The organism is Edwardsiella piscicida, from assembly GCF_021733145.1.
GTDB classification, from domain to species: domain Bacteria; phylum Pseudomonadota; class Gammaproteobacteria; order Enterobacterales; family Enterobacteriaceae; genus Edwardsiella; species Edwardsiella piscicida.
Genome location: NZ_CP090968.1, coordinates 2,351,902 through 2,467,244 on the forward strand (window position 1 = coordinate 2,351,902; position 115,343 = coordinate 2,467,244).

Genomic DNA, 115,343 nt, shown 5'->3' on the forward strand with positions numbered 1-115,343 from the left:
CGCAGGATTACCGTCAGACCAGCGCCGGCATCAGCGGCGGCGTGCTGGCCTATCGCGGCGGCGTGCTGTTCAGCAACGCCCTGACGGACACCATGGCGATCGTCGATGCCCCGGGGCTGCGCGACGCCAGCGTCAATGGCTATGGCTACCACGCGACCAACGGCGCCGGCCAGGCGCTCTACGCCGCCCTGACCCCCTACCGCGAAAACAGCCTGCGTCTGACGCCGTCGCCGCAGGACGATACGGTGGAGCTGCAGGGGAACATGCAGAAGCGGGTGCCCTATGAAGGCGCCGTCGTGTTGGCGCGCTTCGAGACCGATACGCGCCAACGCTTCTACTTTAAGGCGCGCCGCGCCGACGGTGCGCCGCTCGGCTTCGGCTATCCGGTCAACGGCCTCGACGGGGAGGCCCTGGGGCTGGTCGGTCAGGGCGGCATGATCTCCCTGCGCAGCGACACGCTGCCGGCGCAGGTGACGGTACCGCTGGATCCGCAGGCGGGCACCCGCTGCACCCTTACCCTCTCAGCCGCCACGCTGAGCAGTCAAACCCACCTTTGCCGCTGAGTCTGATGAGGTTACATCATGAAATATCGCCGTTATCTTTTTACCGCCCTGCTGCTGCTCAGCGGCCCGGTGCTCTCCTGGTGCAAGCTAGCGAGTCCGGGCTCGGAGAGCCAGCTGGGGCAGGTACGGATGAGTAATCAGGATATGTCTTCCAGCGGGCAGCAGGTGTCTGTCCCGCTGCCGCTGTTCAGCAAGCAAACCGTATGTGACGACTACAGTGAGGAGCAAAACGAAGTGCATCTCGGCACGCCCTACGAACGGGGCGTCGTGGTCAAGTTCTATGACAACGTCTTTATCGAGATCCGCGTCCAGACGCCGCCCAAGGCAACCATCAAGCTACCAAAGGGCAGCTATACGGCGGCGCAGTTTCTCGATCAGATCACCGTCACCGCCAGGCAGGTCGCCCCCGCCCAGACCGATCGGGTCGCCCCAAAAGGGCAGTATCTGCTGGAGTCCGCGATGGTGATCAGCGCCGGCAGCGGTTCATCCGGCTCTCTGCTGGAGTTTCTCCGGCGTCTCCTCGCGTTTCTCTTCACCGGGAAATGGCCCGCATCGGAAAACGATCTGTACCTAGTGAATCTGAATCTGACGCTGGACTACCGCGCGACCACCTGCCAGTTTACGGACACCCTGCTCACGCTGCCGCCCGTCTCCATCAGCGACCTGACGCAGAGCGGCGCGATCGCCAGCGCGATCGCCGACCACACCCTGATCGCCCAATGCGACCAACTGAGCGGGGCGCAGACCAACCGCACCCTGCAGGTGACCCTGAGCAGCGACACGCTGCTGCCGGAGAATCCCCGCGTCGTGCGGCCGCACTCGGGGCCGGGCGGCGTCGGGTTTATTCTGTACGACGAACAGCAGCAGCCCATCACGCTGAGCGGCTCAGCGGCTCAGCCCAGCGTCATCCGGCTGATCCCCCAGTGGACGACGCTGCCTGAGCAGGGATTCAGCATCCCCATCCGCGCCGGTTACTACCTCTACGACCGTCGCCAGGTGCAGCCCGGTCAGCTAGAGGCCAACGTCACCATCAACATCGACTACGACTAATACGACGGTCGGGCGGCCCCTGGCCGCCCGCGCCGCCTTAGCACACCCTTTCGCCCCGCGCCAGCCGACGAACCCTAACCCGATATCGTTCTCTTTCTGAGCGGTTAGGGTGCATATTCTTAAATTTTAACCCACCAATATTGCATAGTTATTCTGATGAAGTTACTCTTTGCCTTATCAATGGCTATTCAGATTAAGCGCATGAGTATTCAAATCGACGGCATTAACTGCTACTACGGCGCACACCAGGCGCTGTTTGATATTACCCTGGCGTGCCCGGCCGGCGAGACGCTGGTTCTGCTTGGGCCGAGCGGCGCGGGAAAAAGCTCCCTGCTGCGGGTGTTAAACCTGCTGGAGATGCCGCGCTCCGGCGCCCTGAGCATCGCCGGCCACCAGTTTGACTTTCGCCAGCCGCCGGGTGAGAACGCTATCCGCGATCTGCGCCGCAACGTCGGCATGGTGTTCCAGCAGTACAACCTGTGGCCACACCTGACGGTGATGCAAAATCTGATCGAGGCCCCCTGCCGGGTGCTGGGACTGTCGAAAGAGGCAGCGCGGGCGCGGGCCGAAAAACTGCTGCAGCGCCTGCGTCTGAGCGAGTTCGTGGCGCGCTACCCACTGCACCTCTCCGGTGGTCAACAGCAGCGCGTCGCCATTGCCCGCGCGCTGATGATGGAGCCGCAGGTGCTGCTGTTCGACGAGCCGACCGCCGCGCTGGATCCGGAGATCACCGCGCAGATCGTCAGCATTATTCACGAGCTGGCCGAAACCGGGATCACCCAGGTGATCGTGACCCACGAAGTGGAGGTCGCGCGCAAAACCGCCAGCCGCGTTGTCTATATGGAGCAGGGTCGCATTATTGAACAGGGCGATGCCAGCCACTTTAGTGATCCGCAGACCAGTGCGTTTGCCGGATATCTGTCCCACTGATGGCCCGCGAGGCCAAGCGTAACCCGTTGGAGTCTGCGATGAAAAAAATCATAATTGCTGCGATGTTAGCCGGTATCAGCGTCTCTGCCACCGCGGCGCAAACCATCCGTTTTGCCGCCGAAGCCTCGTATCCGCCGTTCGAATTTATGGATGCGCAGAATAAAATGCAGGGCTTTGACGTCGATCTGGCCAACGCCATCTGCCAGCAGATGAAGGCCACCTGTACCTTCAGCAACCAGTCCTTCGACAGCCTGATCCCCAGTCTGAAGTTCAAGCGCGTTGATGCGGTGATCTCCGGCATGGACATCACGCCGGAGCGGCAGAAGCAGGTCGACTTCTCCCAGCCCTACTATGACAACTCCGCGCTGTTCATCGCCGAAAAAGGCAAGGTGGCCGACGTGGCCGCGCTGAAGGGCAAGCGCGTCGGGATCCAGAACGGCACCACCCATCAAAAATACCTGATGGACAAACACCCCGAGCTGACGCCGGTACCCTATGACAGCTACCAGAACGCCATCCTCGACCTGAAGAATGGCCGTATCGATGCGGTGTTCGGCGACACGGCGGTGGTCAATGAGTGGATGAAGCAAAACCCCAATCTGGCGCCGGTCGGAACGAAGGTCACCGATGCCGACTACTTCGGCACCGGCCTGGGGATCGCCGTTCGCAAGGGCAACGGCCCGCTGCTGGAGCAGTTCAACGCGGCGCTGAACCAGCTCAAGCAGGATGGCCAGTACCAGGCTATCTATAACAAGTGGTTTCAGAAGTAACCACCGGAAGCGCTAGTAGTGCCTATCTCCGTAGGCGTTATGGTTAGGATCATCCAGGCGGCGCGGGCCGCCTGATGGGATAGGCGTCAGGCAATGATTGAATTGACCCCCTTATTACATGCCGCCGGCATCACTGTCGGTCTGGCCCTCTGCTCCCTGCTGCTCGGCCTGGTGCTCGCCATGCTGTTCGCCGTCTGGGAATCTGTCCGCTGTCGTCCGCTGGCGCTGCTGGGCACCGCCTGGGTTACCCTGCTGCGCGGACTGCCGGAGATCTTGGTGGTGCTGTTTATCTACTTCGGCTCGTCTCAGATGCTGCTGTGGATCTCCGACGGCATCGACCTGAATCTGGGCTTTACCACGCTGCGGCTGCAGCTGAATATCGAGAACTTCGAAGTCAGCCCGTTCCTGTGCGGCGTGCTGGCGCTGGCGCTGCTCTACGCCGCCTATGGTTCTCAGACCCTGCGCGGTGCGCTGAAGGCCGTACCGCAGGGGCAGCGCGAGGCCGGAATGGCGCTGGGGCTGAGTAAAACCCATATTTTCTTCCGCCTGGTGATGCCGCAGATGTGGCGTCACGCCCTGCCGGGGCTGGGCAACCAGTGGCTGGTGCTGCTCAAGGATACCGCGCTGGTTTCACTGATCAGCGTTAACGATCTGATGCTGCAGACCAAGAGCATCGCTACCCGTACCCAGGAGCCCTTTACCTGGTACTGCGTCGCGGCGGCGATCTACCTGGTGATCACCCTGTTCAGCCAATACATTCTCAAGCGTATTGAGCTGCGTACCACCCGCTTTGAACGGAGTGCCGCATAATGTTGAGCTATATTCCGGATCTGCTGCAGGGGCTGCATACCAGCCTGTCTCTCACCGTGGTCTCCCTGCTGGTCGCCCTGGCGCTGGCGCTGTGCTTTACCGTGATCCTGACCCTGCGACCGCTGATCCTGACGCCGCTGGTGCAGGGCTACATCACCCTGTTTACCGGTACGCCGCTGCTGGTGCAGATTTTCCTGATCTACTACGGCCCCGGGCAGTTTGCCTGGATCCGCGACACCCCCTGGCTGTGGAGCGCCCTATCGCAGCCCTGGCTGTGCGCCATGCTGGCGCTGGCGCTCAACAGCGCCGCCTACAGCACCCAGCTGTTTTACGGCGCGATGCGCGCCATTCCCAACGGCCAGTGGCAATCCTGCGCGGCGCTGGGCATGTCTAAGGCTCAAACCCTGCGGATCCTGCTGCCCTATGCCTTTAAGCGCGCGCTATCCTCTTACTCCAACGAGGTGGTGCTGATCTTTAAAAGCACGTCGCTGGCCTACACCATCACCCTGATGGAGGTGATGGGCTATGCCCAGCAGCTGTATGGACGCACCTACGACGTGATGGTCTTCGGCGCCGCCGGCCTGGTCTATCTGTGCGTCAACGGTCTATTGACGCTGATGATGCGCATGATTGAGCGCAGAGCGCTGGCGTTTGAGCAGCGCAGCTAAACTGTTCAACACATTGAAAGGTCGGTTATTACCGACCTTTTTTTACATCCAACAAAAAACACAGAAAAATATATTTATACATATCTATTGCATAACAATTCACTCAATGGCACATTCAACTCCAGCCCCTCGCCTACGCCGTCGCGCCGATCGTTCCCGGCGCGAGCCCCAGGCAGAGGGGAATCGACAGACGCCCTCTATTCCTCGGGATTAGCCTTGTACAGGAGTTAAGCATGAAGAAGTTACTGGCCTGCGCCATCGTTGCCGCCCTCAGTTTCAGCGCCCAGGCGGCAGAGAATATCCGCTTCGCCTCATCGGCCACCTACCCGCCGTTCGAATCTCTGGATGCCAGCAACAACATCGTCGGCTTCGATATCGATCTGGCCAAGGCGCTGTGCCAGGAAATGAAGGCGAACTGCACCTTCAACAACCAGGCCTTTGACAGCCTGATCACGGCGCTGAAGTTCAAGCGCTACGATGCCGTCATCTCCGGCATGGACATCACCCCGGAGCGGCAGAAGCAGGTGGCGTTCACCCAGCCTTACTACGCCAACTCGGCGATCATCATCGCGCAGAAGGACAAATATCACACGATAGCCGATATGAAGGGGCTGCGGGTTGGCATGGAGAACGGGACGACCCACCAGAAGTACCTGCAGGATAAGCATCCGGAGATCAAGCCGGTGGCCTATGATAGCTACCAGAATGCGATTCTGGATCTGAAAAACGGGCGTATTGACGGCGTCTTCGGCGATACCGCGGTGGTCAATGAGTGGCTGAAAAACAATCCGCAGCTGGAGGCGGTCGGCGAGCATGTCACCGATCCGCAGTACTTCGGCATCGGGCTGGGTATCGCGGTGCGTCCGGACAACCAGGCGCTGCTAGATCAGCTGAATCAGGCGCTGGCCGCCATCAAGGCGAATGGCACCTATCAGAAGATCAGCGACACATGGTTCCCGGCCTCCTGAACGCATCCGATTGGCGCTCCGGGCGCGATTTGTTAGCATGTCGACTCCGCCCGTCGGCGCCACGCTTCAGGATACGCTATGGACTACGACCACTATGACTCCCCCCTCGGCCCGCTGCTGATGGCCGCCGATGGCGACGGCCTAAGCCAGCTATGGCTACCCAATGAGGTGATCGCGCGGGTGATCCCCGTCGACTGGCGCCGATGCGGCGCGCATCCCCTGCTGCGGCGCACCCGCGCCCTGCTCGATGCCTACTTCGCCAAAGAGCGTCCCTGCTGGCAAGATCTGCCGCTGACGCCGCAGGGCACCGTTTTTCAGCGACAGGTATGGCAGCAGCTGTGCGAGGTTCCCTATGGCCAGTGCAGCCACTATGGCGAACTCGCCCAGCGGCTGGACAATCCGCGCGCCGTGCGGGCGGTCGGCGGCGCCGTCGGGCGTAATCCGATCGCCATTCTGATCCCCTGTCATCGCATTCTTGGCAAGGGCGGCAATCTGACCGGCTACAGCGGTGGACTGGCCATCAAGCGGGCCCTGCTGGAGCTGGAGGGGATCCCCTACCGTCCCTGACGCCGGCCCGCTGCCGATGCGACGGCGGGACTACGCAGACGCGCGCACCAGCAGCGTCAGGACCTCATAGTGCGCGGTATGGGGAAACATGTCGAACAGGCGAACCTTTTCGAGCCGGTAGTCGGCCAGACGCTCAATATCCTGCACCATGCTCTGGGCATTGCAGCTGGAGTACAGAATATAGGGCGGCGCCATGCGGCTCAGATAGTCGCACAGCGCCGCGCCGATGCCGCGCCGCGGCGGGTTCACCAGCACCAGCTGCGGCGCCGCGCTGCGCGCGTCGGCAAAGGCGCTGGAGTCCAGCGCGGCGAAGTTGACCTGCGTGAGCCCCAGCTGGGCCGCAGAACGGCGAGCGCAGGCGATGGCCTCGGCGCTGATCTCAATACCGGTCAGCGTCATCTCCGGGGTCGCACAGTGCAGACCAAACCCCCCGACGCCGCAAAACAGATCCCACATCTCCGTCACCCCCAGCGCCTGCACCCAGTCGCGCGCCTGTGCGTACAGCGCCTGAGCCACCGCGGGATTAGTCTGAAAGAAGCTCTGCGGGCGGATATAGAGCGGTACGCCGTTAAACGACTCGCTCAGCGCCTGCTGCGACGTCAGAAAAATCTCCCGTTCGCCCTCCAGAATGGCCATGTGCACCGGCTGGATATTGACGCTGATCACCGTCAGCGCCGGCAGCTGCGCCTGTAGCCACGGCAGCGCCTGACGCAGCTGCGCCAGCTTGGTCTCCGAGCGCAGCACAAAGCGCAGCATCATCTCGCCGCTGAAGCGGCTTTCGGTAAGCAGTAGGTACTTAAGCTCCCCGCGCCGACGCGCTACGCTGTAGGGCGTCAGGCCGGCGCGGGGAATAAAGGCTTTCAGCGCGGCGAAGACGGCGGCAAAGCTGTCCGGATACAGCGGGCAGTCGCACAGATCCACCCCGCTGCCGTCGCGCTGCAGCATGCCCAGCAGAGGACGCTCGACGCTGCCGCTGACCACCATTTTCGCCTTGTTGCGCATCGCCTGCTCGGCGCTGGGCTGGGGGGGCAGCCACTGCGCAACGGGATGCCCGCTCAGCAGCGCGGCCAAGTGTCGCTGTTTATCCTCCAGCTGACGGGAATAGGGAATAGAGAGCCACTGGCAGGAATGACAGCGGCCCGCCTGATACTGGGCACAGTGCATCACAACTCACTTGATGGAAATAAAAATGGAAACGGTCGGGGCGGAGGATTGTATCACAGCCGTCGCCGGAAGTAGCGACGGCTTGCCAAGGGGATAAACAGCAGCGCTAGGATCAGCAGATCGGGCAGCTTTTGCCCCAGCAGCGCGCGCACGATCTGGCCGCTGTTGTCGCCGTCCACGCTGAAAAGCTCGGGGTGAAAACCGCCGAGGGAGGAGCACAGCATATAGCCGGTCACCAGCAGCTGGCAGCCGAGATAGATCCCGCGGCCGCGGGCGCTACCGCGCATCACCGCTGCGCCGCAGCCCAGTTCGGTCAGCCACAGCCCCAGTCCGGCCAGCAGCAGTGCGCCGCTCTCCCAGGTCTGCCAGGCGCCGCTGACAAAATCGGCGAACCCCGCGGCCCCCAGCGTCACCAACAGCAGCACGGCGCCCGCCAGGCGAATGCCGATAATCGCCATCCCGGCGACCAGAACCGGTACCGGAGCAAAACCACTTCCATCGCTGCGCGGCAGCGCGTGAATCCTCTGCAGCATATCATCCAGCCCTGAGAAATACCGGGCTTTCTACTATAGGGACTCCACACGGATGACACAAGTCAACCATGCCGATTCGGATGCGATGTCAATATGTTAGGCAATGAATGTCAGTGGATAACCGGCCCGCTGGCGCCGCTCTCGGCGCTAAACTCACCCTCTTCGCCCTCTTCGCCTTCTCCCAGGAACAGCATGCCGTTGGCCCGCGCCTCCATCATCACCATCGAGATCTGCTCTTCGCCCTGCTGCATAAAGGCGGCAAACTGCTCTTGGGATACACCGACGCTGGCATTCAGCGACATACAGGCAATAAACTTGGGTAAGTTGTCATCCTGGATATCGACAAAGGCCTTGACGCCCAGCGTACTGGCATTAATCTGGCTAAGGTCGCCAACCAGCGCGATCAGCGCCGTAGGACGCGCCTCCGCCAGCGCGGTGAACAGGATGGTGTTATCGATCAGGTCGACCTTCGCGTCGAATACCCCGTCAAAATTCTGCATGTGCGGTAAATGCAGCGCCTGGCAGGAGTCACACTCAAAGAACGTGATGCCCAGTTGATCCAGCCAGTGCCGCAGCACATCCAGATCGGGGACGATTAGTGGATCCATAGCGCTCTACCTTACAAAGATAAATCAGGTAATAATAAACAGTCAGAAAGGGGGCATAGCTTACGGAACTTTATTCACTTTAGCCATGCCCGGGGGCAATAAATTGCCCCGAGGTCGCGGCAAAAAGCCCGGCCGGCCAACCATCAGGAGACTGCCATGCCGTTATCCCGCTACGCCACGATGGAACCACTGATGCTGCTGAGTATCATTAATATGAAGCTGCGCGACGAGTGCGACTCGCTGCAGGCGCTGTGCGCCCGCTATGCGATTCCACAGCCCCTGCTGGAGTCACGCCTGGGCGCCGTCGGCTTTCGCTACTACCGCGACAGCAACCAGTTCAGCGCCCGCTGATCGCCGCGCTCCGGCGCTCAGTGGGTGATCCACCCCTGACGCTGCAGGTAGGCCAGCATAAAGGGACGCCGCTCCTTCTCCAGGGTGCGGCTCATCTGCTCGCTCCAGCTCTCCTGGCGGACGTTATCGCTGCGCTGGGCATAGTAGGCGGCGACGTGGGCGTCGTACTGCGCCAGCGCGGCGCGATCCAGCGGCTGGTAGCCATTCTCATGCACCAGAATGCTCAGCGGCAGGCGCGGCTTTTGCTGCGGATGCTGCGCCGGATGCCCCAAACACAGCCCCACCAGCGGCAGGACATGCCGCGGGCAGCCCAGCAGCGTCGTCACCTGCTCAATACTGTTGCGTATCCCGCCAATAAATACCCCCCCGAGCCCCAGCGACTCGGCGGCCGTCAGCGCATTTTGCGCCATCAGCGCCGTGTCGACGCAGCCCAGCAGCAGCTGTTCAGCCGACCCCAGCTCCGCCTGCGGAAAGATCTGATGGTGACGCTGGAAATCTGCGCAGAACACCCAGAACTCGGCGGCGTCCAGCACATACTGCTGTCCACCGGCCAGCTCGACCAGCTGTTCACGCAGCGCGCGATCGGTGACGCGGATAATTGACGTACACTGCAGAAAGCTGGACGACGACGTGGCGCGCGCCGCCTCAAGGATTGCCAGCCGCTGCGCTTCGCCGATCGCCTCGGCGCTAAACTGGCGGATAGAACGGTGATCGCGCAGCAAATCGATAGTCGACATCATAACGAAACAGTACTCCCCGGTAAGTCGCTTGAAACGGAAGGCCGCGCCGATGGCGGACGCGCGGCGTAACGAGGTCAGTCTACCCCTTTACGCTCACCGGCGGAGACACCGCGTGCGCCGCCATCGGCCAAACCTTGTCATTGAATAGATGAAATTTATCAAAGTAACAGGCAAATCCTACTTCTTTTTGCCGACGCTAACAGGCATAGTAATCCCAATTCCGAGCGTCCGCCGAACCCGGTCTGGATTCGGCGAGCGCCTCTATCTCTTTAAGGAGTCCTACCATGTTTGCTGTAATCTTTGGGCGTCCGGGCTGCCCCTACTGTGTCCGTGCAAAAGAGCTGGCTGAAAAACTGGCCGCCGAGCGCGACGACTTCACCTTCCGCTACGTCGACATCCATGCAGAAGGCATCAGTAAAGACGATCTCTCTAAGACCGTGGGCAAACCGGTAGAAACCGTTCCGCAGGTGTTCATCGACCAGCAGCATATCGGCGGCTGTACCGATTTCGAGGCCTATGCCAAAGCGCACCTGGGGCTGTTTGATAAGGCCGAATAACGCGCCTGCACAGCAAAAACCCGCCGCGGCGGGTTTTTTATTATGCGGCGATGCTATCGCCCAAGGCGCTAGGGATTAATCGGTCTACGCTATCTCACCGCCCGCTGACCACACAGCGTTGCGGCGAACCAATACAGCAGGGCACCGAACACGCACCAGAACACCATGCTGGCGGTATAGGGCAGCAGCTGCAGCGGCGTTTCGTCATCGGCCAGCCACAGCATATGCAGCAGTTGGCAAAACGTCGCTGACGCCAGCGCTCCGCAAAAGACCGTCAGCACCCGCTGACGACGCGCCAGCGGACACAGGATAAACCCCGGCAGCATATACAGCAGCAGCCCCAGGCGCACGCCCGGCGGCTCGGCGATACCGCCGTTGGCCTGGGCATAGCAGTGCGACAGCAGAAACAGTGTCGTCACCATCAAAAAACAGAGTATTAGGGTAAACCAACGCCGTCCGTTCGCCATGTTCTCCCTCCCTATAGCGAAACGCTGAATCTGCTCTCCCCCGTGACAGGCGCGCCGCATTGGACGGGCCCGACGGCGGTGAACAAAGCACTCCCCGGCGCAGAAAAACAACGAACCATCAACTGAGAACGGCTTTTTACTGGCTGTCCGCCAGCCAACCGTCTAAAATGGGCGGTCATACCCCGCGGGTATCCACCATTCACCAATCCAGCATCTTAGGTGAATTCTCTTATATTCTATGGTTGAATTTAGCTCTAATAGTCAATCATATCAAGAACCTGATAGTTAACGATAAGTTATTCTACATGAATATTGATGTCGCTAGTTTGTTAACAGGCAATTATATCCTGCTGCTGTTCGTGGTACTGGCGCTGGGGCTTTGCCTCGGTAAGCTGCGCCTTGGCTCTATCCAACTGGGTAACTCCATCGGCGTACTGGTGGTCTCCCTCCTGCTCGGACAACAGCACTTTTCCATGAACACCGATGCCCTCAACCTGGGGTTCATGCTGTTTATTTTCTGCGTCGGCGTCGAGGCCGGCCCCAACTTTTTCTCCATTTTCTTCCGCGACGGTAAAAACTATCTGATGCTGGCGCTAGTGATGGTGGCCAGCGCCCTGTGCATCGCGCTGGGGCTGGGTAAGCTATTCCGCTGGGATATCGGCCTGACCGCCGGCATGCTGGCCGGGTCGATGACCTCAACCCCGGTGCTGGTCGGTGCCGGCGATACCCTGCGTCAGACCATGGCCGATAATCCCCAGCTAGGGCAGCTGCAGGATCACCTTAGCCTAGGGTATGCCCTGACCTATCTGGTCGGCTTGGTCAGCCTGATCTTTGGCGCCCGCTATCTGCCCAAGCTACAGCACCAGGATCTGCCCACCTCCGCCCAACAGATCGCCCGCGAGCGGGGGCTGGACAACGACACGCAGCGCAAAGTCTTTCTGCCGGTGATCCGCGCCTATCGCGTCGGCCCCGAGCTGGTCGCCTGGGCCGACGGTAAAAACCTGCGCGAGCTGGGCATATACAGCCAGACCGGCTGCTATATAGAGCGGATCCGCCGCAACGGTATTCTGGCCACGCCGGACGGCGACGCCGTACTGCAGGTCGGCGATGAGATTGCTCTGGTCGGCTACCCGGACGCTCACGCCCGTCTCGATCCCAGCTTCCGCAACGGCAAAGAGGTCTTCGACCGCGATCTGCTGGACATGCGCATCGTCACCGAAGAGATCGTTGTCAAAAACAGCAACGCCGTCGGTAAACGCCTGAGCCAGATTAAGCTGACCGACCACGGCTGCTTTTTAAACCGCGTGATCCGCAGCCAAATAGAAATGCCGATCGACGATAACATCGTGCTGAATAAAGGCGACGTGCTACAGGTCAGCGGTGACGCCCGCCGCGTCAAGAGCGTGGCCGATCGCATCGGATTTATCTCTATTCACAGCCAGGTAACCGACCTGCTGGCGTTCTGCGCCTTCTTTATCATCGGTCTGATGATCGGCCTGATCACCTTCCAGTTCACCGGCTTCTCCTTTGGCATTGGCAACGCCGCTGGCCTGCTGTTTGCCGGCATCATGCTCGGCTTCCTGCGCGCCAACCACCCCACCTTTGGCTATATTCCGCAGGGGGCGCTCAATATGGTCAAAGAGTTTGGCCTGATGGTGTTTATGGCCGGGGTTGGCCTGAGCGCCGGCGCCGGCATGCGCCACGGACTCGGCGAAGTCGGCGGGCAGATGCTGATCGCCGGCCTGATCGTCAGCCTGGTGCCAGTGGTGATCTGCTTTCTCTTCGGCGCCTTCGTGCTAAGGATGAACCGTGCGCTACTGTTCGGCGCCATCATGGGAGCCCGCACCTGTGCCCCCGCCATGGACATCATCAACGATGCCTCGCGCAGCAACATCCCGGCCCTGGGCTACGCGGGAACCTACGCCATCGCCAACGTACTGTTGACGCTGGCCGGTACCCTTATCGTCATCGTCTGGCCCGGCGTGGTCGGCTAGCCCCGACAGCGCGGCGCAAAAAAACGTATGACTTTTTTTACCGGCGGCTGAACTTTCCTCGCCGCCGTCAGTCTGAATTAGTGCCACTGCTTTTCTTTGACGTCCCCATATTGAGGAGCCCGATAATCCCGCCGCTTAGGTTCAAGGTTATCGGGTTTTTTATTGCCTGTAGATAAATCACTTTATAAACACGGTGTTATGTGATGGCCTGTGTGTGACGGGCGACACTGTGGCGACAGTCATGCATGAGATGACATCGTATATTATTAGTAAAAATGATACTGATAACTCATCCCCCGAAAATTAGTTATCACCGATGACTATTTCCAACCGCTATCATTTATCTCTTATTAAGGGAGCTTTTCTATCCCCCTTCTCACTCGTGGATAGCTCGACAAAACCCCCAGAGCATTCGGCATAATGCCTCCACGCTAAAAATTTCACTCGATAAAAATATCAGCTAATGACTTCCCAATAAAATCATTACAGGGTCGTTCTGACAGTCCCCTCAATAAGGCCAAGAAAATAGCGGATGCAGGACAACCAAGATGAGTAAATTGCAGTGTAATGAGCCTATCGAGGCGCAGCATCACCCAGCGGAAGACCTACCGACCTGGTCAGGAGATAAACGGCCGTCGGTCAAGACGGTGAGAGGCTGGCAGGCCAGGCGCCAAGAATACAGTCACCGCCAACGGCCACCAAGCTAAAACTAAACCGATCCCAAGAGGCGTTCGAGTTTATCGATCATATTCAGCGCATGCGTATTTTCACCATGCGCTGAGATTATATGCTCAGACACAATTAACACATAGCAGAACCCATTTATAGACTTATGGACTTACGGACTTACGGACTTACGGACTAAATTAAACCGCGCCAAAAGAGGCAGAAGTAAGAAAGCATCCTGCTGACAAAACCATAGGAAAATAAGATAATAACATGCATCACATTCAACTAAGAAATAACACTAATTTTAAAAGATAAAAAGCTATAGATAAAAACGATTAAGGGATCATCGTAACACCCGAGGTAAAGACACGAAAGTGATGTAAATGATTAAACCCCAAGGATTTCACCATCATTAATCTTCGCCCATAGAATGACTTTAGTTTCATGCCCAAACGCTTTGAGCGATACCTGGCATTATAGCTACACATCAACTCTTTAATCTGATTTTTACTTTCCTGACACTTTATATCATCTCGCTGAATTTGATGGAGCGATGCTCTATGCAAAACAATGTCAATTGCTGAGATTATCATTAGTTTAATTAAATGAACAGGGAGAGCACCGCATACAGAAAAAATACGGCTATCCAAAACTACGGCTTGCGATGGGATGCTTTGAGGATGGAGCACGATAATATGACAACCATAGCTTCGCAGTAAAGCATCAATGACACCTAACTGGCTTGCCCAGCCTAACGTCGGCATCGTGCTGAGACAGAAAATCAAAACATCATCTGCATTAATATTACAACCATCATGATAATAATCAACAGAAAACTGACACCCATCTAATAGATATTTTACTGACTCAACTTCTATCCAACTACAGCCATCAATAAATACCTTCACGGAAAACCTCTTGAAAATAAAAGTCCATCCATGGAAATATATGGAGATTATCTTTAATGCTTTTGCTAAAAATTTGGAAACACCAGAAGATACATCAGCAAGCTACCTATCGGCTTTACATCGATATAATTCCTATGCTGTATGTTATGTCCGATGATTTATATCAGAACAAATCCCGTAATATACTGGAGCATTTTTCATCAATAGTTCAAATCGCTGCTTTTTCTTCTTATACTAAGCCCAGTCAACAGACCTTAGCGCATCCAACGCGCTTAGATTGCGTACGATGACTTCATTCCATTATTATTTTCATTAATAGTATTCGGCTAAATTTATACAATCGCTAACTTTATCACTACTGATTCAGGTTTAATCAGCCTATTTGGGTACATACCGATAGAAAACAACATGCAGTGATCATACATAATATTGTTATTTTCTTCATAAAGACTATTTGTCATTTTTATTTTTCGCTAAGGAAAAATCATAGTATGGGCATAATTTCATCACTAGAACGCTGCAGTTATGTAACTGTTTTAGCTTTACCGAAAAATAGGAGAGGCTTACCGCATTAGTCTCACATAATGTTTTTCTTTTTTCACCACCAACCAAATATCTTTCCAATGCCATTATCACACGCTTGCTACGGATGCCACTTAATTCAACTAACATTTCAAAATGTTCGATGGGAACTTTTCCAGGATATAAAAACCGATCTATATGTTTTCTATCGGATAGACGATTCTCATTCATAAAGCATCTCTTCTAAATTAAGATAACTGGTTATAAGTAAATGATGCTCATCGTTGCAGTTGCACTAAACCGGGCTGCAACCAAATTCGTACCATTTGATTTATAGGGGACAGCAGTGAATGTAAACTGGCCACTCCCAGTGTTGATTCCTTGCAATCCATTAGTTATAGGAAAACCGTATTTCCCCTGCTCACCGGCACCTATTTTCAATGGAAAGCTACTATTTACTCCGTTTCCTTGATACAACGCAATGCCTAGCGATGCGGCGTTGGGCCCCGTCGTCTGTAATACGTTACCTCCTGTGCCAGGAAGTTGAGCTCCCATAACACTTATATATGGACGCCCTTGATAATATTCACAATTAACATTGACCGTTTTGCTCTTCGCATAATTAACCCCATCGATGTTGGGAAGTAAAACACTACCAAAATCAATATTTATTTGAGAGTTGTTATCGTTGATAACACATGGTGGTATATAAATCTCACCGCTAACCCGTATATTAATATCTAATGCATGCGCCGATGACACGAATAAAAGTGAGGAAAGCGCCATTCCTACAACCCTACGTTTAATAATAATTTTTTTCATCACGACCCTCACGATATAATATAACGCCATCTTTAAATATCAACACACAATTAAATATAAAATAGATTACTTTATATTTTCAACCCGCAAGGTATAAACCATCGTCGCGCCTGGTGGTACCTTTGGTGCATAACCATCATCGCCATAAGCCATTTCAGAGGGAACAACCAACGTCATCGAACTGTGATTTTTCATTAACCGTAGTGCCGATTGGAATAATCGCGGATACTCATCCAGAGGTTGAGATATAACGCTGCCTTTAGCATCCATATCCTCGATAACCGTACCATCGATTAACTTCTCAGTAACTACAAGGTCAACGACTGAATGCCCATCGCCAATAAGGTCTCCGTCGCCTGAATGATCTATTACATACCAAAATCCAGATTTATCCTTTTGGACACCTTTACGTTTCTCAAACGATGACAAATAATCGGCCCCGGCCTTTTTATTCACATTAATCATGGACAGCCGCATCTTATTTACATTCGATTCGATACTTGCCAAGCTGTCAGATAGCATCTTTTCGTTAATTTTAACCTGATGATTAAGAGCGTCACGCACACCTGCCAACAATATCCTATTATCAACGTTGATGCCGAGCATAGTTTGTGAGGCTTGGATATCTCGACCAATCATTACCCCACTGGCATAATTTTGCCGAACATCCTCTTTATCTAAAGATCCTACATTCAGCGTGGGCACATTTTTCATTTCATTCTCGATCAATAATAACGAGACCTTTAATTCTCGATTATCACTCTCCACCTGCTTTATTATGCTGTTCTGACCACCTATTAACTCACCCTGTTTGATCCCCTCTGATTCAAATCGAGAAATAGCCTGTTGCAGTTTCACCAACTCTATTTTATCTAATGCGGATATATCAGCCAGAGTATTTAATTTCTGTTGAAAATCCTCAGACTGACTCTTTAACTGATTTTGTAAACTATCTAACTGAGTTTTTAATATGTTAGCGCTTTCTAATTTTTTCGATAACTCTAGCAACTGCTCTTGTTGTGTCTGTTTATCAAGCTGTAACTGCTTTAACTGCCTCTCTAGTATCAGTCGTTGTTGCCTTACTATATTTGCAGAAAGTAATCCAGAACTTCTACCGGATAACATCGATTGTTCTCCCTGTTTACCCGATCCATGGTCAACTTCATCACCTATTTTATCGTTTAATTTATCGATGAGAGAGCTACTTTGCTGTTCCATATACTGTTGTGCATAACATAATACAGCAGAAGCACCATTATCACTTTCGGCGATACTCACTTGGGGGAACAATAATATTAAAACAACCCTTATGATTATTTTTTGCATATCGCCAAAGAAAAAATCCATCATTTCCTCGCAGCTTTAAAATAAAACGCTGGTGAGTTTAACATTTTTAAAAAATGTGCATCAGCGTATAGTAAAATACGGCGCTCACAAGTTCATCCACTAGCTAATTTACAAGGATTGACAAGACAGCACTGCCGCTAAATGCTCCCTCTATCGGTGTCCCTTGATTAGGATGATACGTTGATGTAATGGCAAGATTGGTAGAGCCAGAAATCTGCATGGTTTCTCTATACCGCCCGCCGTTAAAAGTTATCTCACAGCTACCGCCATTACCACAGCGGGTAAAATTCTCGGTTCTCCCTGATACTGGATTTGTACCCACAATGGATACTGATACAGAAGTTCCTGACGAGCAGCTTACATTTAAGTTATATGGTCGAGTAACATTCCCTTCAGATGCAGCAGGCGTCATTTGACCATGACTAAGCTGAATATCAGATGTTTGGAAATTACAACGTGATATGACATCAATAATAACAGGAACAGAACCCATTCTCGTGCTAAAAATCCCATCTAAAAGATTGAGCAACTCTAATCCCTTAGGTAATCCATCAGGATTTCCTTTATTTTCTTCATAGGCATAACCAAATGGAAGAGAAACAACATAGCGCCCCGGAGCTGCGGTGTTTCTATTAACAGTAAGACCTATTTGCAAACTGACTGGCGGAGGTACAAAGTTATATGTATCACCAGGCACATGACAGCGGCTAGCCTGAGACTGCCATACAGCAGGTACCGCACCCATATCCCACCAATAGTTTCCCACTCCACCTGCAGAGTTTAAAATTCGGGTAGGTAAGAAAGATAAGCCTTGCTGCGTTGATATATTACCTACGGCCAGATACCATTTTTTATAACCATTTATAGTCTCTAATCCTCCGGCCCCCGTACACTTCGACCAATCATATATCTGAACGTTATTGTTAACTCGTATGTTTAAATCAGCAATAACAGAAGCAGTATCATCTATTGTATATGGCCCCAACTGATTAACATTCACGGGGACACTAGGTGAAAACACAACGGCCTCACGCAAAGCGGCATCAGAGACTTGAGTCGATAAACTATAGAGCATCAAAAAATGCAAAAAAAATATTTTTATTTTTTTCATAAGGCCCCCAACCAATTAAACACTTACACTCTAAAGCACAAAGTACATGCCAAATCATAAAATAATGTTATTGGCATGAGATAAAAACATAATGACGTTACTCATAAAAAAGTTCAAACCCTGCTACGGATGAGTAATCACCAGGAGAAACGTTTTTTTGCCTCACGGCGTCAGGCGTCGCCTGGACAAAAGCCTTAAAATTCAACAATATTGTATTTTCATCAATACGATTCCCTTGCTGGTGGTTATGCGCATCACCAAGCTTCAGTAGCATTTTCCCATCCGTATCTAATATGCCAATGGCGAGCCTACCCTGATTAACTCCATTAACTCTTAGGAAGTAATCTGCTTGACCCAGCATATTCGGTTCTCTCGTCCCGCTGAATTTTAGCTTTACCACACGCGCAATAGATGCCGTATTACAGTTAATCAATTTTATACTAAACCCGGTCGCCGGCCCCTTTCCAGGAGAGACCCAAAAATCGCGCACTGGACGAGTTAAAAAACCCACCTCTTGAACCAAGCTTTCTTGACTAATTTCACACGGACGCTCCAGCAGCTCTCCGGAGAAGTTCATATCCACCGCATTGACAGGGGCGGTCCCAGCTAAGAGCAGTACAATGCTAATACTATAAAAAACGCCACGAACTCTCTTTATCTGCAGCATCGGTTGCGATAGCCTATTCATAATCTAATCTCAACTGTACTAACCTTGTCGGTGCGCGCGGACTGATAAAAGGCTGCGCAGGTTGACTACCCGTTTTAGATGTCAGCAATGCTTCTCTTGTATGGGTCAAAGCCTGTCGCTGTGTAATAGTCAAAAAATAGGTTAGCTGATTGGCACCACCGTGCATCCATATGCGCCCCTTTCCTATTGTCTGTAGCTCAGGGGACCATGCATTACCATCGTCTCCGCTCAACAGCGCACTGTGTAATACCAGCGTGGAGTTTACTCCTGCAACAGACCCTGCTGAGACAACGCCTCCACCCTCGCCGCATCCCAGCAAATTTAGCACTAGGGGATAACGCTCTGTTAGACCTTGCGCCACGCGGTTTAATGGCAGTATCACCTCATTCGTTGCCAGTACACAGGGCGAAGAGAGTAACGCACCATAGACGATCAATTCTCCCGTTCGCCCATTTTGCTCATTGATCCATTGATGACGTGACTCATCCGGTATAAAAAAATCATTATGCGTAACTACTTCATCTGCATGTAGTACCCGATTCATACTGAGCGTCAGTAGCATGGCAACGGCAGCTAAAGCTATTGTCACTTTTTTCATTGGCTACTCTCTCCATTACTACTGCTATGACTATTTCTTCAGCGCACTACAGCGGTCACCCGCACAGACAAACTGCAGAGCAGGACGACCACCATAATCATTGATATAACTCAAATAAGGAGTTGTATAGCTACCTGACTTTACCGTCCGTGATGATTTTGGTGCCAGCATTACCGCTTCAAAGTCGCCATCCTGCGCCTGTTTTGCATTAGCGCCAAGACCAATAACTGTCACATAATATGGCGATGGATTATCAATAAGGTAACCACCTGAAACCTTATTTAAGACCAGTTGATCCTGCCAGACTGCATTGGGCTGAGTAGCTATCGCCTTAGGCCGATAAAACAGTTTTATTTTAGTCTGTAAGGCTATCTGCAACACATTTGCCTTTTCACTTCTTGGTGGAATCTCGCGCAAGTTAAAGTAGAATAAAGACTCCCGATCCTGCGGTAAACTGCTAATTTCCGCTGTTGATGCTATTCGCACCATACTTTTAGCACCGGGTTCCAAACGCTGTACTGGCGGTGTAACAATAAGCGGTCCTGTCGTGATCTTCTCTTGTTTATCATTCTCCAACCAAGCTTGAGCCAAATATGGCAACTGTTTATTGTCATTAGCAATATTAAGCGTCATCGAGCGTTCACCGCCATTAAAAATGGCTCTGGTTCGATCTAGAGATATTGCAGCCTGTGACAACGGAGAAAAGCTAAGACACGCTATCACCATTACCGTTTTATTCATCGCGCGACTTAATTTAAACATATGTTAATTTGATTCCTATATTTATGGAAACTGGTATCTGCTCTTAAGAAAAATCGAATGCCGTGTGCTTTATTTAAAATGAGGCATGCAGTGAAAAACTGCCTCTTATTTTATTTCTCCCGGCACCCGACAAGGCAATAATAATTGTTGTTCAGACTTAATTTTCTCAGGTACCTGACTAACACAATGAACCTGTTCACCCCATCCAACATTAATTTTCTCTCCAGCGACAACGCCGCTTAGCCATGCCAAGCCGGCATCGCCAACCATGCCAAGTTCACGCCCTTGTGCATTAGTGACACTGGCACCAAAAGGCGGCACCGTATTATCAGCCAAACGCAATACAACAAATAAACGCGCACCTTTTAGCACTTCAAACTTACGATAACCAATTGCCCCCTCAGTCAATACCGACTCAACAACTGAGCGAGTTGCCTCCATATCCTCCGGCAATTTATTTAAGTCAACAGATGTCGTATTTCTGTAATAGCTATTCACATCCGTAACAACCCCAATCCCCCAGCGGTTGGTAAACACGCGTCCGCCGTCTATAGGCACCCCACCAATACCATCGGTATCGACTAATAGTCGGGTGCCACCATTCACGCCCCCGGCATGCAGCGCGATCCCTTTCGTCGTTAATGTCGCACCGCCTGAAGCATTTAACCCAAAGGAAGTATAACCACGCTGTAGCGTTGAGAAATTGGCAGATAAATTAGCCAACGGACTGCTGTGATTATAATAGCCACTGACCTGCCCCTGATTCCCCTGATTATCTCCAGTACTCAAACCGGCACTCACGTTGTAACTGTCCAGTCCCCCATTGAGGGAGTCACTATAACCTGCGGTCTGAGTATATCGGCCAGCACTCATGTTACCACTATAGCTGACAGTACCGTTATTCCATGGAATAGAAAGGCGCATAAAAATAGAATCATTATAAGCATCATTCGCCCCAGGAATATCACTGTTACGAGAGTATCTAGCGCGTGACGCAGAAATACCTGCAGATATATTTTTAATCCCGAAGACATCAAAGTAATTATTCAAAGATACTGAATAGTTATCTGACGAGCGTTGATCCCAATATGTTTGATAACTGTATTGCACCCCAATAGAGGTATTCCAATCATCAAAAGATTTATTCAAAGAAACGGTATACAGCTCCTTCTCTCGACCACGCAAGTTATTTCTATAGCGAGCATCGAGATATTGCTCCATCGTCATATAATTTCGCTCGGAGAATCGATAACCGGCGAAAGTGATATCTGCATTAGCTTCATCAAAGCGTTTAGAGTAACTCAGCCGCCAAGACTTCCCTTGCTTGGTACCAATCCCAGGCAGGTTGGCCACGGATTGAGTAACATCCACCGCGAGAGTACCCAGCTGGTATAAATCACGACCAGCCCCCAGGGCCAAAGCATTATATTCCCCGGCAGCTACTGCCCCACCATAGAGTGACCAGGTATTATTGATCCCCCATGAAGCCTCTCCTGCCATAAACAGCGGGCCTTCCGTCGTATGATTACCATTGCGAGAACGACCTGAGAATAACTTGTAGCGAATTTGACCTGGACGCGTCAGATAAGGTACAGATGCCGTATCAACCTGAAACGTTTTCTTCTGGCCATTCTGCTCAATAATCTCTACATTTAAACGCCCACGTACAGAGCTGTCTAAGTCCTGGATAGTAAACGGACCCGCAGGAACCGTAGAGTCATATAAAATACGTCCTTGCTGGGATACAACTACCCGGGCATTGGTATCTGCGATGCCCGAGATCTGCGGCGCATATCCACGCAGTTTCGGCGGTAGCATGCGATCATCGCTTTCGAGGCTAGTACCAAGATAGCGCCAGGCGTTGAAGATATCTGAATTGGTATAATTCTCGCCCAATGTCAACTTAGCACGCCAGCGTGGAATCGCCCGATACATATAGAAGCGGTTCCAATCAAACTGGGTATCGCTGCCCTGGCCGCTGCCTGAAATATGATTCACTGCACCCTGATAGTCAGCGCGCATACGCCATGAGGCTAAGTTTGCCCCCACGGTACCGTTATAGTTGACTGACTGAGATTGTTGCCCCTGATGAGGACTATTGGCCGTAGCGCTAATATTGTAATCCAGCAATAAGCCAGGGATTCCGTTATCCCAACGCGATGGCGGCAGCCAGGAGGCATCCGAGTACTCCATCCAAGCCTGTGGCATATTAATCGCCAAAATACCATTGGATAAATCCGGGCGAAGCGTAACGCCTTTTAGCGCAGTTAAATCTGCACACTTTCCATCATCCCAGTAAGTCACTTTCTCCAGAGAAGACGCGGTCAACCCTATCAACGTCACCATCGGTGGTGTCAGGCAGGCCTGCGGTAAAGCTTGTTCGCCATTTCGCGGAGCCGGACCTGTTTGATCCAAAAAAGAGACTGGCAGTGATGAAGGACTAATCGCTTGTCCATTAACCATAACCTGCATCTGGTACTGCCCAGGCATGATGTATCCGGCTTGAGAAAATCTTGAAAAATCAATATTTTTCTTATCTGCTGCATCTAATACATCAGTATTAAAATCCACGGCGTAAGCGCTTCCTGCCCAAAGTGACAGCAAAACGGATACCGCAATTTTACTAATCGTGAACTGCTTATTATTTTTCATCATTCACTCATTACACTGATATTCGGCAGACAAATGGACTCGCTAAATTAAAGCGGATTATGATTTAAATTTAATTTACAAGATAAAATATAATTGTAAAAATCCCCTTATTTTTATTCGTAATCAACCTTAAACCTTAACACAGCATAATAGTCCCCAGCCTGCAATGGCTTTCCATTTCGAACCAGGCGCAATGTATAATCCAAGCTTTGCTCATTTCCATTTAATAACATAGGATGCATCACCTCACCAGATTTAGCCAGATATCCACTACTATCCGCTATCTGTAAATTAATACCCTGCGCCTGACCGATGACAGAAAACTTATCGCGACTCTCACCTTCCCGTCCGCTAAACGTTACCCGAATCCTACTACCGATAAATATGTTACTACCGCTGCCAGCTAGCTCACAGTTGCGTAAGCGCAAACGAAATTTTTTTTCTGGACCGCTAAACGTATCCTGTAGCTCTCGAACAGGCGTATCCCCCATATAGATAGCCTGATACGTATCCTCCATCGCCAGGCTACAGGCAGGAGCAATAACTTGACCCGAGAAGTGGGCTCGTCCATGCCACCATACATCGCGTTCTCCCCAATACTCTGGCAATGACATTCCTGGCGCCGGAAAGACAGCGGATGTACCGGCTTGAGCATTAATACAGCTCAGGATAAAACCTAAGAATACAATCGCTCTTTTCATAATAAATAATGCCATATCTATCGAGGTAGCTATCAGGCAGCGATATCGCCGCCTGATAGCTAAAAAACATTATTGGTAGGTAATATTAAAGTTAGCCACGGATGCAAAGTCACCCTCAGCCAATGTACCACCCGTAGCACTTTTAACCCATGCAGAATAACGCAGAATATTATCGCCAACCTTCAGTTTTTGTGCAGATCCAGCATTACCAAATGAGACTAAGCTGCCATCCTCACTAGAAATAACAATGGCCGTACCCGTTGAGCCCGTCGTTCCTAACTCGGTAGGCGCGCCGGTAATAGTAACGCCAGTAAATGTCACCTTGGCACTACCGGTCTGAGCCAGCGCGGTCGCATCGCAACCAACCAGTTTAATATCAATATTCTTCTTCACGGAAATGCCACCCGCCTCAAGATGGCTCTTCGAGATCTGACCAAAATCAATCGATTGATCGGCAGATTCCGGAGCAATACCACATGGCGCGGTAATTACAGTACCACTAAAATTCACAACCCCTTGCCCACTCGCAGCTTGGCTACCAAACGTTACCAGTGCGATGGTCATAGCTCCAGCTGCTTTAAAAAACAACGTTTTCATTATACTCATTCCTTATATATCAATAGATAATATGTTATTGCGTTAGATTATTGCATAGCACACTCTCAGTCACTCACCGACGCTGACCAATGAGCGCTGATTATTCTTTACAGAACATACAGTTAATAACCACCACAGCGATGATGCCTATACATATGGATCATTGTTTGAATAATGATCAAACAATCATAAAGATTTCTTGTTACATATCTTCGGCTGAACTCAGCATAAACACATTTTTGTTTTGGTAAAAGCTTTTTACTTGATCTTTTTATCTAAAAACGAACCTCACAGCAGAATTATCTGCTGATATATATCAAAAAAACAGGTGAAGCGAGCATTAAGAAAGCAAAGTGCGACATAAAACAAATACTTTTTTATAAAATTAAAAATAAAAAAATTATTTAGCTTTAGATAAATTACATAATACTTTTATAAAAATGTATAAACAGCGACATCATAACTAAAGAAATCACTTCCAATAGATATATACAAGTTCATTGTATAAATATGACGTATGACCTCTGTCCTCTGAGTTCCAATCTCTCTAATTACGATAAAAATATCTCGAGCAGAAAAAATAATATGGCTTTTAAAATACATCTAATACCGATGAAATATCATTCAAAAGCGCGCTTTACACCGGTAAAAAAACACTCTTAAACCAACGCCAGAAAAGAAATACAACTCAATCGCAATACCATATTTCTGGATGAAACGACTAAAATTTTGGCGAGTGATGCCGATCTTATGACCAGGCATCAGGTGAAGAAGCCTCAGGATGTAGGCATGTTTTACAAAAAAGAGAATAAAAGAAGTAAATTCCTGAAATGTTATTTTTGGATTTTTACCTAAATCAGACATCGCAGCTATGCGGCTGCCGGGGATGCGCTGAAGGTCGATGATCCAGGACGCGCTACTGTGCATCTCTGCGCTGAAGGCGTCATTACCCGGGAGATCCTGTCAGCATAGCGCGCGGATCGCCATCGCCAGGCTGTCTATTAACGATATGGCACCCGACACGCCATAGGGACCAGCCCCCTCCCCCTGCTTAGCCTGACACTGGAGACGATGTAACAATAAACGCGTCAGCGCCTTTCATCGGTAACTCTGTTGCCAGAGCAGGTAAGGCGATCCAGAACACACCGGGCGATGCGTTGCCGGTCAATGTGACATAGGGATACCAGCAGAAGATGACTCCGTTGCCATAGCCAATCCGTGACTCGTCGGAGGGCTTAGCGGCAGAGAACGCCCCCGGGCGAGCTCTGTCCAACCTTGCTCCGTGCCACCGAGATGACCGCGACGCTCCCACGGTTAATCCGTGACGCCATGGCGACACTCTCGCTTATCAACGCGGTCGATTGGCGCCGCGATCCGCTCACCTTGCCGGACTCTTTAATGGCATCCCCTGCCTTATGCCTGCCAGCGCCGATGATCCCCCCATTTATACTCTGGGCAGCCGGGGGAAAACGTCGATGATTTTGGTTCTGGTTTCGCCCCCTACGCCCGTGATGCAGAGCGTTGCTGTCGACGCTCCGACGCCGGCATCACTTGTCGAGATTGCCGCGCCTGTCTTTTTTTACCATTCTCCTGACGTGAATAGGTTAAATCGAGACGACGTCATCGCGCAGCGGCCCATGACTGCGCTCGCATTATCGACATCGGCAGCCGTCTCATCCTCCCCACGGGAAAACGTCGATGAACGGGCTCTTTTCAGCCTGACATGTCAGGGGGCGGCGCGCTGCCGGACTGAATATGATTGACTCCGAGCATCCCGGAGCTGACGCGTCGCGACATCGTCTGGCGCATGAATAATGTCGCGCTGCCGCACATCGGTTCTGTGGCCTCTATGGTCAATGAAGCGTCACGATGCGCAGCCCGCTGCGATAAATCACCAACTCGTCGCCTTTTCAACCGATGCTCCCACAACAATTATTTTAACGACCGATACGAGACGGAAAGATCGATATGCACGGCAGAGAGCATAAGGTTCCCTTAAGCCTTGCAGGCTAGGCTATCGAGTTAAACCCGGCGACAACCGCGACACACTCGCATTGGCGCAAACGAACACTTCCTTCTATAGTCTGGCGTTCGCCTGTCGCTGGCGAGAGCGGGCGTCATGCCCTTCTGTTCCGTTGTTAATTGAGCCTGTGTTAATGGAAGAGTTTAACCACACCCTGTTTCTGTGGATCAACGCCACACCGCACTCCTCCGGCGCGCTGATTGCGCTGGCCCGTTTTATCGCGCGGGATCTGATCCTGCTGATCCCGCTGACGATCATCGGCGGCTGGCTCTGGGGACCCGCCGGGCAGATCGCCGCACGACGCCGCCTGATCAGCCAAGCGACGCTGGCGCTGATCGTAACGCTGCTGCTGGCCCAAATCATCGGCGGGATCCTGCCCCATCCCCGCCCATTCAGCATAGGGCTGGGTCACCAGTTCTTACCCCACGCGCCAAATAACTCCTATCCCAGCGATCACGGCTGCGCCATCTTCAGCTTTGCGCTGGCGTTTCTTTTCTGGTCACCGCGCAGGGGATTCGGCTGCGCGCTGATGCTCTGTGGCCTCGCGATCGCCTGGTCTCGCATCTACCTCGGCGTACACTGGCCGCTGGATATGATCGGAGCCTTTTTGGTCGCGCTAGCCAGCTGTGGGCTGGTTCAAATGCTGTGGCCACGCTACGGTGATACGCTGTACGGCGCGCTGCTACGCCTGTACCGACAGATCTTCGGCTACGTCATCCGGCGCGGCTGGGTTCAACCCTGAATAACGCCGCGGCGCCTCCCGCATGCGCTGACTCGATGCCGGGCGCGCATGCCATCGCGGCGTTGGCGCCGCCCTCTCTCGCCCTAACCGTCTATGCAGTCAGCCTGTGACGGATAAAAATGTCACGTAATCATCAAAATTCGGCGTATCATGTAGAGGAATTAACACTGTCTGCGTCTGTCGCCACCGTGCTGTTCGGACGTAGCAAAATGCCTGATCCCTCCACCAAGGCGTCTATCGATATCAGGCATCGCCAGGGTGGCCGGTATGCCTTGTGCTGCATATTCCTGCGGCCCGCACGATGACCCGCCGCACGCCATTCACGGAATCATTTAACGAGAGAGATTATGGAAGCCCGGCGTTACGATCGTATCAACCGCCTGTCCCAGGCACTGAAACGCACCGATAAGCTGCACCTGAAAGATGCGGCCGAATTACTTAATGTCTCTGAAATGACGGTACGCCGCGATCTGGCGGCCCAGAACAGCGACGTGGTGTTGCTGGGGGGCTACGTCGTGCTCGATCCCAAGATCCATCAGAGCGTTCGCTATTTTGTCAGCGATCAGCAGGAGCGACGGGTCAAAGAGAAGCGCCACATCGGCGCCCTGGCCGCCCAGCAGGTACAGGAGGATGACGTGGTGTTTTTTGACTGCGGCACCACGGTTCCCTTTATTATTGATGCGATTGATGAGCAGCGGCACTTTACCGGCGTCTGCTATTCACTCAATACCTTTATGGCCCTTCAGAGCAAGCCCCATTGCAGGGTGATCCTGTGCGGCGGCCTGTTTAACCCGGACAGCGCTATTTTTGCCACCAGCGATGGCGTCAGCGAGCTGGACAACCTGTGTCCAACGCTGGCCTTTATCTCTGCGGCTGGCATCTCCGTACAGCAGGGGGCCACCTGTTACAACCTGGACGAAATCGCGATGAAGCGCAAAGCGATGATGCGGGCAAACCGCACGCTGCTGATCGCCGACGCCAGCAAGTTTGGCGAAGTCCGCAGCGCCTGGATCGCGCCGCTGGAGAACTTCAGCGCGCTGATCGCCGATCAGGCGCCGCGCGGTGAGCTGAAAACGTACCTTAACGCCCATAAGGTTCAGTTGCTGTACTGAGGTCTCTTTCGCCGCCGTACGCGGCGGCGTCTCCCTCCGTCGGCGCGGTGTCGGCGGAGCTGGCCGTCCACACCTGCCGGCGTAGGGATTACTCCCCTTCCATCCCCCACCTCATCCGCCGCCGCCTCTCCCCCATCATGGCTATCGCGGTTAAATAATCGCCACCGCTGTGTGAAATATCGCCTTAGCATTTCTATTTTAAAAATGTGAACTGCTTTCCAGACAGCAATTTAAATCATCATACATAATATTAAATAATCCATGTTCGGTTTTTCCTATTATTCCTTTATTTGGATCAACGATAACGGTTGCTCTATTTTCAGTCACCCAGGTTAATAATTCATCGGGATTTAAATAAACTGACCATCAAAGAACAAATCTTTTAAAAACAAAGAATTAAAAACATAAATAGAGCGTACCCTATAAGAGTTATTTCACCTGAACGCGATTGAGTTGAGGACGACGTCATAAAACCAGTTATGACATAATATATACAAATATTTACTTATTACACTCCAGGTGTTAAAAAGCACAGTTTCGTTTGTTAAGTTTATGTTTTTCTTTTGACCAAAAATTCGGCAAATGACGGTAAAAAATAAATGAATATTGCATTTGAGAGCCTGATCACGGACGTTTAAACTGTAAAAATATATCTTTGCGCCCGAAAAATGCTGTAGCACACCAACAAGAAAAGTTGTTTTGTGAACGGATTCAATCGGTTCGCTGTTTAAATCAAACAGCGACCGGTTACTGTTTGTACTCTTTTTCGCGCAGCAACTTTATTTAACGGATTAAACTTTTTTCGTTTTTTTCATTAGGAATTATTAACTCACTCAGTTCCCTGATTGAGTGTCTGTCGGCCCGTGGGCGGGCAGACCGATCAGAACAAATGTGTTCAATTTGGAGACCCTATGGACACCACTCAGACTGGTACTATTGCTTCTACCTCCGGTTCCAAGAGTGCCTGGCGTAAGTCAGATACTATGTGGATGTTGGGCCTGTACGGTACGGCTATCGGCGCGGGCGTTCTGTTCCTGCCGATCAACGCCGGCGTCGGCGGCCTGATTCCGCTGATCATCATGGCGATCCTGGCGTTCCCCATGACCTTCTTTGCACACCGCGGTCTGACCCGTTTCGTGCTGTCCGGCAAAAACCCGGGCGAAGACATCACTGAAGTGGTTGAAGAACACTTCGGCATTGGCGCAGGTAAGCTGATCACGCTGCTGTACTTCTTCGCCATCTACCCGATCTGCCTGGTATACAGTGTGGCGATCACCAATACCGTGGAAAGCTTCATCACTCACCAGCTGGGGATGACTGCACCGCCGCGTATCATCCTGTCCCTGGTGCTGATCCTGGGCCTGATGACCATCGTTCGCTTCGGTGAGCACCTGATCGTGAAGGTGATGAGCATCCTGGTATACCCGTTCGTTGCAGTGCTGATGATGCTGGCCCTGTACCTGATCCCGAACTGGAACGCCGCTATCTTTGACAGCGCCGCCATCGCCAGCTCTGCCTCCGGCAGCGGCCTGTGGATGACCCTGTGGCTGGCTATCCCGGTAATGGTCTTCTCTTTCAACCACTCACCGATCATCTCTGCCTTTGCCGTGGCCAAGCGTGAAGAGTACGGCGATGAGCTGGCTGAGAAGAAGTGCTCCCAGATCCTCAGCTACGCTCACATCATGATGGTGCTGACCGTCATGTTCTTCGTGTTCAGCTGCGTGCTGAGCCTGTCTCCAGCCGACCTGGCGGAAGCCAAAGCGCAGAACATCTCTATTCTGTCTTACCTGGCCAACCACTTTAATACGCCGGTTATCGCCTTCGCTGCGCCGATCATTGCGTTCGTTGCCATCACCAAATCCTTCCTGGGCCACTACCTGGGCGCCCGTGAAGGCTTCAACGGTCTGGTGATCAAGTCACTGCGTGGCCGCGGTAAGAGCATCGAAATTGGCAAGCTGAACAAAATCACCGCGCTGTTCATGCTGATCACCACCTGGATCGTCGCCACCCTGAACCCGTCAATCCTGGGTATGATCGAAACCCTGGGTGGCCCGGTTATCGCCATGATCCTGTTCCTGATGCCGATGTATGCCATCAACAAGGTACCGGCCATGCGTAAGTACAGCGGCCATATCAGCAACGTTTTCGTTGTTATCATGGGCCTGATTGCCATCTCTGCAATCCTGTACACCCTGTTCGGTTAATAAAAGTAACAGCCCGGCCGGTGCGGTTTTCGCATCGGTCGTTTTTTTATCCTGGCAACAGATTGAATTTCCAGCCTTGATAAATCATTGGAGGCGATATGATTAGCGTTTTTGACATTTACAAGATCGGCATTGGCCCATCCAGCTCCCATACCGTAGGGCCGATGAAGGCCGGTAAACAATTTTGCGATGACCTTATCGAAAAAGGTCTGCTAAACGACGTCACCCGCGTCGTTGTTGACGTTTATGGCTCCCTATCCCTCACCGGCAAGGGCCACCACACCGATCTGGCCATCATCATGGGACTGGCCGGTAACCTGCCGGACAGCGTCGATATCGACAGCATCCCCGGCTTCATCAAAGACGTTGAGACCCGCGGTCGTCTGCTGATGGCCAACGGACAGCATGAGGTGGCGTTCCCGCTGGAAACCAGCATGAACTTCCACGAAGACAACCTGTCTCTGCATGAAAACGGTATGCGCATCACCGCGCTGGCCGGAGATAAGGTGCTCTACAGCAAGACCTACTACTCTATCGGCGGCGGCTTTATCGTTGACGAAGAGCACTTTGGTCAGCAGAGCAGTCAGCAGGCTGCCGTCCCGTACCCCTATAACAGCGCCGCCGATCTGCAGCGTCACTGTAAAGAGTCCGGGCTCTCCCTGTCCGGCCTGGTGATGCAAAATGAACTGGCCCTGCACAGCAAGGACGAGATCGCGGCCCACTTCTCTCGGGTTTGGGACGTGATGCGCACCGGCATCGAGCGCGGCATCAACACCGAGGGCGTTCTGCCTGGGCCGCTGCGCGTACCGCGTCGCGCCTCTGCCCTGCGCCGTATGCTGGTCACCAATGACAAGACCAGCGTCGATCCGATGGCCGTTGTCGACTGGATCAACATGTTCGCCTTCGCGGTGAACGAAGAGAACGCCGCCGGCGGCCGCGTCGTTACCGCGCCGACCAACGGCGCCTGCGGGATCATCCCCGCCGTTCTGGCCTACTACGATAAGTTTATTCGTGAGGTGAACGCCAACTCGTATACCCGCTATTTCCTGGCCTCCGGCGTCATCGGCACGCTGTATAAGATGAACGCCTCCATCTCCGGCGCCGAAGTGGGCTGTCAGGGTGAGGTCGGCGTCGCCTGTTCTATGGCCGCGGCCGGTCTGGCTGAACTGCTGGGCGGCAGTCCGGCTCAGGTCTGCATGGCAGCCGAAATCGCCATGGAGCACAACCTGGGGCTCACCTGCGATCCGGTCGCCGGTCAGGTTCAGGTGCCGTGCATCGAGCGTAACGCCATCGCCGCCGTCAAAGCGGTGAACGCGGCGCGTATGGCGCTGCGCCGCACCAGCGATCCGCGCGTCTGCCTGGATAAGGTTATCGAAACCATGTACGAAACCGGCAAGGACATGAACGCCAAGTACCGTGAAACCTCTCGCGGCGGTCTGGCGCTGAAAGTGCTCTCCTGCGGTTAAGTCGACCACGACAGCGATCGCGTCTCGCCATCGACGGCGGGTTACGATTGATCATAAAATGCCCGGCGTTGCCGGGCATTTTTTTACGCGACGATCGGCGGGTTTAGCCGAACCAGCCGCCGAACAGGCTGTGCAGCTTCAGCATAATAAAGTCGATGATGCGGCCGAAAAAGCCAGCCTCCGGCACATCCTCTAGCACCACCAGCGGACGCTGCTCAATGGTTTTGCCGTTAAGCTGAAAATCGATGGTGCCCACCGCCTGCCCCTTCTTCAGCGGCGCCTCCAGCTGCGACTGCGTCAGCGTATAGCTGGCCTTCAGATCCTTCATCTGCCCACGGGGAATGGTGACCGCGGCGCTCTTGTCCACGCCCAGCGGCACCTCGCTGCGCTCGCCGTACCACACTTTCTGGGTGGTAAAGGGCTGACCTACCTTGATCGGAGTAACGGTTTCATAGAAACGAAATCCCCAGGTCAGCAGCTTTTTGCTTTCGTCGAAGCGTATCCGATCGGTTGGCGCACCTAACACCACCGAAATCAGCCGCATCGGACCATCCGTCGCCGATGCAACCAGGTTATGCCCGGCGCCGCCGGTAAACCCCGTCTTCACCCCGTCCACGTTCAGGCTGCTGTCCCACAGCAGACGGTTGCGGTTGATCTGACGGATCTTATTAAAGGTAAACTCCTTTTCTTTATTCAGCTGATACTCATCCGGCACATCGGCGATCAGGCGCTGGCTGATCAGCGCCATATCCCGCGCCGAGCTGTACTGGCCCTCGGAATCCAGGCCATGTACGGTGCGGAAGTGGGTATTCTTCAGCCCCCAGGCGCCAACGTACTGGTTCATCAGATTAACAAACGCGTCCTGGCTGCCGGCCACGTGATCTGCCAGCGCGATGCTGGCGTCATTGCCGGACTGAATAACCACCCCGCGGTTCAGCTCCGCAACCGGAACCCGATCGCCGGGCTTGAGAAACATCAGCGAGGAGCCGCGCAGCAGCGGGTTCCCGGTCGCCCAGGCATCCTTACCGACCACCACCATATCGCCAGGCGCAATCTTGCCGCTCTTCAGCGCCTGGCCGATAACATAGCTCGCCATGATTTTGGTCAGGCTGGCGGGATCCAGACGCTCGTCGGCGTTCCCCTCCGTCAGCACCCGGCCGCTATCATAGTCCAGCAGGATATAGGCTTTGGCATTGATCTGCGGCGGCGCCGGATCGGCGGCTAGCAGCGGTAAGGCAACCAAAGACAGGCTCGCACCCAGCGTTAGCCTGCGGATAAAAACGGTAAGCGCACGATTCTTCATGATAAGACCAGAGTATCCATTCATATGATCAAACAATATGCCATTGCCCCGGGCAACGCACCTGACGCGACCCGGCCTGCAGCTGCTGACCATCGGCAGGGCCGCGGGCGTCACCGTCACCGCGGCGGCTAAGCAGACCGAGAAGTAATGTATTAATTTTATGACATTCCTTGGGATTATTAGCGTAATCCCAGGGATTTTTTCAGCATCACGACACTTCTTGACGCATGATTGTGGCCGGGGGCACACTTTTCCGCCGCCGCCGCGCCCGCTCCCCCGCCATCCACTCCGCGACGCTGTGCCATAACGTCCATTATCAGCCCCATAAAAGCGGTTAACTGAGCGATTCTGCATAATTGTAGAGCGTTTCGGCACAGCATCCCCGCACCAACTCCAGTAACCTGTATCCATCATCACACAGGAGAAATATCATGAGTAAAACCACCTTTTCTCTGGCGGCCCTCGCGCTGCTCTCTTTACCGGTGCACGCCCAGAGCTTCACCCTGAGCAGCCCGGAGATCCAGAACGGTAAACAGCTGAGCCACCATCAGCTCTTCGCCGGCTTTGGCTGCGAAGGCGGCAACCGCTCGCCGGCCCTGAGCTGGTCCGGCGCCCCGGCGGGCACCAAGAGCTTCGCTATCACTGCCTATGATCCCGATGCACCGACCGGCAGCGGCTGGTGGCACTGGACGATCGTTAACATCCCCGCCAACGTCCACCAGCTGGAGGCCGGCGCGGGAGCACAAGACAGCACCACCCTGCCCACCGGGGCGGTTCAGGGGCGTAATGACTTTGGCTATGCCGGCTTCGGCGGCGCCTGTCCGCCTCCGGGGGACAAACCGCACCGCTACCAATTTACCGTCTGGGCGCTGAAAACCGACAAGCTGCCGATCGATAATGCTTCCAGCGGTGCCCTGGTTGGCTTTATGCTGAACGCCAACAAACTGGCCACCGCTCAGCTGGTGCCGGTATACGGTCACTGAGTTTTGGAGACAGCAGCAGATGCACGATCCCGTCACGCCCACGCCGACGGTACAGCAGATCAGCGCCCGCCAGAGCCACCAGCTGCGGCGGGTCACCCTGTTCAGCCCGGCGCTATGCCGAGTGCGGCAGGGCAGCAAGACCATCCAATGGGGTGAGCGCTGCGAAGTGGCGGGGGGCGATTCGCTGGTGCTGTTCCCCGGCGGTAGCGAAGTGAGCATGGCCAACCAGACCGGCGCGGGCTACTATCGTGCCGAAATGCTCTATCTGCCCGCGGCGCTGCTGCGTCAGTTTCGAAAACACTATCCACAGGCGGCGCCCTCCGACGAGGCGGCCGCCTCGCTGGCGTTGCCCATGACGCCGACGCTGACGCTGCTGTGGGACGCCGTGATGGATGCGCTGCGGGCGCCGCTGGCGCCGCCGCTGCTTAACCATCTGGCCGAAAGCCTGCTGCTGGCGCTGCAGCCCAGCGGCCATACCGCACTGCTGCTGAACGAACGCCACGATCGTCTCACGGAGCAGATCCAGCAGCTGCTGCTGTTAGATCCCGCCTATGCCTGGCAGGCGACCGACGTCGCCCAGCGCCTGCATATGGCCGAGTCCACCCTGCGCCGCCGCCTGAGCGCCGAAGGCAAAAGCTTTCGCGATATTCTGGACGATGTGCGCCTTGGCCAGGCGCTGCTGGCGCTGCAGTCGGGGAACGCCCCCATCGGCGATATCGCCAGCCAGAGCGGCTATGCCAGCCCATCGCGCTTTACCGCCCGCTTTGTGCGCCGCTATGGCCTCACCCCCAGCGCCCTGCGCCAAGCCATGCGCCAGTGAGGTTACGATTAACTTCGTGTTATCAAATAGAATAACCGCTGAAAAGACGGTATCGCCAAACACAGATACCCAGGGGCGAGATCGCTATTGAACAAAATCACTTCTCTGGGTGCGCAAAAAATAATCGTATGATAAAATCGTGGATTCTATATGATACAAAATGTATCATATAGAATTAAATTTGAACGACACAACACCAGATGAAAGTATTTATTATAAATTTAAAAAGAGATCTTCAGAAAAAGCACGAAATAATAAGTGAGTGCAGCAGATTAAATATTAATCATGAGATTGTCGAGGCTGTCTCAGGTATCGATCTCAGCGCTGCTGAGGTAGACCGTTTAATTGATAAAGATGCGCAAATATATTTAACAAAAGGTGAGATAGGTTGTTCCCTTAGCCACCTGCGCATATATCAAAAAATCATATCAGAAGCGCTCCCATACGCCTTAATCCTCGAAGATGATGCCATCTTACATGACGACCTCAATGAGGTCATTCAGGCCATCGAAAACGTTATAGATAAAGAAAGCAGCCATGCATACCTGCTGTATAAGACGGGCTGCGTGTACGGAAACCAAAGAATAAAACTATCTGAAAAATATAGCCTTTATGAATCAAATGTCCCAACATGTACACATGGCTATGTGGTTACCAACAAAACCGCACGTCTCCTTACAGCGATAAATACCCCAGTACGCTTCGAGGCAGATGCCTGGCGTAACTTTTATTTTGAAAAAAACATTCGCCCCTACTCACTGAATATTAATTTAATTGACTCACGAGATCAGTCCAAAGAGAACTCGACAATAGAAGAGGAGCGACTGTCTCGCACGCCAATACAGATCACATTAAGAGAAAGTCTTGATCGAAAAAATTCGTTAGTGAAATTTTATCACAAGATCTGCCGGCGGCCATTTCTAAAAAAAATGAGGCAGAATAATAATATTATATAAGCAGCGTCGCTGAGATCGGCCGTCCGATTAGTCTCCTCTCTTTTTCAGTCGTCAGCGAGCGTCCCGATAAACGCATCGGCGGGGCTCGCGACTATCCGGCGTCAGTCGGCTATCGCCCCCTAGAATTGACGTCGCCGATGCGGTGACTGGCCACCCGAATATCACAGGCTACCGCGCGCTACGTCTGGCTATCCGGTGTTATCGTCCCCAATATCACGCGAGAGCCATCTCGATACCGCGCGGTGGGTGGGCCTAGCCCGCCGCCGAGAGGCGCTACTTCTCGCTCTCCACATGCGGCGTGAAACGCGCGGTGAAGCCAGAAAGGCGCACGCCGCGCCACCAGGATAAATAGCGGTACAATTTCAGCCCAGAGCGCTGTAAAATCCCTGCCCTATCATAACCAGACACGATGAATTTTTACGCTATGAGCAATCAATCCCGCCAACCGACAATCGGTTTTGTCTCCCTCGGCTGCCCAAAAAACCTGGTCGACTCCGAACGCATCCTGACCGAGCTGCGCACCGAAGGCTACCTGGTGGTACCAACCTATGAAGACGCCGATCTGGTGATCGTTAACACCTGCGGCTTTATCGACAGCGCGGTACAGGAGTCTCTGGAGGCCATCGGCGAGGCGCTGCATGAGAATGGAAAGGTCATCGTGACTGGCTGCCTGGGTGCCAAAGAGAACCAGATCCGGGAAGTCCACCCCAAGGTGCTGGAGATCTCTGGGCCGCACAGCTATGAGCAGGTGCTGCACCACGTACACAAATACGTGGCCAAGCCGCAGCACAACCCTTTCACCAGCCTAGTGCCGGAGCAGGGCGTCAAGCTAACGCCCAAGCATTTCGCCTATCTGAAAATCTCCGAAGGCTGTAATCATCGCTGCGCATTCTGCATTATCCCCTCTCTGCGCGGCGATCTGGAAAGCCGGCCAATCGGCGCTGTGCTAGACGAAGCCAAGCGCCTGGCCGACTCCGGCGTCCGGGAGCTGCTGGTCATCTCGCAGGATACCTCTGCCTACGGCGCAGATATCCAGCATCGCACCGGCTTTTGGAACGGTCAGCCGGTCAAAACCAGCATGCTCAGCCTGTGCGAACAGCTGGCGACGCTGGGGATCTGGATCCGTCTGCACTATGTTTACCCCTATCCGCACGTGGATGACGTTATCCCGCTGATGGCGCAGGGCAAACTGCTGCCCTATCTGGATATTCCGCTGCAGCACGCCAGCCCGCGCATTCTGAAGCTGATGAAGCGCCCCGGCGCCGTTGAGCGTACCCTGGAGCGGATCAAACGCTGGCGCGAGATCTGTCCGCAGCTGACCCTGCGTTCGACCTTTATCGTCGGCTTCCCCGGCGAGACGGAAGAGGACTTTCAGATGCTGCTGGACTTCCTGCGCGAGGCACGCCTGGATCGCGTCGGCTGCTTCCAGTACAGCCCGGTTGAAAGCGCCGCCGCCAACGAACTGCCCGACCAGGTGCCAGACGAGATCAAGCAGGCGCGCTTCGATCGCTTTATGCAGCTGCAGCAGCAGATCTCCGCAGAGCGCCTGCAGGAAAAAGTGGGGCTGACGCTGCCGGTGATCATCGATGAGGTTGACGAGGAAGGCGCCATTGGCCGTAGCATGGCCGATGCGCCGGAGATCGACGGCGTGGTGTACCTAAACGGTGAGCGTGGGGTCAAACCGGGCGATATCGTCAGCGTTACCATTGAAAACGCCGACGAATACGATATGTGGGGCACTCTGGCCTGATGAGGCATCAGCGCGTCGCTCTGCGCGGCGCGCTTTCCTACGGATAGCGTATCGTAACGCTACTCAGTGGACTGAATAATAAAGAAAATAATCGATATTTAATAAAAACAATCGGTTTATTATCCCCTCCGATCCAATACCCGATTTATACCGATTATCCCCCGTCATCCTCGCCGCTTAATGCCCTCTTTTTTACCTGCCGATACAAAAAAACACCAGCGGTAAAATGTGATCATCGCGACGCCTCTCCGGCTAATCGCAGGGCATGATCGTAGGATCAGAATAGCGGTAAACAAAGCCCAGCTCATGGCTGATGCGGGATCCGTCTACCGCTTTGCCCTGCGTCGCATCGTCATCGGAGCGAAACGCCGGCGGCGTCAGGCCGAGCGCACGCGCCAGCGGCGGGTAAAAGAGCCGGCGAGCCGGATGCTGCGGCGCACACAGATTATAAACGTGGCCGCCCTGAGGCTGCGCCAGCAGCAGCATGATCGCGGCGATGGCATCCTCGCGGTGCAGCAGATTGACCCCCAGATTACCGCCCGGCAGATCGGTTTTACCGGCCAGAAAGCGCCCCGGATGGCGCCCTTCCCCTACCAGTCCGGCCAGCCGCAGCACATCGACCGAAGTATTGGGCAGATCGTGCAGCCAGCGCTCCAGATCGGCCAACGCCTGGCCGGCCAAGGTGTTGGGCTGCAGCGGGGAGTCCTCGTTGACCTCGCCGCGCGCGTCGCCGTAAACCGACGTCGAACTCAAAAAGATAATCCGCGCTACGCCGTACGCCAGCGCGCTGTCGACCAGCTGGCGCACCGACTGACGGTAGCCTATCCCCTCATCGTTCCCACAGCTGGCCGGCAGGGTGATCACCAGGGCATCCACGCTCAGCAGCTGCGCCAGATCCTCGTCATCGCACTCCAGCTGCGGCGCCAACCTCAGTGGATAGCACGCCACCCCGCTCATCTGCGCCGCCTCTACACCGTCCGGCGTCGTTTTACTGCCGACCACCCGATAGCCACGCGCCATCAGCGACAGCGCCAGCGGCATCCCCAGCCAGCCCAATCCTACAATGGCTACACTTTTCATACCCTATCCTCATCTTATTCCCAGGCGCGCCAGGCCGCCGGGCGATATCTTACCGCAGTCGTACCCCATCAGGGTACACGAGGGCCAACATGGCTGCCAGCGGTACGCCGCGCCGATAGCAGGCACCGCCAGACGCGATTCCATAAGGCCAGGCTGCAGCCGACGCCGACGCCGAGATCAGCGTCATCACGGACACCCGCGCGGCGCCAACCCCCTTAACCGCGGGAGATAAAATAGCGATATCGCCGCGTCAGCGACCCGGCCGCCGCGCTCTCTCACTCAGAGAAACCCGCGGGTTCTCAGTGGCACGCCTCTGATGAGCGCTAGCGCAGGATCACCGGGATTTCACGCCTAACGGGGCGCCGTGGCGTACGTCATTCTCTTTTTATTATCCGTTCTCACCATTCCATTATACGAGAATAAATCACGCAGATTCATTCTTACTCGCAATACACTCATCGATAAAAATAGGCTTATTCCCATAGCGGGAGAAATACGGCGATATCAAAAGAGTGACCATGGGATAACAAAAGGACAACACCTCATATACCGACCGCATAAAAAAAGAGCGCACAGATCATGCTACTGAGATGAAATGACACATCACAGAGGGTACGCATCGTCGTTATACGGCATGACGAACGTCTATCTTAGGCAATTTTCATACCATAAGAATTTTCTCAATAAAAATATTCCGCGGAGATAAAAATTGAATTAAAAAAGAAAAACATGATGTAGTTAAAATAAATAATGTAAAGAGAGTGCAAGAATCAACTCAATTCAATCAATAGGAGTTCCCCATGAAACTAAAGTCAGTTTCAGTTTTGATTTCCAGCCTGATTGCCGCAGCATTTACCATCAACAGTGATGCTTGCACTACAATTTTAGTCGGCGCGGGTGCCACCAGCGATGGCTCTAGGATTATTGCCCGTACCGAGGATCATGACCCCACGCTATCGAAAGTGATGCTAAAGCATCAGGCTAAAGAAAATAGCAGCGATACCTTCCATGCCAATGAAAATAAATTCACCTATTCTGTTCCAAAAAAAGCTTTTTCCTATACTTCATTCTCCAATGGCAAAGAGGGAAAACAGCCCGACCAGATGACCTGGGGGGCCGCTGGATTTAACCAAAAAGGCGTGGGAATGACGGCGACAGAGACGATCTTCGCCAGCGCCGAAGCTCTCAAACATGACCCCTATCTGCCCGAGACGGGCATTACCGAAGACAGCATTACCGACGTAATCTTGCCCTACGTCTCCTCCGCACGCGAAGGCGCCGCTCGCCTGGGTAAAATTATTGAAGAGAAAGGCGCCGGCGAAGGCTTTGGCGTCGCCTTCGTCGACCAGCACGACATCTGGTATCTGGAAACCGGCAGCGGCCATCAGTGGTTGGCCACCCGCCTGCCGAAGGATGACTATTATGTCACCGGTAACCAAGGGCGCCTGCAGACCTATAAGCCGGACGACAGCGCCAACTATATGGCATCGCCCACGCTGATCAGCGCCGCCGAAAAATATGGCCTTTACGATCCTAAGCGCGACGGCGACTTTAATTTTGAAAAAGCCTATACGCTGCATAATGAGAAGAATGACCCCTACTACAACTATCCGCGGGTATATGCGTTGCAGCATCTCTATACGCCAGATATCAAGACCTCGCTAGCGGAGCCACAACATTTCCCCGTTTTTGCTAAACCAGAGGCTAAACTTGATATCGATGCGGTAAAACAGGGGCTGCGAAATACCTATGAGAACATCGAGCGCAAGCCCTATACACAAACCCCCGATTACCGTCTACGCCCGGTGTCATTATTTCGTACCCAGCAGGCACATATTTTACAAGCGCGCGATGGTTTACCGCAGGGTATTGCCGATGTGGAATATTTAGCCTACGGCATGCCCAGTATTTCTATTTTTATTCCGGTTTACGCCAATAGTATCCACCAATTCCCGCAGGCCTACCGTACGGTAACCAGTGGAAAAGCGGATTCGGTCTCTGCCCAGTGGCAGTTCCGGAAACTGCAAACGCTGGTGATGATGGACTATTACAAATATGCGCCGGTGGTACAGAAGGCCTATAAGCAGCAGGAGGCCACCTTCAGCGTCATGCAGCGTGATATGGAAAAAGCCTATCTGGCCACCTACCAGAAAGATCCGGCCAAGGCTCAGCAGCTGGTGCAACAGTTCGAGGATCGCGTTTTTAGCGATGCGCTCAGCACCACTCAAACCCTGACCAATCAAATCTTTACCCAGCTGACCCAGGACGTCAACACCAAGTATAAGTTTGCCGGCGCCTGATCCCCCCGCGACGATGGGCAAACCACGCCCATCGTCAATCGAACAAAAAAAGCGCTTGCCATACGCCGTACTCTTGGTTTAGGTTAAAAATCACTGAGCGCATATTGCGCAGCGTATACAAGCGATACCGAACCACGGACAACAATCATGCTCACTCGCGTACTGTTTAACCACCATCATCACCATCATCCTGACTAGCGCTTTCAGGCGGATGTGTGCTGGAAGACGGTCAACGGATCTTCCAGTGGCGGCAGACGCAAGATGTGAAAAAGCCCTCGGAAGATCTTCTTCCGAGGGCTTTTTTGTTGTTCATCATTCACGGGCGCCGCGGCGCCGGCTGGGGAATACAGGGGTAACCACCATGTTGGACAAAACACGTTTACGCATTGCCATGCAAAAATCGGGTCGCCTGAGCGAAGACTCGCAGGCGCTGCTGGCTCGCTGCGGGATCAAAATTAATCTGCATCAGCAGCGGCTGATCGCCTTTGCCGAAAATATGCCTATCGACATCCTGCGGGTGCGCGATGACGATATTCCCGGCCTCGTGATGGACGGCGTGGTTGACCTGGGCATCATCGGTGAGAACGTGCTGGAAGAGGAGTTGCTCGCCCGGCGCGCCCAAGGCGAAGATCCGCGCTATACCCTGCTACGACGCCTCGACTTCGGCGCCTGCCGCCTCTCCCTGGCCATGCCCATCGATGCCCCCTATGACGGCGCCCGCGGCCTGCAGGACTGCCGCATCGCCACCTCTTATCCTCACCTGCTCAAACGCTATCTGGATGGGCAGGGCGTCCGCTTCAAATCCTGTCTGCTCAACGGCTCGGTCGAGGTTGCCCCGCGCGCCGGACTGGCCGATGCCATCTGCGATCTGGTCTCTACCGGCGCCACCCTTGAGGCTAACGGGCTGCGCGAGGTCGAGGTTATCTACCGCTCCAAGGCCTGCCTGATTCAACGCGACGGCGAGATGCCCCCCGCCAAGCAGGCGCTGATCGAACGCCTGATGACCCGGATTCAGGGGGTCATCCAGGCGCGGGAGTCCAAATACATCATGCTGCACGCGCCGAGCGATCGTCTGGAGGAGATAATGGCGCTGCTGCCGGGGGCCGAGCGCCCGACCCTGCTGCCGCTGGCCGGCGACAAGCGCCGTGTCGCCATGCACATGGTCAGCAGCGAGACCCTGTTCTGGGAAACCATGGAGCAGCTCAAGGCCCTGGGGGCCAGCTCGATTCTGGTGCTGCCGATTGAAAAGATGATGGAGTAACGCCATGACCCGCTTTGATACGCTTATCCAATGGGACGACTGTAGCCCCGAACAGCAGCAGCGCCTGCTACAGCGCCCGGCGATCGCCAGCGCCGCGCAAATCAGCGCAAGCGTTGAGACGATCATCGCCCAGGTTCGCCGCGACGGCGATGCGGCGCTGCATCGCCTCAGCCAACGCTTTGACCGGGAGGCCCCCGCCATCCTGCGCGTATCACGCCAGACCCGCGACGCCGCCGGCGACAGCCTGCCCGACGCACTGACCCGCGCCATGCGCCAGGCGGCCGAGAATATTGAGGCCTTTCATTACGCTCAGCGCCCGGCCCCGGTCGACGTCGAAACCCAGCCCGGCGTCAGCTGCCGCCAGGTCACCCGCGCGCTGGACTCCGTCGGGCTGTATATTCCCGGCGGCAGCGCACCGCTGCTCTCCACGGTGCTGATGCTGGGGATCCCGGCCCGAGTGGCGCAGTGCCGCAGGGTGATCCTCTGCTCGCCGCCGCCGATCGACCCGGCGATCCTCTACGCCGCACGCCTGTGCGGCATCGACGAAATCTTTCAGGTCGGCGGCGCGCAGGCGATCGCCGCCATGGCCTTCGGGACCGAATCCGTTCCCCGCGTCGACAAAATCTTTGGCCCAGGAAACGCCTATGTCACCGAGGCCAAAAGACAGGTTAGCCAAAGCCCTCAGGGCGCCGCTATCGATATGCCCGCCGGCCCCTCCGAGGTGCTGGTGATCGCCGATGCCAAGGCCAACCCGGACTTTATCGCCGCCGATCTGCTCTCCCAGGCGGAGCATGGCCCCGACTCACAGGTGATCCTGCTGACGCCCGATGCCCCGCTGGCTCGCCGGGTCGCCGAGCGGGTCGAGGCGCAGCTTGCCGCCCTGCCGCGCGCCGACATCGCCCGCCAGGCGCTGGCGCAGAGCCGCCTGATCGTCACCCGTTCGCTGGCGCAGTGCATCGAGATCAGCAACCGCTATGGGCCGGAGCACCTCATCATCCAAACCCGCGACGCCGAGACGTGGCTCGATGCCATCACCAGCGCCGGCTCCGTGTTTCTGGGCGACTGGTCGCCCGAGTCCGCCGGGGACTATGCCTCTGGCACCAATCACGTGCTGCCGACCTACGGCTACACCGCCACCCACTCCAGCCTGGGCCTGGCGGATTTCCAGAAACGCATGACCGTCCAACGCCTCAGCCCCGCCGGTCTGCTGACGCTGGCCCCGACGGTTGAGGCCATGGCACAGGCCGAGTGCCTTGACGCCCACGCCAACGCCGTCCGTCTGCGGGTCGCCGCCATCCGGGAGAGCCAATCATGAAGCCGATCACCGCACTGGCGCGGGAAAACATCCAGCGCCTAACCCCCTACCAGTCCGCCCGCCGCCTCGGCGGCAGCGGCGACGTCTGGCTCAATGCCAACGAGTACCCGCAGCCGGTCAGCTACCCGCTGCGCAGCGAGGCCTTTAACCGCTACCCGGAGTGCCAGCCCGCCGAGCTTATCGCCAACTACGCCGCCTATGCCGGCGTCACGGCGCAGCAGGTGCTGGTCAGCCGCGGCGCCGATGAGGGCATCGAGCTGCTGATCCGCACCTTTTGCGAACCGGGGCGCGACGCCATGCTCTACTGTCCCCCCACCTACGGCATGTACGCCGTCAGCGCGGAGACCAGCGACGTCGAACGGCGCTGCGTCGCACTGCGCGCCGACTGGCAGCTGGACGTGCCGGCCATCGCCGCCGCCCTCGACGGCGTCAAGCTGGTGTTTGTCTGCAGCCCCAACAACCCGACCGGCAACCTGCTCAATCCCGACGATCTGCGCACGCTGCTTACGCTGACCGCCGGACGGGCGCTGGTCGTCGTCGATGAGGCCTACATTGAGTTTGCCCCCGACGCCAGCGTGGTCTCCTGGCTCGCCGACTACCCCCATCTGGTCGTGCTGCGCACCCTCTCGAAGGCCTTTGCCCTGGCCGGGCTGCGCTGCGGCTTCACGCTGGCCAGCGCCGAGGTGATCGCTCTGCTGCAGAAAACCATCGCCCCTTATCCTTTGGCATCACCGGTCGCCGACATCGCCGCCCAGGCGACCTCGCCCGCCGGGATCGCCGCTATGCGGACGCGGGTTGCCTACGTCATTGAACAGCGCCAGGCGCTGATCGCACAGTTATTGCGCTGCGACTGCATTCAAGAGGTCTATCCTTCACAGGGGAACTATCTAATCTTTCGCAGCGACCGCGCCGGGCCGATCTTTCAGGCCCTGTGGCAGCAGGGCATCATCCTGCGCGATCAGCGTCGTCAGCCCTCGCTGAGCGACTGCCTGCGCATCACCATCGGCAGCGCCGCGGAGCATGAGCGGGTTCTCGCGGTACTGCGCCGTTTTAGCCAGGAAGGAGAGGCGTAAATGAAGAAATATCTGTTTATCGACCGCGACGGCACCCTGATCGCCGAGCCGCCGCAGGACTTTCAGGTAGACCGTCTGGACAAGCTGGCGCTGATGCCCGGGGTCATTCCGGCGCTGCTGCGGCTACAGCAGGCCGGCTATCATCTGGTGATGGTCAGTAATCAGGACGGACTGGGCAGCGAACGCTTTCCGCAGGCCGACTTCGATGCGCCGCACAATCTACTGATGCAGATACTGACCTCGCAGGGCATCCTCTTTGAGCGGGTGCTGATCTGCCCACACCTACCGCAGGAGGGCTGCCGCTGCCGCAAACCCGCCACCGGACTGGTCGACGACTATCTGCAGCCCGGCGTGCTGGATACGGCCAACGCGTGGGTGATAGGCGACCGCGACAGCGATCTGCAGCTGGCGCACAACATGGGTATCCACGGGCTGCGCTACGCCGCCGAGCCGTGCGATGGTAGCAGCCTAGACTGGCCGCAGATCGCCGAACGCCTGACCCGCCGCGATCGTCATGCCCAGGTGGAGCGCGTCACCCGTGAGACCGCGCTTCTGGCGGAGGTGTGGCTGGATCGCCAGGGCGAGAGCCACATCCGTACCGGTATCGGCTTCTTTGACCATATGCTGGATCAGATAGCCACCCACGCCGGCCTGCGCCTGCATATAGAGGCGAAGGGCGATCTGCATATCGATGACCATCACACCGTCGAAGACACCGCGCTGGCGCTCGGCGAAGCCCTGCGCATCGCGCTGGGAGACAAGCGCGGCATCGCTCGCTTTGGCTTTGTCCTGCCGATGGACGAGTGCCTGGCCCGCTGTGCCCTGGATATCTCGGGCCGCCCCTACCTCTCCTTCAAGGCCGAATTCAGCCACCAGCGCGTCGGAGATCTCAGCACCGAAATGGTCGAACACTTCTTCCACTCCCTCGCCTACGCGATGGGGGTGACCCTGCACCTGAAAACCAAAGGCAAGAACGACCACCACCGCGTAGAGAGCCTGTTTAAGGCCTTTGGCCGCACCCTGCGTCAGGCGATCCGTATCGAAGACGACCGCTTACCCAGCTCAAAAGGAGTGTTGTGATGGCCACAGCGTGCAACGTGGTGATTCTGGATACCGGCTGCGCCAACCTGGCCTCGGTGCGCTATGCCCTGGAGCGCCTGGGCTGCCGTCCGACCGTCAGCCGCGATGCGCGGGCGGTGCTGGCGGCTGACAAGCTGCTGCTGCCCGGCGTCGGCAACGCCGCCGCGGCCATGGAGCAGCTGCGCCAGCGCGATCTTATCGATCTGATCAGGGCCTGTACCCAGCCGGTGCTCGGCATCTGTCTGGGAATGCAGCTGCTGGCCAGCCGCAGCGCCGAAGGGGATGTCCCCTGCCTCCGTCTGGTCGACACCCCGGTCGAACGGATGACCGATACCGGCCTGCCGCTGCCGCACACCGGCTGGAATCAGGTTACCTCTCTGGCCGGGAATCCCCTGTTTCGCGGTATTCCCGACGGCAGCTACTTCTATTTTGTACACAGCTACGCCTATCCCCTGTGCGCCGACACCCTGGCACAGTGCGACTACGGCTATACCTTTAGCGCCGCGGTGCGCCGCGATAACTTCTACGGCGTGCAGTTTCACCCCGAACGCTCCGGCAAGGCCGGCGCCCGCCTGCTGAAAAACTTTCTGGAGATGCCGTCATGATCATTCCGGCACTGGACTTTATCGACGGCAGCGTCGTTCGCCTGCATCAGGGGGACTATGGCCGCCAGCGCGACTATGACGGCGATGCGCTGACGCGGCTGCTGGAGTATCAGCGTCAGGGCGCAGAGCAGCTGCACCTGGTCGACCTGAGCGGCGCGCGCGATCCCGCCCGTCGTCAGCTCCCCATGCTGACCCGCCTGCTGCGCGCGCTGAGCGTTCCGGTACAGGTCGGCGGCGGCGTACGCAGCGCAGAGGACGTGGCCACGCTGCTCGACGCCGGTGCGACGCGGGTGGTGGTCGGCTCAACGGCGATCCGCCAGCCGCAGGAGGTCGCCCGCTGGTTTACGCGCTTCGGCGCCGATCGCCTGGTACTGGCGCTGGACGTGCGCATCGCCGCCAACGGCGATAAGCGCGTGGCCGTCAGCGGCTGGCAAGAGGACTCCGACGTGACCCTGGAGCAGACGGTAGTGCATTTTCTGCCGCTGGGACTGCGGCACGTACTGTGTACCGATATCGCCTGCGACGGCACCCTGGGCGGCGCCAACGTGGCGCTGTACCGCCAGATCTGCTCGCGCTATCCGCAGATCGCATTTCAATCCTCCGGCGGTATCGGCGCGCTGCATGACATCGCCGCCCTGCGCGGCAGCGGCGTGCAGGGCGTCATCGTCGGCCGCGCCCTGCTGGAAGGTAAATTCAGCGTGAAGGAGGCCATCGCATGCTGGCAAAACGCATAATTCCCTGTCTGGACGTTCGCGACGGCCAGGTCGTCAAAGGCGTTCAGTTTCGCAATCACGAGATCATCGGCGACATCGTTCCGCTGGCCCAGCGCTACGCCGATGAGGGCGCCGATGAACTGGTGTTCTATGACATTACCGCCTCCGCCGACGGTCGCGTGGTCGACAAAAGCTGGGTGGCTCGGGTCGCCGCGGCGATCGATATTCCCTTCTGCGTCGCCGGCGGGATCCGCAGCGTCGAGGAGGCCGGGCTGCTTCTGAGCTACGGCGCGGACAAGATCTCCATTAACTCGCCGGCGCTGGCCGATCCGGCGCTGATCACCCGTCTGGCGGATCGCTTCGGCGTGCAGTGCGTGGTGGTCGGTATCGATACCTGGCACGACGCCGCCAGCGACAGCGACCGCGTCTACCAATTCACCGGCGATGAGGCGCGCACCCGCGCCACCGCCTGGCAGACGGCGGACTGGGTGCAGGAGGTGCAGCGGCGCGGCGCCGGGGAGATCGTGCTGAACATGATGAACCAGGACGGCGTGCGCAGCGGCTACGATCTGCGCCAGCTAGAGCAGATCCGCGCCGTCTGCCACGTCCCGCTGATCGCCTCCGGCGGCGCCGGTGCCCCCGAACACTTTCTGGCGGCCTTCAGCCAGGCCGACGTGGACGGCGCGCTGGCGGCCTCGGTCTTTCATAAACAGATTATTCAAATCGGTGAACTCAAGCGCTATCTGGCGCTCAACGGTGTGGAGATTCGACTGTGCTAACTCAAGGTTTTCTTTCGCAACAGCAAAAAGAGCGTCTGGACTGGAACAAAGTGGACGGCATGATGCCGGCGATCGTGCAGCACGCCGGCTCCGGCGATGTCCTGATGCTGGGCTATATGACGCCAGAGGCGCTGGATCATACCGAGCGCTGCGGTAAGGTCACCTTCTATTCCCGTACCAAGCAGCGGCTGTGGACCAAGGGCGAAAGCTCCGGTCACACCCTGAACGTGGTCAGCATGACCCCGGACTGCGACCGCGATACGCTGCTGATTCTGGCCGATCCCCAGGGGCCGACCTGCCATCTCGGCAGCGACAGCTGCTTTGCCCCGGCCCGCGCGCAGTGGCCGTTTCTGTATCACCTGGAGCAACTGCTGGCCGCCCGCAAAACGGCCGATCCACAAAGCTCGTATACCGCTCGGCTGTACGCCAGCGGGACCAAGCGTATCGCCCAGAAGGTCGGCGAAGAGGGCGTAGAAACGGCGCTGGCGGCCGCCGTGCATGACCGCGATGAGCTGATCAACGAGTCTGCCGATCTGCTCTACCATCTGCTCGTGCTGTTACAGGATCAGCAGCTGTCGCTGGGCGATGTCATCGACTGTCTACAAACCCGCCACCGCCAGGCTTGACCCGGCCGCCGCCGCCTGCCAACGCGGCGGCGCCTTCCCCCTTCCCCGCCCTGCCGGGGTAGCCAAAGTGTGACCAGCCTGTAGCGTCGGGTTAATCCCGGCGCGCAAAAGCGTCTACCCGCTCACGAAAATGCCTTTGCCTCCTACGCAAAATGGGTTAGCTAGCGGAAATAGTAATATGATTTACCGAGGAGTAATGCACCGAGCGGCCCGGCCCGGCGCGCGGTGATGCTCCCAACAACAATGGCAAGTAAAAACTCTCTCCAATAATAATAAGGTCATCATTATGAGCAATCGTTACGCCGCCCCCGGGCGACGCCGGCGTTGGCCGTGGCTGGTGCTGCTGGGGATCATCCTCGGTATCGCCCTGCTGGCTGCGACCTTCACCGTCCTGCACAAAACCAGCAGCACCGAGTTTTGTGTCTCCTGCCATACCATGCAACAGCCTCTGGCCGAATATCAGGGCAGCGTCCACTTCCAGAATAAGCCGGGGATCCGGGCCGAGTGCGCCGACTGCCATATCCCGCAGCAGCCCCTCGACTTCCTGAAGACCAAGGTACTGGCGCTGAAGGATGTCTACGGCGAGCTGACCGGTAAAATAGATACACCAGAGAAATACCAGGCCCACAAGCTGGCCATGGCGCAGAGCGTCTGGAACACCATGAAAGCCAACGACTCCGCCACCTGTCGCTCCTGCCATAGCTACCAGGCCATGGACATCATCGATCAGAGTGCGGAGGCCCGCAAACAGCACCCCGTCGCCATCAAGGACGGGGAAACCTGTATCGACTGTCATAAGGGGGTCGCCCATATTCTGCCGGATATGAGCGCCCTGAGCGCCGCCGGCGCTAGCGAACTGGCCGCCGCCGCCGCGAAAACCCCTGACGGCGCCCGCACGCTCTACGCCATATCCACCCAGCCCTTCTTCCTGGCGCCGCAGGCCGGGGCCCACAGCGATGGCAGCCTGATGCCATCGACGGAGATCCGGGTGCTGCAGCGCCGCGGGGACATGGTTGAGGGTGAGCTGAGCGGTTGGCAGCAGAATGGCGTTAACCAGGTGATCTATGCAGCGCAGGGCAAGCGTATCCTCTCCGCGCTGCTGGGAGAGGCGGCACGCAAACAGGTGAAAGTGCTGTCCAGCGACACCGACGCCGCGACCGGACTGGTATGGCACCGGGTAACGCTGTCCATCTGGCTGCCCAAGGCCAATCTCATCGGCAGTGAACAGCCCATCTGGCGCTATGCCGCCGATATGATGTCGGCCAACTGCACCGGCTGCCACGGCCTGACCGCGTTGGATCGCTTCAACGCTAACCAATGGATCGGGGTCGTGAAAGGCATGGCATCGCGCACCTCGCTGAATGAAGAGCAGCTGCGCCTGCTGACCCAATATGTCCAAAAACACGCCAGCGATATGTCCGCTAACGGTGCAGATCAACCCAAGGAGCCTAAGTGATGAGCAAGACAACATCCCTGCCTGATGCGCCGCTGTGCGTATCCCGCCGCCGCTTTATCGCCGGTGGTGCGGCTCTGCTCGGCGCCCCTCTGCTGGCCGGACTGTGGCCGAAATCGGCGCTGGCGCAGGCGATTAGCCAGGCGCTGCCCCAGTTTACCGCCCTGCAGCCGGCGCAGAAGGGGATCCTGACCGGCGCCCACTGGGGCGCCTTTGAGGCCATCGTCGAATCGGGACGCATGGTCGGCGTGCAGCCGGTCAGCGACGATCCCTATCCCAACGATCTGATCACCATGGCGCCTTACCAGGTGCACGCCGCCAACCGGATCAAGTATCCCATGGTGCGCAAGAGCTGGCTGGAGGGCGGCGCAGAGCACGGCCGCCCCGAGCTGCGCGGGTGCGATGAGTGGGTGCGCGTAAGCTGGGAGCAGGCCCTGACCCTGGTCAGCGGGCAGATTGCCCGCCTGCAGAAACAGTACGGGCCGCAGTCCATCCACGCTGGCTCCTACGGCTGGAAAAGCGTCGGCATGCTGCACAACAGCCGCACCCTGCTGCAGCGGCTGATGAACCTGAGCGGGGGCTTCCTCGGCTACGCCGGCGACTACTCCACCGGTGCGGCCCAGGTGATCATGACCCACGTGGTCGGCTCCATGGAGGTCTATGAACAGCAGACCGCCTGGCCCAACGTCATCGAGCACAGTGAGCTGATCGTCCTGTGGGGCTGTAACCCCATTATCACGCTTGAAAACAGCTGGAATATGCCGGACCACGTCGGCCAGACGGGCTTCGAGGCGCTGAAGAAAAAAGGCACCCGCATCGTCAGCATCGATCCGGTGCGCAGCGCCAGCACCACCCAGCTCAACGCCGAGTGGATCGCCCCGCACCCCTATACCGATTCGGCCATGCTGCTCGGTATCGCCCATACCCTACTGAGCGAAAAACTGCACGACAGCGACTTCCTCACCACCTATACCGTAGGCTTCGATCGCTTTGCCGACTACCTCAACGGCAAGGATGACGGCGTGGTCAAGGATGCCGCCTGGGCGGCCGCCATCAGCGGCGTCGACGCCGAAACCCTGCGCAGCCTGGCGCGGGATATGGCGCACCACCGCACCATGATCATGGCCGGCTGGGGCATTCAGCGCCAGCATCACGGCGAACAGCCCCACTGGCTGCTGGTCACCGTGGCGGCCATGCTGGGGCAAATCGGCCTGCCCGGCGGCGGCTTTGGCTTTAGCTACCACTACTCCTCCGGCGGCAGTCCGACCGCGCGCGGCGGCATTATCTCCGGTATCTCGGCCGGCAACGCCCCGCAAAACAGCCCCACGCCGATCCCGGTGGCGCGCATCGCCGACTGCCTGGCCAACCCGGGGAAAACCATCGACTTCAACGGCGGTAAGGTGACCTACCCCGATGTGAAGATGGTCTACGTCGCCGGCGGCAACCCCTTTGGGCACCATCAGAACACCAATAATCTGATCGACGCCTGGCGCCGTCCGGAGACCATCGTGGTCAACGAACCCTACTGGACCGCCACCGCCAAGTATGCCGATATCGTCCTGCCGGCCACCACCAGCTATGAGCGTAACGATCTGGAGATGGGCGGAGACTATTCGCAGCTGTATGTCTTCCCGATGCACCAGTGCGTTCCCCCGCAGCATGAGGCGCGCAACGACTTCGCCATCTTCGCCGGCCTGGCCGAAAAGCTGGGGGTGCTGGACGCCTTCACCGAAGGTAAGGATGAGGCCCAGTGGCTGAAGGGGATGTACGATGGCATGGCGGCCCAGGCGCGCAACGCGCGCGTCGCGCTGCCGCCGTTCGAGATGTTCTGGGAGGCCAATAACTACATTCGCTTCCCGATCCCCGCCGCCAATAAGAACTGGGTGCGCTACGCCGACTTCCGCGATAACCCGCTGCTGAATCCGCTCGGGACCCCCTCCGGCAAGATCGAAATCTACTCCGATACCATCGCCGCCATGCACTACAGCGACTGTCGGGGCCTGCCCAGCTGGCTGCCCCCCTATGAGTGGTATCAGAGCGAGGTCGCCCAGCGCTTCCCGCTCTCCCTGAGCACCGCCCACGCCGTCAACCGCCTGCACTCACAGCTGGACAACACCCCGCTGCGTGAAAAGTATGCGGTCGCCGATCGCGAGGCGATCCTGATCCACCCGCAGGACGCCAAAGCACGCGGGATTGCTAACGGGGATGTGGTGCGCGCTTGGAACGATCGCGGCCAGATCCTGGTCGGCGCCATCGTCACCGAGGACATTCGCGCCGGCGTCGTGCGGATCAGCGAAGGCGCCTGGTTCGATCCGGCCGATCCGGCGCAGCCCGGTTCGCTGTGCAAGAACGGCAACGTGAACTGCCTGACCTTCGACATCGGCTCCTCGAATCTGGCCCAGGGCAACTGCGGCCATATGGCGCAGCTGGAGATCGAGACGTTCCGCGGCACGCCGCCGACCAACACCGCGCACGACGTACCGCGCGGCGCCTAACCCCTTATGCGGCCGGGGAAACCTGGCCGCCTCTCCCTGTGCAGTAGAATATTGAAATCCCTTTTCATTTTCGCCAATGACCGGTAACATGCGCAGCGCATATCCCCTGATTCCCTGACCCGATACCGGTTTTCTCATGCTGACTTTTGCCCGCACTCTCGCCCGCCGTTTACCCGATCGTACCGGCAGCGCTTTCCTGATCGTCGCGTTTCTTACCGGGATCGCCGGGGCGCTGCAGACCCCGACGCTGAGCCTGTTTCTCTCCAGCCAGGTCACCGGCAGCCCGCTGATGGTCGGCCTGTTTTATACCGGCAGCGCGGTCATCGGCATCATCGTCAGCCAGTGGCTCGCCAGCCTCTCCGATCGGCGCGGCGATCGTAAACAGCTGATCCTGCTATGCTGCCTGCTGGGAGCGGTGGGCTGCCTGCTGTTCGCCTACAACCGTAACTACTATCTTCTGCTGATCGTCGGCGTCTGCCTGACCAGCTTTGGCTCCACCGCCAACCCGCAGATGTTTGCCCTAGCGCGCGAGTACGCCGATCGCTGTGGCAAAGAGGCGGTGATGTTCAGCTCCGTACTGCGTGCGCAAATCTCCCTGGCCTGGGTGATCGGCCCACCGCTGGCCTTCGCCATGGCGCTGGGCTGGGGCTTCACCTTTATGTATCTGGCCGCCACCCTCACCTTTCTGCTGTGCGCCGCCATTGTCTGGCGCTGGCTGCCATCCATGCCGCGGACGGCAGAGACGCCGCGCGGTGGCGCACAGGCGCCGCGGCGTAATCGGCGCCAGACCCTGCTGCTGCTGGCCTGCGCCACCCTGATGTGGACCTGTAACAGCATGTACCTGATCAACATGCCGCTGTATATCAGCCACCAGCTGCAGCTGCCGGAGCGCCTGGCGGGACTGATGATGGGAACCGCGGCCGGGCTGGAGATCCCGACGATGCTGATCGCCGGCGTCTATGCCGCGCGGCTGGGAAAACGGCGGCTGATGCTCCTGGCGCTGGTGGCCGGTCTGCTGTTTTACGGCGGGCTGCTGTGGATCACCCACCCGTGGGCGCTGCTGGCCCTGCAGCTGCTCAACGCGGTATTTATCGGTATTCTGGCCGGGATCGGCATGCTCTACTTTCAGGATCTGATGCCGGGGCAAGCGGGATCGGCCACGACGCTGTTCACCACCAGCGGACGCATCGGCTGGATCATCGCCGGCTCCGTAGCCGGCGCGCTGGCGGAGATCTGGAGCTACGCATCCGTCTTCCCGGTGGCGCTGGTGATGCTGTTCATCGCCCTCGCCTGTCTGCTGCAGATGAAGCCAGATCGCGCGGTCGCGGCGCCGTAGGGGGCTATGCGTCCGGCGCCGTCGCCTGCTCCAGATGCCGCAGATAGCTCAGGGCCGCCTCGCGGCTCTGTCCGCACATGTCAACGCAGGGCTTCAGCTGCCCGCACACCGCCGGACGCGCGGGGCTATGAAACAGGCGGCAGCGCATCATTTCATCCAGCTGCGGACAGGGGATCCCCGCCGGTTTGCCCTGCGGCAGCCCCGGAATCGGGCTGGATATCGACGGGGCAATACAGCAGGCACCGCAGTCGCTACGACACTCCATCACTCTCTCCTTGCCGCCTGAGGGCGGTCACTGATGCGCGCGGGTGGATAAAAAAACGCCGCCCCGCACGCCGGGCGCATACCCTACCAGAGCGCCGCCGCCGCCGCTACCCCCCCACCGGTGAAATGCTGCGCGTCGTGGGCACCGCGCCCGCGGCGGCGGTGAGTCGTCGCCCTTTTTCTTATTCCGCCACCGCGTAAACGGTTTACTTTCCGCGCGCGGCATCGTACCATTGCGCTAGTACACAAGAATTCTTTCCAGGAGCAACATCCCATGACCATGGAGCAGACCTTGACTCACTCGCTGCAGCGCCCCTCCGTTCTGGGCGGTGCGATGATCATCGCCGGCACCGCCGTCGGCGCCGGTATGTTTTCGATCCCCGTCGTCACCGCCGGCGTCTGGTTTAGCCTCTCCGTCGTGCTGCTGATCGTCACCTGGGCCTGCATGTATCTGTCCGGTCTGATGATCCTGGAAAGCAACCTGCACTATCCGGCGGGCGCCAGCTTTCACACCATGGTCGGCGAACTGCTGGGTAAGGGATGGAACAGCATCAACGGGCTGTCGATCGCCTTCGTGCTGTACATCTTGACCTACGCCTACATCTCCGCCGGCGGCTCCATCATCACCCATACCCTGGCGCCGCTGGCCGAGGTGGGACAGCCGCTGGCCGGCGGGGTCTTCGCCCTGCTGGTTGGCTTTATCGTCTGGCTGTCAACCCGCGCGGTCGATCGCCTGAGCACCATCCTGATCGGTGGAATGGTGATCACCTTCCTGCTGTCGACCGGCGACATGTTTACCCACGTCGACCGCGCGATCCTGTTCGACAGCGCGGACACCCAGGCGAACTACCTGCCCTACGCGCTGGCGGCGCTGCCCTACCTGCTGACGTCGTTCGGCTACCACGGCAACGTGCCGGGGCTGGTCAAGTACTACAACAAAGACAGCCGCGCCGTGGTACGCAGCCTGCTGTACGGCACCCTGATCGCCCTGGTTATCTACATCTTTTGGCAGTACGTGATTCAGGGCAATATCAGCCGCGCCGCCTTCCGCCAGATCATCGCCGAAGGTGGCAATATCGGCAGCCTGCTCAAGCAGATGGGCAGCGTCGCCAGCGGTCCGCTGGTAACACAATTGCTGAACGCCTTCTCCTATATGGCGCTGGCCAGCTCGTTCCTCGGCGTCTCGCTGGGTCTGTTCGACTACATCGCAGATATGCTGCGCTTTGCAGACACCCCGAGCGGACGGGCCAAAAGTGCACTGATCACCTTTGTGCCGCCGACGATCGGCGCCCTGCTGTTCCCCAATGGCTTTCTGTATGCCATCGGCTTTGCCGGTCTGGCCGCAACGATCTGGGCGGTGATCGTCCCGGCGCTGATGGCACGCGCCAGCCGTCGCCGCTTTTCACAGGCGAGCTATCGCGTCCCCGGCGGCGCGGCGGTCATCATCCTGGTTATCGCCTTTGGCCTGCTTAACGCCGTGGCCCATATTCTCTCTCTGTTCAATCTGTTACCGATTTACCGCTAACGCCCAGGCGCCCTCTCCTGCGGGGGACGCTTTTCTCCCGCCGATCCGACTTTTTACGCCGCCTCCCCTTGCCTGAACGGCAGCGGGCGGGTAGTGTGTCGCCACCTGACCGCGTCCCACCAGAGGCACTCCTGCCGGGGGGAGCGCGGCCGAATAACCCCGCTGTTTTTTTAAGGTATTGCAATCATGGCCAGAGCTAACGAGATCAAACGCGGTATGGCGGTAAACTACAACGGTAAACTGCTGTTGGTCCGCGATATTGATATCCAGTCCCCCAGCGCGCGCGGCGCGGCAACCCTGTACAAAATGCGTTTTTCCGACGTGCGTACCGGGCTGAAGGTCGAAGAGCGTTTTAAGGGCGACGACCTGCTGGAAACCATCACGTTAAGCCGTCGCCCCGTCACCTTTTCCTACATTGACGGCGACGAGTATGTGTTTATGGATGACGAGGACTACACCCCGTACACCTTCAAGAAAGAGCAGATCGAAGACGAACTGCTGTTTATCCCGGAAGGCGGCATCCCGGGCATGCAGGTGCTGACGATGGAAGGCCAGGTGCTGGCGCTGGAGCTGCCGCAGACCGTTGATATGGAGATCGTCGAGACGACGCCGAGCATCAAGGGCGCCTCCGCCAGCGCGCGCACCAAACCGGCCGCCATGTCAACGGGCCTGGTGGTGCAGGTGCCGGAATACCTGAGCAACGGCGAGAAAATTCGCATTCACGTTGAAGAGCGTCGCTTTATGGGCCGCGCCGACTAAACCCGACGTCTAGCGCAAACGGAAGGGGGGACGCCGCGGCGTCCCCCCTTTATATTGTTAGGCCGTTGCCCGCGCCGTTACTTCATCTGCGGAAAATAGACCCGCTTGATGGCCAGCTCGACGCCGCGCACCTCGGCCAGCCCTTTCAGACGGCCAATGGCGGAGTAGCCCGGGTTGGTTTTCTTCTTCAGATCGTCCAGCATCTGATGGCCGTGGTCCGGACGCATCGGAATCGGACGCATGTCCCCGGCCTGCTGACGGCGAGACTCCTCCGTCAAGATAGCCTTGACCACCGCAAACATATCGACATCGCCCTGCAGGTGAGCCCCTTCGTGGAAGCTCTTCGGGTTGGCTTCGCGGCAGGTGGCGCGCAGGTGGGTAAAGTGAATGCGATCGCCGAAGCGCTCGATCATCGCCACCAGATCATTGTCGGCACGCACACCGTACGACCCGGTGCACATGGTAAAACCGTTGTAGACGCTATCGACGGCCTCTTTCAGCCACTGCATATCCTCTACGGTAGAGACGATGCGCGGCAGCCCCAGAATCGGGCGCGGCGGATCGTCCGGATGCACCGCCAGACGCAGGCCGCAGGCCTCCGCTACCGGCACGATTTCACGCAGGAAGTGGGCCATATGCTCACGCAGCGTCGCTTTATCAATACCGTCATACTCCGCCAGGCGGGCGCGGAACTGATCCAGGGTGTAGCCCTCCTCCGCCCCCGGCAGACCAGCGATGATATTGGCGGTCAGCTTAGCCACCTCGGCCTCGCTCATCGCGTCGAAGTAGGCCTTGGCCTGCGCCTGCTCTTCCGTGCTGTAATCCTCTGCGGCGCCCGGGCGCTTCAGGATATGCAGCTCAAAGGCGGCAAAGGCGATCTGATCGAAGCGCAGCGCCTTGGAGCCGTCCGGCAACGCGTACTCCAGATCGGTACGGGTCCAGTCCAGCACCGGCATGAAGTTATAGCAGACGGTATCGATCCCGCAGGCTGCCAGATTGCGCAGGCTCTGCTTGTAGTTGTCGATATGGCGCGGGTAGTTACCGGTTTGGGTTTTAATCTCCTCATGAACCGGAACGCTCTCCACCACCGACCAAGTCAATCCCTTCTCGGCCAACAGCGCTTTGCGTTTTTCAATCTCTTCTACGCTCCAGACTTCGCCGTTTGGAATATGGTGCAACGCCGTCACTACGCCGGTGGCCCCAGCCTGGCGGACATCATCAAGGGAAACCGGATCGTTCGGGCCATACCAACGCCAAGTTTGTTCCATCTACTGTTACCTTCTGCGGTGTGTTAACGGGTCTTCCTGTGACGGGTCAGACAGATTTTACGCTTTACGGCCTCCGCCGGCATAATCTGTCATACCAAATCGACACAGATATCACTCAGCTTTACCCTGACGCATCCGGATGCGGCTGTCAAAAGCGAAAGTGTGATTGGTTGATCCGCCTCACGATTATCGGGGAATTTTGGACTAACCAATTTGATTTTCTATCATATCAATTTAGACTGCAAGCCTGTGTGATGCTGTCAGACCAAACCGACGACGCCGGGAAAAGCAGGCGCCATGCCGCTGAGCGCCATCAGCAAGTGGTCTAACACCTTTTATGGCTATAGCAACGAAACAGGCCGCCCTGGGCGGCGCTGCTTCCGTCATCCATCAGATGGAGTTACGAATGAATAACCTCGCCAACTATACCTTACCGGCCGACGTACAGCGCCCCTCCTACGATCGCAGCGCCCTGAAATCCCGCCTCGTACACCTGGGATTTGGCGCGTTTCACCGTGCGCATCAGGCGCTGCTTACCGATCGCGTCCTGAACACGCTGGGCGGCGACTGGGGCTACTGTGAGGTCAACCTGATCGGCGGCGAAACCCTGATCGAACAGCTGCGCCAGCAGGATCATCTGTACAGCGTGCTGGAGAAAGGCGCCAGCCATAACCAGGCCAGCGTCATCGGCGCGGTGCATGAATCGCTGCACGCCACCCTCGACGGTATCGAGGCCGTGGTCGAAAAGATGGCCGAGCCGCAGGTGGCCATCGTCTCCCTGACGGTCACCGAAAAAGGCTACTGCATCGAGCCGGGCAGCGGTCGTCTGGATCTCAACAATCCGCTGATTAAGGCCGACCTGGCGCACCCGCAGCAGCCGGCGTCCGCCCCCGGCGCAATCGTGGAGGCCCTGCGTCTGCGCCGCGAGCGCGGCCTGTCTCCCTTCACCGTGCTCTCCTGCGACAACATCCCGGAAAACGGCCACGTGGTGAAAAATGCGGTGCTGGATCTGGCGCAGGCGCGCGATCCGCAGCTGGCGGCGTGGATCGCCGACAACGTCACCTTCCCCAGCACCATGGTCGATCGCATCGTCCCGGCGGTCACCGAGGAGACCCTGACCCAGATCGGCGCCGCCCTCGGCGTCGACGATCCGTGCGGCATCGCCTGTGAACCCTTTATTCAGTGGGTGGTCGAGGATAACTTCGTCGCCGGACGTCCCGCGTGGGAAGCCGTCGGCGCCGAGCTGGTCAGCGATGTACTGCCCTATGAGGAGATGAAGCTGCGTATGCTCAACGGTAGCCACTCTTTCCTGGCCTACCTGGGCTATCTGGCGGGCTATGAGCACATCAACGACTGCATGGAGGACGCCGCCTACCGTCAGGATGCCCATCGCCTGATGCTGCAGGAGCAGGCGCCGACCCTGAGCGTCAGCGGCGTCGATCTGGCGCGCTATGCCGCGCTGCTGATCGAACGCTACAGCAACCCGTCGCTGAAGCACCGCACCTGGCAAATCGCCATGGACGGTACCCAGAAGCTGCCGCAGCGTATGCTGGACTCCATTCGCTGGCATCTGGCCCACGACAGCGCCTTCCCCTGTCTGGCGCTGGGCGTCGCGGGCTGGATGCGCTATGTCAGCGGCACCGATGACGCAGGCCAGGCTATCGATCTCCGCGATCCGATGGCGGAAACCCTGAAGCAGTGCGTAGCCAACAGCGCCGACGGCGCAGAGCGTGTCCAGGCGCTGCTGAGCGTCAGCGCGGTCTTCGGCGACGCGCTGCCGCAGGAGCCCCGCTTTGTCGAGGCGGTAACCGCCGCCTACCTGTCACTGATGCAGCAGGGTGCGGCCCGCACCTGCGCTGCGCTGGCAAGCCAGGCATAATCCCGCCCCAACGCAGTCTGCCGCCCGACGGCGGCAGACTGTGCGCGCACGCACCGGGCGTGCCATGCTATCGATAAACCTAAGCCGCCGCGGGCGCTAGCGCCGCCGCATCGCTGACGTTGAACGCCGCCACGATCTCGGTCAACGCCTTGGCCTGTCCCTCCAGCCCATGGGAGGCCGCCGTGGACTCCTCCACCAGCGTGGCGTTATGCTGCGTCACCGTGTCCATCTGGTTGATAGCCTGGTTGATCTGGGCAATCCCACGGCTCTGCTCCTCTGCGCTCGACGATATCTCCCCGATCAGACCGGATACGTGCGTAATGGCGCTAATGATATTCGCCATGGTGGCGCCGGCCGCCGACACATTGACGCTGCCCTGATTGACCCGCTCCACCGACGAGGCGATCAGCGTATTGATCTCCTTCGCCGCCTGGGCGCTACGCTGCGCCAGACTGCGCACCTCACTGGCCACGACGGCGAAGCCGCGTCCCTGATCGCCGGCCCGCGCCGCCTCCACCGCGGCGTTAAGCGCCAGTATATTGGTCTGGAAAGCAATACTATCGATAACATTGGTAATGGAGGCGATATGTTTCGAGTTGCCGGCGATCTCCTCCATGGTCTTGACCACCTCCGCGATGGCCAGTCCACCGGACTCCGCCGTATGGGTTGCTTCGCCGGCCAGCTGCGCCACGTAGCGTGAGCTATCGGTATTCTTATCGACAATGGAGGTCATTTGCTCCATGCTCGCAGCGGTCTCCTCCAGCGCAGCGGCCTGCTCCTCGGTGCGTGAGGCCAGATTGCTGCCCCCAGAGGCAATCTCTCCGGCGCCGGAGTAGATGGCGCTGGCGCTATGGCGCACCGACGCGACGATCTCCCGCAGCGCCCGCTGCATATCGTCGATATGCGCGGCCAGGATCCCCATCTCACTCTTGCCATGGCGCTGAAAGCGCTGCGTCAGATCGCCCTGCGCAATGCGCTGTACGCTGCGAATGATGCTCTGCAGCGGTATCAGCATCGCCTGCTTGACCGACACCCAGCACAGCAACAGGCACAGCAGCGACAGCAGCGCCAGCAGCAGCAGCACCCACTTCATGATCTGGCTGGCGTGATGGCTGTTCTGCACCCCGACCTCCATTAATCGATCATGCTCTTCCTGCCATAGATTATACGCATGCTGTGTTTCAATATTCAGGGCAATAAGCTGTTGATTCAGCTCCGCGGCGCGCGGAATATCATTCTGCTTAAGCAGTTCAGCTATTTTAGACACCGTGGAAAGATATTTCGTGAAGTCATTATTTACCCGATTGACAACATTCATATCCAGCCCGTCAACGTCGGGAATATCTTTATAAGCCACATAATTACTGCGTGCTTCGGCAATCCGCCGATCGGCGCGGGAGAAGAGCCCCTTCATCCGCTCCCGATCGACCGTCGCTGCAATAGCTTGATTCTGTGCCTCTCTCAGCGTGGAGCGCGCCTGAACCAGGTTGATCCATGCGTCGCTAAAAAACATGACATTACGCCGTGACTGGTAGTTTTCTTGAATATGTTCGGCGTCACTATTAATAACATCGTAGAAGAATATAAATGAAACTGCCTGAATTGAAAAAATTGTAACAATTATAATGGGAAGCAGTCTGGCTATTTTAATTTTAGAAAACATGTTACCGATATTCTCTTGTCATTTGCACTCATGAGTTAAGGATTATCGGCTGGGTACCCCATTTCTTTATCACTTTTTTAAATATGAATAACCGCGTATAAATTATACAAATATCGTATAACACCGATCCGACCGAGGACATACCCCGAGCCTCACCCGGGGTATGCTCCCGGCGCTACCGACGCGCCTGCCGAACGACGCTCGTCAACCACTCCCGGGTAAAATCCGGCAGCGGCAGCGGACGACCAAACAGATATCCCTGCAGGTAATCCAGCCGATAAGCACGCAGATGCTGCAGCTGCGCCTCGGTCTCGACCCCTTCCGCCAGGGTGACCATATCCAGCCGCTTGGCCAGCGCGATCACCGTATCCACAATGTGACCCGACAGCATGTCGCTGCCGATCATCCGCACGAAGCTTTGATCGATTTTGATGATGTCGAAGTGATAACGCTGTAGATAGGCCAGGCTGGAGTGCCCGGTGCCAAAATCGTCCAGCGCCAGCAGTACCCCCAGCGCCCGCAGCTCGTGAAAGATTTGCTCCGTCAGCTCTCCGTCCGGCACTCGCTGACGCTCGGTCAGCTCCAGCACCAGCCGAATCGGGTTGGCGGCAAAGGCATCAATAAAGCGTCGACACTCCTCAACCAGGCTCAGATCGTTAAAATGGCTGGCGCTGATGTTAAAGCCAAAGTGAAAATGCGCCGGCAGGCTATGGCAGCGCGGCGCAAAATAATCGCTGACCTGCTGCATAATATCGCGCGTCATCGGAACGATGAGACCGCTGTCCTCCGCCAGAGGGATGAAGTTATTCGGCGGGATCAGCCCCATCTGGGGATGCTGCCAGCGCATCAGGATCTCGCAGCCGCTCAGCGACTCATCCGCGCCGTTGACCACCGGCTGAATATAGGGGATAAACTGATGACGCCGTAGCGCCTCGCGCAGATAGGAGACCGGCGAATTTACCTGCCCCACCAAGCGGTAGGTGCCAACCCCGAACACGATGGCCAGCACCAAAAACAGCACCAGGCTACCGCGAGAGTAGTCCAGAATATACGCCCAGTGGCTGCCGATCGGAACGGCCGTGGCGACCGAGATCGGGTAGCGCGACGCACTGTGGACAAAGTGGCGCCCGTCCACCGGCGGCGGCGCATCGACAACCTTGCCCTGAGGATCCATCCAGCCCGCACCGATATGCAGGTACAGCGGCGTCGGGGTGCTGAGCGATCGCAGAATATTCCGCAGGTAGTAGCCGTCTATCCCCACCAGTACGCTGGCATCCCCCGGCCCCGCCTCACGAAACACCACCAGCGAGCGGTGCGGCGTAATCCGGTTACCCGGCATCAGGGTCAAGCGGTTCTGGGTGTAGTGGTCAGAGCCGACCTCGGCATGAAAGGCGCCGTAGAGAGAGGAGCAGTAGATAGCGTTCGCCTGCGCCAGGCTGACCGATCGCACGTCGGGTACCGTCGTCGCCTGAAGCGCCAGCATATTATGCAACGCCGTATCGCAGGGCTGTCCGGCGTAGCGCCGAACCGCATCGGCCGCCGTCTGGGCATTGTCCAGCGCCTCATCGATCTGCCAGATAGCCAGCGTCAGCCGCTGTTTAGCCGACTCAGCCAATCCCCGCGAGGCCTGCCAGGAGATGGTGACGGTAGCCAGTAGCAGCACTATAACCACCGCGCCCGCAGACAGCAGCGGACGCAGATAGCTGCGCCATCGTTCGCCGCCCAGATGAATCATTTGCGTTTGTTACCTCCCGCTCAGCGCACCTGCTCGGCGCGTAGGCAGCGTGTGCCGCGCATAGACTGTCCCGCACGCAGACGCTGCGTAAGGGCAAAACCCGCTCTCCACTCTGCGGCGCCCCCGCCGGCGTATGCGCCCGACGCAGACGGGACCGGTGGCGTGCTATGGCGCCATGCCGCCCAGTACCCCCGGCGTAGAATCAAACAGATAGCCGTCAAATCCCGGATCGTCTGGATTGGAGATCTCTAATAGCTTAGCCTTAACATTCTCTAAATGCTGCCACATTGCCTGTTTAGCGTCACGCGCGTCGCGCCGTAGCACCGCCTGCAGGATCCGTTGATGATCCTCCAGCCAGTCCCAGCGGTAGCTGAAATCCTGGGTATGGCCATGCAATCCCGCCCACAGCGGGTTATGCTTGCGCGCGCGCCAGGCATCCTCCACCATTCCGGCCAGTACGCTGTTCTGAGTCGACTGCGCCAACAGGCAGTGAAACTGCTCATCCGCGCTCTCATCGGCGCACCCGGCGTTTAGCGCCAGGCGCTCCTGCTCGATAGCCTGGCGCATCTTCAGAATATCGGACTTGGTCGCCTGCGTCGCGGCAAAGGCCGCGACCTCGCTCTCCAGCAGCTGGCGCGCCTGCAGCAGCTCAAAGGGGCCAAAGGTGTTCTCATCCAGATTCCGCACCCGCGCAGAGGACACATTCTGCGGTAACGCGACGACGTATACCCCGGAGCCTTTACGCACATCGATCAGATGCTCCAGCTCCAGCATGATCAGCGCCTCGCGCACGACGCTGCGGCTCACGTCAAAATGTTCGGCAATATCGCGCTCCGGCGGCAGACGATCTCCGATGGGGTAGTCGCCGCGCGCAATGGCGGCGCGCAGCGTATTGCCGACTTCCTGATACAATCTCATGACGTGCCCCTCTGGCTGTGCCGCATCTGCGGAGTAAATGCACCAATTGGACAGACCAATTGTCAATATTAACGTGCCGCTATAGTGGCTTTGATTGTATCACAGCATGAATTCATTAAGAAAAAGGACGGCGCGGGCGCGCGGGCAGATAATGCTTATGATGATGAAGAACGCCCCTGCGCTGGCAGGGGACGTTCCAGGCAGAACACGCTTAACGATAAGAGACGGTGATCAGCGCCTGTGCATGCGCTTCGTCCAGCCAGGTCAGATGGCTCTCGCCAACCTGGGCCGGTAGGGCCATGGCCCCCTGCTGCGCCCGCGCAACGCTGCGTGTCGCCGTCTGGGCTTTACCGTCCCGATAACACTCGGAATAGACCTGATTATTCACTATTTTAAACTGACAACCATCCTCCACAATCATACCACCAAACTGTACCACGCCCGAGCCAGCGGCTTGGGCAGGGGTATTGGCCAATCCGGCCCCCAGCAACATCCCCATAACGACAATCTTCACTAGTGATAAGCATTCACGCCTCATATATCACTCCCGTCGTCAAGTTACTGCGTCTTTTCATCTCGCCAAACGTCGATCGCGGATGAAAAAACGGTGACATTCCTTGTTAACACCTCTCCTAAAAAATAGCAGAACTCGTTGATTACTAACGGCAATGCAGATCAAAACTTCAGTTATTTCTTTTCAGAAGGCAAAAACAGCATCACAAGCTAATAAAAAATAAGTGACCAGCATAAAAAACCAATTTCACCTCATATCTTTACCGGTAACGTCGCGAATGCATTGCCAGTACCGAGAAAACGCTTAAAAAATAGGGTTGTTTCCGCGCGCATTTTTCCTAAGAATGTCTGATATCTCACAAAACCAGCGGCGCTCTCCATGGCCTCTAATAACAAGGGAACTGCGCATGACCCGCGTAAATGTGATCACCGGTTTTTTGGGCTGCGGAAAAACCACCACCCTGCGCCACCTGCTGGCAAATAAGCCCGCCCAGGAGCGCTGGGCGATATTGGTCAATGAGTTTGGTGAGATAGGGATCGATGGCGCGCTGCTCGCCGACAGCGGCGCTCAGCTGAAAGAGATCCCCGGCGGCTGTATGTGCTGCGTCAACGGTCTGCCGATGCAAATAGGGCTGAACATGCTGCTGAAAACGCAGCCTGACCGACTGCTGATCGAGCCGACGGGACTGGGTCACCCCACGCAGATCCTGCGCCTGCTGGAGAGCGAGGTCTACAGCGCCTGGCTGACGCTGCAGGCGACGCTGTGTTTGCTGGATGCCCGCCAGCTCAACGATGCGCGACTGCAGAATAACGAGAACTTTCGCGATCAGCTGGCGGCGGCGGATATTATCGTCGCCAATAAAATAGATACCTATGACGACGACGCACGCGACGCGCTGCGTCGCTGGCAACAGGCCCAGGGCGATGAACGAACGCTGCTCGAAACCCAGCGCGGACAGATCGATCCCGCCTGGCTAGATCGCCCGCGCGCCCGCACGGCAGCGCTGCCCGAGGCACGCCATCACCACGCGCCGTCCGCCCCGGCGTCGGGCATCGCCGCGCTGCGGCTACGGCCCGGGCAGGGCTGGCGACGGGCGCTCAACCAGGGCCAAGGCTACTTTAGCTGTGGCTGGGTCTTCAGCGAAGAGAGCATCTTTGACACCATCGGCCTCTTGGAGTGGGTACGCTTAACCCCGCTGCTCCGCATTAAGGGCGCCGTGCGGGTGGCCGAGGGTACCCTCTGTGTTAACCGCCAGGGGGCGGATTTACAGATAGAGACCCGCCAAACGCCGCCGCCGGACAGTCGTATCGAAGTGATCCATGATGCCGAAGCGGACTGGAACGCGCTGCAGAGCGCCCTGCTGGCGCTGCGCACCCGCCGACAGGAGACGTCCACGATATAGCCTTGTCGGTGCGCCCTCGCCTTTCCGGCGCGCCGACGCGGGCAAATTCGCGCCGAATATATTACTAAGTGTGTCAAATTAAACCATTGCTTACCTTTGGATAAGATATCTCTCCCCGTTTATCTTTTTCCTCAATATAATAGAGGGGCGCGTAATCTAGAAAATAGGTCATATAATTGACTTGTTTTACATGTGATTAGCACAGTGGCTTCTACTGAATATCTGGGCAGGATACGCGATAACGCACGGTTTAATCCGGCCATGTCCCCCCGTTCGCAGCGCGTCTTCGCTGTGAATAGCGGAAATCAGGACAAAAAGTGTGTTCTGCTGCACAATTCTGCCTCAGCGCGATTGTCAGTACCCCACGTGGAAATTAGTCTCTGGAAGGGTAATTTTCAGATAGCGACATAACAGGTCGTTAAGGACAACAAGGGAAACGGTTTATAATGGTCAAGTCTCAACCAGTTCTGAGATACATTCTGCGTCTGGCGCCCGCTATCGCCGCCGCAGTGTTGCTTTCGGCATGTACTACGACACCCTCCGATCGCTACGCACAAACTGATACGCATGTAGTCAACAACAAAGACAATCTATTACTACAGGCGTCTCAGGATGAATTTGAGGAGATGGTGCGCAATCTGGATGTTAAATCCAAGATTATGGATCAATACGCCAGCTGGAAAGGCGTACGCTATCGCCTGGGCGGCGACAGCAAGCGCGGCATCGACTGCTCGGCGTTTGTTCAACGTACTTTCCGCGAACAGTTTGGTCTGGAGCTGCCGCGCTCAACCTCACAGCAGGAGGGCACCGGCCACGCCATCAAGCGCTCTAAGCTGCGCATCGGCGATCTGGTACTGTTCCGCGCCGGGTCCACGGGCCGTCACGTCGGCATCTATCTGGGCAACGATCAGTTTGTTCACGCGTCCACCAGCAGCGGCGTTACGATCTCCAACCTGAACGATACCTACTGGAATAAACGCTACCGTGAAGCGCGCCGGGTACTCTCCGGTACTCAGCTGGCGCAGGCTAATACCCACAGCTAAGGCGTCCCTACGTTTCCCCCTGTCCTAAAAAACGCTGCTACGGCAGCGTTTTTTATTGCTATAAATATAGAAACCAAAATAAAGCGCTACTCCACGGCGATAGCACGGCACACTCCCCCCACAATCCGCTAATAAACACTATTTTTTAACATTTCATTAAACTCCCCATATTCAAACCTGCCGTTCTTTTCTACTATCGTTAGCGAAGGACGGCCATCGGGAGTGACGGTCGCAGGAGGCGAACCGTCGGACGCGCGCATTTCGAACACAACAGCCCATTCGGGGAGAGCAGACATGGGGAAACGACTCACAGCGGCAGCAGAGCAACGCGAGGCGACGTCCGACGGACATCTGCAGCGTAATCTTAATAACCGTCATATCCAGCTCATCGCCATCGGCGGCGCTATCGGCACCGGCCTGTTTATGGGCTCCGGGAAAACCATCAGCCTGGCCGGACCATCTATTATCTTTGTTTATATGATTATCGGGTTTATGCTTTTTTTTGTAATGCGAGCAATGGGTGAGCTGCTGCTCTCTAACCTGGAGTATAAATCCTTCAGCGATTTCGCGACCGATCTGCTCGGCGCCCGCGCCGGTTATTTTACCGGATGGACCTACTGGTTCTGCTGGGTCGTCACCGGCATGGCCGACGTGGTCGCCATTACCGCCTACGCCCACTTCTGGTTCCCCCACCTGGCAGACTGGATTATTTCGCTCTCCTGCGTCGTGCTGCTGCTTTCGCTCAATCTGGTCACGGTCAAAATGTTCGGCGAAACTGAATTTTGGTTTGCGATGATTAAAATCGTCGCCATTATCGCCCTGATCCTGATTGGACTGGGTATGGCCATCGGCGGCTTTCGCGCCCCCTCCGGCGAGCAGGCGGCCTTCAGCAACCTGTGGCACGGCGGCCTCTTTCCCCACGGGATCGGTGGCTTCTTCGCCGGATTTCAGATCGCGGTCTTCGCCTTTGTCGGCATTGAGCTGGTGGGCACCACGGCGGCGGAAACCCGCGATCCGCAGCGAGTCCTCCCCAGAGCGATCAACGCGATACCGCTGCGTATCATCATGTTCTATGTACTGGCCCTGTGCACCATCATGATCGTCACCCCGTGGCAGCAGGTGGTGCCCGACAAGAGCCCCTTTGTGGAGCTGTTTATTCTGGCCGGGCTGCCGGCCGCGGCGGGGATCGTCAACTTTGTGGTACTGACCTCGGCGGCCTCCTCCGCCAACAGCGGCATTTTTTCCACCAGCCGCATGCTTTATGGACTGGCGCAAAGCGGTCTGGCCCCGGCCCGCTTCGCCCGCCTCTCTCGTCAGTCGGTGCCCGCCGCCGGGCTGTTCTTCTCCTGCCTGTGTCTGCTGGGAGGGGTCGTGCTGCTCTATCTGATCCCCAACGTGATCACCGTCTTTACCCTGATCACCACCGTCTCGGCCGTGCTGTTTATGTTCGTCTGGTCGATCATTCTGTGTAGCTATCTGGTCTATCGCCGCCGCTATCCGCAGCGACACGCTGCCTCGGGCTATAAGATGCCGCTGGGCAGCGTTATGTGCTGGATCTGCCTCGCCTTTCTGTTTGGCGTACTGATCCTGCTCACGCTGGAGACCGATACGCGCCAGGCGCTGATGGTCACGCCGCTGTGGTTTATCGCGCTGGCCATCGGCTGGCGCTTCACCCAGCGTCCCTCAGCGCTTTCCCGCGACGAGGCCGCCTAAAACAGCCCCCTGCCTAGCAGGGGGTCAACAGATAAAAAAACGGGGGCATCTCTCGACGCCCCCGCTCGGTATCGCTTACGCGACTACGCCGTTTTGCTCGCCTGGCTCTGCGGCGCGCCGTCCGGCCGCTTGAGCAGCGCATACAGCAGTCCGCTCAGCAGCGTCCCGGCCAAGATCGCCAGCAGATAAGGCAGCACCGGGGTGATCGCGCCGGGGATCAGCAGTACAAACAGTCCGCCGTGCGGCGCCATCAGCTTCGCGCCAAACAGCATCGACAGCGCCCCGGTCAGCGCTCCGCCGAGAATGCAGCACGGCAGCACCCGCATCGGATCCCGCGCGGCAAAGGGGATCGCCCCTTCGGTGATGAAGCACAGCCCCAGCACCACGGCCGCCTTACCGCCCTCGCGCTCGCTCTGGGCAAACTTGCGGCGCGCAACCAGCGTCGCCAGCCCCATAGCCAGCGGCGGAACCATCCCGGCGGCCATGATCGCCGCCATCGGCCCGTAGGTCTGGGTACTGAGCAGGCCGACGCCGAAGGCATAGGCCGCCTTGTTCACCGGTCCGCCCATGTCGGTACACATCATCGCGCCGAGCACCGCGCCCAGGATCACCGCATTGGCCGTGCCCATGGTCTGCAGCCAGTGGGTCAGCCAGGCCAGGATCTTCGCCACCGGCGTGCCGATGATGTAAATCATCGCCAGGCCGACGATCAGGCTCGACAGCAGCGGAATGATCAGGATCGGCTTCAGCGCCTCCATGCTCGCCGGCAGGGTAAGCCTGCTGCTGATGGCCCGAGCGACGTAGCCGGCGAGAAAGCCGGCGATGATCCCGCCGATAAATCCCGACCCCAGGCTAACCGCCAGCATCCCGCCGATCAGCCCCGGCGTCAGGCCGGGACGATCGGCGATGGAGAAGGCGATATAGCCCGCCAGCACCGGCACCATCAGCGCAAAGGCGGTGCCGCCGCCGATCTGCATCAGCGCAGCCGCCAGCGTGCCGGGCTCTTTGAAGGCCTGAATACCAAAGACGAACGAAAGCGCGATACACAGACCGCCGGCCACCACCATCGGCAGCATGTAGGAGACGCCGGTCAGCAGGTGACGGTACGCGCCGCCCGCCTCTTTCTTGCTCCCCGACGCCGCGGCCCCGGACGGCGCAGACGCCTGAGGGCGGTAGATCTCCGCCTCCTGCAGCGCCTTATCCAGCTCCTGAGCCGTCTTCTTCAGCGCCAGCCCCGTGCTGGTGCGGTACATCGGTTTCCCGGCGAACTTCGCCAGATCCACCTCAATATCCGCCGCCACCACCACCAGATCGGCCTCCTCGACCTCCTGCGGCGTGATGGCGTTGCCCGCCCCTACCGATCCCCGCGTCTCCACTTTTACCTGCCAGCCGCGACGGCGCGCCTCTGCCTCCAGCGCCTCCGCCGCCATGAAGGTATGCGCAACGCCCGTCGGACAGGCGGTGACCGCAACCAGCCGCAGGCAGTGCGATCGCTCCTGTCGCGGCGCCGCGTAGTGATAGGGTGAGGCATCGCGCTGCGCACGTGCCAACAGCTCCGCCGGCTGACGAATAGCCTCGCCCACCGAGCCCCGGTACAGCGGTTTGCCCTCCAGCGCGGCATCCTGCGGGGTATCGTCACCGATAAACAGCACCAGCGCCGCATCCTGCGGGCGGGTAACCCAGGTAATCTGCTGCTGGGCGGCGGCGGCCTCCAGCATACGCCTGGCTAGGAAACAACGGGCCTCGCCCTGCGCACCTTCCGTAATCAGTAGGGTATTCATATGGCCTTCCCCAATCAGTTAAAAGGATCGAGCTCCACGCGTGCCATCATCGCCGCCAGCTGCGTGCGGTCGCTGATGCCGACGTTGCTCTGGCTGACCGCCAGGGCAGAAACCGCCGTAGCCAGCCGTAGCGTGTGTTCACTGGACTCTCGCATCATCAGGCCATAGATCAGCCCGCCCACCATCGAGTCACCGGCGCCGACGGTGCTGATAACGTCCACCTCAGGCGGCTTAGCCAGCCAGGCGCCGGAGGCGTTAACCCACAGCGCCCCCTCCGCACCCAGCGAAATCACCACGTGGGCGATCCCCTGATCGCGCAGCGCGTGGGCAGCACCGACGACGTCTTCCAGCGTCGGCAGCGCACGGCCGGCCCAGATTTCCAGCTCGCGGCGGTTGGGCTTCACCAGCCAAGGGGCCGCCTTCAACCCGGCGACCAGCGCCTCGCGGCTGCTATCAAAAATGATGCACGGGCACTGACTGCGCAGGCGGCGCATCCAGTCGGTAAAATCATCCGCCGCAACGCCGGCCGGCAGGCTGCCGCTGACGCACACCATGTCAAACTGCCCGAGCCAGCTCAGGGAGTCATTAACGAAGCGATCCCAGTCGCTCTTGCTGACGTCAAAGCCGGAGAAGTTAAAGTCGGTGACCGCCCCATCCTTCTCGGTCAGCTTTACGTTGATACGGGTGCGCCCCGGAACCACCTGAAAACGGTTGGCGATACCCAGCTCGCTGAACAGCTGCTGAAATCCATCCTGGTTATCCTTGCCCAGGAATCCGCCCACGGTCACATCGATGCCGAGATCCTTCAGCACCTTGGCAACGTTAATCCCCTTACCCGCGGCGTGCAGCCCGGCGGTTTGTACCCGGTTAACTTCACCGCGCTCAATCTCCGCACAGTAGCCAACCAGATCGTAGGCTGGGTTTAAGGTGATGGTTGCAACTCGTCTACTCATGATATTTCCTCGCCAAGGCCATTCGCGATGGCCTGACCAATAACGTCCAATGCCTGCTGCGCATCACTGCCGCTGGCAGTAAAACGCAGACGATGGCCTTTTTTAACCCCCAGTGCGACAACCTTCATCAGACTGCGGCCATTGACCGGAACCCCGCTGCCATCAAGGTTGGCAACGGTTATCTGGCTTGCAAACTGCTTAATGGTATTCACCAACTGCGCGCCCGGTCGGGCGTGCAGGCCATGCTCATTACGAACGGTAAACTCGGCGCTCAGAGACTCATTGCTCTCCGTCAGCTCGCTGGTCAGCAGCGCAACGACCTCTGCCGGGGTCTGAGCCGTCAGCAAACGTTCAGCCTGCTGACGCTGCAGCAGACGGCTCAGGTAGTCCAGCATCCCCTCCGGCTGCGCATCGGCCATCGCAACGGTCAGCAGCAGCGCCACCGACTCCCCATCGAGCGTAAAGGGCTGACGCGGACGCGCCAGCGCCGCCGCGCTCGCCTGAACCCCCAGCGCGCTGTCGCAGAGCCAAATGCCCTGCCCCAGACACAGCGGCGCGCGGCTGATGACATCGCTGACAAACTCGCCGCCGACCGCTCCCGCCTGCTGCAGGCGCCCGGCGTTCAGCGCCTGTAGCGTCATCAGGCTGTCGGTCTCCACCCCCAGCGTCACCATGCTGATATCAAAGCGAAACTCGGCAACGCTGCGCTCACCCAACAGCAGGCTGCGCAGCGTCTCCGCCGACGTGGTCTGCGCCAGCTCCCGGCTTACGCCGTCGTCGCTCAGCACATGGGTCAGCTGACGCAGCAGCGTCAGGTGCTCATCGGACTTGGCGGCGATGCCGATCACCACATAGGCCCGCTGTCCCTCGCCCCACGCCACCCCCTGCGGAAACTGAAACACCTGAACCCCGGTGTTCAGCACCTGATCGCGGGTATCCGTCGTGCCATGGGGAATCGCGATACCATTCCCCAGGTAGGTCGGCGTCTGCTTTTCGCGCTGCAGCATGCCCTGTACATAGCCCTCGCCGACGTAGCCCGCCGCGACCAGCGCCGCCGCCACCTGCCTGATGGCCTGTTCTTTACTGTCAGCCTCCGCTGCCAGATGGATATCCTGTAGGGTCAGATGAAACATAGATGCTCCTCGTCCGTCATGCCGCGTGCGCCGCCGGCGCATTGAATCGTTTCAGCGCTGCGGGAGAAAAAAACCGGCGTTACCATGAGGTCGCCGAGGTTTACGACGCTGAATCGTTTTTGTGAGTGTGGTCCGACGCGCGCCGTTACGCAAGGACTTCCCGCCGCATCTGTACATATTTTAGACCTTCAGCACATTTTTGCTGAAGTTTGTTGTCAGCACCGCTGACGTGCGACAATAAGCGCTGAAATTTGCTGATGGAGAAACAAGCATGACGGTAAAAGTGGGGGTCGGCGTGATCATCGTGAACGCCGCTGGCCAGATTTTGCTCGGAAAACGCTGCGGCAGCCACGCACCCTACTGGTCGATCCCCGGCGGCCACGTTGAGCAGGGAGAAACCTTTGAGCAGACGGCGATGCGTGAAGTGGCCGAGGAGTGTGGCCTGCACATCGATACGCCGCGCTTTGTCGGCGTGACCAATAATCTGCAAACCTGGCATGACGAAGGGGTGCACAACGTCTCTATTATTATGCAGGTCAGCGCGCCAGCGGCGGCCACGCCCCAACGCTGCGAACCGGATAAATGTGAATGCTGGCAATGGTGCGATCCGCGTCAGCTGCCGCAGCCTTGCTTTGACGCCTGTCAGCAGGGCGTTCAGCTGTGGCTCACCCAGCAACCCTACTGCGCTACGCCGGCGTAGCGGCGCTGCGGTGCGGTCAAAACCGCACCGCTCCAGTGCACTCGCCCTGCTGAACAAAAATAAAGCAATATGAGTAAGATAATCTTCTCTCGCACCATCCTCTACGGCTACTGCACCAAAACGGTTAACGCATAAACCGCTATCGCACCAATATCGACCATAACGCACTCAAATGGTGCACATCCCCGCCCCGCGCCTGCCCCATCGCTGCGCATTTCTGCCAGTGATAAATATAATCACTTGATAATAAATATAAATAAATAGTTGGCACGTTTCTTTCATTATATCCAGAGCAAACACAAGCGGCTTATCGCAAAGACAAGGAACCATTACGATGAAAGCAATGTTGAAAGCCTCCGTGGCAGCCCTGGCGCTGGCCTTCGCCGTCAGCGCTCAGGCTGCGGAAAAACCGCTGATCGTCGCCACCGATACGGCGTTCGTCCCATTCGAATTTAAAAAGGGCGATAAATATGTCGGTTTCGATATCGACCTGTGGGATGCCATCGCGAAGCAGCTGCACCTAAGCTATACGCTGAAACCGATGGACTTCAGCGGGATCATTCCCGCGCTGCAGACCCGTAACGTGGATCTGGCGCTGGCCGGCATCAGCATTACCGAGGAGCGCAAGAAAGCCATCGACTTCTCCGATGGCTACTACAACAGCGGCCTGATGGTCATGGTGAAGAGCGACAACGCGCAGATCCACGGAGTGAAGGATCTGGACGGCAAAGTGCTGGCCGTGAAGAGCGGCACGGCCGGCGTAGACTATGCAAAGGCGCACGTAAAGAGCAAGGATCTGCGTCAGTTCCCTAATATTGATAACGCCTATCTGGAGCTGGCAACCGGCCGCGCCGACGCCGTCCTGCACGATACCCCCAACATCCTTTACTTTATTAAAACCGCGGGCAACGGTCAGTTTAAGGCCGTCGGCGACTCGCTGGAGGCCCAGGCCTACGGCATCGCCTTCCCGAAGGGCAGCGATGCGCTGCGCGAGCAGGTCAACGGTGCGCTGAAAACCCTGAAAGCGAATGGGACCTACGCAGCTATCTATAAAAAATGGTTCGGCGTCGAACCGAAGTAATACTTTGGGCGCCCGCGGGGCGCCCCTTTGCCCTCGCGGGCGTTGCACGGTAACACATACGGTTTTACCAGGAGAATCAACATGCAGTTTGACTGGAGCGCCATCTGGGATGCCATCCCGCTGCTGCTGGAAGGCGCCAAACTCACCCTTTGGATCTCGGTGCTGGGGCTGCTCGGCGGCCTGATCATCGGCCTGGCCGCCGGCTTCGCGCGCGCCTTCGGCGGCTGGCTAAGCAACCACATCGCCCTGGTGTTTATCGAGCTTATCCGCGGCACCCCCATCGTGGTTCAGGTGATGTTTATCTACTTCGCCCTGCCGATGATGATGCCGCTGCGTATCGACCCTTTCAGCGCCGCCGTCATCACGATCATGATCAACTCCGGCGCCTATATCGCCGAGATTACCCGCGGCGCGGTGCTCTCCATCCACAGCGGCTTCCGCGAGGCGGGGCTGGCTCTGGGCCTCTCCCGCCGCGATACCCTGCGCTACGTGATCATGCCGCTGGCGCTGCGCCGCATGCTGCCCCCGCTGGGAAACCAGTGGATCGTCAGCATCAAGGATACCTCGCTGTTTATCGTCATCGGCGTGGCCGAGCTGACCCGTCAGGGACAGGAAATCATCGCCGGAAACTTCCGCGCCATGGAAATCTGGAGCGCCGTCGCCGTGATCTACCTGATCATGACGCTGGCCCTGAGCTTTGTCCTACGCCGTCTTGAAAAAAGATTGAAAATCATATGATTGAATTTAAAAACGTCGATAAAAGCTTCGGTCAGACCGCCGTCCTGCACGATATCAACCTGCGTATTCAGCCGGGTGAGGTGGTCGTGATCATCGGCCCCTCCGGCTCGGGAAAGTCGACCCTGCTGCGCTGCATCAACAAGCTGGAGGTCATCAGCCGCGGTCAGCTGCTGGTGGACGGTATGGACGTCAACGATCCCAAGGTCGATGAGCGCCTGATCCGCCAGGAGGCCGGGATGGTCTTCCAACAGTTTTATCTGTTCCCCCACCTGACCGCGCTGGAAAACGTCATGTTCGGCCCCATCCGGGTTCGCGGCATGAGCCGGGCCGATGCCGAACAGCGCGCGCGCACTCTGCTGGCCAAAGTGGGGCTGTCCGAACGCGCCCATCACTATCCGTCGGAGCTCTCCGGCGGACAGCAGCAGCGGGTGGCGATCGCCCGCGCGCTGGCGGTCAAGCCCAAGCTGATGCTGTTCGATGAGCCGACATCCGCGCTGGACCCCGAGCTGCGCCATGAGGTGCTGACGGTGATGAAAGATTTGGCGGAGGAGGGCATGACCATGGTCATCGTCACGCATGAAATCGGCTTTGCCGAAAAGGTGGCGTCGCGGCTGATCTTCGTCGATAAAGGTCGTATCAGCGCCGACGGCAGCCCGCAGCAGCTGATCCAGACGCCGCCCAACGAGCGTCTGCGCGAGTTTCTGCAGCACGTCGCGTGATCGTCCGCCGGGACCGCCCGCGCGGGTGGCCCCGGCGCGCACTCAGAATCGCCAGGCGATAAAGCGGCTCACTTTCTGCCCCTGCGCCATCGTCACCTCACGCATCTCCTTCACCGGGATTGCGCGCAGCGCCCTGCGCAGCGCCGGCAGCGTCTCTCGCCGAGAGACCAGCGAGGTAAACCACCCCACCTGCGTCGCAAACGCGCGGCTCTCCGCGATCATCCGCAGAATGAACGCCTGCTCACCGCCGTCGCACCACAGCTCATCCGCCTTACCGCCAAAGTTTAGCATCGCCGCCTGCGGTGGCCGCAGCCCCAGGTTGGTCAGCTTCCGCTGACTGCCCGCGGCGGCCTCCGCCGCGCTGCGGTGAAAGGGGGGATTGCACATCGTCGCGGCGTAGTACTCCCCGGCCTTGATAATCCCCTGAAAAATCGCCTGCGGCTGACGCTGACGACGCAGGCGAATCCGCGTTCCCAGCGCCGGATTGGCCCGGATGATGGCCGCCGCGGCCGCCAGCGCCTGCGCCGAAATATCGCTGCCGGTAAAGCGCCAGCCGTATTCGGCCTGCCCCAGCAGCGGGTAGATGCAGTTGGCGCCGGTGCCGATATCCAGCACGCAGGTCTGCGCGCCGCGCGGAATAGCGCCGTCGGCGCGGGTGCTGGCCAGCAAATCGGCCAGATAGTGCAGGTAGTCGGCACGACCCGGGATCGGCGGACAGAGAAACTGCGCGGGAATATCCCAGTGCGCGATGCCATAGTCCTGCGCCAGCAGCGCCCGGTTGAGCGCCCGAACCGCCTGCGGATCGGCGAAGTCGATGCTTTCGCCGCCGTTCGGCGTCGCTCGAACAAAGTCTCCCAGCGCGGGAGAGATCCGGCACAGCGCCGCCATATCGTAGCGGCCATGGTGGCGGTTACGCGGGTGCAGGCCCGCTTTCTGGCGCCGATCCGGCGGCGTGACTGGCTTATGGTTCATGATTCACTTCGGGGGAGTCGCTCAAACAGGGCGGCAAGTATACCCATTTCAGCGCCGGACACCTACCCTCCTGCGCTTTCCCTCTGCAACCCGTCGCGGGGTGGCGTATACTGCGCACTCGGAGAGTGACCGCATCGATCTCGCAACCGTGCGCCCGGCACCGCCGCGATCGCCTGCGGTCACCGGTTTTGGAGCCCGTTTCCCATGCGCTTACCCGCCCTGCTCGGTTCGATACTGGGACTTATGCTGCCCCTGCTCTGTGCGGCGGCGCAGCCGGACACCATCGACGAACGCTACGCCATCGCCCTTCGGGGCGAGGCCAAATACGCCGCGGGCTTTAGCCACGTTGACTATGCCAACCCCGCCGCGCCCAAGGGGGGTACCCTGCGCCTGGCCGCTATCGGCAGCTATGACAACTTTAACCCCTACGCCGCGTACGGCACCCCGGCCATCCGCAGCGCACGGCTGTTCGATACCCTGTTCTGCCCCTCCGCCGATGAGCTCGATAGCGCCTATCCGCTGATCGGTGCCTCGATCCGCTACGATCGCCGCTTCCGCTGGGCTGAGGTGGCCATCAACCCCGACGCCCGCTTTCAGGACCGCACGCCGATCGCCGCCCGGGACGTCGCGTTCAGCTTTCACGCGCTGATGACCCAGGGCCCCGCGGCCTTTCGTCAGCGTTTTCATGGCATTACCCTGCGCCCCCTCTCGCCGTTGACCATACGCATTGAGCAGCCATTCTCCGACAAGGCGCGCATTCTGGCGCTGTTGACCCAGCTGCCGATCCTGCCGCAGCACGCCTGGCATCAACGATCGCTGCGTCATCCTCTCCGCCAGCCGCCCATCGGCAGCGGCCCCTATCGCATCGTCCGCTACCGCCTGGGCCACAGCGTCACCTATCAGCGACTGGCCGACTATTGGGCGGCCAATCTGCCGATCAACCGCGGACGCTATAACCTCGATACCCTGCACTATACCTACTACCCCAGCCAACGGGCGGCGCAGGCGGCCTTTCTGCACGATCGGATCGATGTGTGGCTGGAGACCTCCCCGGCTCGCTGGGCGAGCCAATACCCCCAGCGCCGCGTAGCCCGCGGCGAGATCGTCAAGGCCGATCTTCGCAGCCACGCCGCCCAGGCAACCCGCTGGCTGGCGTTCAATAACCAGCTTCCCCTGTTCCGCGACCGTCGGGTACGCGAAGCCATCTCGCTGGCCTTCGACTTTCCGACGCTCAACCGCCGCCTTTACCACGGCGACTACCGACGCGCCGACAGCTATTTCCAGAACACCCCCTACGCCGCGCACGGCTATCCCAGCGCCGCGGAGCTGCTCTGGCTCGCCCCCCTCAAAGGCGAGGTGCCGGCCGCCGTCTTTCTGTATCGCTACCGCCCGAGCGGCGAGCATACCCTGGCCGACCTGCGGCGAGCCCAGGCGCTGCTGACCCAGGCCGGCTGGCGTCGTCACGGCCCATGGCTGGTCAATCAGGTAGACGGACGGCGCTTTGTCTTCACCCTGCTGCTGCCGTACGGCAGTCGGCTACACTATGTCGTCCCCCTGCGCGATAGCCTGGCCCGCCTGGGGATCGATATGCAGATCCGCGCGGCGCCGCGCGGCCAGTTCAGCCGCCTGGCTCGCCGCCATGCCTTCGGCATGATCCCGCTGATCTACCCGGCGACCCCCTTTCCCTCCCCGGCGCTGCGGGTGCGCTGGGGATCCCGCTACGCCGATGGCCGCGGCAATATCGCCAACGTCCGCGATGGCGCGGTCGACGCGCTGCTGGCCCACATCGCCGCGCAGCAGCGCTCACCCGATGCGCTGCTGGCGTTAGGTCGGGCGCTGGACAGGGTCTTAACGTGGAATGCGTTTATGCTGCCGCTGTGGTATTCCGACCACCGGCATCTCGCCTATTGGAACCGATTTGCGATGCCGGCGCAGCGGCCGCGCTACGGTCTGGGATTGGATTCTTGGTGGTATGACGTCAATCGCGCGGCGCGTCTGCCGCCGCAGGGGAGCGCAGGGGAGCGCAGGGGCCGACGATGTCACAGAAACGCGTGCGCCGCGATAGGCTCTGCGATGGCCACTCCGTCATTCTTCAGACGGCACATCACCGTGCTCTCATCCTCTGGATCGACAAACAGACAGGGCTCGCCGTCAAGCGCAACGATAGTGCAGGCAACGGGCATCTCCTGCAGGGAAAGGTACATATCGCGCATCACCTGCCAGGCACTCTCGCCGCGCTGACTCAACAGCTTCAGGCCGATCAGCCGGTTGGCCGCGCCCTGCGCTTCCGGATCCGGAATCGGCTCGACCTGGACGCCGGTGCGCCCAGACGCCCAGCGGTAGCGCTGCGGCAACCGATGAACTATCGACAGCTGGAGATTGTTCACGTTCATACCCTGATGATAAACACGGCACAATTTTTTCACAAAAAACTCACACCGTAAATGCTGAATCGCGTAAATTCGCGCAAATAACCGATTGACAGCGATTAATTTCATCAGAATTGATTACATATCACCAACATTGTCGATATTCTCGCCGCGCCGACGGCGGGCGAGCCCTTGCGCCGTCAGCGCGCCAGAGGTCGTACGCCGCGCGCCGCATACAGAAAGAGCGCCATTGCCAGGGTGCTGCACAGCGCCATCGACCCGGCCAGCGGCCAGGCGGAGACGATCGGCATCTGCGCCAGCAGCGCCCCGATCAGCGCGCTGAGGCCAAAACGCAGGGTGCCGGCCAGCGAGGCCGCCGTCCCCGCCATGTGGGGAAAGTTATCCAGGATCACCGCCATCGCGTTGGAGGTCACCATGGAAATACAGCCGACATAGGCCGCCACCCCGAGCACCAGCGGCCAAAATCCCAGCGCCAGCAGCACGCAGGCCACCAGCCAGGCTCCCATCACAAACTGCACCAGCAGCCCAACGCGCAGCATCGCCTGCGCACCGTAGCGACGCACGTTACGGCTGTTAATCAGGGTCATCAGAAACAGAAACAGAATATTCAGGGCAAAATAGTAGCCGAAATGCTGCGGGGAGACGCCGTGCAGGTCGATATAGACAAAGGGGCCGGCGCTGAAGAATGAAAACATCCCGGAGAAGGAAAACCCGCTGGCCAGCATATAGCACAGCACGCGACGGTGGCGGAACAGCGCGGCAAAATTGGTCAGGGTGGCATACAGCCGAAACGGCTGACGCCGCTCACGCGGCAGCGTCTCGCGGATAAATAGGGCCACCAGCAGCGTCGCCAGCAGCGCCGCCGCCGCCATCGCCCAGAAAATGGCGTGCCAGCTAAACCACAGCATCAGCGCGCCGCCCAGCAGCGGCGCCAGCAGCGGGGCGATGGTCATCACCAGCACCACAAACGACATCATGCGCGAAAACTCATCCTTACTGAACATATCGCGCATCAGGGCGTTGATCACCACGCTGGCGGCTGCCGCCGCCAGCCCATGCAGCAGACGCAGGGCAATCAGCTGATCGATGCTGTGCGCCAGCGCACAGGCGGCCCCGGTCAGGGCAAACAGGAGGGTACCGAACAGGATCACCGGCTTACGCCCCACGCTGTCGGCCAGCGGGCCGTAAAACAGCTGTCCGCAGGCAAAGCCCAGCGTATAGGCGCTCAGGGTCATCTGCACATCGCCGCCGGACACGCCAAACTGCGCGGCGATGACCGGCAAACTGGGCAGGTACATGTCGATGGCCAGCGGCATCAGCATCGACAGCAGACCCAAGATCAGGATAAGCCTCAGGTGAGACCCGTTTTGCACGCCCGGCTCCTTATGCCTTCGCGGCCATTACGCTGGCCACCTCATCGTCGCTCAGCGCGCGGTACTCGCCCGGCGCTAGCGCCGCATCCAGCGCAATGGCACCGATACGCTCGCGGTGCAGCCCCACCACCCGGTTGCCCACGGCGGCGAACATACGCTTCACCTGATGATAGCGCCCTTCGCTGATGGTCAGACGGACATGATGCTCGTCGAAAGCCTCCAGCTGCGCCGGCTTGGTCAGATCCGTTTCACCGTTCAACAAAATTCCCTCGGCAAACTGCGCCGCAGTCTGCGGCGCTAGCGGCTGCTCCAGCGTCACCAGATAGCTCTTCTCACAGTGGTGGCGCGGCGAGGTGATGCGGTGAGACCACTGCCCGTCGTCCGTCAGCAGCACCAGGCCGGTGGTGTCCAGGTCCAGACGCCCGGCGGCGTGCAGCTTTTCCGCCATCGGTTCATCGATAAAGTAGAGAATGGTGGCATGATCCGGATCGTCCGTCGAGCAGACGTAGCCTTCGGGCTTATGCAGCATGAAATAGCGCGGTCCGGTGATAAACGCCAGCACGTTGCCCTCATAGGCAACCTCCTGATCCGGCGTGACCTGCAGCGACCCGCTGCGGGAGACGACACCATCGACGGTGACGCGCGAAGCCCGCAGCTCGCGGATCACCAGTGAGCGGCTGATCCCCAGCTGCTGGGAAATAAATTTGTCCAGTCTCATGAAACCTGCTCTGTTATAACCAAGGCGAAATAAAAACCGATATCGTCCGCGGCGTTGTCCCGAGCGCGGGCATCTCCCGCTGCCGCGGCGAACCTAGATCGCGCAGTCTACCATAAGGCCCCTATCGCCAGCCATCGCCGCGCAGGAAGCGACGCGCTAGGCTGGATCTCCCGCGCCCGATGGGTAAACTGGAGTCCGTCCGCCGCGCGGACACCCAACGTTCCCCTTCGATTCCGAGGTTACACACTATGTCCGCATCCATTCACGGCCACGACGTCATGCGCATGATGCTTGCCAGCGATACGTCCTATACCCGCGATGCCCTGATCGCCGCCATTGGCCAGCGCTTCGGCGCCGATGCCCGCTTTCACACCTGCTCCGCGGAGGATCTCAGCGCCGCCGAGCTGGTGGATCTGCTGGCCGAACGCGGTAAGTTTGTCCCCGCCGCAGGTGGCTTTACCACCCGCGCGGATAAAATCTGCCGCCACTGATGGCCTTTACCCTGCGGCCGTACCAGCGTGAGGCCGTCGATGCCACGCTGGCCCACTTCCGACGTCACCGAGAGCCGGCGCTGATCGTGCTGCCGACCGGCGCCGGGAAAAGCCTGGTGATCGCCGAACTGGCCCGCCTGGCGCGCGGACGAGTCCTGGTGCTGGCCCACGTTAAAGAGCTGGTGGCCCAAAACCATGCGAAATACCAGGCCTGGGGGCTTGAGGCCGACATTTATGCCGCCGGGCTGAAGCAAAAGGGCAGCCAGGCCAAAGTGGTCTTTGGCAGCGTCCAGTCGGTCGCCCGCAATCTCTCCGACTTCGATGCCGCCTTCTCCCTGCTGATCGTCGATGAGTGTCACCGCATCGGCGATAGCGAGGAGGGACAGTACCAACAGATACTGCAGCATCTGCGCGGCCATAACCCACAGCTGCGGCTACTCGGGCTCACCGCGACCCCCTACCGCCTCGGTAAGGGCTGGATCTACCGCTACCACTATCACGGCATGGTGCGCGGCGACGAGGCGTGTCTGTTTCAGGACTGCATCTACGAGCTGCCGCTGCGCTATATGATCCGCCATGGCTTTCTGGTGCCGCCGGAGCGGCTGGACATGCCGGTGGTACAGTACGACTTCAGCCGTCTGCAGCCGTCGGAGGCCGGGCTCTTCAGCGCCGAGGATCTCAATAGAGAGCTGCGCGATCAGCAGCGCATTACGCCGCACATCGTCAGCCAGATCGAGGAGTATGCGGCCACCCGGCGCGGCGTGATGATCTTCGCCGCCACCGTCGAACACGCCCAGGAGGTACTGGGCCTGCTGCCGACGGGCTGCGCGGCGCTGATCAGTGCGCAGACGCCCCATGACGATCGTGACGCGATCATCCGCGATTTCAAGGCGCAGCGGCTGCGCTACCTGGTCAATGTGGCGGTGCTCACCACCGGCTTTGACGCGCCGCACGTGGATCTGATCGCTATCCTGCGGCCGACGGAGTCCGTCAGTCTATACCAGCAGATCGTCGGGCGCGGCCTGCGCCTGTGCGACGGCAAACAGGACTGTCTGATCCTCGATTACGCCGGTAACCCACACGATCTCTATACGCCCGAAGTCGGCAGCCGCAAGCCCCACGGCGACAGCCAGCCGGTACAGGTGTTCTGCCCCGCCTGTGGCTTTGCCAATACCTTCTGGGGCAAGTGTGACGAGCAGGGCCGTATCGTCGAGCACTACGGGCGGCGCTGCCAGGGTTATTTCGAAGACGACGAAGGGCAACGCGAGCAGTGCGACTATCGATTCCGCTTTAAAAACTGCCCGCAGTGCAATGCGGAAAACGATATCGCCGCCCGCCGCTGCCATCAGTGCGCCGCGCTGCTGGTCGACGCTGACGATATGCTGAAGGCGGCGCTGAGGCTGAAAGATGCGCTGGTGCTACGCTGCGGCGGCATGCAGCTGCGCTGCGGGGAGGATGCCAAGGGCGAGTGGCTGCAGATCACCTACTACGACGAGGACGGTGCCGACGTCAGCGAGCGCTTCCGCCTGACCACCCCGGCCCAGCGCACCGCCTTTGCCCAGCTCTTTCTCCGCCCGCACCAGCGGGCGCCGGGCTGTGAGCTGATCTGGCAGCGGGCGGCCGATATCGTGGCGCAGCGGGATGCCCTGCGCGCACCCGACTTTGTGGTGGCGCGCCGCCGGGGCCAATTCTGGCAGGTTCGGCAAAAAGTATTTGACTATCAGGGGCGTTTTCGCAAGGCGAACCAGCTGCGCGGCTAATTTATTTGCCGTCCCTGCGCGGATCGGCTAGAATGCCGCCCGCCTTGTTAAGGGTGTTAACCTAAGACTGGCGCACGATATCCCGTCTGCTGCTGGGTCGCCTGTAGCAGGCTTCATTTTTTTAAAGAGATAGATCAATGTTCACGATCAACGCTGAAGTACGTAACGAGCAGGGTAAGGGTGCGAGCCGCCGCCTGCGCACCGCCGGCAAATTCCCGGCAATCGTTTATGGTGGTAGCGAAGCCGCGCTGTCCGTTACCCTGGACCACGACACCACCATGAACATGTCTGAAAAAGACGGTTTCTACACCGACATTCTGACGCTGTCCGTTGACGGCAAAGAGATCAAAGTGAAGATTCAGGCGGTACAGCGTCATCCGTACAAGCCGAAAATCACGCACATCGACTTCGTTCGCGCTTAATCGCCCGTTCGCGTCAGATGATAAAAAAAAACGCCGCTCTGCGGCGTTTTTTTTATGCTTCTCGCGGGAAAAAGGCGCGTTGCTCGCGCCCTTCGCCGCTAACGCGCGCCGCCGTTACGCTGCAGCTGATCGCGCAGGTTAGGCGGAGTCCCCTTGATCGTCAGGGTATCGGTCTGCGCATCCCAAAAGACACGCTCCCCCAGCAGCAGGGCATCAAAGTTAATCGTCAGTCCCCCGCCGCTGCCGGCAAACTTGGTCAGCTGACGCAGCGTACTGCGATCCGCGGGGAAGCTCTCCTCCAGCGCGTAGTCGCGCTCGGCGGTGAACTGCTGAAAGTCCATCTCCCCAACGCTGGGGATCTCCCGCGACAGCGCCTCCAGCGCGATATCCTCCCCCGCCTGCAGCTGTTCGTTACAGTAATCATACACCTGCTGACGGCAGGCCTGGCGCTCGTTTTTATCCAGCTGACCTTCGCTACAGTAATCGCTCACCGCCTGCAGCAGGCCGCGGTTCTGCACCTTCGTATCCAGCCCCGCCTGGGCGCCTAAAAAATCCATAAAGAAATCGGCTACCTTGCGCCCAACCCGCCCTTTCAGGTACGAGAGGTAGCGCTGGGACTGCGGGTTGGTCTCCCATTCGGTCATATCGATACGCGCGACGATGTCGGCATGCATAATGTCCAGGTAATGGGTGGTGCTCAGATCCAGTCGTTCGTTCACCCGCATGCTGCTGCAGTTATTGAGCACCGCGACCAGCAGATAATCTACCGCCAGATAGCGATACTGGCAGAACAGCACGATCCCGCCCTCTGCAAACGGATATTTGGCCAGCTCGTCGCGCAGGCGACCGGTCGCCGCACGGCTAAACTCCAGGAAGCTATCCTCTCCCTTGCGGTAGTGAGTCAGCGCCTGCGCCAGCTCGCTCTCCGGGTTAAAGGTGCCATACGCCTTGCTTTTGGCGCTGTAGACCCGGTGTAGCTCCGCCATCATCTCATCGACGGCGGCACTCTTTTCCAGCAACGAGTCGCGCAGCACCACATCCAACTGCTGCTCATCGCGTTTAACCAATTGATGCAGTGCGATGTTCTCCAGATCCAGACTCATTGTTTGCTCCTGTTGTCCTCAGCCTGATACAGGCGCGTATTCAAGCACCGTTGTCGGGCACCCGCAAGCGCCTTTGTCCGCCGCTGCGCCTCCCCGTGCATAAAAGAGCAGAAAATCACGCGCCTATCGGGTAATATGGTTGACTTTGTAAGTCATCGACGGTCACTTTTTATGCCACAATCATCCCGTTACAGCGATCAGCGCGTTGAACAATTGCTCTCTGAACTGGTTAACGTATTAGAATCGCAGCATGCGCCCACCGATCTCTCCCTGATGGTGCTGGGCAATATGGTAACTAACCTGATTAACACCAGCGTCGCACCGGCGCAGCGCAGCATGATCGCTCGCTCCTTTGCCGATGCGCTGCAGGCTTCCATTCGGGAAGATAAAGCCCACTGACCCTTCGGGTACAGAGATTCGACGGAAACAGACAGAATTTATGGTAACGAACCGTCAGCGCTATCGTGAAAAAGTCTCCCAGATGATCAGCTGGGGGCACTGGTTCGCCCTGTTCAATATTCTGCTGGCGCTGCTGCTGGGCAGCCGTTATCTGTTTATTGCCGACTGGCCAGCGACCCTGGCCGGGCGTATCTATGCCATCGTCAGCTGGCTCGGCCACTTCAGCTTTCTGGGGTTTGCCGCCTATCTGCTGACGCTGTTTCCGTTAACCTTTATTGTGATGTCGCAGCGTCTGCTGCGCTTCCTTTCCGCGGCGCTGGCCACCGCCGGGCTGACCCTGCTGCTGATCGACTCCGAGGTCTTCACCCGCTTCCACCTGCACCTTAACCCGCTGGTCTGGGAGCTGGTCGTCAACCCCGCGCAGGGGGAGCTTTCCCGCGACTGGCAGCTGATGTTTATCTGTGTGCCGGTGCTGTTTCTGATCGAGATGCTGTTCGGCACCTGGAGCTGGCAAAAGCTGCGTAGCCTCAACCGGCAAACCTTTGGCAAGCCGCTGGCGCTGGTGTTTATCGTCTCATTCCTGGCCTCGCACCTGATCTACATCTGGGCGGATGCCAACTTCTACCGCCCCATCACCATGCAGCGCGCCAATCTGCCGCTCTCTTATCCGATGACGGCGCGACGCTTCCTGGAAAAACACGGGCTGTTAAACGCGCAGGCCTATCAGGAACGGCTGATCCGCACCGGTAATCCAGAGGCGCTGGCCATCGAGTACCCGCTGGGCGAGCTGAGCTACAGCGATAAAGGCGCCGGGCTCAACCTGCTGGTGGTGGTCGCCGACGGCCTGCGGGCCGATGCGCTGCCGCAGACCATGCCGGCGCTGGCTGCCTTCGGCGCCCAGAACCTGCGCTTTACCCACCATTACAGCACCGGCAACGCCGTCGACAGCGGGCTGTTTGGCCTGTTTTACGGCATCTCGCCCAGCTACCTGGACAGTATTCTGGCCGGGCGTAAGTCGTCGGCGCTGATCGGCGCGCTGGCGCACCAGCACTATCAGTTTGGCCTGTTCTCATCGGACGGCTTCAAGGCGCCGCTGTATCGCCAGGCGCTGTTCAGCGACTTTACCCTGCCCGCGCCGCAGAAACAGAGCGATGCCGCTACGGTGCGGCAGTGGGAAACCTGGCTGGATACCCAGACCTCCACCCATCCGTGGTTTGCCTACGTCAATCTGAACGGCGCCGCCGCCGCGGACGACGGCGGAACGCTGTCGGCCAGCCGCTATCAGCGCGCGGCCCAGCAGCTGGATGGTCAGATTGCGGCAATGCTCGACGCCCTCCGCGCACGCCAGGCGCTGAAGAACACCGTGGTGGTGATCACCGGCAGCCACGGCGTAGCGCTGGACGGCGAGGATCGCGCCGGCGGCGACTACAGCCGCGCCCGACTGCAGGTGCCGCTGATCATCCACTGGCCGGGCACCTCGCCGCAGTCCATCGCCAAGATGACCAATCATGAAGATATCATGGCGACCCTGATGCAGCGTTTGCTGCACGTCGACAGCCGGGCCGCCAACTACACCCAGGGCGAGGATCTGTTTGCCGCCGTGCGCCGTCACGATTGGCTGACGCTGGGCAACGGCGGCGATCTGGTTATCGTTACCCCGCAGCAAACCATCGTGCTCAACCGTAACGGCACCTACCGCGCCTACGATCGCGACAACCGTGAGCTGACGGGCGAACGGCTGCAGCTACCCCTGCTGCTACAGGTGTTGACCGACGTGAAGCGCTTTATTGCCAACTAGCCGTGTGTCGAGCCACGCCGAGTGCGATCCGCGCTATCGATGAGCACCAAACCGGGCGCGGCGCAGGGAAAATATCGCGCCATCGCGCAATACCACGACAAAAGGCGGCCGATTGCCTAAAACAACGGCAAACGGTGCGATCACGGCTTGCAAATGTCAGAAAAAAAGGTAGTATACACAACCAGTTCGGCACGTAGCGCAGCCTGGTAGCGCACTGTCATGGGGTGTCAGGGGTCGGAGGTTCAAATCCTCTCGTGCCGACCAAAATTCCCTAAAAAAACCAACCTCTGCGGTTGGTTTTTTTACGTCTGCATCTTTGTGGGCGCACTCCCCTCTACAGCGGCACCCGCCGCGTTTCCGCGATCCTGGCCATATCTCCATCGTCCAACTCGGCCCGCGAACGACGCCGCGGCCTCACGGCGGCGGCGGGCTCCAGCGATAGTGATTACGCCCGGCCCCTTTAGCCTGATACAGCGCACCGTCCACCCGCGCCACAAAGTGCGCCAGCGTTTCACCGGCCGCATAGATCCCCACGCCGATGCTTACGGTCAGCCCACGCTGCTCGGTAATCCGCACCATGCTGGCCTGCTGCTGCAAGCGCGCCGCACGCGCCTCTAGCCACGCCCGATCCTCGCTCTCCAGGATCACGGCAAACTCCTCGCCGCCGATGCGGGCCGGAAAGGCCGAGCCGACAAACTCGCTGTGCAGCAGGCGGCCAAACTGACACAGCACCCGGTCGCCGACGGCATGGCCAAACTCATCGTTAATCTGTTTAAAGTGGTCAAGATCGATGATAAACAGAGAGAAGTGACGCGGCAGCGGCTGCGACATCAGGCTGGAGTAAAAATGGCGCCGGTTGGGGAGCCCGGTCAGGTCGTCAAACAGCGCCAGGTAGCGTAGCCGCCCCCGCACCCGAGCAAGGTAACGCAGGGTACAGATGCCGCCCCAGGCGCACATCACCATGCCGATAGCGCGCAGTACGTCCTCCAGATTACCGAGCCACACCGGCTGCTGGACTATCTCATCCAGCAGATCCAGCACCCCGCTCAGTATCCACAGGGTCAGACCGCCGTTCAACACCCAATAGGAGCGGCGATCCAGCGCGGAAAACTGCACCGCGACCAGCATCAGCAAGACGGTCAGGTACTCCACCAGCTCCAGCGAAAAGGCAAAACCATTAAAGCGCTGTGCCGGATAGTGCGGCAGAGACAGCAGGTGCAGCATGACCAGCAGCAGCAGCAGTAGTGCAAGCGACAGCAGATACAGCGCCCGCAGCCGGGTAAAGCCGCGCCGCGGCAGCATCGAATCGCTATATTCCGCCATGGAACGCTGGCGCCTGTCGCCGAAAAGATCCCTCATCCCCTGCAGCCTCATGGTGGAGTAACCGTTAGATACACTTTTAATCTATTGAAATTATTATATATATTTAGTTAAACTCTATCATGATAACTATAGTTAGCAAGCCGCAGATTGACAACCTCTTTTCATCTGCGCGCGGCGAGGCGAGCGCGGTGGGAAGACGCCCTGGGCTGGGAAGCACGGGAAGAAGGCGCGGGCGGCGTGACGGACGCCACGCCGCAGAGAGAGAGATGATTAGGCGTGGGTAAAGGCGCGTTTGCCGGCAAACTGCGCCGCGGCCCCCAGCGCATCTTCAATGCGCATCAGCTGATTGTATTTTTCAATCCGTTCGCCGCGGCACGGCGCGCCGGTTTTCAGGTGGCCCGCGCGCAGCCCGACGGTCATGTCGGCGATAAAGCTATCCACGGTTTCACCGCTGCGGTGAGAGATAAAGGTGCCCCAGCCATGGCTATGGCACAGCTGTACCGCGGCGATGGTCTCACTCAGGCTGCCTATCTGGTTCAGCTTAATCAACGCCGCGTTGGCCGCCGCCTCATCGATGCCACGCTGGATATAGCGTACGTTGGTGACAAACAGATCGTCACCCACCAGCTCAATCCGCTGTCCCAGACGCGCATTCAGGTGACGCCACCCCTCCCAGTCGTTTTCCGCCAGTCCATCCTCCAGCAGCACGATGGGGAACGCATCCAGCAGCGTGGCATAGTAATCGGTCATCTCCTGCGCGTCGAGCTGACGCCCCTCGCTGCGTAGATGGTAGCGCCCATCCTGATAGAACTCGCTGGACGCCGGATCCATGCAGATCACAATATCCTCCCCCGGGCGATAGCCGGCACGTTCAATGGCCTGGACGATCAGCGCCAGAGGCTCACGGTTCGAGCTGACGCGCGGCGCAAATCCGCCCTCATCGCCGACGCCGGTGCTCAGGCCGGCATCCAGCAGAACCTGACGCAGCGCCTGGTAAACCTCGCTGCCCCAGCGTACCGCTTCGCGCAGCGATGATGCGCCCCAGGGCGCGATCATATACTCTTGAAAATCCGCCCCCTGCCAGCGCGCGTGTACTCCGCCGTTGATGATATTCATGCAGGGGACCGGCAGCAGCGTCGCTCCCAGACCGCCGATATAGCGATACAGCGGCTGCTGGGTAAGCTGGGCCGCCAGGCGCGCGCAGGCCAGGGAGACGCCCAAAATCGCGTTGGCCCCCAGCGCCGATTTATTATCGCTGCCGTCCAACGCCAGCATGCGGGCGTCCAGCGCCGCCTGCTCACGCACGTCAATCCCCTGCAGGGCGCTGCGGATCGGGCCGTTAACGTGCGCGATCGCCCGCAGCACGCCGCGACCGCCAAAGCGTCCCGGATCGCCGTCGCGCAGCTCTACCGCCTCGCGCGATCCTGTGCTGGCGCCGGAGGGCACCGATGCGCGCGCCCATGCGCCGCCCTGCGCCATCACATCCACTTCTACCGTCGGGTTTCCGCGCGAATCCAGGATCTCCCGAGCCACGAGACTCTCGATTAAAAAGCTCATGCTGTCCTCCCGCCCTTAAAGGTGTTTAACCAGAACGTCGGTCTCAAGACCATTGATAAAATCGAACGAGGTAGAAACAAATTTGGCCAGCGCGCGATTATGGTGACCCAGCATCAATAAGTCGACCTGCTGACGGGTAACGAACTCACGCAGATCGTCCAGCGCATCCATGGAAACGATCTGCTCGGCATCGATCGGGTAGTCCTGCTGGTGCACCAGCGACATCAGCACCTGACGGGCATCATTAAGGCTCTGCTGCTCCATCCGCGTCAGATTGACATCCAGCATGCCGCGCAGCGCGGCCAGATCGCCGCTGATATGCCCCAGCGTCAGCTGGGCATCGTTTTGCCGGGCAACCTGACAGGCATGCGGCAGCAGCCGCTCACCGTCGTGGCGGCCATGAATCAAAACCAGAACATGGTGATATATTTTCATTGGGAAACCTCATTTCACATCAGGTGGGCGCCGATCCAAGGAAGGATCTCTTTCTTACGGCTCAGCATGCCGGGCAGCGCCTGTACGGGAAGCGACGTACCGTCGCGGGCGACGCGATAAAGGTCGGTATGACGGCGACGGATATCGCTGACCGCCAGCATCACGTAGTCCAGCGCCTGCTCGCGGCAGCGCTGTCGCATGCAGGCCAGCAACGGTGCCAGCTGGTCGGAAAGTTGCGTGGGCGAGGCGACCTCGAGCTGCGCCACCTCCAGGGTATAGGCGCCAACCACGAAGCGCTTGAGATCTTTCTCCAGCAGCCCCTCGGGGGTATAGCCATCCAGGCAGGTCTTTGCCGCCAGCAGGCCATCCAGGAAGGTCTTATCATCGAGGTCGCTCAGCGGGATCAGCGCGGCGACCGCGCGGCGATCCGCCTCGGTCGTGGTAGCAGAAATCAGGCCGACGGTATCGCTCAGAATAGCGCCCAGCAGCAGCGTGGACTGGCGCCGATCCGGCACCATGGCGTACTCCTGGGTCATGATCTGCCACAGCAGGGTTGCCGTACTGCCCACCCGGCGGATCCAGGCATCGATCGGGTCGGCGCTGGTCAACGAGCCTAGCCGGTGGTGGTCGATCAGCCCCAGCAGACGGCACGCCGTCAGCCCCGCGGGCCCCTGTTCGGCGTCGCTGAAATCGACCAGCCAAACATCCCGGCCATCCAGCGGCTCCGTCAGCGGCGCCGGCGCATCACACCCGGCCTGCTGCAGAATATAGGCCGTCTCATGGTTTATCTCGCCCAGGCGCCAGGCCGTCGCGGGCAGGCCGCGCGCCGTCAGCCACTGGGCGGTCACCAGCGCGCTGCAGATGCTGTCACTGTCGGGGTATTTATGGCCAAAAACGTAGATCATCTCTCCTCCGTCACGATCGAATAGCCACAGGGAGTAGGCACAAGCGCAGAAAAAAAAGCAGCACTGATGCCGCCGTTCCCGTGGAACGGTTGTCATCAGGCGTCATCATCCGTAATCAGATTACGGCGGTTGGAATAGGGGTGGCACGCCATCACTCGGGGTTAGCTAACCCGTTTTGCCGGGCGATGGCAAGGGAGAGAGTATTACAAAGCGTGTCCGCCGGCGGGCTCCGGCCGCCGACAGGCGTCGCACAGCGCGGGCCATACCGCCATGGTCGCGGCCACGATCGCCTGCAGATCGGCGCAGTCAGCGCCTTCGCGAGCCCGCACCGACATCCCCTGGATCACGCAGCACAGGTAGCGCGCCAGCCCCTGTGCGTCGCTGTGCGCCGGCAGCTCTCCCTGCGCCTGACGCAGCTGGAGAAAACGGGCCAGCATCGCCTCCTGTACCGGCTGACGGCTCTTCAGCACCTGGCTGACCTTATCCGAACAGCGGGTCTGCACCATCGAGGCGCAGATGATAAAGCAGCCGCTGGGCGTATCGCCGCTGGTAAAGCAGTTTGCCGTCACGCTCAGGTAGTTGTGAATCGTCTCGGCCAGCGGCAGCGTCACGTTAAACAGCAGACGGTCGTACTTGTCCTCGTTACAGGCGGTGTAGTACTCCACCACGGCACGAAACAGCCCCTCTTTGTTCTCAAACTCGGCGTACAGCGTCGGCGCCTTGGCACCGGTGGCCTCCACCAGATCCGCAAGGGAGGTGGCTTCATAGCCCTGACGCCAAAACAACTCTAGCGCCTTACGCAGCGCCACTTCCCTGTCAAACACCTTTGGACGGCCGCGCCCGGCGCGCTTACAGGATGTATGTTCAGTTGCCATTCCCTTTTCTACACCTCACTGACTGGATCTCACGCTAAAGGTAGCCCTCCGCCCCTGAATATGCAAACCGCGGCGCACCGGGAGTGCAGGCGGAAAAAGGGACGCGGACGCCCTGCGCGGACATCAATATCTTTTTGTTAACAAACATAGAGTTAACAAATTTATTAATAAGCGTTAATAAAAAGTGTTGACGCCGCTTTGGCGACGGAATTACCATTAAATTAACGATCGTTAAAATAATAGATAAACGACGCCGTATACCATAGCGTCACTGCGATCGTAACCGTGATGACACGTCAACGCATTCATGTCCCCAGGCGATGCCCGCCCGCGCCGTGTCACCGACCATCGCACAAAAAAGTAAGGTGATTGCCATGTACAATACCGATTTTATCAGCGCACTGCGCACCTGGATCGACAGCAACGTTGCCGCTATCTCATCCCTTGACGACGTGGCGGCACGCGCCGGTTACTCCAAATGGCACCTGCAGCGCATGTTTAAAGCGCACACCGGCGTTCGGCTGGGGGAGTATATCCGCAATAAAAAGCTGGATGAATCGGCCCGTCGGCTAAAAGTCTGCCAGGGTTCGATTCTCGACATCGCCCTGTCGATGGGCTTTGACTCCCAACGCTCCTTTACCCGCTCTTTCAAGCGGCGCTTTGACGTGACGCCGGGCGTATGGAAGAAAGAGGTGACGGCGGGAAAACCGCTGGATCGCGCCGCCTGAACGGCGGCGGCGATCGGCCCGTCGCAGACACAGTCTCACCACTGTCTCCGCGACGGGTTATTCTGACACACCGAATGGCTTAGCGCCCTTCGGTACGCCCTTTACCCTGCTCGGCCGGACGGCGCGGGCGGCGATTCTGCCCCTGACGCGGCGCCGCGTTACGCGGTCCCTCCGCGCGACGCCCCTGCCCCGGACGCTCCGTACGACCGCTGTTCTGACGCCCACCCTGGCGGCCATTCTGAATCGGCTCAGCCTTAATGGTCGGATCCGGCTCATAGCCCTCAATGGCCATGCGCGGAATCGGGCGCTTCAGCAGGCGTTCGATATCGCGCAGCAGCTTATGCTCATCCACGCAGACCAGCGACAGCGCCTCACCGGTCGCCTGGGCCCGCCCGGTGCGGCCGATACGGTGCACGTAGTCCTCCGGCACGTTGGGCAGCTCATAGTTCACCACGTAAGGCAGCTGATCGATATCCAGGCCGCGCGCGGCGATATCCGTCGCCACCAGCACCCGAATATCACCGCTCTTAAAGTCCGCCAGCGCGCGGGTACGTGCGCCCTGGCTTTTGTTGCCGTGGATCGCCGCCGCGCTGATGCCGTCTTTATTCAGCTGCTCCGCCAGGTGGTTAGCGCCGTACTTGGTACGGGTGAAAACCAGCACCTGACGCCAGTCCCGGGTGCCGATCAGGAAAGAGAGCAGCTCGCGCTTACGCTTCTTATCCACCAGATGCACGTGCTGCGTCACCAGCTCTGACGCGGTATTGCGGCGCGCCACTTCCACCTCGGCCGGGTTATGCAGCAGCGACGCCGCCAGCGCCTTGATCTCATCGGAGAAGGTGGCGGAAAACAGCAGGTTCTGCCGCTTGGCCGGCAGGCGAGCCAGCACGCGGCGAATGTCGTGAATAAAGCCCATATCCAGCATCCGATCGGCTTCATCCAGCACCAGGATCTCGACCTGAGACAGATCCACCGCATTCTGATGGGCCAGATCCAGCAGACGCCCCGGCGTCGCCACCAGCACATCCACGCCGCCGCGCAGCTTCATCATCTGCGGGTTAATGCTCACGCCGCCGAACACCACCAGCGACCGCAGCGGCAGATGACGGCTGTACTCGCGTACGTTTTCACCGATCTGCGCCGCCAGCTCGCGGGTCGGCGTCAGGATCAGCGCCCGCACCGGGCGGCGTCCCTTACCATTTTTGGGATTCTGGTGCAGCAGCTGCAGCAGCGGCAGCGTAAAGCCGGCGGTCTTACCGGTGCCGGTCTGGGCACTGGCCATCAGATCGCGACGCTGCAGCACCAGGGGAATGGCCTGCTGCTGGATTGGGGTCGGATCACGATAGCCCTGCTCTTCCACAGCGCGTAACAGTTCGGCACACAGGCCAAGGGAATCAAAAGACATGAAAAACTCCAGACCCGCCCGCTCCCTGTGCTACAGGGATGCAGTTTCCGGACAGGCGTATCAGACGAGGCAAAGCAAGAATTACCACGAGGACAGGCACAAACTGCAGGTACATAATTGGCGTACAGTGTAACAGCATACGCCCGCGCTGTCTGCTCCCCATTGCGCTCCCGTCATCCGCTTTACAGCGGCGAAAAAAGCGCCTAAAGTTAATCAATCATATGATTGACTTTTAACGAGGTCGCGATGAAAACGCCCCGCGCCAACGAGGCGCTGGCCAGCGCAACGCCCCGCGGCGAACAGGCGCGCCAGGCCCTGATCGATGCCGGGCTGACCCTGTTTGCACAGCGGGGACTGGAGGGCGCTACCACCCGCGATATCGCGCTGGCCGCTGGGCAGAATATCGCCGCCATCACCTACTACTTTCACTCCAAGCAGGGGCTCTATCTGGCCGTCGCCCAGTGGATTGCCGATACCCTTAACGCCAGCTTTCACCCCCTGCGCACGGAGTGTGAGCGCTTTCTGAGTCGGTCCGACGCAACGCCGCAGGCCTACCTGGCGCTGATCCAGCGCGCCATCGCTCACCTGTGTCACCTGATGACCCAGCCGCAGACCCTGCACCTGAGCCAGATTATCTCTCGGGAGCAGATGCTGCCCAGCGCCGCCTCGCCCATTCTGCACGATCAGTTTATTTCGCCGCTGCACACCCTGATGACCCATCTGGTGGCCGGCTATGCCGGGCTAGACGCGACGCAGCCAACGGCGGCGCTGCACACCCATGCGCTGCTCGGCCAGGTGCTGGCCTTTCGCATGGCGCGTGAAACCATACTGAACCGCACCGGCTGGCCCCAGATAGGCCCGGCCCAGGCGCAGGCGATCCATGAGGTCGTGCAGCTGCACACCGAGCTGCTGATGAACGGGCTGCGTCAACGCGGCGCCGTCGGGAACGTGAGGAAAACATCATGAATAAAAGGCGCATCACAGGCGTGGTCATCGGCGTCGTACTGGTTGCCCTGGCCGCCGCGGGATATTACTACTACCGTAGCCAACAGGATCAGCCGCTGACGCTGTACGGCAACGTCGATATCCGCACCGTCGATCTCGGGTTCCGCGTCAGCGGCCGTCTGGCATCCCTGAGCGTCGATGAGGGTGCCGCGGTAAAACCGGGGATGCTGCTGGGTCGACTGGATGACGCCCCCTATGTCAACGCCCTGAACGAGGCACGCGCCAACGCCGCCGCCGCGCAGGCCAACCTCGCGCTGCTGCAGGCCGGCTACCGTAGCGAAGAGATAGCCCAGGCCCAGGCGGCCGTCGCCCAGGCCGACGCCAACTACCGCTATGCCCAGAGCTTCCTCGATCGTCAGCAGGGGCTGTGGGCCAGCCGCGCCGTATCGGCCAACGAACTGGACAGTGCGCGCACCAACCGCAACCAGGCGCGCGCCCAGCTGCAGCAGGCACGCGATAAGCTGGCGCAGTACCAGGCCGGTAACCGCCCGCAGCAGATAGAACAGGCCCAGGCTCAGCTGCAGCAGGCCCAGGCCGCTCAGGCGCAGGCCGAGCTGAACCTGCACGACACCGCGCTGTTCGCGCCCTCCGCCGGTACGGTAATGACCCGCGCCGTCGAACCAGGCACCATGCTGGCCGCCGGAAACACGGTATTCAGCGTTGCCCTGACCCGCCCGGTCTGGGTGCGCGCCTATGTCGACGAGACCCACCTGAACCAGGCCATTCCCGGTACCCAAATCGACCTGTATATCGACGGCCGCCGCCAGCCCTACCATGGCACCATCGGGTTCGTCTCCCCGACCGCCGAGTTTACGCCAAAAACCGTGGAAACCCCGGAGCTGCGCACCGCGCTGGTCTATCGCCTGCGCGTGATCGTCAACGACGCCGACGATGCGCTGCGCCAGGGAATGCCGGTCACCCTGCGCTTTGCCCCGGCGCAGCGCTAGCGGAGCCGATCATGGAGAGCCGCTATATTACGCTGGAGGGGCTGGAGAAACGCTTTGACGGGCTGGATCGCCCGGCGGTGGCCAGCCTGACGATCCGCATCGCCAGCGGCGCCGTCATGGGGCTGGTCGGGCCGGACGGCGCCGGCAAAACCACGCTGATGCGCATCCTGGCCGGACTGCTGAAGCCCAGCGCCGGGCACGTCAGCGTCGTCGGTCTCGATCCCCTCCGTCAGGATCGCCAGTTGCACGCCATCCTGGGCTATATGCCGCAGAAGTTTGGCCTGTATGAAGATTTAACGGTGATGGAGAACCTGAACCTGTACGCCTCGCTGCGCGGCGTCATCGGCGCCGAGCGTCAGCGTACCTTTGCGCGGCTGCTGGCGTTTACCTCGCTGGCGCCCTTCACCGATCGCCTGGCCGGCAAGCTCTCCGGCGGCATGAAGCAGAAGCTGGGGCTGGCCTGTACCCTGATAGGATCGCCGCAGGTGCTGCTGCTGGACGAGCCGGGCGTCGGGGTCGATCCCATCTCGCGCCGAGAGCTATGGCGTATGGTACACACCCTGGCCGACGACGGGATGCTGATCCTGTGGAGCACCTCCTATCTGGACGAAGCCGAACAGTGCCGGGAGGTGCTGCTGCTCAACGAAGGGCGCCTGCTGTACAGCGGCGCCCCGCAGCAGCTGACCCAGCGCATGGCCGGGCGTACGCTCCTGCTGCGCGCGCCCGGCGTCTCCCACCGCCGTCTGCTGCAGCGGGCCATCACCCTGCCGATGGTCAGCGACGGCGTGATCCAGGGGCAATACCTGCGCCTGATCCTGCGGGCGGGCTGCGACCATCGGCAGATCCCCGCGGCGCTCGGCCTCGCCCAGGCCGAGCTGCAGGAGGCCGAGCCACGCTTTGAAGACGCCTTTATCGATCTGCTGGGCGGCGGGCCGCACCAGGCCTCGGCGCTGGCCGACATCATGCCGCAGGTCGACGCCGACCCCGCGCAGACGGTGATCGAGGCGCAGGCGCTGACCAAGAAGTTCGGCAGCTTCGCCGCCACCGACCACGTCGACTTTCAGGTCAAGCGCGGTGAAATCTTCGGCCTGCTTGGCCCCAACGGCGCGGGCAAGTCCACCACCTTCAAGATGATGTGCGGTCTGCTGGTGCCCACCAGCGGCCACGCGCTGGTGCTCGACATGGATCTGAAGACGGACTCCGGACGAGCGCGCCAGCACCTGGGCTATATGGCCCAAAAATTTTCACTGTACGGTAATCTAACCGTCGCCCAGAACCTGACCTTCTTCTCCGGGGTCTACGGCCTGCGCGGTAAGCGCCAGCGCGCCAAAATCGCCGACATGACCCGGGCGTTCAACTTCACGCCGATCCTGAACCAAACGCCGGATGCGCTGCCGCTGGGCTTCAAACAGCGCCTGGCGCTCTCCTGCGCCCTGATGCATGAGCCGGATATCCTGTTTCTGGATGAGCCCACCTCCGGCGTCGATCCGCTGACCCGGCGCGAATTCTGGCTGCACATCAACGGCATGGTGGATAAAGGGGTGACCGTGATGGTCACCACCCATTTTATGGACGAGGCGGAGTACTGCGACCGCATCGCGCTGGTCTACCACGGACAGATCATCGCCAGCGGATCGCCGGACGACCTCAAGGCTCGCATCGCCAGCGACGATAACCCCAATCCGACCATGGAGCAGGCCTTCATCGAGCTGGTGCAGGCCTACGACCGGGAGCATGCCCATGGCTGACAGCGCAACCCACTTCTCCTGGCGCCGTCTGCGCGCCCTGTGCCGGAAAGAGAGCGCCCAGATCGTGCGCGACCCCAGCAGCCTGCTGATCGCGGTGGTGATCCCGCTGCTGCTGCTGTTTATCTTTGGCTACGGCATCAACTTGGACTCCAGCCGCCTGCGCGTCGGCATTCTGCTGGAGCAGCAGACCCCACAGGCGCGCGATCTGGCCGATACCTTTACCGGCTCCCCCTATATCGACGCCACCGTCAGCGACGATCGGCGGCAGCTGACCGCCATGCTGCAGGCCGGGCAAATCCGCGGCATGGTGGTGATCCCGGTCGACTTCGCCGCGCGCCTGCTGCGCACTCAGGATGTGGCACCGATCCAGGTGATCACCGACGGCAGCGAGCCCAACACCGCCAACTTCGTCCGCGGCTACACCGAAGGGGTCTGGCAGATCTGGCTGCAGCAGCACGCCCAGATGCACGGTCAGCCTTATCAGCCGCCCATCGACATACAGATGCGCTACTGGTTTAACCCTGCCGCCATCAGCCAGCACTTTATCATTCCCGGCGCGATCACCATTATCATGACCGTGATCGGCGCGATCCTCACGTCGCTGGTGATCGCCCGCGAATGGGAGCGCGGCACCATGGAGGCCCTGCTCTCCACCCAGGTCACCCGCACGGAGCTGCTACTCTCCAAGCTGCTGCCCTATTATGTGCTGGGCATGCTGGCGATGGGGCTGTGCATGGTGGTGGCGGTCTTCATCATGGGCGTGCCGTTTCGCGGCTCGCTGCCGATCCTGTTCGCCATGACCAGCCTGTTTATGGCCAGCACCCTGGGGATGGGACTGCTGATCTCCACCGTCACGCGCAACCAGTTCAACGCGGCGATGATCGCCCTTAACGCGGCCTTCCTACCGGCGGTGATGCTCTCCGGCTTCGTGTTTGAAATCGACAGCATGCCGGCCATCGTGCGCGCGGTGACCTACGTCATTCCGGCACGCTACTTCGTCAGTACGCTGCAGTCCCTGTTTTTGGCGGGCAATATCACCAGCGTACTGATGGTTAACCTGGCCTTTATGCTGGCATCAGCGCTGGTTTTCATCGGTCTAACCGCCCTGAAAACCCGGCGGCGGCTGGACTGAGGAGGAGAAGAGCATGCTGCACCGTCTGCTGACCCTGATAGTCAAAGAGCTGCAGTCCCTGCTGCGCGACCCGCAGACCCGAACCATTCTGGTGGTGCCGGTGCTGATGCAGGTGCTGCTGTTTCCCTTTGCCGCGACCCTCAACGTCACCAACGCCACCATCGCGGTATACAGCGAAGACAGCGGCCCACTCTCCGTCGAGTTGACCCAGCGGCTGGCCAAGGCCAGCGCCTTCTCCCAGGTGATCCTGCTGCACAGCCCGCAGGCGATCGCGCCGACCATCAACGACCAGCGCGCGCTGCTGCTGGTGCGCTTTCCGGCCAACTTCAGCCGCGATCTGCTGAGCGGAAAACCGAGCGCGCTGCAGCTGATCCTCGACGGCCGCAGCTCCAACAGCGCCCAGATCGCCGCCAACTACGTACAGCAGATCGTCAGCGACTACCAGCAGGAGCTAATGCGCGCGCGCGGCCAGCCCCCCTTGGTCAACAGCGCGCTGATCGTCCGCAACTGGTATAACCCCAACCTGGACTACAAGTGGTTCGTCGTGCCCTCGCTGATCGCCCTGATCGCCACCATCGGCGTGATGATCGTCACCTCGCTGTCGGTGGCGCGCGAGCGGGAGCAGGGAACCCTGGAGCAGCTGCTGGTCTCGCCGCTGAACACCGGACAAATCTTCATCGGCAAAGCGGTGCCGGCGATGATCGTCGCCACCTTCCAGGCAACCCTGGTGCTGCTGATCGGGATCTTTGGCTATCAAATCCCCTTTGCCGGCTCCCTGTGGCTGTTTTACTTCACCCTGCTGGTGTATGGGCTGTCGCTGGTGGGCTTTGGGCTATTTATCTCCTCGCTGTGCGCAACCCAGCAGCAGGCGTTTATCGGCGTCTTCGTCTTCATGATGCCGGCCATCCTGCTGTCCGGCTACGTCTCCCCGGTGGAGAACATGCCGCTCTGGCTGCAGCACGTGACCTGGATTAACCCGATCCGCCACTTTACCGACATCACCAAGCAGCTGTACCTCAAAAACGTCGGCTTTAGCGTGATCTGGCACAGCCTGTGGCCGCTGCTGGTGATCACCGTCACCACCGGCGGCGCCGCCTATGCCATGTTCCGGCGTAAAATAGCCTGAATGCGCGGGGCCGGCGCGGGGCAGATGTCAGCGCCCGTCCCCCTTGCTATACTGCGCACAGCGTTTTTCTTGACTGACAGGATCGCCCGCGCGCTATGGAGCCGACTTCACACACCATGTCCCTTTCCGGCATTACCCGCAGCTATCTGCTGTTCCTGCTGCTGCTGCTGCTGGGCAACCTGCTGTATGGCTATAACTATGTGAACGCCTATATCGGCGCCAAGCAGAATATGCTGGCCTCGGTGGCCAGGCAGATACAGCAGCGGGTGGAGACCTACCGCTTCATTACCTACCAGATTTATGAAAACATTCCGGCGGAAAGCACCGCGAACGCCGCGCCGACGCCGCGCGAGCTGCGCCTGCGCCCGGACATCTATCTGCTGGACAAGGCCCGCCATAAGACCGATGCGCTGATCTTCGGCCTGCACGACAACGCCACCACCGATCTGGCCCAAAGCCTGTCGCGCTATCTGGACGTCCTGTGGAGCGCCAGCACCGACGCCTACTCGCTCTACTACCTCAACGGCCAGGACAACAGCCTGATCCTGATTTCAACCATGCCGATGAAGGATCTCTCGGCGCGCTATAAAGACGGCTACCTGGGCAACCTGGTGGAGACCCGCAAGGCCGAAATGCTGCAGCAGTCCAACGCCCTCGACCTGCGCGAAGGCTTCTCCGGGCTGCGCAAGTTCCGTTTTCTCAACGCCTACTACTTTACCCTGCGCACCACCTTTAATAACCCGGGCCACCTGGCCACCGTCATCGCCTTCGATCTGCCGGTGGGCGATATTCTGCCGGACAATCTGCCGGCGACGCGCTTCCAGCTGCTGGAGGATCAGGACAGCATCAGCGACTGGGGCGGTCACGACGAGCTGCCGCGCGCCTTTACCCAGTTGGGCTGGCCGTGGGTCACCGTCAATGCGCCTATCTACAACACGCCGCTGAAAATCCAGTTTCATATCCCGACCATGACCCTCACGCTGGATCTGGCGCGCAATAACTTCTGGGTGCTGCTGATTAACCTGGCGCTGCTGATCCTCTCCGCCATCGGCTTCTACGTCATCCGTCATCAATATGTCCGCCCGGGCAAACGCATGGCGGCCCAGCTGAACGCCCAGCAGGAGATGAACCAGGAGATCATTACCCACCTGCCGATGGGGCTGCTGATTTACCGCTTTGACAGCGACACCCTGGTCGCCAGCAACAAGCTGGCCGACCATCTGCTGCCCCACCTGAGCCTGAACAAAATCGCCGCCATGGCCGATCGCCACCAGGGGAAGGTGCAGGTCAGCGTCAATAACGCCATGTACGAAGTGCAGATGGTGCGCAGCCAGCAGACGCCCTACTCCGCGCTGTTCCTGATCCGCAATCTGGATAGCGAAATGCTGATGGGCCAAAAGCTCAAGCTGACGCAGGCGGAGTATGAAAAGAACCTGACGGCGCGCAAGACCATGACCGACAACCTGGGCCGAGAGCTGCGCGATCCGCTGACGCGGATAATGCAGATCTGCGAGAGCCTGCGCCGCGACGCCGACGCCCAGTCGCCGCTGAACGATCTGTGGCTGGAGAGCCAGCACGCCCAGCGCCTGATCGATGAGATCACCCTGCTGACCGCCGTCGAAAGCCAAGACTGGGCGCCGCCGCAGGAAACCTTCCGCCTGCACGAGCGCATCGACGCCCTGCTGCTGCGCAGCCTGCCGGCCATGCGGCGCAAGGGGCTGATGCTGCTAGGACGGGTCGAAACCGATCCCGCCCAGCAGTTCACCGGCGATATCGCCACCCTTGAGCGGGTGCTGGAGATGCTGCTGCACTACGCCATCATCACCACCGCCTACGGCAAGATCGGCCTCACCATCACTCCCGATGCCCAGCGCCCCGGCCTGCTGCACATCACCCTCAGCGACACCGGCGCAGGCGTCTCCAGCGCCGAGCGCCACAACCTGCGCTACCCGGCGCTGGCGCCGGCCCAGCGCGATCGCTTCGCGCGCGGCTCCAGCCTGACCTACTATCTGTGCGCCCAGCTGTGTCGGCGCCTGGGCGGCGAGCTAACCATCGACAGCAAGCATGACATTGGCACCCACTACCGCTTTAGCTGCCAGATGCAGGCGCTGCCCCTGGCCGAACAGGGCGATGAAAGGCTGCTGGACGGCATCACCATCCGTCTGCGGATTACCTCCGAGGAGATCCGCTCCCGGGTTGCCCAGCGCCTAGAGGGCTTTGGTGCGACCCTGCTGACCGCCGATGCGGAGAGCGACGGCGCAGAGAGCCACAGCGATCTGACGCTGACCGACGATCCGGCGCAGGCCCAGGCCGATACCCTGCTGCTGGCGGCGGATATCGACGGCTTTGAGGAGTACGCGCCGCAGCGGATCCGGGCCAATTTTAACCTGACCGATGCGCTGATCGATGCCATCCTGCTGCTGATCGAACGGCAAATGGCGGCGACAGAATCGCCAGCGCGGTGCGAATATGCTGAAAATACGTCTCTCGATATTGATAACAATCCTTTTAAATCAAAGGATTATTATTCTCTATTTTTGGACACAGTACCCGCAGATGTTCAAAAACTGTATACTGAGTCGGATCAACAGGATTGGCCATCGCTGGCCCTCACCGCACATCGCCTCAAGGGGGTCTTTGCCATGCTGGCATTTCCCGCCGGCAAAGGGCTGTGCGAACAGTTGGAAGAGGCCATTAAACGCAACGATGCGGCACACGTTAGAGTCCTGATCAGTCACATTGACGCTTTTGTCAGCCGACTGCTGCAACTAGGTAACCAACAATATGAATAACCTGAATGTAATCATTGCTGATGACCACCCCATTGTCCTGTTCGGCATCCGCAAGTCGCTAGAACAGATCGAATGGGTTAACGTGGTCGGAGAATTTGAAGATTCCACAGCGCTGATCAATAGCCTGCCCAAACTGGACGTCAACGTGCTGATCACCGATCTCTCCATGCCCGGTGACAAGTACGGCGACGGCATTACGCTGATCAAATACATCAAGCGCCACTTTCCCGAGCTGTCCATCATCGTCCTGACCATGAACAACAACCCGGCGATCCTCAGCGCCGTGCTGGATCTGGATATCGAGGGGATCGTGCTGAAACAGGGGGCGCCCACCGATCTGCCCAAGGCGCTGGCCGCCCTGCAGAAAGGCAAAAAGTTCACCCCGGAGAGCGTCTCCAAGCTGCTGGAGAAAATCAATGCCAGCGGCTACGGCGACAAGCGCCTCTCGCCGAAAGAGAGCGAGGTTTTGCGCCTGTTTGCCGAGGGATTTCTGGTCACCGAGATCGCCAAAAAGCTCAACCGCAGCATCAAGACCATCAGCAGCCAGAAGAAATCAGCGATGCTGAAGCTGGGGGTCGACAACGATATCGCCCTGCTAAACTATCTGTCATCGGTCAACATCATGCCGAATGACGACAAGGCATAACCCCGCACCCCGCCCCGCATCGGCGGGGTTTTTTATGCCTCGTTCTCCCGGCGCCGGCGGATCTGCAGCGCATAGCCGCTGAGGGAGGCCAGCAGGTCTTCCCGCATCACCGGCTTAGACAGGCAGCTGTCCATTCCCACCTCAATGCAGCGCTGGCGCTCCTCGGCCAGCGCGTTAGCCGTCACCCCCACGATCGGCAGGGTGCGCCCCTGCTGACGCAGTCGCTCGGTCAGCTGATAGCCATCCATATTGGGCATATTCACGTCCGTCAGCACGATGTCCGCCGCCTGCTGCTGCAGCGCCCCCAGGGCGTCGACCCCATCGCAGGCCACCGCGACCTGGCTAAAGCCCAGCGATATCAGCTGATCGGCCAGCAGACGTCGGTTGATCGGATGATCGTCTACGATCAGGACCGCAATATCGCTGAAGTCCTGCTGGCGATCCGCCGGCGCCGCGCTGGCGCTGTCCGGGCTGCACTCCACGACGCTCTCCGGCGCGAAAATGCGGTTCAGCACCTGCAGCAGCTCCAGCGGCGCAGCGGTATTGAGCAGCCATTCCCCCGAGGCGTGGCGACGGGCGTGGCCGAGGTAGTCGGCGCACAGCCGCACCTGGGCGGCGAACGCCTGCCCCGTCTGCGGCGGATGATCGCAGATCAGCACATCCTGCGCCGTCGACGGCGTCAGCGGCGGGCAGAGACACACCCGCGCACCGGCGGCGCTCAGCAGCGTCTGCAGATAGCGCTCCAGACGGGCGTTATGGATATCCAGCCACAGGGTGCGCTGCTGCAGCGCCGGCTGCAGCGGCTGCGCCGCCTTGGCCTGATACATCGGCAGGCGAATGGTAAAGATGCTGCCCAGCCCCGGCGACGACTCCACCGCGATATCGCCGTCCATCAGGCTAACCAGCTTCTCGCAGATGGCCAGCCCCAGTCCGGTACCGTGAAAATGGCGCTGAACGCCGCTGCCCACCTGGAAGAAGGGATCGAACAGGCGCAGCACGTCGCGCGGCGGGATCCCGAGCCCCGTGTCGCGCACCCGGAACTCCAGATAGAAGTCATTCACCCGCGCCTGCAGAATGATGCAGCCGGTATCGGTAAACTTAATGGCGTTGCTCAGCAGATTCGAGAGCACCTGCTGAATACGCATGATGTCGCCGGAGAGGGCCTCCGGCACATCCGGCTCAATAAAGCAGTACAGCGTCAGACGCTTGCGAACCACCAGCGGGAGGTAGTTGCCGATGATATGCGGGATCACCTCGCGCGGGACGAAGCGGCCGGGCTCGATCTTCAGCTGCTCCGACTCTATCTTGGAGAAGTCGAGGATATCGTTGATGATCTTCAGCAGCAGTCCCGAAGAGTTGCTCATCGCCCCCAGCAGACGCTGTACCTCCTCCGGCAGCGTCTTGGTGCGCAGCAGATCCAGGTTGCCGATAATGCCGTACAGCGGGGTGCGCAGCTCATGGCTGACGGTCGCCAGAAACATCGACTTAGACTGGCTGGCCTGCTCGGCGGCGGCGGCCATCTCCTGCAGCGACTCCTCCATCTTCACCCTGGCGCTGACGTCGACCATGGCGCAAATCGCCACGTCCTCATTGCGGTAGCGCGAGCGAACAAAGCTGATCTGCAGATTCTGGTTCTGCACGGTGATCACATCCAGTACGCTGACCGGCTCTTCGCAGATAATCCGGGTGATGCGCTGGCGATCCTCGGGCGTAAACTGACTGATATAGTTGTGGGCCAGTTCGTTGCTGAGGATGTTGCTGCCGTCGCGCGTGCGCAGGATCGAAATGCCCACCGGCGCCGACGCCACGATCTTGCGGTTAAACTGCTCATGCTCCTCCAGCCGCAGCGCGTTATTCTCCGCCGGCCGGAACATCTTGCGCTCAAACAGCCAGGTCAGGACGAACAGCACGATCCCGCTGATCAGGTTCAGCACGATGGCGTTGATCAGCAGCAGGTTAAAACGCTCCAGCAGCACCCGCGACGGCAGCGAGTAGACGATGGACAGACCGCTCGGCTGCAGCTTTTTCTTCAGCAGCAGCGTATCGTAGCTGCTGTTATAGCCAAAGTAGTTCTCATCGTCCGGCAGGCCGCTCAGGATCGGCAGCGGCCCGCCGTTTTCGGCATAGCTCAGCAGCGTATCGCCGCTGTCGCTGAGCAGCGTGACCCCGATCGGCAGCATCGACGGATTGGTCAGCTCCTCCAGACGCAGCGTCTGCTCGGTGCCCAGCACCGCCTCCAGCTGGTTGCCGCTGTATATCGGCGAGGCAATGTACAGCGAGCCGGCGTCGCTCTGCGCGCCCGGGATCACCCAGAACAGCGACTGATCCTTGTCGTTGCTGCCCTGAAAACGCATGACCCGCTGCTGCAGCAGGCGCAGGGTATTGCCGCCGTCCAGGGGCACGTTGCGGATACTGAAATCCGCCAGACATTGACTGCTGCCGCCGATGACGAAGATCCGGTTGAGATCGTAGGCGGCGACAAAGTTCTCCTTCCAGTAGCGGATAAACCCGCTGAGCGCCCGCAGAGAGGTGCGATAGCCCTCGCTGATGCGCCGGCAGTCGGACTCGGGAAAGATCGGCAGCAGCGGCGGCAGCTCGCCGCTGATGTCCAGCGCCCTGCCGCTGTAGGGCTGAATGCTGCTGTCGCTGCCCGACCAGGCCAGCCGATTCTCGGCGATATAGCGGATATCGCGCATGGTGGCGTTCGCGTGGCGGATGACCGCCTGGGCCTGATCGAAGTTCAGGTTAAAGTCCTGACGGATATCGGACTCTTTCTCATGAAACTTATTCAGAATATAGAAAGTGGTCAGCAGGGCGCCCAGGATCCACAGCATCAGCGCCAGCGTGCGGAACAGATAGCGGGAAACCTTGAGCGTGGTGCGAAAGGAGACGAAGTATTTCAACGTGGCGCCCGTAACCGTAGTAACAGAGAGAATGGCGTTAAGGTAGCGACAAACCCCGCGCGGCGCAATGACCTGGCGGCATAACGGCGCGTCAGCGCGATTCAGCCGGGGGCGGCATCAGCGCGTCAACCGATAGCCGGGCACGTCAGCGGCATAAAAAAAGGGCCGGAGTAACCGGCCCTTGTGACGCCTGCGTCAACGCTTATTCCGCGTCGTCCTCGGCGGCATCGTCATCGCTCTCCACTTCCGGCACGATCTCATCGTCACCCTCCGCGGCGCTGCCGTCGATGCTGTCCAGATCTTCGTCGTCAACCGGCTCGACGACCCGCTGCAGCCCCACCACGTGCTCGTCTTCGGCGGTACGGATCAGGATAACCCCCTGCGTATTACGCCCGACGATGCTGACCTCGGATACTCGGGTGCGCACCAGGGTACCGGCATCGGTGATCATCATGATCTGGTCGCAGTCCTCGACCTGCACCGCGCCGACGACGCTGCCGTTACGCTCGGTCACCTTGATGGAGATAACCCCCTGGGTCGCGCGTGACTTGGTCGGATACTCGGCCACGCCGCTGCGTTTGCCGTAGCCGTTCTGGGTCACGGTCAGGATAGCGCCTTCGCCGTGCGGTACGATCAGCGATACCACGCGATCCTCTCCGGCCAGCTTGATGCCTCGCACCCCGGTCGCGGTACGCCCCATGGCACGCACCGCGTCCTCCTTGAAGCGCACCACTTTACCGGCGGCGGAGAACAGCATCACCTCGTCGTTGCCATCGGTCAGATCGACCCCGATCAGCTCATCGCCGTAGTTGAGGTTCACGGCGATAATCCCGGCGGCGCGCGGACGGCTGAACTCGGTCAGCGCCGTCTTCTTCACCGTACCGCTGGCGGTCGCCATAAACACGTTGACCCCTTCGGCATACTCACGCACCGGCAGGATAGCGGTGATGCGCTCGTCGGCCTCCAGCGGCAGCAGGTTGATGATCGGACGACCGCGGGCACCGCGGCTGGCCTCCGGCAGCTGATACACCTTCATCCAGTACATGCGGCCCCGGCTGGAGAAGCACAGGATCGTGTCGTGGGTATTGGCCACCAGCAGCCGATCGATAAAGTCCTCTTCTTTAATTCGCGCGGCGGACTTACCCTTACCGCCGCGACGCTGAGCCTCATAGTCGCTCAGCGGCTGGTACTTCACGTAGCCCTGATGCGACAGGGTCACCACGACGTCTTCCTGCTCGATCAGATCTTCGATATTGATATCCGCCGTGTTGGCGGTGATCTCGGTGCGGCGCGCATCGCCAAACTGCTCGCGGATGGCGATCAGCTCTTCGCGGATCACCTCCATCAGGCGCTCCGGGCTCTGCAGGATGAAGATCAGCGCGGCGATCTGCTCTAACAGCGCCTTGTACTCATCCAGCAGCTTCTCGTGCTCCAGGCCGGTCAGCTTCTGCAGACGCAGATCCAGGATCGCCTGCGCCTGCTGCTCCGTCAGGTGATAATGGCCGTCGCGAATGCCATACTGCGGCTCCAGCCACTCCGGACGCGCGGCGTCGTCGCCGGCGCGTGCCAGCATCGCCGCCACGTTGCCCAGCGCCCAGGCTTGGGAAACCAGCGCAGCCTTGGCCTCGGCGGGCGTCGGCGCACGGCGGATCAGCTCAATGATCGGATCGATGTTGACCAGCGCAATGGCCAGGCCTTCCAATATGTGGGCACGCTCGCGCGCTTTGCGCAGTTCAAAGATGGTGCGGCGGGTCACTACCTCACGGCGGTGGCGCACAAAGGCTTCCAGGCACTCTTTCAGGGTCAGCAGCTTCGGCTGTCCCTGGTGCAGCGCCACCATGTTGATACCGAAGGAGACCTGCATCTGCGTCTGGGTGTAGAGGTTATTCAGCACCACCTCGCCCACCGCGTCGCGCTTGACTTCGATAACGATGCGCATCCCGTCCTTATCGGACTCATCGCGCAGGGCGCTGATGCCCTCGACGCGCTTCTCTTTCACCAGCTCGGCGATTTTCTCGATCAGACGCGCCTTGTTGACCTGATAGGGGATCTCATGCACCACGATGGTTTCGCGGCCATTTTTATCGTCAACCTCGATCTCGGCGCGCGCGCGCACGTAGATCTTGCCGCGCCCAGTACGGTAAGCCTCTTCAATGCCGCGGCGCCCGTTGATGATCGCCGCCGTCGGGAAGTCCGGCCCCGGGATATGCTCCATCAGCCCTTCGATGGTGATGTTCTCATCATCGATATAGGCCAGGCAGCCGTTGATCACCTCGGTCAGGTTATGGGGAGGAATGTTGGTCGCCATCCCCACCGCGATACCGGCAGAGCCGTTGACCAGCAGGTTGGGCACCTTGGTCGGCAGGACGTCGGGGATCTGTTCAGTGCCGTCGTAGTTGGGCACATAGTCCACCGTCTCTTTGTCCAGATCGGCCAACAGCTCATGAGCAATCTTCGCCATGCGCACTTCGGTGTAACGCATCGCCGCCGCGGAGTCGCCGTCGATGGAGCCAAAGTTACCCTGGCCGTCGACCAGCATATAGCGCAGGGAGAACGGCTGCGCCATACGCACGATAGTGTCATAAACCGCTCTGTCACCGTGTGGGTGATATTTACCGATAACGTCACCGACCACACGGGCCGATTTTTTGTATGGTTTGTTCCAGTCATTGCCCAGTACGTTCATCGCAAACAGGACGCGACGGTGTACCGGCTTCAGGCCATCCCGAACATCCGGCAGCGCACGACCGACGATAACGGACATGGCGTAATCCAGATATGAGTTTTTCAACTCTTCTTCGATATTGACCGGCGTAATCTCTCTGGCAAGGTCGCTCATGGAGCTGCTATCCCTCTACTAATTATTCATCTGCCGCTACCCTCAATACATCGAGTAGAACCAGGCGCATACACGATGACAAAGACGATAATGATACCACAAAGGCCGGGGTTGTGCGAAATGCACAGCGCCATCGTAGCCTTAGCGCCGACTGCCCCTTTGCCATCGCGGAACAACGGGTATAATCGCCTCAGAGGGTCTTTTTTTGCGCGCGCCGCCGCGCTGGATTAAAGGAGTCAGAGGTGTCACAAAACGTTGATCTGCAGGAAATTGCCAAGTTTGAAGCCGTCGCCTCACGCTGGTGGGATCCCGAGGGCGAATTCAAACCGCTGCACCGCATCAATCCCCTGCGCCTGGACTATATCCTGCAGCGCGCCGACGGCCTGTTCGCCAAGCGGGTGCTCGACGTCGGCTGCGGCGGCGGCATTCTGGCGGAAAGCATGGCGCAGGCCGGCGCCGAGGTCACCGGGCTGGATATGGGCGCGGAGCCGCTGCAGGTGGCGCGCCTACACGCCCTGGAGAGCGGCGTCACGGTCAACTATCTGCAGGAGACGGTCGAACAGCACGCCGAACGCGCCGACGCACAGTATGACGTGGTCACCTGCATGGAGATGCTGGAGCATGTGCCGGATCCCCGCTCCGTGGTACTGGCCTGCGCCCGCCTGGTCAAACCCGGCGGACAGGTGTTCTTTTCGACCATCAACCGAAACCCCAAGGCCTGGCTGCTGATGGTGCTGGGCGCCGAGTACCTGCTGAAAATGGTGCCCAAGGGCACCCATGACCCGCGCAAGTTTATCCGCCCCGCCGAGCTGATGGGCTGGCTGGACAGCACCCCGCTGACGGTGCGCCATCTCTGCGGCATGCACTATAACCCGCTGCGCGATCGCTTCACCCTGGGCCAGGGGGTCGACGTCAACTATCTACTGCACGCCTGCCGCGAGGCGGAGTAGCGCGCGTCGTCGTCACCGCCGCCTTTTTACCCGCGGCGGTGACGTTTTAACCCATTCCGAGCCAGATCAAGATTGCCGGTTTCCGTAACGAATAATAAAACGGCAAACGATCAATTTTTTTAAAAGCGACCCTCATGTTATCCCCTCGCGGACAGCGCCAGAGCGGACGCCGCCTACCGTCCGCTACGTAACATTTCACCCCCAACTTATCCACAAGCACGCGCCATTTTGTTCACTTGCAAAACGCGGACAACAACACTATCTTGTTGCCACATCGTCATTCACCCCCTATATATTGTGTTATCGTCGCTCCGACGCCACTAGCGTCAGCGGCGCTAACGCACGTCCAGCGGGGCTCACACGGACAGGAACGTATCCTATGAATCAGAGTCTGCTCGTCACCAAACGCGACGGAAGCAAAGAACGCATCAATCTCGACAAAATCCACCGGGTTCTCGACTGGGCGGCGGAAGGGCTGCAAAACGTCTCCGTCTCCCAGGTTGAGCTGCGTTCCCACATCCAGTTTTATGACGGCATCCGCACGGCGGACATCCATGAAACCATCATCAAGGCCGCCGCCGATCTGATCTCCCGTGAAACCCCGGACTACCAGTACATGGCCGCGCGCCTGGCGATCTTCCACCTGCGTAAGAAGGCCTATGGCCAGTTCGAGCCGCCCAAGCTGTATGACCACGTCGTACGCCTGGTGGAGATGGGCAAATATGACGCTCACCTGCTGACCGACTTCAGCCGCGACGAATTCGAGCAGATGGATGGCTTTCTCGACCACTGGCGCGACATGAACTTCTCCTATGCCGCGGTGAAGCAGCTGGAGGGAAAATACCTGGTGCAGAACCGCGTCAGCGGTGAAATCTATGAGAGCGCCCAATTCCTCTATATGCTGGTGGCCGCCTGCCTGTTCTCCCACTACCCGCGCGAGACCCGGCTGGACTACATCAAACGCTTCTACGATGCGGTATCGACCTTTAAGATCTCCCTGCCGACGCCGATCATGTCCGGAGTGCGCACCCCGACGCGTCAGTTCAGCTCCTGCGTGCTGATCGAGTGCGGCGACAGCCTGGACTCGATCAACGCCACCTCCAGCGCCATTGTGAAGTATGTCTCCCAGCGCGCCGGGATCGGCATCAACGCCGGGCGCCTGCGCGCGCTGGGCAGCCCGATCCGCGGCGGCGAGGCGTTCCACACCGGCTGCATCCCGTTCTACAAACACTTCCAGACCGCGGTCAAATCCTGCTCTCAGGGCGGCGTACGCGGCGGCGCGGCGACCCTGTTTTACCCGCTGTGGCACCTGGAGGTAGAAAGCCTGCTGGTGCTGAAGAACAACCGCGGGGTTGAAGATAACCGCGTTCGCCACATGGACTACGGCGTGCAGCTCAACCGCCTGATGTATCAGCGTCTGATCCAGGGCGGCGAGATCACCCTGTTCAGCCCCTCCGACGTGCCGGGGCTGTACGACGCCTTCTTCGCCGATCAGAACCAGTTCGAGCGCCTGTATGTGCAGTACGAGCAGGACAGCCGCATCCGCCAGCGTAAGATCAAGGCGGTCGAGCTGTTCTCGCTGATGATGCAGGAGCGCGCCTCCACCGGGCGTATCTACATCCAGAACGTCGACCACTGCAATACCCACAGCCCGTTTGACCCCCAGGTCGCACCGGTGCGCCAGTCCAACCTGTGCCTGGAGATCGCGCTGCCGACCAAGCCGCTGGAAGATGTCAACGATGAAACCGGCGAGATAGCCCTGTGCACCCTGTCGGCCTTCAACCTGGGCGCCATCGACTCGCAGGATGACCTGGAGGAGCTGGCCACCCTGGCGGTCCGCGCGCTGGATGCCCTGCTCGACTACCAGGACTACCCGATCCCCGCCGCCCGCCGCGGCGCGATGGGGCGCCGCACCCTGGGCATCGGGGTGATCAACTTCGCCTACTATCTGGCTAAAAACGGGGTGCGCTACTCCGATGGCAGCGCCAACGCGCTGACCCACCGCACCTTTGAGGCGATCCAGTACTACCTGCTGAAGGCCTCCCACCGCCTGGCGCAGGAGCAGGGCGCCTGCCCGTGGTTCAACGAGACCACCTATGCACAGGGGATCCTGCCCATCGACAGCTATAAGAAGGATCTCGACGCCATCTGTAGCGAGCCGCTGCACTATGACTGGGAAACCCTGCGCGCCGAGATCGTCCGCGACGGGCTGCGTAACTCGACCCTGTCATCCCTGATGCCGTCGGAGACCTCATCGCAGATCTCCAACGCCACCAACGGCATCGAGCCGCCGCGCGGCTATATCAGCATCAAGGCCTCCAAAGACGGTATTCTGCGCCAGGTGGTGCCGGAGTATGAGCGCCTGAAGGATGCCTACGAGCTGCTATGGGCCATGCCGGGCAACGATGGCTATCTGCAGCTGGTCGGCCTGATGCAGAAGTTTATCGATCAGTCGATCTCCGCCAACACCAACTACGATCCGTCACGCTTCCCGTCCGGGAAAGTGCCGATGAAGCAGCTGTTAAAAGATCTGCTGACGGCGTATAAACTGGGGGTGAAAACCCTCTATTATCAAAACACCCGCGACGGTGCGGAGGATATGCAGGAAGATCTGGGGAGCGCGCAGGACGACGGCTGCGAAAGCGGCGCCTGCAAGATTTAACCGCCCCCGCTGCACGGCGTCCCCGGCGCGGGACGCCGCATCCACGCGTTATTTTTGACGCCCCGCGCCGGCGGGGCACAACAGGATTAGGGTCATGGCCTACACCATCTTCTCTCAGAAAAAAAACGACCAACTGCTCGAACCGATGTTCTTTGGTCAGCCGGTTAACGTTGCCCGCTATGATCAACAGAAGCATGAAATCTTTGAAAAGCTGATCGAAAAGCAGCTCTCCTTCTTCTGGCGCCCGGAAGAGGTGGATGTCTCGCGCGATCGCATCGACTATCAGGCGCTGCCCGATCACGAAAAGCATATCTTTATCAGCAACCTGAAGTACCAGACCCTGCTGGACTCCATTCAGGGCCGCAGCCCCAACGTCGCCCTGCTGCCGCTGATCTCCATTCCGGAGCTGGAAACGTGGGTCGAGACCTGGTCCTTCTCCGAGACCATCCACTCTCGCTCCTACACCCATATCATCCGCAATATCGTCACCGATCCGGCGCTGGTGTTCGATGATATCGTCAGCAATGAGGAGATCCTCAAGCGCGCACGCGACATCTCCGCCTATTATGACGATCTGATCGAAAGCACCGGCTACTACCACCTGCTGGGGGAAGGGACGCACCAGATCAATGGCAAGCCGGTGAGCGTCAGCCTGCGTGAGCTGAAGAAAAAGCTCTACCTGTGTCTGATGAGCGTGAACGCGCTGGAGGCGATCCGTTTCTATGTCAGCTTCGCCTGCTCGTTTGCCTTCGCCGAACGCGAGCTGATGGAGGGCAACGCCAAGATCATCCGCCTAATCGCCCGCGACGAGGCCCTGCACCTGACCGGCACCCAGCATATCCTGAACCTAATGCGCTCCGGGCAGGATGACCCGGAAATGGCCGAGATCGCCGCCGAATGCGAAGATCAGTGCTACGACCTGTTCGTACAGGCCGCCCAGCAGGAGAAGGAGTGGGCCGGTTATCTGTTCCGCGACGGCTCGATGATCGGCCTCAACCGGGATATTCTGTGCCAGTACGTGGAGTACATCACCAACATCCGCATGCAGGCCGTCGGGCTGTCGCTGCCGTTTGAGACCCGCTCCAACCCGATCCCGTGGATCAACGCCTGGCTGGTCTCCGACAACGTCCAGGTGGCCCCGCAGGAGGTTGAGGTCAGCTCCTATCTGGTCGGCCAGATCGACGCCGAGGTCAACGCCGACGATCTGAGCGACTTCCAGCTCTGATGACGCGCACCGCTAAAGCCGCCGCCGCGGCGACGGCAAGTCCGGACGCCCCGCGCTACCGTATCCGGCTGGCGCGCAGCGCGCGTCAGCTGGAGCACCGCCCCGATCGGACGCTGCTCGATACCCTAGAGCAGCAGCAGGTCGCGGTCGAATACCAGTGTCGCTCCGGCTTCTGCGGCGCCTGCCGCTGCCGCCTGCTGCGCGGGCGAGTCAGCTACCGTCAGGCGCCGCTGGCCTTTCTGCAGCCGGACGAGATCCTGCCCTGCTGCTGCATCGTGCAACAGGACATCGAGATCGATCTCTAGGGCGCCGGCGCCCGGCTCACCGTGCGTCCGCCCTACCCCGCCCGCTCCAGCACCACCGGAATGCTCTTGTAGGCGGGAATACCGCTGGCCGGATCGTGATTGTCCAGCGTCAGCATATGGTTTGACTCCGGAAAATAGGTCACCAGCGAGCGATCGGCCATCGGGTAAATCACCACCCGCAGCGCATCCATGCGACGCCCGCTGCGCTTGCCGTCCGGCGTCAAGGCAATCAGGTTGACCCGCTCCCCGTCGCCGACCCCGCAGCGCTGCGCCTGTGCCGCGCTGATAAACACCACGTCACGCTGACCAAACACCCCGCGATAGCGATCGTCCATGCCATACAGCGTGGTGTTGTACTGATCGTGACTGCGCACCGTCGCCAGCACCAGCTCGCTGTTGAAGGCCGATTCGGGGTCCTCCAGCAGCCCCGCGCAGGGAATAAAGTTGGCCTTGCCCGACGACGTCAGCCAGCGCCGCTCGGCCGCCGCGTTGACCAGGTGGAAGCCGCCGGGCTGGCGAATGCGCTGATTCACATCGGCAAACGCAGGGAGAACGGCCTCGATGGCGTCGCGAATGCGGTCGTAGTCGGCGATCAGCGCCTCCCACGCCACGACGCTGTGCGGCAGCGCCGCCCGGGCGATCCCGGCCACCACCGCACACTCCGACAGCAGCTGGGCGCTGGCGGGCGTCAGAACCCCGCGGGAGGCGTGTACCATCGACATGGAGTCCTCCACGGTAATCGCCTGCGCCCCACTCTGCTGCATATCGATCTCGCTGCGCCCCAGCACCGGCAGAATATAGCTGTGGCGCGCAGTCAACAGATGCGAACGGTTCAGCTTGGTCGCGATGTGCACTACCAGATCCAGTTGAGTGAGCGGCTCGGCGCTCGCCTGCCTGTCCGGCATCGCCAGGGCAAAGTTCCCCCCCAGGCAGATAAGCGCCCGCGCGCTGCCGTCGCAGATAGCCTGCATACTGGCCACCGCCGCATGGCCGGGGGCCGCCGGCGGGGTAAAGCCAAAGTAGGCACCCAGT

At 59.0% G+C, this 115,343-nt stretch carries 101 protein-coding genes, 1 tRNA gene, 1 pseudogene, 1 riboswitch and 1 other annotated feature (2 of these 105 only partly in view); of the genes and pseudogenes, 61 read left to right on the forward strand and 42 right to left on the reverse strand.

Annotated elements, in window-relative coordinates; genetic code table 11:
* The 8 genes from L1P05_RS10655 to L1P05_RS10690 all read left to right on the forward strand — a co-directional run.
* Positions 1-563: the 3' portion of a fimbrial biogenesis outer membrane usher protein gene (locus L1P05_RS10655; RefSeq protein WP_012849058.1), read on the forward strand. 1,891 nt of this gene lie to the left of the window's left edge; only the last 563 of its 2,454 coding nucleotides appear in the window; its start codon lies off the left edge, out of view; its stop codon occupies positions 561-563.
* A gap of 18 nt (positions 564-581) precedes the next feature.
* Complete coding sequence (locus L1P05_RS10660) at positions 582-1,613, forward strand: fimbrial protein (protein ID WP_012849059.1); 1,032 nt, start codon at positions 582-584, stop codon at positions 1,611-1,613.
* Between the two features lie 201 nt (positions 1,614-1,814).
* On the forward strand, positions 1,815-2,543 hold the full coding sequence (artP, locus tag L1P05_RS10665) for an arginine ABC transporter ATP-binding protein ArtP (protein ID WP_015461841.1): 729 nt from the start codon (positions 1,815-1,817) through the stop codon (positions 2,541-2,543).
* Positions 2,544-2,581: 38 nt separating this feature from the next.
* Positions 2,582-3,313, forward strand: a complete 732-nt coding sequence (gene artJ, locus L1P05_RS10670) for an arginine ABC transporter substrate-binding protein (RefSeq protein WP_015461842.1) — start codon at positions 2,582-2,584, stop codon at positions 3,311-3,313.
* Between the two features lie 93 nt (positions 3,314-3,406).
* Positions 3,407-4,123 (forward strand): arginine ABC transporter permease ArtQ, encoded by a 717-nt coding sequence (gene artQ, locus L1P05_RS10675; RefSeq protein WP_012849062.1) that lies wholly within the window; start codon positions 3,407-3,409, stop codon positions 4,121-4,123.
* Positions 4,123-4,791, forward strand: a complete 669-nt coding sequence (gene artM / locus L1P05_RS10680) for an arginine ABC transporter permease ArtM (RefSeq protein WP_012849063.1) — start codon at positions 4,123-4,125, stop codon at positions 4,789-4,791. The genes artQ and artM overlap by 1 nt, the downstream gene beginning before the upstream one ends.
* A gap of 233 nt (positions 4,792-5,024) precedes the next feature.
* Complete coding sequence (locus L1P05_RS10685; protein WP_012849064.1) at positions 5,025-5,759, forward strand: arginine ABC transporter substrate-binding protein; 735 nt, start codon at positions 5,025-5,027, stop codon at positions 5,757-5,759.
* A gap of 78 nt (positions 5,760-5,837) precedes the next feature.
* Complete coding sequence (locus L1P05_RS10690; RefSeq protein WP_012849065.1) at positions 5,838-6,326, forward strand: methylated-DNA--[protein]-cysteine S-methyltransferase; 489 nt, start codon at positions 5,838-5,840, stop codon at positions 6,324-6,326.
* A 30-nt stretch (positions 6,327-6,356) separates the two neighbouring features.
* Here the strand turns inward: L1P05_RS10690 and rlmC are convergent, their stop codons facing one another.
* The 3 genes from rlmC to L1P05_RS10705 form a co-directional block, all read right to left on the reverse strand.
* Positions 6,357-7,490 (reverse strand): 23S rRNA (uracil(747)-C(5))-methyltransferase RlmC, encoded by a 1,134-nt coding sequence (gene rlmC / locus L1P05_RS10695; RefSeq protein ID WP_012849066.1) that lies wholly within the window; start codon positions 7,488-7,490, stop codon positions 6,357-6,359.
* A gap of 53 nt (positions 7,491-7,543) precedes the next feature.
* The gene (locus tag L1P05_RS10700) at positions 7,544-8,023 is read right to left on the reverse strand and encodes a YbjO family protein (protein ID WP_012849067.1); all 480 of its coding nucleotides are present in this window, start codon (positions 8,021-8,023) and stop codon (positions 7,544-7,546) included.
* Between the two features lie 110 nt (positions 8,024-8,133).
* Positions 8,134-8,631 carry a type III secretion system chaperone family protein gene (locus L1P05_RS10705; RefSeq protein ID WP_012849068.1) on the reverse strand — a complete coding sequence of 166 codons (498 nt, stop codon included), beginning with the start codon at positions 8,629-8,631 and terminating at the stop codon, positions 8,134-8,136.
* Positions 8,632-8,787: 156 nt separating this feature from the next.
* On the opposite strand from L1P05_RS10705, the gene L1P05_RS10710 reads away from it, so the two are divergent.
* Positions 8,788-8,982: a DUF4250 domain-containing protein gene (locus tag L1P05_RS10710; RefSeq protein ID WP_015461846.1), complete on the forward strand. Its 195-nt coding sequence runs from the start codon at positions 8,788-8,790 to the stop codon at positions 8,980-8,982.
* Positions 8,983-8,999: 17 nt separating this feature from the next.
* On the opposite strand, the gene nfsA is transcribed toward L1P05_RS10710, so the two are convergent.
* Positions 9,000-9,722 (reverse strand): oxygen-insensitive NADPH nitroreductase, encoded by a 723-nt coding sequence (nfsA, locus tag L1P05_RS10715; RefSeq protein WP_012849070.1) that lies wholly within the window; start codon positions 9,720-9,722, stop codon positions 9,000-9,002.
* A 284-nt stretch (positions 9,723-10,006) separates the two neighbouring features.
* Here nfsA and L1P05_RS10720 point away from each other — a divergent pair, with 284 nt between their 5' ends.
* On the forward strand, positions 10,007-10,279 hold the full coding sequence (locus L1P05_RS10720) for a GrxA family glutaredoxin (RefSeq protein ID WP_012849071.1): 273 nt from the start codon (positions 10,007-10,009) through the stop codon (positions 10,277-10,279).
* A gap of 89 nt (positions 10,280-10,368) precedes the next feature.
* Here L1P05_RS10720 and ybjM read toward each other — a convergent pair whose 3' ends face one another.
* A complete protein-coding gene (gene ybjM, locus L1P05_RS10725) occupies positions 10,369-10,746 on the reverse strand; it encodes an inner membrane protein YbjM (protein WP_012849072.1) in 378 nt (125 codons plus the stop codon).
* Between the two features lie 305 nt (positions 10,747-11,051).
* Here ybjM and L1P05_RS10730 point away from each other — a divergent pair, with 305 nt between their 5' ends.
* Positions 11,052-12,740 (forward strand): aspartate:alanine antiporter, encoded by a 1,689-nt coding sequence (locus L1P05_RS10730; protein ID WP_015461847.1) that lies wholly within the window; start codon positions 11,052-11,054, stop codon positions 12,738-12,740.
* A gap of 1,004 nt (positions 12,741-13,744) precedes the next feature.
* Here L1P05_RS10730 and L1P05_RS10735 read toward each other — a convergent pair.
* The 12 genes from L1P05_RS10735 to L1P05_RS10790 form a co-directional block, all read right to left on the reverse strand.
* On the reverse strand, positions 13,745-14,317 hold the full coding sequence (locus tag L1P05_RS10735; protein WP_012849074.1) for a hypothetical protein: 573 nt from the start codon (positions 14,315-14,317) through the stop codon (positions 13,745-13,747).
* Between the two features lie 450 nt (positions 14,318-14,767).
* The gene (locus L1P05_RS10740; RefSeq protein WP_012849077.1) at positions 14,768-15,070 is read right to left on the reverse strand and encodes a PapB/FocB family fimbrial expression transcriptional regulator; all 303 of its coding nucleotides are present in this window, start codon (positions 15,068-15,070) and stop codon (positions 14,768-14,770) included.
* 30 nt (positions 15,071-15,100) lie between these two features.
* On the reverse strand, positions 15,101-15,661 hold the full coding sequence (locus L1P05_RS10745) for a fimbrial protein (protein WP_071818555.1): 561 nt from the start codon (positions 15,659-15,661) through the stop codon (positions 15,101-15,103).
* Positions 15,662-15,727: 66 nt separating this feature from the next.
* A complete protein-coding gene (locus L1P05_RS10750; RefSeq protein ID WP_226079093.1) occupies positions 15,728-17,011 on the reverse strand; it encodes an FKBP-type peptidyl-prolyl cis-trans isomerase N-terminal domain-containing protein in 1,284 nt (427 codons plus the stop codon).
* A 100-nt stretch (positions 17,012-17,111) separates the two neighbouring features.
* A complete protein-coding gene (locus L1P05_RS10755) occupies positions 17,112-18,119 on the reverse strand; it encodes a hypothetical protein (RefSeq protein ID WP_129985923.1) in 1,008 nt (335 codons plus the stop codon).
* A gap of 97 nt (positions 18,120-18,216) precedes the next feature.
* Complete coding sequence (locus L1P05_RS10760) at positions 18,217-18,786, reverse strand: fimbrial protein (protein WP_071818556.1); 570 nt, start codon at positions 18,784-18,786, stop codon at positions 18,217-18,219.
* Between the two features lie 13 nt (positions 18,787-18,799).
* Entirely contained in the window at positions 18,800-19,405 is a 606-nt protein-coding gene (locus tag L1P05_RS10765; protein ID WP_071818526.1) for a pilus-assembly fibrillin subunit, read from the reverse strand.
* 30 nt (positions 19,406-19,435) lie between these two features.
* The gene (locus L1P05_RS10770; protein WP_012849081.1) at positions 19,436-20,167 is read right to left on the reverse strand and encodes a fimbrial biogenesis chaperone; all 732 of its coding nucleotides are present in this window, start codon (positions 20,165-20,167) and stop codon (positions 19,436-19,438) included.
* 105 nt (positions 20,168-20,272) lie between these two features.
* A complete protein-coding gene (locus L1P05_RS10775) occupies positions 20,273-22,822 on the reverse strand; it encodes a fimbria/pilus outer membrane usher protein (RefSeq protein WP_370686059.1) in 2,550 nt (849 codons plus the stop codon).
* A 110-nt stretch (positions 22,823-22,932) separates the two neighbouring features.
* Positions 22,933-23,520: a fimbrial protein gene (locus L1P05_RS10780; protein ID WP_034162714.1), complete on the reverse strand. Its 588-nt coding sequence runs from the start codon at positions 23,518-23,520 to the stop codon at positions 22,933-22,935.
* Between the two features lie 69 nt (positions 23,521-23,589).
* Positions 23,590-24,117: a fimbrial protein gene (locus tag L1P05_RS10785; protein WP_012849085.1), complete on the reverse strand. Its 528-nt coding sequence runs from the start codon at positions 24,115-24,117 to the stop codon at positions 23,590-23,592.
* Between the two features lie 624 nt (positions 24,118-24,741).
* Positions 24,742-25,044: a hypothetical protein gene (locus L1P05_RS10790; protein WP_034162517.1), complete on the reverse strand. Its 303-nt coding sequence runs from the start codon at positions 25,042-25,044 to the stop codon at positions 24,742-24,744.
* Positions 25,045-26,273: 1,229 nt separating this feature from the next.
* Here L1P05_RS10790 and ybjG point away from each other — a divergent pair.
* The 4 genes from ybjG (at position 26,274) to L1P05_RS10810 (ending at position 31,664) form a co-directional block, all read left to right on the forward strand.
* Positions 26,274-26,882: an undecaprenyl-diphosphate phosphatase gene (ybjG, locus tag L1P05_RS10795; protein WP_012849090.1), complete on the forward strand. Its 609-nt coding sequence runs from the start codon at positions 26,274-26,276 to the stop codon at positions 26,880-26,882.
* A gap of 347 nt (positions 26,883-27,229) precedes the next feature.
* Positions 27,230-27,994, forward strand: a complete 765-nt coding sequence (gene deoR, locus L1P05_RS10800) for a DNA-binding transcriptional repressor DeoR (protein WP_012849091.1) — start codon at positions 27,230-27,232, stop codon at positions 27,992-27,994.
* A gap of 911 nt (positions 27,995-28,905) precedes the next feature.
* Entirely contained in the window at positions 28,906-30,198 is a 1,293-nt protein-coding gene (locus tag L1P05_RS10805; RefSeq protein ID WP_034162519.1) for an HAAAP family serine/threonine permease, read from the forward strand.
* Positions 30,199-30,296: 98 nt separating this feature from the next.
* On the forward strand, positions 30,297-31,664 hold the full coding sequence (locus L1P05_RS10810; protein ID WP_012849094.1) for an L-serine ammonia-lyase: 1,368 nt from the start codon (positions 30,297-30,299) through the stop codon (positions 31,662-31,664).
* A 103-nt stretch (positions 31,665-31,767) separates the two neighbouring features.
* Here the strand turns inward: L1P05_RS10810 and L1P05_RS10815 are convergent, their stop codons facing one another.
* On the reverse strand, positions 31,768-32,967 hold the full coding sequence (locus L1P05_RS10815; protein WP_015683407.1) for a serine hydrolase: 1,200 nt from the start codon (positions 32,965-32,967) through the stop codon (positions 31,768-31,770).
* Positions 32,968-33,398: 431 nt separating this feature from the next.
* On the opposite strand from L1P05_RS10815, the gene L1P05_RS10820 reads away from it, so the two are divergent.
* From L1P05_RS10820 to rimO, 4 genes are all read left to right on the forward strand, one after another.
* Complete coding sequence (locus tag L1P05_RS10820; protein WP_012849097.1) at positions 33,399-33,950, forward strand: kinase inhibitor; 552 nt, start codon at positions 33,399-33,401, stop codon at positions 33,948-33,950.
* 19 nt (positions 33,951-33,969) lie between these two features.
* On the forward strand, positions 33,970-34,770 hold the full coding sequence (locus L1P05_RS10825; protein WP_012849098.1) for a helix-turn-helix transcriptional regulator: 801 nt from the start codon (positions 33,970-33,972) through the stop codon (positions 34,768-34,770).
* 200 nt (positions 34,771-34,970) lie between these two features.
* The gene (locus tag L1P05_RS10830) at positions 34,971-35,726 is read left to right on the forward strand and encodes a glycosyltransferase family 25 protein (RefSeq protein WP_012849099.1); all 756 of its coding nucleotides are present in this window, start codon (positions 34,971-34,973) and stop codon (positions 35,724-35,726) included.
* Between the two features lie 424 nt (positions 35,727-36,150).
* Positions 36,151-37,476 (forward strand): 30S ribosomal protein S12 methylthiotransferase RimO, encoded by a 1,326-nt coding sequence (rimO, locus tag L1P05_RS10835; RefSeq protein ID WP_012849100.1) that lies wholly within the window; start codon positions 36,151-36,153, stop codon positions 37,474-37,476.
* A gap of 252 nt (positions 37,477-37,728) precedes the next feature.
* On the opposite strand, the gene L1P05_RS10840 is transcribed toward rimO, so the two are convergent.
* Complete coding sequence (locus L1P05_RS10840; RefSeq protein WP_012849101.1) at positions 37,729-38,556, reverse strand: SDR family oxidoreductase; 828 nt, start codon at positions 38,554-38,556, stop codon at positions 37,729-37,731.
* Between the two features lie 800 nt (positions 38,557-39,356).
* Between L1P05_RS10840 and L1P05_RS10845 the strand changes: the two genes are divergently transcribed.
* The 13 genes from L1P05_RS10845 to L1P05_RS10905 all read left to right on the forward strand — a co-directional run bounded on the left by L1P05_RS10845 (position 39,357) and on the right by L1P05_RS10905 (position 53,592).
* On the forward strand, positions 39,357-40,856 hold the full coding sequence (locus tag L1P05_RS10845) for a C69 family dipeptidase (RefSeq protein WP_012849103.1): 1,500 nt from the start codon (positions 39,357-39,359) through the stop codon (positions 40,854-40,856).
* Positions 40,857-41,003: 147 nt separating this feature from the next.
* The gene (hisL, locus tag L1P05_RS10850) at positions 41,004-41,054 is read left to right on the forward strand and encodes a his operon leader peptide (protein ID WP_109579738.1); all 51 of its coding nucleotides are present in this window, start codon (positions 41,004-41,006) and stop codon (positions 41,052-41,054) included.
* Positions 41,030-41,162 (forward strand) — a sequence feature (His leader region). It overlaps the preceding gene by 25 nt.
* Before the next feature lie 55 nt (positions 41,163-41,217).
* The gene (gene hisG / locus L1P05_RS10855) at positions 41,218-42,117 is read left to right on the forward strand and encodes an ATP phosphoribosyltransferase (RefSeq protein WP_012849105.1); all 900 of its coding nucleotides are present in this window, start codon (positions 41,218-41,220) and stop codon (positions 42,115-42,117) included.
* Positions 42,118-42,121: 4 nt separating this feature from the next.
* The gene (hisD, locus tag L1P05_RS10860; protein ID WP_012849106.1) at positions 42,122-43,432 is read left to right on the forward strand and encodes a histidinol dehydrogenase; all 1,311 of its coding nucleotides are present in this window, start codon (positions 42,122-42,124) and stop codon (positions 43,430-43,432) included.
* Positions 43,429-44,505 (forward strand): histidinol-phosphate transaminase, encoded by a 1,077-nt coding sequence (gene hisC / locus L1P05_RS10865; RefSeq protein ID WP_012849107.1) that lies wholly within the window; start codon positions 43,429-43,431, stop codon positions 44,503-44,505. The genes hisD and hisC overlap by 4 nt, the downstream gene beginning before the upstream one ends.
* Entirely contained in the window at positions 44,506-45,585 is a 1,080-nt protein-coding gene (hisB, locus tag L1P05_RS10870; RefSeq protein ID WP_012849108.1) for a bifunctional histidinol-phosphatase/imidazoleglycerol-phosphate dehydratase HisB, read from the forward strand.
* Positions 45,585-46,190, forward strand: a complete 606-nt coding sequence (hisH, locus tag L1P05_RS10875) for an imidazole glycerol phosphate synthase subunit HisH (protein WP_012849109.1) — start codon at positions 45,585-45,587, stop codon at positions 46,188-46,190. The genes hisB and hisH overlap by 1 nt, the downstream gene beginning before the upstream one ends.
* Positions 46,187-46,924 (forward strand): 1-(5-phosphoribosyl)-5-[(5-phosphoribosylamino)methylideneamino]imidazole-4-carboxamide isomerase, encoded by a 738-nt coding sequence (hisA, locus tag L1P05_RS10880; RefSeq protein WP_012849110.1) that lies wholly within the window; start codon positions 46,187-46,189, stop codon positions 46,922-46,924. Before hisH ends, hisA begins: the two co-directional genes overlap by 4 nt.
* Positions 46,906-47,682 carry an imidazole glycerol phosphate synthase subunit HisF gene (hisF, locus tag L1P05_RS10885; protein ID WP_012849111.1) on the forward strand — a complete coding sequence of 259 codons (777 nt, stop codon included), beginning with the start codon at positions 46,906-46,908 and terminating at the stop codon, positions 47,680-47,682. Before hisA ends, hisF begins: the two co-directional genes overlap by 19 nt.
* Positions 47,676-48,308 carry a bifunctional phosphoribosyl-AMP cyclohydrolase/phosphoribosyl-ATP diphosphatase HisIE gene (gene hisIE, locus L1P05_RS10890; RefSeq protein ID WP_012849112.1) on the forward strand — a complete coding sequence of 211 codons (633 nt, stop codon included), beginning with the start codon at positions 47,676-47,678 and terminating at the stop codon, positions 48,306-48,308. Before hisF ends, hisIE begins: the two co-directional genes overlap by 7 nt.
* A 286-nt stretch (positions 48,309-48,594) precedes the next feature.
* Positions 48,595-49,764: a NapC/NirT family cytochrome c gene (locus L1P05_RS10895; RefSeq protein WP_015683409.1), complete on the forward strand. Its 1,170-nt coding sequence runs from the start codon at positions 48,595-48,597 to the stop codon at positions 49,762-49,764.
* Positions 49,764-52,256, forward strand: a complete 2,493-nt coding sequence (gene torA, locus L1P05_RS10900; protein WP_012849114.1) for a trimethylamine-N-oxide reductase TorA — start codon at positions 49,764-49,766, stop codon at positions 52,254-52,256. The genes L1P05_RS10895 and torA overlap by 1 nt, the downstream gene beginning before the upstream one ends.
* 136 nt (positions 52,257-52,392) lie before the next feature.
* Complete coding sequence (locus L1P05_RS10905; RefSeq protein WP_012849115.1) at positions 52,393-53,592, forward strand: sugar efflux transporter; 1,200 nt, start codon at positions 52,393-52,395, stop codon at positions 53,590-53,592.
* Between the two features lie 4 nt (positions 53,593-53,596).
* On the opposite strand, the gene L1P05_RS10910 is transcribed toward L1P05_RS10905, so the two are convergent.
* On the reverse strand, positions 53,597-53,857 hold the full coding sequence (locus tag L1P05_RS10910) for a YkgJ family cysteine cluster protein (RefSeq protein ID WP_012849116.1): 261 nt from the start codon (positions 53,855-53,857) through the stop codon (positions 53,597-53,599).
* A gap of 273 nt (positions 53,858-54,130) precedes the next feature.
* Between L1P05_RS10910 and mtr the strand changes: the two genes are divergently transcribed.
* Together mtr and yeiP are read left to right on the forward strand one after the other, a co-directional pair.
* Positions 54,131-55,381 (forward strand): tryptophan permease, encoded by a 1,251-nt coding sequence (gene mtr, locus L1P05_RS10915; protein ID WP_012849117.1) that lies wholly within the window; start codon positions 54,131-54,133, stop codon positions 55,379-55,381.
* Between the two features lie 186 nt (positions 55,382-55,567).
* On the forward strand, positions 55,568-56,140 hold the full coding sequence (gene yeiP, locus L1P05_RS10920) for an elongation factor P-like protein YeiP (RefSeq protein WP_012849118.1): 573 nt from the start codon (positions 55,568-55,570) through the stop codon (positions 56,138-56,140).
* Positions 56,141-56,217: 77 nt separating this feature from the next.
* On the opposite strand, the gene uxuA is transcribed toward yeiP, so the two are convergent.
* The gene (uxuA, locus tag L1P05_RS10925; RefSeq protein WP_012849119.1) at positions 56,218-57,408 is read right to left on the reverse strand and encodes a mannonate dehydratase; all 1,191 of its coding nucleotides are present in this window, start codon (positions 57,406-57,408) and stop codon (positions 56,218-56,220) included.
* A 406-nt stretch (positions 57,409-57,814) separates the two neighbouring features.
* Between uxuA and L1P05_RS10930 the strand changes: the two genes are divergently transcribed.
* Positions 57,815-59,287: a mannitol dehydrogenase family protein gene (locus tag L1P05_RS10930; RefSeq protein WP_012849121.1), complete on the forward strand. Its 1,473-nt coding sequence runs from the start codon at positions 57,815-57,817 to the stop codon at positions 59,285-59,287.
* A gap of 79 nt (positions 59,288-59,366) precedes the next feature.
* On the opposite strand, the gene L1P05_RS10935 is transcribed toward L1P05_RS10930, so the two are convergent.
* The 4 genes from L1P05_RS10935 to L1P05_RS10950 all read right to left on the reverse strand — a co-directional run bounded on the left by L1P05_RS10935 (position 59,367) and on the right by L1P05_RS10950 (position 64,117).
* Positions 59,367-60,950, reverse strand: a complete 1,584-nt coding sequence (locus L1P05_RS10935; protein WP_012849122.1) for a methyl-accepting chemotaxis protein — start codon at positions 60,948-60,950, stop codon at positions 59,367-59,369.
* A 175-nt stretch (positions 60,951-61,125) separates the two neighbouring features.
* Positions 61,126-62,685 carry an EAL domain-containing protein gene (locus L1P05_RS10940; protein WP_012849124.1) on the reverse strand — a complete coding sequence of 520 codons (1,560 nt, stop codon included), beginning with the start codon at positions 62,683-62,685 and terminating at the stop codon, positions 61,126-61,128.
* 165 nt (positions 62,686-62,850) lie between these two features.
* A complete protein-coding gene (locus L1P05_RS10945; protein ID WP_012849125.1) occupies positions 62,851-63,603 on the reverse strand; it encodes an FCD domain-containing protein in 753 nt (250 codons plus the stop codon).
* Between the two features lie 211 nt (positions 63,604-63,814).
* Positions 63,815-64,117 (reverse strand): hypothetical protein, encoded by a 303-nt coding sequence (locus L1P05_RS10950; protein WP_226064098.1) that lies wholly within the window; start codon positions 64,115-64,117, stop codon positions 63,815-63,817.
* Between the two features lie 406 nt (positions 64,118-64,523).
* Here L1P05_RS10950 and L1P05_RS10955 point away from each other — a divergent pair, with 406 nt between their 5' ends.
* From L1P05_RS10955 to cycA, 3 genes are all read left to right on the forward strand, one after another.
* Positions 64,524-65,519 (forward strand): CobW family GTP-binding protein, encoded by a 996-nt coding sequence (locus L1P05_RS10955; RefSeq protein ID WP_012849127.1) that lies wholly within the window; start codon positions 64,524-64,526, stop codon positions 65,517-65,519.
* Positions 65,520-65,965: 446 nt separating this feature from the next.
* Positions 65,966-66,562: a bifunctional murein DD-endopeptidase/murein LD-carboxypeptidase gene (gene mepS, locus L1P05_RS10960; protein ID WP_012849128.1), complete on the forward strand. Its 597-nt coding sequence runs from the start codon at positions 65,966-65,968 to the stop codon at positions 66,560-66,562.
* Positions 66,563-66,856: 294 nt separating this feature from the next.
* The gene (cycA, locus tag L1P05_RS10965) at positions 66,857-68,275 is read left to right on the forward strand and encodes a D-serine/D-alanine/glycine transporter (RefSeq protein WP_034167915.1); all 1,419 of its coding nucleotides are present in this window, start codon (positions 66,857-66,859) and stop codon (positions 68,273-68,275) included.
* An 83-nt stretch (positions 68,276-68,358) separates the two neighbouring features.
* Here the strand turns inward: cycA and fruA are convergent, their stop codons facing one another.
* The 3 genes from fruA to fruB are packed head-to-tail and all read right to left on the reverse strand — an operon-like array spanning position 68,359 to position 72,142.
* Positions 68,359-70,056, reverse strand: coding sequence for a PTS fructose transporter subunit IIBC (gene fruA, locus L1P05_RS10970; RefSeq protein ID WP_012849131.1), 1,698 nt, complete (start codon positions 70,054-70,056; stop codon positions 68,359-68,361).
* Between the two features lie 14 nt (positions 70,057-70,070).
* Positions 70,071-71,009: a 1-phosphofructokinase gene (fruK, locus tag L1P05_RS10975; RefSeq protein WP_012849132.1), complete on the reverse strand. Its 939-nt coding sequence runs from the start codon at positions 71,007-71,009 to the stop codon at positions 70,071-70,073.
* Positions 71,006-72,142, reverse strand: a complete 1,137-nt coding sequence (fruB, locus tag L1P05_RS10980; RefSeq protein WP_012849133.1) for a fused PTS fructose transporter subunit IIA/HPr protein — start codon at positions 72,140-72,142, stop codon at positions 71,006-71,008. Before fruB ends, fruK begins: the two co-directional genes overlap by 4 nt.
* A gap of 271 nt (positions 72,143-72,413) precedes the next feature.
* On the opposite strand from fruB, the gene L1P05_RS10985 reads away from it, so the two are divergent.
* The 4 genes from L1P05_RS10985 (at position 72,414) to glnQ (ending at position 75,380) form a co-directional block, all read left to right on the forward strand.
* Positions 72,414-72,842, forward strand: a complete 429-nt coding sequence (locus tag L1P05_RS10985; RefSeq protein WP_012849134.1) for a nucleotide triphosphate diphosphatase NUDT15 — start codon at positions 72,414-72,416, stop codon at positions 72,840-72,842.
* A 334-nt stretch (positions 72,843-73,176) separates the two neighbouring features.
* On the forward strand, positions 73,177-73,923 hold the full coding sequence (gene glnH / locus L1P05_RS10990) for a glutamine ABC transporter substrate-binding protein GlnH (protein ID WP_012849137.1): 747 nt from the start codon (positions 73,177-73,179) through the stop codon (positions 73,921-73,923).
* An 81-nt stretch (positions 73,924-74,004) separates the two neighbouring features.
* The gene (glnP, locus tag L1P05_RS10995) at positions 74,005-74,661 is read left to right on the forward strand and encodes a glutamine ABC transporter permease GlnP (RefSeq protein WP_012849138.1); all 657 of its coding nucleotides are present in this window, start codon (positions 74,005-74,007) and stop codon (positions 74,659-74,661) included.
* Positions 74,658-75,380, forward strand: coding sequence for a glutamine ABC transporter ATP-binding protein GlnQ (gene glnQ / locus L1P05_RS11000; RefSeq protein ID WP_012849139.1), 723 nt, complete (start codon positions 74,658-74,660; stop codon positions 75,378-75,380). Before glnP ends, glnQ begins: the two co-directional genes overlap by 4 nt.
* A gap of 42 nt (positions 75,381-75,422) precedes the next feature.
* Here glnQ and rlmF read toward each other — a convergent pair whose 3' ends face one another.
* Positions 75,423-76,352 carry a 23S rRNA (adenine(1618)-N(6))-methyltransferase RlmF gene (gene rlmF / locus L1P05_RS11005; RefSeq protein WP_012849140.1) on the reverse strand — a complete coding sequence of 310 codons (930 nt, stop codon included), beginning with the start codon at positions 76,350-76,352 and terminating at the stop codon, positions 75,423-75,425.
* A 243-nt stretch (positions 76,353-76,595) separates the two neighbouring features.
* Here rlmF and L1P05_RS11010 point away from each other — a divergent pair.
* Positions 76,596-78,359 (forward strand): annotated as a pseudogene (locus L1P05_RS11010) (extracellular solute-binding protein); the annotation flags it as partial.
* A gap of 32 nt (positions 78,360-78,391) precedes the next feature.
* Here the strand turns inward: L1P05_RS11010 and L1P05_RS11015 are convergent.
* The 3 genes from L1P05_RS11015 to rsuA all read right to left on the reverse strand — a co-directional run bounded on the left by L1P05_RS11015 (position 78,392) and on the right by rsuA (position 80,833).
* Positions 78,392-78,739 (reverse strand): YejG family protein, encoded by a 348-nt coding sequence (locus L1P05_RS11015; RefSeq protein WP_034167927.1) that lies wholly within the window; start codon positions 78,737-78,739, stop codon positions 78,392-78,394.
* A gap of 182 nt (positions 78,740-78,921) precedes the next feature.
* Positions 78,922-80,064, reverse strand: coding sequence for a Bcr/CflA family multidrug efflux MFS transporter (locus L1P05_RS11020; RefSeq protein WP_231295909.1), 1,143 nt, complete (start codon positions 80,062-80,064; stop codon positions 78,922-78,924).
* A 61-nt stretch (positions 80,065-80,125) separates the two neighbouring features.
* Positions 80,126-80,833, reverse strand: coding sequence for a 16S rRNA pseudouridine(516) synthase RsuA (gene rsuA / locus L1P05_RS11025; RefSeq protein WP_012849143.1), 708 nt, complete (start codon positions 80,831-80,833; stop codon positions 80,126-80,128).
* 248 nt (positions 80,834-81,081) lie between these two features.
* Between rsuA and L1P05_RS11030 the strand changes: the two genes are divergently transcribed.
* The 3 genes from L1P05_RS11030 to rplY all read left to right on the forward strand — a co-directional run bounded on the left by L1P05_RS11030 (position 81,082) and on the right by rplY (position 83,506).
* Positions 81,082-81,324, forward strand: a complete 243-nt coding sequence (locus L1P05_RS11030; RefSeq protein ID WP_012849144.1) for a YecH family metal-binding protein — start codon at positions 81,082-81,084, stop codon at positions 81,322-81,324.
* On the forward strand, positions 81,324-83,084 hold the full coding sequence (radD, locus tag L1P05_RS11035; RefSeq protein WP_012849145.1) for a DNA repair helicase RadD: 1,761 nt from the start codon (positions 81,324-81,326) through the stop codon (positions 83,082-83,084). Before L1P05_RS11030 ends, radD begins: the two co-directional genes overlap by 1 nt.
* Before the next feature lie 137 nt (positions 83,085-83,221).
* Positions 83,222-83,506, forward strand: coding sequence for a 50S ribosomal protein L25 (gene rplY, locus L1P05_RS11040; RefSeq protein ID WP_012849146.1), 285 nt, complete (start codon positions 83,222-83,224; stop codon positions 83,504-83,506).
* A 98-nt stretch (positions 83,507-83,604) separates the two neighbouring features.
* On the opposite strand, the gene yejK is transcribed toward rplY, so the two are convergent.
* Entirely contained in the window at positions 83,605-84,609 is a 1,005-nt protein-coding gene (yejK, locus tag L1P05_RS11045) for a nucleoid-associated protein YejK (protein WP_012849147.1), read from the reverse strand.
* 171 nt (positions 84,610-84,780) lie between these two features.
* On the opposite strand from yejK, the gene L1P05_RS11050 reads away from it, so the two are divergent.
* The 3 genes from L1P05_RS11050 (at position 84,781) to L1P05_RS11060 (ending at position 87,070) form a co-directional block, all read left to right on the forward strand.
* Positions 84,781-85,008, forward strand: a complete 228-nt coding sequence (locus L1P05_RS11050) for a YejL family protein (RefSeq protein ID WP_012849148.1) — start codon at positions 84,781-84,783, stop codon at positions 85,006-85,008.
* A 40-nt stretch (positions 85,009-85,048) separates the two neighbouring features.
* The gene (gene yejM, locus L1P05_RS11055; protein ID WP_012849149.1) at positions 85,049-86,806 is read left to right on the forward strand and encodes an LPS biosynthesis-modulating metalloenzyme YejM; all 1,758 of its coding nucleotides are present in this window, start codon (positions 85,049-85,051) and stop codon (positions 86,804-86,806) included.
* 187 nt (positions 86,807-86,993) lie between these two features.
* A tRNA-Pro gene (locus tag L1P05_RS11060) sits at positions 86,994-87,070 on the forward strand.
* Between the two features lie 150 nt (positions 87,071-87,220).
* Here L1P05_RS11060 and L1P05_RS11065 read toward each other — a convergent pair.
* From L1P05_RS11065 to corR, 5 genes are all read right to left on the reverse strand, one after another.
* On the reverse strand, positions 87,221-88,129 hold the full coding sequence (locus L1P05_RS11065; RefSeq protein WP_012849150.1) for a GGDEF domain-containing protein: 909 nt from the start codon (positions 88,127-88,129) through the stop codon (positions 87,221-87,223).
* Between the two features lie 270 nt (positions 88,130-88,399).
* Positions 88,400-89,686, reverse strand: coding sequence for a phosphopyruvate hydratase (gene eno / locus L1P05_RS11070; RefSeq protein WP_012849151.1), 1,287 nt, complete (start codon positions 89,684-89,686; stop codon positions 88,400-88,402).
* Between the two features lie 15 nt (positions 89,687-89,701).
* On the reverse strand, positions 89,702-90,121 hold the full coding sequence (locus L1P05_RS11075) for a universal stress protein (RefSeq protein ID WP_012849152.1): 420 nt from the start codon (positions 90,119-90,121) through the stop codon (positions 89,702-89,704).
* 14 nt (positions 90,122-90,135) lie between these two features.
* Positions 90,136-91,026 carry a DHH family phosphoesterase gene (locus tag L1P05_RS11080; RefSeq protein ID WP_012849153.1) on the reverse strand — a complete coding sequence of 297 codons (891 nt, stop codon included), beginning with the start codon at positions 91,024-91,026 and terminating at the stop codon, positions 90,136-90,138.
* Positions 91,027-91,115: 89 nt separating this feature from the next.
* Positions 91,116-91,191: riboswitch (Fluoride riboswitch) on the reverse strand.
* Between the two features lie 38 nt (positions 91,192-91,229).
* Positions 91,230-91,901 (reverse strand): copper stress response transcriptional regulator CorR, encoded by a 672-nt coding sequence (gene corR / locus L1P05_RS11085; RefSeq protein ID WP_012849154.1) that lies wholly within the window; start codon positions 91,899-91,901, stop codon positions 91,230-91,232.
* Between the two features lie 374 nt (positions 91,902-92,275).
* Here corR and L1P05_RS11090 point away from each other — a divergent pair, with 374 nt between their 5' ends.
* Positions 92,276-92,629, forward strand: coding sequence for a helix-turn-helix domain-containing protein (locus tag L1P05_RS11090; protein WP_015461890.1), 354 nt, complete (start codon positions 92,276-92,278; stop codon positions 92,627-92,629).
* A gap of 79 nt (positions 92,630-92,708) precedes the next feature.
* Here the strand turns inward: L1P05_RS11090 and rhlE are convergent, their stop codons facing one another.
* Positions 92,709-94,031: an ATP-dependent RNA helicase RhlE gene (rhlE, locus tag L1P05_RS11095; RefSeq protein WP_012849157.1), complete on the reverse strand. Its 1,323-nt coding sequence runs from the start codon at positions 94,029-94,031 to the stop codon at positions 92,709-92,711.
* Positions 94,032-94,277: 246 nt separating this feature from the next.
* On the opposite strand from rhlE, the gene L1P05_RS11100 reads away from it, so the two are divergent.
* From L1P05_RS11100 to rcsB, 7 genes are all read left to right on the forward strand, one after another.
* A complete protein-coding gene (locus L1P05_RS11100; protein ID WP_012849158.1) occupies positions 94,278-94,997 on the forward strand; it encodes a CerR family C-terminal domain-containing protein in 720 nt (239 codons plus the stop codon).
* Complete coding sequence (hlyD, locus tag L1P05_RS11105) at positions 94,994-95,983, forward strand: secretion protein HlyD (protein WP_012849159.1); 990 nt, start codon at positions 94,994-94,996, stop codon at positions 95,981-95,983. Before L1P05_RS11100 ends, hlyD begins: the two co-directional genes overlap by 4 nt.
* Positions 95,984-95,994: 11 nt before the next feature.
* Positions 95,995-97,731: an ATP-binding cassette domain-containing protein gene (locus L1P05_RS11110; protein ID WP_012849160.1), complete on the forward strand. Its 1,737-nt coding sequence runs from the start codon at positions 95,995-95,997 to the stop codon at positions 97,729-97,731.
* Positions 97,724-98,863 carry an ABC transporter permease gene (locus L1P05_RS11115; protein ID WP_012849161.1) on the forward strand — a complete coding sequence of 380 codons (1,140 nt, stop codon included), beginning with the start codon at positions 97,724-97,726 and terminating at the stop codon, positions 98,861-98,863. Before L1P05_RS11110 ends, L1P05_RS11115 begins: the two co-directional genes overlap by 8 nt.
* A gap of 13 nt (positions 98,864-98,876) precedes the next feature.
* The gene (locus L1P05_RS11120; protein WP_012849162.1) at positions 98,877-99,989 is read left to right on the forward strand and encodes an ABC transporter permease; all 1,113 of its coding nucleotides are present in this window, start codon (positions 98,877-98,879) and stop codon (positions 99,987-99,989) included.
* Between the two features lie 95 nt (positions 99,990-100,084).
* Complete coding sequence (rcsD, locus tag L1P05_RS11125; protein WP_034167909.1) at positions 100,085-102,781, forward strand: phosphotransferase RcsD; 2,697 nt, start codon at positions 100,085-100,087, stop codon at positions 102,779-102,781.
* Complete coding sequence (gene rcsB, locus L1P05_RS11130; RefSeq protein WP_012849164.1) at positions 102,774-103,427, forward strand: response regulator transcription factor RcsB; 654 nt, start codon at positions 102,774-102,776, stop codon at positions 103,425-103,427. Before rcsD ends, rcsB begins: the two co-directional genes overlap by 8 nt.
* 32 nt (positions 103,428-103,459) lie before the next feature.
* Here rcsB and rcsC read toward each other — a convergent pair whose 3' ends face one another.
* Together rcsC and gyrA are read right to left on the reverse strand one after the other, a co-directional pair.
* Positions 103,460-106,330, reverse strand: coding sequence for a two-component system sensor histidine kinase RcsC (gene rcsC / locus L1P05_RS11135; RefSeq protein ID WP_012849165.1), 2,871 nt, complete (start codon positions 106,328-106,330; stop codon positions 103,460-103,462).
* A gap of 202 nt (positions 106,331-106,532) precedes the next feature.
* The gene (gene gyrA, locus L1P05_RS11140) at positions 106,533-109,169 is read right to left on the reverse strand and encodes a DNA topoisomerase (ATP-hydrolyzing) subunit A (RefSeq protein ID WP_012849166.1); all 2,637 of its coding nucleotides are present in this window, start codon (positions 109,167-109,169) and stop codon (positions 106,533-106,535) included.
* A gap of 242 nt (positions 109,170-109,411) precedes the next feature.
* Between gyrA and ubiG the strand changes: the two genes are divergently transcribed.
* The 4 genes from ubiG to yfaE all read left to right on the forward strand — a co-directional run bounded on the left by ubiG (position 109,412) and on the right by yfaE (position 114,311).
* A complete protein-coding gene (gene ubiG / locus L1P05_RS11145) occupies positions 109,412-110,119 on the forward strand; it encodes a bifunctional 2-polyprenyl-6-hydroxyphenol methylase/3-demethylubiquinol 3-O-methyltransferase UbiG (protein WP_012849167.1) in 708 nt (235 codons plus the stop codon).
* Positions 110,120-110,498: 379 nt separating this feature from the next.
* Entirely contained in the window at positions 110,499-112,781 is a 2,283-nt protein-coding gene (gene nrdA / locus L1P05_RS11150; RefSeq protein WP_012849168.1) for a class 1a ribonucleoside-diphosphate reductase subunit alpha, read from the forward strand.
* A gap of 94 nt (positions 112,782-112,875) precedes the next feature.
* Entirely contained in the window at positions 112,876-114,006 is a 1,131-nt protein-coding gene (nrdB, locus tag L1P05_RS11155) for a class Ia ribonucleoside-diphosphate reductase subunit beta (protein ID WP_012849169.1), read from the forward strand.
* On the forward strand, positions 114,006-114,311 hold the full coding sequence (gene yfaE, locus L1P05_RS11160) for a class I ribonucleotide reductase maintenance protein YfaE (protein WP_012849170.1): 306 nt from the start codon (positions 114,006-114,008) through the stop codon (positions 114,309-114,311). The genes nrdB and yfaE overlap by 1 nt, the downstream gene beginning before the upstream one ends.
* A gap of 32 nt (positions 114,312-114,343) precedes the next feature.
* On the opposite strand, the gene ydeP is transcribed toward yfaE, so the two are convergent.
* Positions 114,344-115,343: the 3' portion of an acid resistance putative oxidoreductase YdeP gene (ydeP, locus tag L1P05_RS11165; protein ID WP_012849171.1), read on the reverse strand. 1,280 nt of this gene lie beyond the right edge of the window; the window shows 1,000 of its 2,280 coding nt (coding positions 1,281-2,280); its start codon lies off the right edge, out of view; it ends in the stop codon at positions 114,344-114,346.

Coding starts and splice junctions, on each gene's coding strand:
- L1P05_RS10705 (WP_012849068.1), bottom strand. CDS start 8,631: ATGGATCCACTAATCGTCCCCGATCTGGATGTGCTGCGGCACTGGCTG.
- L1P05_RS10710 (WP_015461846.1), top strand. CDS start 8,788: ATGCCGTTATCCCGCTACGCCACGATGGAACCACTGATGCTGCTGAGT.
- artJ (WP_015461842.1), top strand. CDS start 2,582: ATGAAAAAAATCATAATTGCTGCGATGTTAGCCGGTATCAGCGTCTCT.
- L1P05_RS10895 (WP_015683409.1), top strand. CDS start 48,595: ATGAGCAATCGTTACGCCGCCCCCGGGCGACGCCGGCGTTGGCCGTGG.
- L1P05_RS10845 (WP_012849103.1), top strand. CDS start 39,357: ATGAAACTAAAGTCAGTTTCAGTTTTGATTTCCAGCCTGATTGCCGCA.
- L1P05_RS10730 (WP_015461847.1), top strand. CDS start 11,052: ATGAATATTGATGTCGCTAGTTTGTTAACAGGCAATTATATCCTGCTG.
- fruB (WP_012849133.1), bottom strand. CDS start 72,142: ATGTTTCATCTGACCCTACAGGATATCCATCTGGCAGCGGAGGCTGAC.
- hisC (WP_012849107.1), top strand. CDS start 43,429: ATGAAGCCGATCACCGCACTGGCGCGGGAAAACATCCAGCGCCTAACC.
- radD (WP_012849145.1), top strand. CDS start 81,324: ATGGCCTTTACCCTGCGGCCGTACCAGCGTGAGGCCGTCGATGCCACG.
- hisH (WP_012849109.1), top strand. CDS start 45,585: ATGGCCACAGCGTGCAACGTGGTGATTCTGGATACCGGCTGCGCCAAC.
- L1P05_RS11110 (WP_012849160.1), top strand. CDS start 95,995: ATGGAGAGCCGCTATATTACGCTGGAGGGGCTGGAGAAACGCTTTGAC.
- L1P05_RS10905 (WP_012849115.1), top strand. CDS start 52,393: ATGCTGACTTTTGCCCGCACTCTCGCCCGCCGTTTACCCGATCGTACC.
- glnQ (WP_012849139.1), top strand. CDS start 74,658: ATGATTGAATTTAAAAACGTCGATAAAAGCTTCGGTCAGACCGCCGTC.
- L1P05_RS10750 (WP_226079093.1), bottom strand. CDS start 17,011: ATGATGGATTTTTTCTTTGGCGATATGCAAAAAATAATCATAAGGGTT.
- L1P05_RS11065 (WP_012849150.1), bottom strand. CDS start 88,129: ATGGCGGAATATAGCGATTCGATGCTGCCGCGGCGCGGCTTTACCCGG.
- glnP (WP_012849138.1), top strand. CDS start 74,005: ATGCAGTTTGACTGGAGCGCCATCTGGGATGCCATCCCGCTGCTGCTG.
- rplY (WP_012849146.1), top strand. CDS start 83,222: ATGTTCACGATCAACGCTGAAGTACGTAACGAGCAGGGTAAGGGTGCG.
- L1P05_RS11050 (WP_012849148.1), top strand. CDS start 84,781: ATGCCACAATCATCCCGTTACAGCGATCAGCGCGTTGAACAATTGCTC.
- rimO (WP_012849100.1), top strand. CDS start 36,151: ATGAGCAATCAATCCCGCCAACCGACAATCGGTTTTGTCTCCCTCGGC.
- artP (WP_015461841.1), top strand. CDS start 1,815: ATGAGTATTCAAATCGACGGCATTAACTGCTACTACGGCGCACACCAG.
- L1P05_RS10805 (WP_034162519.1), top strand. CDS start 28,906: ATGGACACCACTCAGACTGGTACTATTGCTTCTACCTCCGGTTCCAAG.
- L1P05_RS11030 (WP_012849144.1), top strand. CDS start 81,082: ATGTCCGCATCCATTCACGGCCACGACGTCATGCGCATGATGCTTGCC.
- nfsA (WP_012849070.1), bottom strand. CDS start 9,722: ATGATGTCGACTATCGATTTGCTGCGCGATCACCGTTCTATCCGCCAG.
- L1P05_RS11090 (WP_015461890.1), top strand. CDS start 92,276: ATGTACAATACCGATTTTATCAGCGCACTGCGCACCTGGATCGACAGC.
- mepS (WP_012849128.1), top strand. CDS start 65,966: ATGGTCAAGTCTCAACCAGTTCTGAGATACATTCTGCGTCTGGCGCCC.
- L1P05_RS10820 (WP_012849097.1), top strand. CDS start 33,399: ATGAGTAAAACCACCTTTTCTCTGGCGGCCCTCGCGCTGCTCTCTTTA.
- cycA (WP_034167915.1), top strand. CDS start 66,857: ATGGGGAAACGACTCACAGCGGCAGCAGAGCAACGCGAGGCGACGTCC.
- L1P05_RS10685 (WP_012849064.1), top strand. CDS start 5,025: ATGAAGAAGTTACTGGCCTGCGCCATCGTTGCCGCCCTCAGTTTCAGC.
- L1P05_RS10830 (WP_012849099.1), top strand. CDS start 34,971: ATGAAAGTATTTATTATAAATTTAAAAAGAGATCTTCAGAAAAAGCAC.
- corR (WP_012849154.1), bottom strand. CDS start 91,901: ATGGCAACTGAACATACATCCTGTAAGCGCGCCGGGCGCGGCCGTCCA.
- L1P05_RS10745 (WP_071818555.1), bottom strand. CDS start 15,661: ATGAAAAAAATTATTATTAAACGTAGGGTTGTAGGAATGGCGCTTTCC.
- artQ (WP_012849062.1), top strand. CDS start 3,407: ATGATTGAATTGACCCCCTTATTACATGCCGCCGGCATCACTGTCGGT.
- L1P05_RS10780 (WP_034162714.1), bottom strand. CDS start 23,520: ATGAAAAGAGCGATTGTATTCTTAGGTTTTATCCTGAGCTGTATTAAT.
- fruK (WP_012849132.1), bottom strand. CDS start 71,009: ATGAGTAGACGAGTTGCAACCATCACCTTAAACCCAGCCTACGATCTG.
- L1P05_RS10720 (WP_012849071.1), top strand. CDS start 10,007: ATGTTTGCTGTAATCTTTGGGCGTCCGGGCTGCCCCTACTGTGTCCGT.
- L1P05_RS10945 (WP_012849125.1), bottom strand. CDS start 63,603: ATGAGATTGTATCAGGAAGTCGGCAATACGCTGCGCGCCGCCATTGCG.
- L1P05_RS10740 (WP_012849077.1), bottom strand. CDS start 15,070: ATGAATGAGAATCGTCTATCCGATAGAAAACATATAGATCGGTTTTTA.
- L1P05_RS10755 (WP_129985923.1), bottom strand. CDS start 18,119: ATGAAAAAAATAAAAATATTTTTTTTGCATTTTTTGATGCTCTATAGT.
- L1P05_RS10775 (WP_370686059.1), bottom strand. CDS start 22,822: ATGATGAAAAATAATAAGCAGTTCACGATTAGTAAAATTGCGGTATCC.
- hisF (WP_012849111.1), top strand. CDS start 46,906: ATGCTGGCAAAACGCATAATTCCCTGTCTGGACGTTCGCGACGGCCAG.
- L1P05_RS10815 (WP_015683407.1), bottom strand. CDS start 32,967: ATGAAGAATCGTGCGCTTACCGTTTTTATCCGCAGGCTAACGCTGGGT.
- L1P05_RS10935 (WP_012849122.1), bottom strand. CDS start 60,950: ATGTTTTCTAAAATTAAAATAGCCAGACTGCTTCCCATTATAATTGTT.
- L1P05_RS11120 (WP_012849162.1), top strand. CDS start 98,877: ATGCTGCACCGTCTGCTGACCCTGATAGTCAAAGAGCTGCAGTCCCTG.
- L1P05_RS10825 (WP_012849098.1), top strand. CDS start 33,970: ATGCACGATCCCGTCACGCCCACGCCGACGGTACAGCAGATCAGCGCC.
- rsuA (WP_012849143.1), bottom strand. CDS start 80,833: ATGAGACTGGACAAATTTATTTCCCAGCAGCTGGGGATCAGCCGCTCA.
- L1P05_RS10930 (WP_012849121.1), top strand. CDS start 57,815: ATGAATAACCTCGCCAACTATACCTTACCGGCCGACGTACAGCGCCCC.
- torA (WP_012849114.1), top strand. CDS start 49,764: ATGAGCAAGACAACATCCCTGCCTGATGCGCCGCTGTGCGTATCCCGC.
- yejK (WP_012849147.1), bottom strand. CDS start 84,609: ATGAGTCTGGATCTGGAGAACATCGCACTGCATCAATTGGTTAAACGC.
- gyrA (WP_012849166.1), bottom strand. CDS start 109,169: ATGAGCGACCTTGCCAGAGAGATTACGCCGGTCAATATCGAAGAAGAG.
- hlyD (WP_012849159.1), top strand. CDS start 94,994: ATGAATAAAAGGCGCATCACAGGCGTGGTCATCGGCGTCGTACTGGTT.
- deoR (WP_012849091.1), top strand. CDS start 27,230: ATGGAAGCCCGGCGTTACGATCGTATCAACCGCCTGTCCCAGGCACTG.
- hisG (WP_012849105.1), top strand. CDS start 41,218: ATGTTGGACAAAACACGTTTACGCATTGCCATGCAAAAATCGGGTCGC.
- mtr (WP_012849117.1), top strand. CDS start 54,131: ATGACCATGGAGCAGACCTTGACTCACTCGCTGCAGCGCCCCTCCGTT.
- L1P05_RS10955 (WP_012849127.1), top strand. CDS start 64,524: ATGACCCGCGTAAATGTGATCACCGGTTTTTTGGGCTGCGGAAAAACC.
- L1P05_RS10940 (WP_012849124.1), bottom strand. CDS start 62,685: ATGATTCATCTGGGCGGCGAACGATGGCGCAGCTATCTGCGTCCGCTG.
- rcsD (WP_034167909.1), top strand. CDS start 100,085: ATGGAGCCGACTTCACACACCATGTCCCTTTCCGGCATTACCCGCAGC.
- L1P05_RS10660 (WP_012849059.1), top strand. CDS start 582: ATGAAATATCGCCGTTATCTTTTTACCGCCCTGCTGCTGCTCAGCGGC.
- hisB (WP_012849108.1), top strand. CDS start 44,506: ATGAAGAAATATCTGTTTATCGACCGCGACGGCACCCTGATCGCCGAG.
- L1P05_RS10760 (WP_071818556.1), bottom strand. CDS start 18,786: ATGCTGCAGATAAAGAGAGTTCGTGGCGTTTTTTATAGTATTAGCATT.
- L1P05_RS11020 (WP_231295909.1), bottom strand. CDS start 80,064: ATGCTGATGCCGCTGGCCATCGACATGTACCTGCCCAGTTTGCCGGTC.
- fruA (WP_012849131.1), bottom strand. CDS start 70,056: ATGAATACCCTACTGATTACGGAAGGTGCGCAGGGCGAGGCCCGTTGT.
- eno (WP_012849151.1), bottom strand. CDS start 89,686: ATGAGCTTTTTAATCGAGAGTCTCGTGGCTCGGGAGATCCTGGATTCG.
- L1P05_RS10700 (WP_012849067.1), bottom strand. CDS start 8,023: ATGCTGCAGAGGATTCACGCGCTGCCGCGCAGCGATGGAAGTGGTTTT.
- hisA (WP_012849110.1), top strand. CDS start 46,187: ATGATCATTCCGGCACTGGACTTTATCGACGGCAGCGTCGTTCGCCTG.
- L1P05_RS10810 (WP_012849094.1), top strand. CDS start 30,297: ATGATTAGCGTTTTTGACATTTACAAGATCGGCATTGGCCCATCCAGC.
- L1P05_RS11115 (WP_012849161.1), top strand. CDS start 97,724: ATGGCTGACAGCGCAACCCACTTCTCCTGGCGCCGTCTGCGCGCCCTG.
- yejM (WP_012849149.1), top strand. CDS start 85,049: ATGGTAACGAACCGTCAGCGCTATCGTGAAAAAGTCTCCCAGATGATC.
- hisD (WP_012849106.1), top strand. CDS start 42,122: ATGACCCGCTTTGATACGCTTATCCAATGGGACGACTGTAGCCCCGAA.
- nrdB (WP_012849169.1), top strand. CDS start 112,876: ATGGCCTACACCATCTTCTCTCAGAAAAAAAACGACCAACTGCTCGAA.
- yfaE (WP_012849170.1), top strand. CDS start 114,006: ATGACGCGCACCGCTAAAGCCGCCGCCGCGGCGACGGCAAGTCCGGAC.
- rcsB (WP_012849164.1), top strand. CDS start 102,774: ATGAATAACCTGAATGTAATCATTGCTGATGACCACCCCATTGTCCTG.
- artM (WP_012849063.1), top strand. CDS start 4,123: ATGTTGAGCTATATTCCGGATCTGCTGCAGGGGCTGCATACCAGCCTG.
- L1P05_RS10765 (WP_071818526.1), bottom strand. CDS start 19,405: ATGAAAAAAGTGACAATAGCTTTAGCTGCCGTTGCCATGCTACTGACG.
- rlmF (WP_012849140.1), bottom strand. CDS start 76,352: ATGAACCATAAGCCAGTCACGCCGCCGGATCGGCGCCAGAAAGCGGGC.
- L1P05_RS10985 (WP_012849134.1), top strand. CDS start 72,414: ATGACGGTAAAAGTGGGGGTCGGCGTGATCATCGTGAACGCCGCTGGC.
- L1P05_RS10770 (WP_012849081.1), bottom strand. CDS start 20,167: ATGTTTAAATTAAGTCGCGCGATGAATAAAACGGTAATGGTGATAGCG.
- L1P05_RS11075 (WP_012849152.1), bottom strand. CDS start 90,121: ATGAAAATATATCACCATGTTCTGGTTTTGATTCATGGCCGCCACGAC.
- L1P05_RS10790 (WP_034162517.1), bottom strand. CDS start 25,044: ATGCACAGTAGCGCGTCCTGGATCATCGACCTTCAGCGCATCCCCGGC.
- L1P05_RS11100 (WP_012849158.1), top strand. CDS start 94,278: ATGAAAACGCCCCGCGCCAACGAGGCGCTGGCCAGCGCAACGCCCCGC.
- nrdA (WP_012849168.1), top strand. CDS start 110,499: ATGAATCAGAGTCTGCTCGTCACCAAACGCGACGGAAGCAAAGAACGC.
- glnH (WP_012849137.1), top strand. CDS start 73,177: ATGAAAGCAATGTTGAAAGCCTCCGTGGCAGCCCTGGCGCTGGCCTTC.
- L1P05_RS10910 (WP_012849116.1), bottom strand. CDS start 53,857: ATGGAGTGTCGTAGCGACTGCGGTGCCTGCTGTATTGCCCCGTCGATA.
- L1P05_RS10690 (WP_012849065.1), top strand. CDS start 5,838: ATGGACTACGACCACTATGACTCCCCCCTCGGCCCGCTGCTGATGGCC.
- rlmC (WP_012849066.1), bottom strand. CDS start 7,490: ATGCACTGTGCCCAGTATCAGGCGGGCCGCTGTCATTCCTGCCAGTGG.
- L1P05_RS10840 (WP_012849101.1), bottom strand. CDS start 38,556: ATGAAAAGTGTAGCCATTGTAGGATTGGGCTGGCTGGGGATGCCGCTG.
- yeiP (WP_012849118.1), top strand. CDS start 55,568: ATGGCCAGAGCTAACGAGATCAAACGCGGTATGGCGGTAAACTACAAC.
- L1P05_RS11080 (WP_012849153.1), bottom strand. CDS start 91,026: ATGATCTACGTTTTTGGCCATAAATACCCCGACAGTGACAGCATCTGC.
- uxuA (WP_012849119.1), bottom strand. CDS start 57,408: ATGGAACAAACTTGGCGTTGGTATGGCCCGAACGATCCGGTTTCCCTT.
- rhlE (WP_012849157.1), bottom strand. CDS start 94,031: ATGTCTTTTGATTCCCTTGGCCTGTGTGCCGAACTGTTACGCGCTGTG.
- ybjG (WP_012849090.1), top strand. CDS start 26,274: ATGGAAGAGTTTAACCACACCCTGTTTCTGTGGATCAACGCCACACCG.
- L1P05_RS10785 (WP_012849085.1), bottom strand. CDS start 24,117: ATGAAAACGTTGTTTTTTAAAGCAGCTGGAGCTATGACCATCGCACTG.
- ybjM (WP_012849072.1), bottom strand. CDS start 10,746: ATGGCGAACGGACGGCGTTGGTTTACCCTAATACTCTGTTTTTTGATG.